At 67.0% G+C, this 114,561-nt stretch carries 100 protein-coding genes and 1 rRNA gene (1 of these 101 only partly in view); 49 read left to right on the top strand and 52 right to left on the bottom strand.

Annotation, left to right across the window (positions count from 1 at the left end; genetic code table 11):
• A protein-coding gene (locus WS49_RS12670; RefSeq protein ID WP_059528629.1) for a trimeric intracellular cation channel family protein crosses the window boundary here: on the top strand, positions 1 to 266 show its 3' end. 346 nt of this gene lie to the left of the window's left edge; 266 of the gene's 612 nt are visible here — the last part of the coding sequence; its start codon lies beyond the left edge, outside the window; its stop codon occupies positions 264 to 266.
• A 36-nt stretch (positions 267 to 302) separates the two neighbouring features.
• Here the strand turns inward: WS49_RS12670 and WS49_RS12665 are convergent, their stop codons facing one another.
• From WS49_RS12665 to WS49_RS12625, 9 genes are all read right to left on the bottom strand, one after another.
• On the bottom strand, positions 303 to 1,133 hold the full coding sequence (locus WS49_RS12665) for a heme ABC transporter ATP-binding protein (RefSeq protein WP_059529099.1): 831 nt from the start codon (positions 1,131 to 1,133) through the stop codon (positions 303 to 305).
• Positions 1,134 to 1,150: 17 nt separating this feature from the next.
• The gene (locus WS49_RS12660) at positions 1,151 to 2,239 is read right to left on the bottom strand and encodes a FecCD family ABC transporter permease (RefSeq protein WP_059528626.1); all 1,089 of its coding nucleotides are present in this window, start codon (positions 2,237 to 2,239) and stop codon (positions 1,151 to 1,153) included.
• A 15-nt stretch (positions 2,240 to 2,254) separates the two neighbouring features.
• Entirely contained in the window at positions 2,255 to 3,163 is a 909-nt protein-coding gene (locus WS49_RS12655) for a heme/hemin ABC transporter substrate-binding protein (protein ID WP_059528623.1), read from the bottom strand.
• Positions 3,160 to 4,251: a hemin-degrading factor gene (locus WS49_RS12650; protein WP_059528620.1), complete on the bottom strand. Its 1,092-nt coding sequence runs from the start codon at positions 4,249 to 4,251 to the stop codon at positions 3,160 to 3,162. The genes WS49_RS12655 and WS49_RS12650 overlap by 4 nt, the downstream gene beginning before the upstream one ends.
• Before the next feature lie 49 nt (positions 4,252 to 4,300).
• Positions 4,301 to 6,571 carry a TonB-dependent hemoglobin/transferrin/lactoferrin family receptor gene (locus WS49_RS12645; protein WP_059528617.1) on the bottom strand — a complete coding sequence of 757 codons (2,271 nt, stop codon included), beginning with the start codon at positions 6,569 to 6,571 and terminating at the stop codon, positions 4,301 to 4,303.
• Between the two features lie 240 nt (positions 6,572 to 6,811).
• A complete protein-coding gene (locus WS49_RS12640) occupies positions 6,812 to 7,039 on the bottom strand; it encodes a hypothetical protein (RefSeq protein ID WP_059528614.1) in 228 nt (75 codons plus the stop codon).
• 71 nt (positions 7,040 to 7,110) lie between these two features.
• Entirely contained in the window at positions 7,111 to 7,494 is a 384-nt protein-coding gene (locus tag WS49_RS12635; protein WP_059528611.1) for a DUF6232 family protein, read from the bottom strand.
• A 133-nt stretch (positions 7,495 to 7,627) separates the two neighbouring features.
• The gene (locus WS49_RS12630) at positions 7,628 to 7,888 is read right to left on the bottom strand and encodes a DUF2866 domain-containing protein (protein WP_059528608.1); all 261 of its coding nucleotides are present in this window, start codon (positions 7,886 to 7,888) and stop codon (positions 7,628 to 7,630) included.
• Between the two features lie 221 nt (positions 7,889 to 8,109).
• Complete coding sequence (locus WS49_RS12625; RefSeq protein WP_059528606.1) at positions 8,110 to 9,270, bottom strand: porin; 1,161 nt, start codon at positions 9,268 to 9,270, stop codon at positions 8,110 to 8,112.
• Between the two features lie 307 nt (positions 9,271 to 9,577).
• On the opposite strand from WS49_RS12625, the gene WS49_RS12620 reads away from it, so the two are divergent.
• Positions 9,578 to 10,384 (top strand): MetQ/NlpA family ABC transporter substrate-binding protein, encoded by an 807-nt coding sequence (locus WS49_RS12620; protein WP_059528603.1) that lies wholly within the window; start codon positions 9,578 to 9,580, stop codon positions 10,382 to 10,384.
• A 131-nt stretch (positions 10,385 to 10,515) separates the two neighbouring features.
• Here the strand turns inward: WS49_RS12620 and WS49_RS12615 are convergent, their stop codons facing one another.
• From WS49_RS12615 to WS49_RS12560, 12 genes are all read right to left on the bottom strand, one after another.
• The gene (locus tag WS49_RS12615) at positions 10,516 to 11,631 is read right to left on the bottom strand and encodes a succinylglutamate desuccinylase/aspartoacylase family protein (protein WP_059528600.1); all 1,116 of its coding nucleotides are present in this window, start codon (positions 11,629 to 11,631) and stop codon (positions 10,516 to 10,518) included.
• Between the two features lie 257 nt (positions 11,632 to 11,888).
• Positions 11,889 to 12,671 carry an ABC transporter substrate-binding protein gene (locus tag WS49_RS12610; protein WP_059528597.1) on the bottom strand — a complete coding sequence of 261 codons (783 nt, stop codon included), beginning with the start codon at positions 12,669 to 12,671 and terminating at the stop codon, positions 11,889 to 11,891.
• 225 nt (positions 12,672 to 12,896) lie between these two features.
• Positions 12,897 to 13,817, bottom strand: coding sequence for a LysR family transcriptional regulator (locus WS49_RS12605; RefSeq protein ID WP_059528594.1), 921 nt, complete (start codon positions 13,815 to 13,817; stop codon positions 12,897 to 12,899).
• A 230-nt stretch (positions 13,818 to 14,047) separates the two neighbouring features.
• Positions 14,048 to 14,641: a hypothetical protein gene (locus tag WS49_RS12600; RefSeq protein ID WP_059528591.1), complete on the bottom strand. Its 594-nt coding sequence runs from the start codon at positions 14,639 to 14,641 to the stop codon at positions 14,048 to 14,050.
• Positions 14,642 to 14,842: 201 nt separating this feature from the next.
• Entirely contained in the window at positions 14,843 to 16,231 is a 1,389-nt protein-coding gene (locus tag WS49_RS12595) for an NCS2 family permease (RefSeq protein ID WP_059528588.1), read from the bottom strand.
• A 625-nt stretch (positions 16,232 to 16,856) separates the two neighbouring features.
• The gene (locus WS49_RS12590; protein ID WP_059528585.1) at positions 16,857 to 17,375 is read right to left on the bottom strand and encodes a DUF3455 domain-containing protein; all 519 of its coding nucleotides are present in this window, start codon (positions 17,373 to 17,375) and stop codon (positions 16,857 to 16,859) included.
• Between the two features lie 171 nt (positions 17,376 to 17,546).
• Positions 17,547 to 18,551: an aldo/keto reductase gene (locus WS49_RS12585; protein ID WP_059528577.1), complete on the bottom strand. Its 1,005-nt coding sequence runs from the start codon at positions 18,549 to 18,551 to the stop codon at positions 17,547 to 17,549.
• Positions 18,552 to 18,571: 20 nt separating this feature from the next.
• Positions 18,572 to 19,687 (bottom strand): alkene reductase, encoded by a 1,116-nt coding sequence (locus WS49_RS12580; protein WP_059528565.1) that lies wholly within the window; start codon positions 19,685 to 19,687, stop codon positions 18,572 to 18,574.
• Positions 19,688 to 19,751: 64 nt separating this feature from the next.
• Positions 19,752 to 20,558, bottom strand: coding sequence for a 2,5-didehydrogluconate reductase DkgB (dkgB, locus tag WS49_RS12575; RefSeq protein WP_059528562.1), 807 nt, complete (start codon positions 20,556 to 20,558; stop codon positions 19,752 to 19,754).
• Between the two features lie 149 nt (positions 20,559 to 20,707).
• Entirely contained in the window at positions 20,708 to 21,664 is a 957-nt protein-coding gene (locus tag WS49_RS12570; RefSeq protein WP_059528559.1) for an LLM class oxidoreductase, read from the bottom strand.
• Between the two features lie 16 nt (positions 21,665 to 21,680).
• Positions 21,681 to 22,004, bottom strand: a complete 324-nt coding sequence (locus WS49_RS12565) for a MoaF-related domain-containing protein (protein WP_059528556.1) — start codon at positions 22,002 to 22,004, stop codon at positions 21,681 to 21,683.
• A 29-nt stretch (positions 22,005 to 22,033) separates the two neighbouring features.
• Positions 22,034 to 23,236, bottom strand: a complete 1,203-nt coding sequence (locus WS49_RS12560) for an MFS transporter (RefSeq protein WP_059528553.1) — start codon at positions 23,234 to 23,236, stop codon at positions 22,034 to 22,036.
• Between the two features lie 101 nt (positions 23,237 to 23,337).
• Here WS49_RS12560 and WS49_RS12555 point away from each other — a divergent pair, with 101 nt between their 5' ends.
• A complete protein-coding gene (locus tag WS49_RS12555; RefSeq protein WP_059528551.1) occupies positions 23,338 to 24,282 on the top strand; it encodes a LysR family transcriptional regulator in 945 nt (314 codons plus the stop codon).
• Between the two features lie 99 nt (positions 24,283 to 24,381).
• On the opposite strand, the gene zwf is transcribed toward WS49_RS12555, so the two are convergent.
• On the bottom strand, positions 24,382 to 25,857 hold the full coding sequence (gene zwf / locus WS49_RS12550; RefSeq protein WP_059528548.1) for a glucose-6-phosphate dehydrogenase: 1,476 nt from the start codon (positions 25,855 to 25,857) through the stop codon (positions 24,382 to 24,384).
• A 202-nt stretch (positions 25,858 to 26,059) separates the two neighbouring features.
• Between zwf and WS49_RS12545 the strand changes: the two genes are divergently transcribed.
• Positions 26,060 to 26,638: a TetR/AcrR family transcriptional regulator gene (locus WS49_RS12545; RefSeq protein WP_059528546.1), complete on the top strand. Its 579-nt coding sequence runs from the start codon at positions 26,060 to 26,062 to the stop codon at positions 26,636 to 26,638.
• Between the two features lie 199 nt (positions 26,639 to 26,837).
• Positions 26,838 to 27,713 carry an SDR family NAD(P)-dependent oxidoreductase gene (locus WS49_RS12540; protein ID WP_059528543.1) on the top strand — a complete coding sequence of 292 codons (876 nt, stop codon included), beginning with the start codon at positions 26,838 to 26,840 and terminating at the stop codon, positions 27,711 to 27,713.
• Between the two features lie 78 nt (positions 27,714 to 27,791).
• On the opposite strand, the gene WS49_RS12535 is transcribed toward WS49_RS12540, so the two are convergent.
• Complete coding sequence (locus WS49_RS12535; RefSeq protein WP_059528540.1) at positions 27,792 to 28,370, bottom strand: peroxidase-related enzyme; 579 nt, start codon at positions 28,368 to 28,370, stop codon at positions 27,792 to 27,794.
• A gap of 386 nt (positions 28,371 to 28,756) precedes the next feature.
• Between WS49_RS12535 and WS49_RS12530 the strand changes: the two genes are divergently transcribed.
• Both WS49_RS12530 and WS49_RS12525 read left to right on the top strand, forming a co-directional pair.
• A complete protein-coding gene (locus tag WS49_RS12530) occupies positions 28,757 to 29,947 on the top strand; it encodes a M20 aminoacylase family protein (protein ID WP_059528537.1) in 1,191 nt (396 codons plus the stop codon).
• A 56-nt stretch (positions 29,948 to 30,003) separates the two neighbouring features.
• Entirely contained in the window at positions 30,004 to 31,335 is a 1,332-nt protein-coding gene (locus tag WS49_RS12525) for an MFS transporter (RefSeq protein WP_059528534.1), read from the top strand.
• A 34-nt stretch (positions 31,336 to 31,369) separates the two neighbouring features.
• On the opposite strand, the gene WS49_RS12520 is transcribed toward WS49_RS12525, so the two are convergent.
• Positions 31,370 to 32,290 carry a LysR family transcriptional regulator gene (locus WS49_RS12520; protein ID WP_059528531.1) on the bottom strand — a complete coding sequence of 307 codons (921 nt, stop codon included), beginning with the start codon at positions 32,288 to 32,290 and terminating at the stop codon, positions 31,370 to 31,372.
• A gap of 183 nt (positions 32,291 to 32,473) precedes the next feature.
• On the opposite strand from WS49_RS12520, the gene WS49_RS12515 reads away from it, so the two are divergent.
• Both WS49_RS12515 and WS49_RS12510 read left to right on the top strand, forming a co-directional pair.
• Positions 32,474 to 33,226, top strand: a complete 753-nt coding sequence (locus WS49_RS12515) for a transporter substrate-binding domain-containing protein (protein WP_257127683.1) — start codon at positions 32,474 to 32,476, stop codon at positions 33,224 to 33,226.
• Between the two features lie 44 nt (positions 33,227 to 33,270).
• Complete coding sequence (locus WS49_RS12510) at positions 33,271 to 34,386, top strand: succinylglutamate desuccinylase/aspartoacylase family protein (RefSeq protein ID WP_059528525.1); 1,116 nt, start codon at positions 33,271 to 33,273, stop codon at positions 34,384 to 34,386.
• A 160-nt stretch (positions 34,387 to 34,546) separates the two neighbouring features.
• On the opposite strand, the gene WS49_RS12505 is transcribed toward WS49_RS12510, so the two are convergent.
• A complete protein-coding gene (locus WS49_RS12505; RefSeq protein ID WP_059528522.1) occupies positions 34,547 to 35,335 on the bottom strand; it encodes an IclR family transcriptional regulator in 789 nt (262 codons plus the stop codon).
• 227 nt (positions 35,336 to 35,562) lie between these two features.
• Between WS49_RS12505 and pcaF the strand changes: the two genes are divergently transcribed.
• The gene (pcaF, locus tag WS49_RS12500) at positions 35,563 to 36,765 is read left to right on the top strand and encodes a 3-oxoadipyl-CoA thiolase (protein ID WP_059528519.1); all 1,203 of its coding nucleotides are present in this window, start codon (positions 35,563 to 35,565) and stop codon (positions 36,763 to 36,765) included.
• Positions 36,766 to 36,862: 97 nt separating this feature from the next.
• Here pcaF and WS49_RS12495 read toward each other — a convergent pair whose 3' ends face one another.
• Positions 36,863 to 37,342 (bottom strand): DUF523 domain-containing protein, encoded by a 480-nt coding sequence (locus WS49_RS12495; RefSeq protein WP_059529096.1) that lies wholly within the window; start codon positions 37,340 to 37,342, stop codon positions 36,863 to 36,865.
• Between the two features lie 535 nt (positions 37,343 to 37,877).
• Between WS49_RS12495 and WS49_RS12490 the strand changes: the two genes are divergently transcribed.
• Both WS49_RS12490 and WS49_RS12485 read left to right on the top strand, forming a co-directional pair.
• Positions 37,878 to 39,422 (top strand): methyl-accepting chemotaxis protein, encoded by a 1,545-nt coding sequence (locus WS49_RS12490; protein WP_059528516.1) that lies wholly within the window; start codon positions 37,878 to 37,880, stop codon positions 39,420 to 39,422.
• 394 nt (positions 39,423 to 39,816) lie between these two features.
• Positions 39,817 to 41,361: a methyl-accepting chemotaxis protein gene (locus tag WS49_RS12485; protein ID WP_059528514.1), complete on the top strand. Its 1,545-nt coding sequence runs from the start codon at positions 39,817 to 39,819 to the stop codon at positions 41,359 to 41,361.
• A gap of 116 nt (positions 41,362 to 41,477) precedes the next feature.
• Here the strand turns inward: WS49_RS12485 and gabD are convergent, their stop codons facing one another.
• Both gabD and WS49_RS12475 read right to left on the bottom strand, forming a co-directional pair.
• Positions 41,478 to 42,947, bottom strand: coding sequence for an NADP-dependent succinate-semialdehyde dehydrogenase (gabD, locus tag WS49_RS12480; RefSeq protein WP_044845770.1), 1,470 nt, complete (start codon positions 42,945 to 42,947; stop codon positions 41,478 to 41,480).
• Between the two features lie 100 nt (positions 42,948 to 43,047).
• A complete protein-coding gene (locus tag WS49_RS12475; protein WP_059528511.1) occupies positions 43,048 to 44,337 on the bottom strand; it encodes a 4-aminobutyrate--2-oxoglutarate transaminase in 1,290 nt (429 codons plus the stop codon).
• A 120-nt stretch (positions 44,338 to 44,457) separates the two neighbouring features.
• Here WS49_RS12475 and pdxR point away from each other — a divergent pair, with 120 nt between their 5' ends.
• Positions 44,458 to 45,966: a MocR-like pyridoxine biosynthesis transcription factor PdxR gene (gene pdxR / locus WS49_RS12470; RefSeq protein ID WP_059528508.1), complete on the top strand. Its 1,509-nt coding sequence runs from the start codon at positions 44,458 to 44,460 to the stop codon at positions 45,964 to 45,966.
• Between the two features lie 96 nt (positions 45,967 to 46,062).
• Here the strand turns inward: pdxR and WS49_RS12465 are convergent, their stop codons facing one another.
• Positions 46,063 to 46,899 (bottom strand): DMT family transporter, encoded by an 837-nt coding sequence (locus WS49_RS12465; RefSeq protein ID WP_059528504.1) that lies wholly within the window; start codon positions 46,897 to 46,899, stop codon positions 46,063 to 46,065.
• A gap of 113 nt (positions 46,900 to 47,012) precedes the next feature.
• Between WS49_RS12465 and selD the strand changes: the two genes are divergently transcribed.
• From selD to WS49_RS12450, 3 genes are all read left to right on the top strand, one after another.
• On the top strand, positions 47,013 to 48,077 hold the full coding sequence (selD, locus tag WS49_RS12460; RefSeq protein ID WP_063888591.1) for a selenide, water dikinase SelD: 1,065 nt from the start codon (positions 47,013 to 47,015) through the stop codon (positions 48,075 to 48,077).
• A 70-nt stretch (positions 48,078 to 48,147) separates the two neighbouring features.
• The gene (locus WS49_RS12455; RefSeq protein WP_059528499.1) at positions 48,148 to 48,738 is read left to right on the top strand and encodes a LysE family translocator; all 591 of its coding nucleotides are present in this window, start codon (positions 48,148 to 48,150) and stop codon (positions 48,736 to 48,738) included.
• 235 nt (positions 48,739 to 48,973) lie between these two features.
• Positions 48,974 to 50,053, top strand: a complete 1,080-nt coding sequence (locus WS49_RS12450; RefSeq protein ID WP_059528497.1) for a purine-nucleoside phosphorylase — start codon at positions 48,974 to 48,976, stop codon at positions 50,051 to 50,053.
• A gap of 231 nt (positions 50,054 to 50,284) precedes the next feature.
• Here WS49_RS12450 and WS49_RS12445 read toward each other — a convergent pair whose 3' ends face one another.
• Together WS49_RS12445 and ceoR are read right to left on the bottom strand one after the other, a co-directional pair.
• Complete coding sequence (locus tag WS49_RS12445) at positions 50,285 to 50,578, bottom strand: DUF4148 domain-containing protein (protein ID WP_059528494.1); 294 nt, start codon at positions 50,576 to 50,578, stop codon at positions 50,285 to 50,287.
• Between the two features lie 395 nt (positions 50,579 to 50,973).
• Positions 50,974 to 51,978 carry a putative multidrug efflux transcriptional regulator CeoR gene (ceoR, locus tag WS49_RS12440; protein WP_059528491.1) on the bottom strand — a complete coding sequence of 335 codons (1,005 nt, stop codon included), beginning with the start codon at positions 51,976 to 51,978 and terminating at the stop codon, positions 50,974 to 50,976.
• Between the two features lie 173 nt (positions 51,979 to 52,151).
• Between ceoR and WS49_RS12435 the strand changes: the two genes are divergently transcribed.
• The 4 genes from WS49_RS12435 to opcM are packed head-to-tail and all read left to right on the top strand — an operon-like array spanning position 52,152 to position 59,054.
• Positions 52,152 to 53,012: an alpha/beta hydrolase gene (locus WS49_RS12435; RefSeq protein ID WP_059528487.1), complete on the top strand. Its 861-nt coding sequence runs from the start codon at positions 52,152 to 52,154 to the stop codon at positions 53,010 to 53,012.
• 31 nt (positions 53,013 to 53,043) lie between these two features.
• Entirely contained in the window at positions 53,044 to 54,261 is a 1,218-nt protein-coding gene (gene ceoA, locus WS49_RS12430; protein WP_059528484.1) for a multidrug efflux RND transporter periplasmic adaptor subunit CeoA, read from the top strand.
• Positions 54,262 to 54,307: 46 nt separating this feature from the next.
• The gene (ceoB, locus tag WS49_RS12425; protein WP_059528481.1) at positions 54,308 to 57,508 is read left to right on the top strand and encodes a multidrug efflux RND transporter permease subunit CeoB; all 3,201 of its coding nucleotides are present in this window, start codon (positions 54,308 to 54,310) and stop codon (positions 57,506 to 57,508) included.
• A gap of 10 nt (positions 57,509 to 57,518) precedes the next feature.
• Positions 57,519 to 59,054, top strand: coding sequence for a multidrug efflux transporter outer membrane subunit OpcM (opcM, locus tag WS49_RS12420; protein ID WP_059528478.1), 1,536 nt, complete (start codon positions 57,519 to 57,521; stop codon positions 59,052 to 59,054).
• Between the two features lie 233 nt (positions 59,055 to 59,287).
• Here the strand turns inward: opcM and WS49_RS12415 are convergent, their stop codons facing one another.
• On the bottom strand, positions 59,288 to 60,178 hold the full coding sequence (locus WS49_RS12415; RefSeq protein ID WP_059528474.1) for a LysR family transcriptional regulator: 891 nt from the start codon (positions 60,176 to 60,178) through the stop codon (positions 59,288 to 59,290).
• 98 nt (positions 60,179 to 60,276) lie between these two features.
• On the opposite strand from WS49_RS12415, the gene WS49_RS12410 reads away from it, so the two are divergent.
• Complete coding sequence (locus WS49_RS12410) at positions 60,277 to 60,717, top strand: PACE efflux transporter (protein WP_059528471.1); 441 nt, start codon at positions 60,277 to 60,279, stop codon at positions 60,715 to 60,717.
• A 109-nt stretch (positions 60,718 to 60,826) separates the two neighbouring features.
• Here the strand turns inward: WS49_RS12410 and WS49_RS12405 are convergent, their stop codons facing one another.
• The 11 genes from WS49_RS12405 to WS49_RS12355 form a co-directional block, all read right to left on the bottom strand.
• The gene (locus WS49_RS12405; protein ID WP_059528468.1) at positions 60,827 to 61,678 is read right to left on the bottom strand and encodes an alpha/beta fold hydrolase; all 852 of its coding nucleotides are present in this window, start codon (positions 61,676 to 61,678) and stop codon (positions 60,827 to 60,829) included.
• A gap of 384 nt (positions 61,679 to 62,062) precedes the next feature.
• Positions 62,063 to 63,286: a DUF2087 domain-containing protein gene (locus WS49_RS12400; RefSeq protein WP_082725506.1), complete on the bottom strand. Its 1,224-nt coding sequence runs from the start codon at positions 63,284 to 63,286 to the stop codon at positions 62,063 to 62,065.
• 7 nt (positions 63,287 to 63,293) lie between these two features.
• Positions 63,294 to 63,989: a hypothetical protein gene (locus WS49_RS36045; RefSeq protein WP_223962644.1), complete on the bottom strand. Its 696-nt coding sequence runs from the start codon at positions 63,987 to 63,989 to the stop codon at positions 63,294 to 63,296.
• 6 nt (positions 63,990 to 63,995) lie between these two features.
• Entirely contained in the window at positions 63,996 to 64,877 is an 882-nt protein-coding gene (locus tag WS49_RS12390) for a class I SAM-dependent methyltransferase (RefSeq protein ID WP_179949260.1), read from the bottom strand.
• Positions 64,877 to 66,076, bottom strand: coding sequence for an MFS transporter (locus WS49_RS12385; protein WP_059528457.1), 1,200 nt, complete (start codon positions 66,074 to 66,076; stop codon positions 64,877 to 64,879). Before WS49_RS12385 ends, WS49_RS12390 begins: the two co-directional genes overlap by 1 nt.
• Positions 66,076 to 67,266, bottom strand: a complete 1,191-nt coding sequence (locus WS49_RS35610; protein ID WP_059528454.1) for a hypothetical protein — start codon at positions 67,264 to 67,266, stop codon at positions 66,076 to 66,078. The genes WS49_RS12385 and WS49_RS35610 overlap by 1 nt, the downstream gene beginning before the upstream one ends.
• Positions 67,267 to 67,365: 99 nt before the next feature.
• Positions 67,366 to 67,599 (bottom strand): hypothetical protein, encoded by a 234-nt coding sequence (locus WS49_RS12375; RefSeq protein WP_059528451.1) that lies wholly within the window; start codon positions 67,597 to 67,599, stop codon positions 67,366 to 67,368.
• Positions 67,600 to 68,099: 500 nt separating this feature from the next.
• A complete protein-coding gene (locus tag WS49_RS12370; RefSeq protein ID WP_059529093.1) occupies positions 68,100 to 68,429 on the bottom strand; it encodes a DUF3579 domain-containing protein in 330 nt (109 codons plus the stop codon).
• 20 nt (positions 68,430 to 68,449) lie between these two features.
• Positions 68,450 to 69,811, bottom strand: a complete 1,362-nt coding sequence (locus WS49_RS12365) for a sigma-54-dependent transcriptional regulator (RefSeq protein ID WP_059528448.1) — start codon at positions 69,809 to 69,811, stop codon at positions 68,450 to 68,452.
• Positions 69,801 to 71,687, bottom strand: coding sequence for a sensor histidine kinase (locus WS49_RS12360; protein WP_059528446.1), 1,887 nt, complete (start codon positions 71,685 to 71,687; stop codon positions 69,801 to 69,803). The genes WS49_RS12365 and WS49_RS12360 overlap by 11 nt, the downstream gene beginning before the upstream one ends.
• A 142-nt stretch (positions 71,688 to 71,829) precedes the next feature.
• Positions 71,830 to 73,194: a 2-hydroxycarboxylate transporter family protein gene (locus WS49_RS12355; RefSeq protein ID WP_059528443.1), complete on the bottom strand. Its 1,365-nt coding sequence runs from the start codon at positions 73,192 to 73,194 to the stop codon at positions 71,830 to 71,832.
• A gap of 423 nt (positions 73,195 to 73,617) precedes the next feature.
• Here WS49_RS12355 and WS49_RS12350 point away from each other — a divergent pair, with 423 nt between their 5' ends.
• From WS49_RS12350 to WS49_RS12325, 6 genes are read left to right on the top strand one after another with little or no spacing between them, the layout of a single operon-like run.
• The gene (locus WS49_RS12350; RefSeq protein ID WP_059528440.1) at positions 73,618 to 74,448 is read left to right on the top strand and encodes a MetQ/NlpA family ABC transporter substrate-binding protein; all 831 of its coding nucleotides are present in this window, start codon (positions 73,618 to 73,620) and stop codon (positions 74,446 to 74,448) included.
• Between the two features lie 10 nt (positions 74,449 to 74,458).
• Complete coding sequence (locus WS49_RS12345; protein WP_059528436.1) at positions 74,459 to 75,877, top strand: LLM class flavin-dependent oxidoreductase; 1,419 nt, start codon at positions 74,459 to 74,461, stop codon at positions 75,875 to 75,877.
• 18 nt (positions 75,878 to 75,895) lie between these two features.
• A complete protein-coding gene (locus WS49_RS12340) occupies positions 75,896 to 77,083 on the top strand; it encodes a methionine ABC transporter ATP-binding protein (protein ID WP_059528430.1) in 1,188 nt (395 codons plus the stop codon).
• Complete coding sequence (locus tag WS49_RS12335) at positions 77,076 to 77,732, top strand: methionine ABC transporter permease (RefSeq protein WP_047902352.1); 657 nt, start codon at positions 77,076 to 77,078, stop codon at positions 77,730 to 77,732. The genes WS49_RS12340 and WS49_RS12335 overlap by 8 nt, the downstream gene beginning before the upstream one ends.
• Before the next feature lie 54 nt (positions 77,733 to 77,786).
• Positions 77,787 to 78,644, top strand: a complete 858-nt coding sequence (locus WS49_RS12330) for a hypothetical protein (protein WP_059528427.1) — start codon at positions 77,787 to 77,789, stop codon at positions 78,642 to 78,644.
• On the top strand, positions 78,641 to 79,852 hold the full coding sequence (locus WS49_RS12325; RefSeq protein ID WP_059528424.1) for an acyl-CoA dehydrogenase family protein: 1,212 nt from the start codon (positions 78,641 to 78,643) through the stop codon (positions 79,850 to 79,852). Before WS49_RS12330 ends, WS49_RS12325 begins: the two co-directional genes overlap by 4 nt.
• Positions 79,853 to 79,894: 42 nt before the next feature.
• On the opposite strand, the gene WS49_RS12320 is transcribed toward WS49_RS12325, so the two are convergent.
• Positions 79,895 to 81,622 (bottom strand): YadA family autotransporter adhesin, encoded by a 1,728-nt coding sequence (locus WS49_RS12320; RefSeq protein ID WP_059528421.1) that lies wholly within the window; start codon positions 81,620 to 81,622, stop codon positions 79,895 to 79,897.
• A gap of 388 nt (positions 81,623 to 82,010) precedes the next feature.
• Here WS49_RS12320 and WS49_RS34970 point away from each other — a divergent pair, with 388 nt between their 5' ends.
• The gene (locus WS49_RS34970) at positions 82,011 to 82,457 is read left to right on the top strand and encodes a hypothetical protein (protein ID WP_156441383.1); all 447 of its coding nucleotides are present in this window, start codon (positions 82,011 to 82,013) and stop codon (positions 82,455 to 82,457) included.
• Here the strand turns inward: WS49_RS34970 and WS49_RS12310 are convergent.
• Positions 82,429 to 82,893: an Lrp/AsnC family transcriptional regulator gene (locus tag WS49_RS12310; protein WP_082721818.1), complete on the bottom strand. Its 465-nt coding sequence runs from the start codon at positions 82,891 to 82,893 to the stop codon at positions 82,429 to 82,431. The two genes, WS49_RS34970 and WS49_RS12310, sit on opposite strands and share 29 nt — an antisense overlap.
• A gap of 173 nt (positions 82,894 to 83,066) precedes the next feature.
• Here WS49_RS12310 and WS49_RS12305 point away from each other — a divergent pair, with 173 nt between their 5' ends.
• Positions 83,067 to 83,693, top strand: a complete 627-nt coding sequence (locus tag WS49_RS12305; RefSeq protein WP_059528415.1) for a LysE family translocator — start codon at positions 83,067 to 83,069, stop codon at positions 83,691 to 83,693.
• 6 nt (positions 83,694 to 83,699) lie between these two features.
• Here WS49_RS12305 and WS49_RS12300 read toward each other — a convergent pair whose 3' ends face one another.
• A complete protein-coding gene (locus WS49_RS12300) occupies positions 83,700 to 84,548 on the bottom strand; it encodes a helix-turn-helix domain-containing protein (RefSeq protein WP_059528413.1) in 849 nt (282 codons plus the stop codon).
• A gap of 267 nt (positions 84,549 to 84,815) precedes the next feature.
• Here WS49_RS12300 and WS49_RS12295 point away from each other — a divergent pair, with 267 nt between their 5' ends.
• From WS49_RS12295 to WS49_RS12280, 4 genes are all read left to right on the top strand, one after another.
• Positions 84,816 to 85,778 carry a DUF2167 domain-containing protein gene (locus WS49_RS12295; protein ID WP_059528410.1) on the top strand — a complete coding sequence of 321 codons (963 nt, stop codon included), beginning with the start codon at positions 84,816 to 84,818 and terminating at the stop codon, positions 85,776 to 85,778.
• Positions 85,775 to 86,500 (top strand): site-2 protease family protein, encoded by a 726-nt coding sequence (locus WS49_RS12290; protein ID WP_059528408.1) that lies wholly within the window; start codon positions 85,775 to 85,777, stop codon positions 86,498 to 86,500. The genes WS49_RS12295 and WS49_RS12290 overlap by 4 nt, the downstream gene beginning before the upstream one ends.
• 444 nt (positions 86,501 to 86,944) lie before the next feature.
• Complete coding sequence (locus WS49_RS12285) at positions 86,945 to 88,522, top strand: aldehyde dehydrogenase (NADP(+)) (protein WP_059528406.1); 1,578 nt, start codon at positions 86,945 to 86,947, stop codon at positions 88,520 to 88,522.
• 192 nt (positions 88,523 to 88,714) lie between these two features.
• A complete protein-coding gene (locus tag WS49_RS12280; RefSeq protein ID WP_059528404.1) occupies positions 88,715 to 89,266 on the top strand; it encodes a hypothetical protein in 552 nt (183 codons plus the stop codon).
• 135 nt (positions 89,267 to 89,401) lie between these two features.
• Here WS49_RS12280 and kdgD read toward each other — a convergent pair whose 3' ends face one another.
• Positions 89,402 to 90,316, bottom strand: coding sequence for a 5-dehydro-4-deoxyglucarate dehydratase (gene kdgD, locus WS49_RS12275; protein WP_059528402.1), 915 nt, complete (start codon positions 90,314 to 90,316; stop codon positions 89,402 to 89,404).
• 230 nt (positions 90,317 to 90,546) lie between these two features.
• Here kdgD and garD point away from each other — a divergent pair, with 230 nt between their 5' ends.
• From garD to WS49_RS12255, 4 genes are all read left to right on the top strand, one after another.
• Positions 90,547 to 92,100, top strand: coding sequence for a galactarate dehydratase (gene garD, locus WS49_RS12270; protein WP_059528399.1), 1,554 nt, complete (start codon positions 90,547 to 90,549; stop codon positions 92,098 to 92,100).
• 181 nt (positions 92,101 to 92,281) lie between these two features.
• A complete protein-coding gene (locus WS49_RS12265) occupies positions 92,282 to 92,674 on the top strand; it encodes a nuclear transport factor 2 family protein (RefSeq protein WP_059528396.1) in 393 nt (130 codons plus the stop codon).
• A gap of 78 nt (positions 92,675 to 92,752) precedes the next feature.
• The gene (locus tag WS49_RS12260) at positions 92,753 to 93,208 is read left to right on the top strand and encodes an RbsD/FucU family protein (protein WP_059528393.1); all 456 of its coding nucleotides are present in this window, start codon (positions 92,753 to 92,755) and stop codon (positions 93,206 to 93,208) included.
• Positions 93,209 to 93,433: 225 nt separating this feature from the next.
• Positions 93,434 to 93,871: a DoxX family protein gene (locus WS49_RS12255; protein WP_059528390.1), complete on the top strand. Its 438-nt coding sequence runs from the start codon at positions 93,434 to 93,436 to the stop codon at positions 93,869 to 93,871.
• Positions 93,872 to 94,000: 129 nt separating this feature from the next.
• On the opposite strand, the gene WS49_RS12250 is transcribed toward WS49_RS12255, so the two are convergent.
• A complete protein-coding gene (locus tag WS49_RS12250; protein ID WP_059528387.1) occupies positions 94,001 to 95,311 on the bottom strand; it encodes an MFS transporter in 1,311 nt (436 codons plus the stop codon).
• A gap of 321 nt (positions 95,312 to 95,632) precedes the next feature.
• Positions 95,633 to 96,769, bottom strand: coding sequence for a branched-chain amino acid ABC transporter substrate-binding protein (locus tag WS49_RS12245; protein WP_059529087.1), 1,137 nt, complete (start codon positions 96,767 to 96,769; stop codon positions 95,633 to 95,635).
• A gap of 666 nt (positions 96,770 to 97,435) precedes the next feature.
• Here WS49_RS12245 and WS49_RS12235 point away from each other — a divergent pair.
• Positions 97,436 to 98,230, top strand: coding sequence for an AraC family transcriptional regulator (locus tag WS49_RS12235; RefSeq protein ID WP_059528381.1), 795 nt, complete (start codon positions 97,436 to 97,438; stop codon positions 98,228 to 98,230).
• A gap of 87 nt (positions 98,231 to 98,317) precedes the next feature.
• On the opposite strand, the gene WS49_RS12230 is transcribed toward WS49_RS12235, so the two are convergent.
• Complete coding sequence (locus WS49_RS12230; RefSeq protein ID WP_059528378.1) at positions 98,318 to 98,581, bottom strand: hypothetical protein; 264 nt, start codon at positions 98,579 to 98,581, stop codon at positions 98,318 to 98,320.
• Positions 98,582 to 98,866: 285 nt separating this feature from the next.
• Entirely contained in the window at positions 98,867 to 100,759 is a 1,893-nt protein-coding gene (locus WS49_RS12225) for a bifunctional sugar phosphate isomerase/epimerase/4-hydroxyphenylpyruvate dioxygenase family protein (protein ID WP_059528376.1), read from the bottom strand.
• A 257-nt stretch (positions 100,760 to 101,016) separates the two neighbouring features.
• Here WS49_RS12225 and aroQ point away from each other — a divergent pair, with 257 nt between their 5' ends.
• The 3 genes from aroQ to WS49_RS12210 are packed head-to-tail and all read left to right on the top strand — an operon-like array spanning position 101,017 to position 103,705.
• The gene (gene aroQ / locus WS49_RS12220; RefSeq protein WP_059528374.1) at positions 101,017 to 101,472 is read left to right on the top strand and encodes a type II 3-dehydroquinate dehydratase; all 456 of its coding nucleotides are present in this window, start codon (positions 101,017 to 101,019) and stop codon (positions 101,470 to 101,472) included.
• Positions 101,469 to 102,323 (top strand): shikimate dehydrogenase, encoded by an 855-nt coding sequence (locus WS49_RS12215; RefSeq protein WP_059528372.1) that lies wholly within the window; start codon positions 101,469 to 101,471, stop codon positions 102,321 to 102,323. Before aroQ ends, WS49_RS12215 begins: the two co-directional genes overlap by 4 nt.
• Before the next feature lie 41 nt (positions 102,324 to 102,364).
• Positions 102,365 to 103,705: an MFS transporter gene (locus tag WS49_RS12210; RefSeq protein ID WP_059528370.1), complete on the top strand. Its 1,341-nt coding sequence runs from the start codon at positions 102,365 to 102,367 to the stop codon at positions 103,703 to 103,705.
• Positions 103,706 to 103,810: 105 nt separating this feature from the next.
• On the opposite strand, the gene WS49_RS12205 is transcribed toward WS49_RS12210, so the two are convergent.
• A complete protein-coding gene (locus tag WS49_RS12205) occupies positions 103,811 to 104,920 on the bottom strand; it encodes a 2-aminoethylphosphonate--pyruvate transaminase (RefSeq protein WP_059528368.1) in 1,110 nt (369 codons plus the stop codon).
• 256 nt (positions 104,921 to 105,176) lie between these two features.
• Here WS49_RS12205 and phnS point away from each other — a divergent pair, with 256 nt between their 5' ends.
• The 8 genes from phnS to WS49_RS12165 all read left to right on the top strand — a co-directional run bounded on the left by phnS (position 105,177) and on the right by WS49_RS12165 (position 114,518).
• Positions 105,177 to 106,268: a 2-aminoethylphosphonate ABC transporter substrate-binding protein gene (phnS, locus tag WS49_RS12200; RefSeq protein WP_059528366.1), complete on the top strand. Its 1,092-nt coding sequence runs from the start codon at positions 105,177 to 105,179 to the stop codon at positions 106,266 to 106,268.
• A 34-nt stretch (positions 106,269 to 106,302) separates the two neighbouring features.
• Positions 106,303 to 107,406, top strand: coding sequence for a 2-aminoethylphosphonate ABC transport system ATP-binding subunit PhnT (gene phnT / locus WS49_RS12195; RefSeq protein ID WP_059528364.1), 1,104 nt, complete (start codon positions 106,303 to 106,305; stop codon positions 107,404 to 107,406).
• Positions 107,384 to 108,304 (top strand): 2-aminoethylphosphonate ABC transporter permease subunit, encoded by a 921-nt coding sequence (locus WS49_RS12190; RefSeq protein WP_059528362.1) that lies wholly within the window; start codon positions 107,384 to 107,386, stop codon positions 108,302 to 108,304. The genes phnT and WS49_RS12190 overlap by 23 nt, the downstream gene beginning before the upstream one ends.
• Positions 108,294 to 109,163, top strand: a complete 870-nt coding sequence (gene phnV / locus WS49_RS12185) for a 2-aminoethylphosphonate ABC transport system, membrane component PhnV (protein ID WP_059528361.1) — start codon at positions 108,294 to 108,296, stop codon at positions 109,161 to 109,163. The genes WS49_RS12190 and phnV overlap by 11 nt, the downstream gene beginning before the upstream one ends.
• A complete protein-coding gene (gene phnA / locus WS49_RS12180) occupies positions 109,160 to 110,470 on the top strand; it encodes a phosphonoacetate hydrolase (protein ID WP_059528359.1) in 1,311 nt (436 codons plus the stop codon). Before phnV ends, phnA begins: the two co-directional genes overlap by 4 nt.
• Entirely contained in the window at positions 110,467 to 111,921 is a 1,455-nt protein-coding gene (phnY, locus tag WS49_RS12175; protein ID WP_059528356.1) for a phosphonoacetaldehyde dehydrogenase, read from the top strand. Before phnA ends, phnY begins: the two co-directional genes overlap by 4 nt.
• A gap of 4 nt (positions 111,922 to 111,925) precedes the next feature.
• Positions 111,926 to 112,477 (top strand): phosphonate degradation HD-domain oxygenase, encoded by a 552-nt coding sequence (locus WS49_RS12170; RefSeq protein WP_059528354.1) that lies wholly within the window; start codon positions 111,926 to 111,928, stop codon positions 112,475 to 112,477.
• 508 nt (positions 112,478 to 112,985) lie between these two features.
• Positions 112,986 to 114,518: ribosomal RNA gene (locus WS49_RS12165) — 16S ribosomal RNA — on the top strand.
• Positions 114,519 to 114,561 lie beyond the last annotated feature (43 nt).

Below are 114,561 nucleotides of genomic sequence, written 5' to 3'. Positions count from 1 at the left end.
TCGTGCTGGCCGGCGCGATCACCGGCGTGTGCGGCGGGATGCTGCGCGACCTGCTGTGCAACGAGATGCCGCTGATCCTGCGCGAGGAACTGTATGCGAGCGTCGCGTTCTTCACGGGCACGCTGTACGTCGGGATCCAGCATCTCGGCATCGATGCCGGGCCGGCGTCGGCGGTCGCGCTGGCGGCGGGCTTCACGACGCGCATGCTCGCCGTGCGGCTCGGATGGAAAATGCGGACGTTCGGCGTCGCGGACGTCGAGCATTGAGCGAGGCCGCCGCACGGATGCGACGGCACGCGTGCGCTACGCCGGCACCATGACCGGTGGCGACCCGTCACCCGTTTCCACCATCTTCACCGCGAATCCGTAGCACTGCGCGATATGGGCGGGCGTCATCACGTCGCGCGGCGCGCCCTGCGCGACGATCGTGCCGTCCGCGAGCATCGCGATCGTATCCGCGTGCCGCGCGGCGAGGTTCGGATCGTGGACGATCGCGAGTACGCCGAGCCGCCATTCGCGCGCAACGGTGCGCACGGTGTCGAGCAGCCGATGCTGATGCGCGAGATCGAGCGCGGCGGTCGGTTCGTCGAGCAGCAGGTAGCGCGGGCCGTTTTCCGTTGCGTCGTCGTCCGGCCACAGCTGCGCGAGCACGCGCGCGAACTGCACGCGTGCGAGCTCGCCGCCGGACAGCGTCGTCACGTCGCGGCCGACGAGCGTCTCGGCGCCCGCGCGTTCAAGCGCCTGCCACGCAATGTCGCGATCGCGATGTGCGATCACGTGTCGCGCGCCGCCGCGTCGTGTATGCGGATAGCGGCCGAGCAGCACGATTTCGTCGACGCTGAACGGAAACGCCGGTTGCGCGGCCTGCGGCAGCACGGCGCGCAGGCACGCGAGCCGCGGCGCGTCGATGCGCGCGAGCGGTTCGCCGTTCAGCGCGATGTCGCCGGTCACGCGCACGCCGTGGGGCGCGACGCTGCCGGTCAGTTCGCCCGCCAGGGTCTTCAGCAATGTGCTCTTGCCTGCGCCGTTGCGGCCGAGCAGCGCGGTCACGCGGCCGGGTTCGATCGACAGCGACAGGTTGTGCAGAACGATGCGGTGCCGGCGGGCGACGTCGAGATGTTGGGCGGTCAGCATGATGAGCGAATGAAGGATCAGCCGCCGAGCGCGCCGCGGCTTTTCCACAGCAGCGCGAGAAAGAACGGCGCGCCGAGCAGCGCGGTGAGCACGCCGAGCGGAATCTCGGCGGGCGCGGCGGCGGTGCGCGCGGCGAGATCGGCGGCGAGCGTGAGCAGCGCGCCGAGCAATGCGGCGCCGGGCAGCACCACGCGCTGGTCGGGGCCGCACGCGAGGCGCACGCAGTGCGGCGCGACGAGGCCGATGAAACCGATGACGCCCGCGCACGACACGAGCGCGCCGACCGTGAGCGCAACCGCGATGAGCACGCGCCGTTTGAGCCGCTGCACGGTCACGCCGAGATGCAACGCCTCGGTTTCGCCGAGCTGAAGTGCATTGAGCGCGCCACGATCGCGCGCGAGCAGCCCGCAGCCGATCGCGACGCACGGCGCGACGGCCGCCAGCGCGGGCCATTGCGCGCCGCCGAGGCTGCCGAGGCTCCAGAAGGTCAGCGAGCGCAGTTGCGCGTCGTCGGCGACGAACGTAAGCAACCCGATCGCCGCGCCGACCAGCGCGTTGATCGCGATGCCGGCGAGCAGCAGCAGCGGCAGCGCGAGCCGGCCGCGCGACGCGGCGAGCCGGTAGACGAGCGCCGCGACCGCGAGCGCGCCCGCGAACGCGGCGACGGGCAGCGCGACCGCGCCTGCATGCGCGGCGAACAGCGCGGGGCCGAGCACGATCGTCGTCGTCGCGCCGAGCGCCGCGCCGCTCGACACGCCGACGAGCCCCGGATCGGCGAGCGGGTTGCGGAACAGCGCCTGCATCGCGGCGCCGGCCGCGCCGAAGCCGCCGCCGACCAGCAGCGCGAGCACGACGCGCGGCGCGCGGATGTCGACCAGCACCGCGCGTGCCTGTTGCGCGGCCGGGTCGCCGCTCAGCGCGGCCCAGGCTTCCGCGAACGGAATGCGATACGCGCCCACGCACAGCGCGACGACGGACATGGCGCACACGAGGACGGCGAGCGCGGCCAGCGCGAAGGGCGCGATGCGGCGTGACGCGCCGACGCGCGCGGCGCCGGTGCGCGATCCGTGCGACCGCGCGGGGAAAGGTGAAGCGTGAGCGGGCATCGTGTCGATCCGGAATCAGGCGAGCGCATCCGACAGGCGCCGGTGCAGGGTCGTGACGGCGAGCGGCAGGCGCGGGCCGAAGCCGAGCAGGAACAGCGCATCGAGCGACACGACGCGCCGCGCGCGGCCGGCCGGCGTCGCGCCGAAGCCGGGTGCGGCGAGCAGCGCGTCGCGGCCGCCGACCGCCGCGAGCCCTTCGTCGGAGATCAGCACGACGTCGGGTGCGGCGGCGGCCAGCGCCTCGGTCGTCAGCGGCTTGTAGTGATCGAAGCCCTGCATCGCGTTGCGCGCGCCCGCGTAGCGGAGCATCGCGTCGGCGGCCGTGTGCTGGCCGGCGACGAGCGCCTGGTTGCCCGTATGGTTCAGCACGAACAGCACGCGCGGCGGCTGCGCGCCGCCGGGCACGCGCGCGGCGACCGCGTCGCGGGCGGCCTGCCAGTCGCGATCGAAGCGCCGCAGCAGCGCGGCGCCCGCGTCGCGCACGTCGAGCGCCTGTGCAACGCCGCTGATCTTCGCGCGCACCGAGTCGACGTCATGCCGCTCGTTGAACGTCGTCACCGCGACACCCGCGCTTTTCACTTGCGCGATCGCGGCAGGCGGGCCGGCTTCCGCCGACGCGAGCACGAGATCGGGGCGCAGCGACAGCAGCCCCTCGGCCGACAATGCGCGCTGATAGCCGACCTTCGGCAGGCGTTTCGCGGCGTCCGGGTACGTGCAGGTCGTGTCGGTGCCGACGAGCCGGTAACCGCGCGCGTCGGCACCGCCGAGCGCGAACGCGGTTTCCGCGAGCGCGCCGCCGATCACGACGACGCGCTTTTGCGCGGCTTGCGGGCGTGCCCGGCCGGGCAGCGCGCCCGCGAGCGCACCGGCGACCGCGCTCGCGAGCACGACGCGGCGACGCGGCAGGAACGATCGCGCGCTCACCGTGCGTCTCCGCGCGCCGCCGACGGCAGCGTCGCGACGAGCGCGCGCCAGTCGTCGCGTTCGACCTGACCCGGCTTGCGCTCGCCGAACAGCAGCGCGACGTGGTCGCCCTGCCGGTCGAACAGCTCGAGCGACGTGACGATGCCGTCGCTCGTCGGCTTCTTCACGACCCACGCGGCGGCGATCAGGTCCTCGCGCACATGCAGGTTGAAGCCCGGGTCGAGCACGTTGATCCACGCGCCGACCTCGCGCACGTTCGCGACGGGGCCTGTGTGGATCTGGATCATGCCCGCATTGCCGACGAACACCATGATCGGCTGGCCGCTCGACGCGGCCCGTTCGAGCACGTGACGCAGCGCGTGCGCCGCTTCGACCGGATACGCATATTGCGGATCGGCGAGGCGCAGCGCCTGCATGCGGCTCACGCCGAAGCGCTGCGTGATGCCGAAGAACTGATGCGTGTCGGTCATCGCGTCCCACGCGGCGCGAAAGCCCGCGACGTCGATCCCGGTGTCCGCGCGCTCGGGCGCTTTCGGCGCGGCGGGCGCGACGTCGAGCCCCGGCACCTGCGACGCCGCGCGCCAGCGTTCGACGAACGCGTCGTACGCCGCGTGATCGCTGTGCGCGCGCAGGTAGACCTTGTGGATCGCATGACCTTGCGCGTCGAAGAACTGCAGGCTCTCGAGCGGACCGTGCGCGGTTTCGTCGCGCACCGCGAATGCCGACGCCCAGTGGCGGTAGAAGATGCGCAGGTCGATGTCGCCGAGCGCGAGGCCGACCGGGCCGTCATGGCTCATCTGCGCATATGCGCCGTCTTTCTCGTGGACGGCCGTGTCGTTGCGCGTGAGCGCCATCACGCGGCCGAGGCGCGGCATTTCCTCGAACATCGCCGGAAAGCGCGCGTCGAGCCGCACGACGTGTTCGCCAATGAACGCGGCGAGCGCCTCGCCTTCGCTGACGCCGAGCGCCTGCGCGACGTCGCGGTTGCGCAACTGGCGCTCGGTCTTGAGTTTGATGAACGCGTCGCGCAACGCGGCGGGCGCGCGGGCCGGCGTGGCCGGCTGACCGGGAAGGGCGGATTGCATCATGTCGGACTCCTTCAAGTAACGGTTGGGGTGGCAGCGCGGGCGGCGCGCATCAGAAATCGACCTTCATGCCGACCGCGACGGTGCGGCCGGACGACGTATATGCATCGAGCACCTGCGAATCGGCGGCGATCCCGCGCACGTCCGACCAGTTCCAGTACTTGCGGTCGAACAGGTTGCGGATGCCGATCGTCGCGCTCACGTGCTTGTTGAAGCGGTAGCCGCCGCGCAGGTCGACGACGAACGACGACGGCGGCGAGAAGCACGTCTTGTTCGAACAATCGGACTTGTCGATGTCCTTGTCGCGTTTCGCGGCCTGGAACAGCAGGTCGGTCTGCACGAACCAGCGTTCGCCGGGTTCGTAGCGCACGCCGAACACCGCCGAGAACGGATTGACCGTGTTCAGCGGCTGGCTCGCCGCGCCGTCGTTCTGCGTCGAGCCCTTCGTGAACGCCATCGCCGTCTTCAGCGTGATGCCGTTCGGCATCGCCCATTCGGCGCGGCCTTCGAGGCCGTGGATGCGCGCGTCGGCGAAGTTCACGTACTGGAACACGAACGGATCGGCCGGGCGGCCGCTGCCGGCGATCGTCGTGCGCGAGATGAAGTTGCGGTAGCGGCCCGTGAACGCGGCCGCGCTGTAGCGCACGATGCCGTAGCCGGTGCCGGCCTTGCCGCGCAGGCCGGCTTCGAACGTGTCGCTCGTCTCGGGCTTCAGGTTCGGATTGCCGATCGACGTGTAGCCGTACACGGGGTTCGAGAAGCTGCTGTTCACCTGGTCGGGCGTCGGCGCGCGGAAGCCGTGCGCGTACTGCACGTACGGAATGACCGCGGGCGCGATCTCGTAGAGCACCGCGACGCGCGGCGACACTTCGTTCGCGCTCGTCGACACGGCGGTGCCAGTGAACAGCGGATCGTTCCGCGTCGGGCTCAGGCGGTACGTGTCGAAGCGCAGCCCCGGCGTGACGAGCAGGCGGCCATAGCCGATCCGGTCCTGCACGAACGCGCCGAACAGCGTGTAGTCGGTGTCGGGAAACGCCTTGTTCGGGAACGCCTCGCCGACGCCCGGCACCGTGCCGTCGCGCAGGTTCGTCACGCGCGACACGCTGCCGTCGACGCCATACAGCAGCTTGTGCGCGAACGGGCCGGTCGAGAAGCCGCTTTCGGCGAACGCGGCGCCGCCGAACGTGCGCTCCTTGTACTGGTTGTCGCGGGAACGCGAAGGCTGCCGGCCGCGCGTCTCGAACGCGTACTGGTCCTGCTTCGCGTCCTGGTAGTAAAACTGCGCATGGGCGGTCTGGAACCAGCGGAATGTATCGTCGCGGAAATCGTAGTCGACGCTGAAACGGTTGCGTTCGAGCCGGTCGTGGGTCGTGAGGCCGAGCGTGGCCGGCGGGTTGATCGCGGACAGCACGTCGGTGCTCACGCGGCGCTGCACGGTTTCGGCGGTGAACCTGATCGTGTCGCGCGCGGTGGGCGTCAGCACGAGCTTGCCGAGCAGCGATTCCGAATAGACGTCCTGCGGATTCGACGTGGTGCGCAGCGTGCTCGCCGAGTTGTTGCCGCCGCGCGTGTCGACCTCGTGGCCGCGCCGGCCGTCGGCGATGATCATCCCCTGTACGCGATCGTTGCCGCCCGCGGCCGACACGGTCGCGCCGATGCTGCGGTCGGCCGAGTCGTAGCTCGGCCGGAACGAGAAGTAGGTGGGTTTGCCGTAGACCGACAGCAGGTCGCGCGGATCCTTCGTGATGAAGTTCACCGCGCCGGTCAGCCCGTCGCTGCCGTACAGCGCCGATGCCGGCCCGCGCAGGATCTCGATGCGCTTGAGCATGTCGAGATCGGCGTAGTCGCCGCGGCCGGCTTCGAGCGGGCCGAACGAGAACGCGTTCGGCAGGCGGATGCCGTCTTCCATCAGCAGCACGCGATTGCCTTCGAGGCCGCGGATGTTGATGCTCGAATCGCCGTCGCGGCCGCCGCCGAGCGCGGCGCTGCCGGGGCGGTACGCGGTGCGGCGCACCGTGACGCCCGGCTCGTAGCGCAGCGCATCCTTGATGTTGGTGGCCTGCTGTTCTTCGAGATCGTCGTCGGTGATCACCGACACGGACGCAGCCGTACGGCTCGCGGCGGTGGCGGTGCGGGTGGCCGTGACGGTGACGGGGTCGAGCAGCGCCGCATCGCCGCGCGTGGATGCGGCGGCGGTCAGGACGGCAGGTGGCGGGTTGGCGCCTTGCGGCGGTGAATCGGCATGAGCCGGGGCGGCGGACAGGCCGAACGCGCCGAACAGCGCGGCACAGATCGGCCGCCGCGCGAGTGGATGGCAATGCACAGGTGGTCTCCCATTGACGATGACTAGCCCGAAGGCTGGCTGGGTGACGCGTTCACCTGGCTGGCCCGTTCGCGCGCGACTGGCGGCGAACGGCGAATTGAAAGGGAATTGATAATTTCGCCAGTGTAAATGAGAATTATTATCAATACAAGGACGAAAGGCGGCGCGTGCGGACGCGCGCCGTCGGCGCGGATCGGGCGATCCGCGCGCGGCGAGACATGCGGTGAAAGCAGGCTGGCCCTAGGCCAGCGATTCGATACGAATCAGCAGGTTGCGCGCATGCGCGATGAACGCATCGTGCGTCGCGCGATCGCCGTGGCCTTCGAAGCCGGCCTGTTCGGCGAACGCGAGCTGTTCGGCGTAGAGGTCGACGAGCGCGCTGCGTGTGTCGGGCGGCAGCGCTCGGATCATCGAGACGAGCAGCAGTTCCTGCGCGCGCAGCATGCCGGACAGCGATTGGGCGTTCATGCCGACCTCCTCGAACGACGCGGCGGCGTGCCGCTCATTTCATAGTAGGTGGTCGGCGCGCGCAGCGGAAATCAGCCGGCGGCCGTCGCCGTCCGTGCATCGCGCACGACCTGCGCGACGCGCTCGACGAATTCGGCGTCGACGCTCGACAGCGCTTCGCGCTTGCCGTCGGGCATTTCGACCATCAGGCGGTAGGTGATGTCCTGCGTGGTCCAGGCGAGATAGCCGACGACCGCGAGCATCACGCCGACAACCAGCGCGGCGCTCGATGCGCCGATGCCGCCTGCGACGGCGGTGGCCACGCCGATCAGCGAGATCAGCCAGGGCACGAGGCGATTTTTCGGGATCTTGACGACATCGACGTTGCGGATGTCACGCAGCGGGAAGACCTGCCCGGCGGCCGACAGGCCGTTGCGGGTGACCATCACGCCGCGTTCGTTGAATGCGTTTTCCATCGTGTGTTGCGTGGACGAAAACGCGCAGCGTAGCAGACTTCGTTGCCGCGTCAAACGAGACCGAGTGCCGCACGATGCGTGCGGGCCGGCCGCGATGCGGGCAACGGCGGGTAATGGCGGGTAACGGGGGGAATCAGAACTGCAGCCGGCCGTCGCCGTACAGGCGGCCCGGCACGTGCGACGCCACGACCTCGGCGATTTCTTCGTCGGTCGATTCGGCCGGCACGATCTGGCGCCGCGCGGGTGCGTCGAGATGCATCGTCCATTCGACGAGCCGGTACGGGCGGCCCCACGGGCGCTGCATTTCGACCGACACGCGGCAGCTCTGGACCGGCAGCGAATGCCGGCGCGTCAGAATCGCGTGCAGATGGCTGAAAACGGTATCTTCGATCATCTTGGGCTCCGATCCTGTCTTGTGGGCAGTTGATGGCGGTGCCGTAGTGGGTCTCAAAAAAAAAGCCGCCGATGCTCAGGCGGCCAACAGGGGGGGTGAGAGCATCCTCTCAGCCCAGAATTAAGCGAAACTTAAAAGCCCATAAAAAAGCGCCCCGCGTGGAGCGGGGCGCTTCTTGCCGTCGTCGTCCGCGACATGCGCGGACGAGTTAAGCGGATGCTTTAGAACTTGTGACGGATACCGACGCGAGCGGCCAGCTGGTTCGACGAACCGTTGCCCGACGTGCTGAAGTAGCTCGTGCTCGAACCGATCTGCGCTTGCACGCCGTTGCCCGACGCCTTCTGGTAGACGACCAGGCCGTACACGTCCGTACGCTTGCTGAGCGCGTAGTCGAGGCCCAGGTTGCCCTGGTTCCAGTGCGCCGAGTTGCCGCTTTGCGTGGCGTTCGTGTACGTGTAGCCCGCTGCTGCCGACAGGGCCGGCGTGATCGCGTACTTCACGCCTGCTTCATACGCGTTGTAGAACGTGCCCGACGCGCCAGCCGCGATCGGGGTGAACTGCGTGCGCGTCCAGAGCAGCCATGCCGTTGCCGGGCCGAAGATGTAGCGGCCGCCGACGCCGTACGTGCGCAGGTCGCGGATGTTCGTCAGCGCGATGTTCGCGATCGACGTCGAGAATGCCGGCGTCGACTGGCTCGGGAAGCGGATGTCCGTGTATGCGGCGCCGAGTGCGAACGGGCCGTTCGCGTAGTTCAGGCCGAAGCTGTATGCGCGCGACGAACCGGCCGTCGTCGTGGTGCCCGTCGTCGTCGACGGTGCGCCGGCGAAGTCGGTCGAGTTCGAGAAGCCGTACAACGCGCCGAACGTGAAGCCGGCGTAGTTCGCGCTCTGGAACTTCACCGAGTTGTTGATGCGGCTCGACGTGAGCTGGTCGATGTCGTTCACGTGGTACGCGTAGTTACCCGCGACCGTGTTGCCGCCCGTCGAGTAGTTCGAACCGAGGATGTCGGTCGAGAACGAGTACTGGCGGCCGAACGTGACCGTGCCGTATTGCGACTGGCTCAGGCCGACGTAGGCTTGACGGCCGAAGATCGCGCCGCCCTGGCCGATCGTGCCGTTGCCGCTGTTGAAGCCGTTTTCGAGCACGAAGATCGCCTTCAGGCCGCCACCGAGGTCTTCGGTGCCGCGCAGGCCCCAACGGCTGCCCTGGGCCACGCCGTCGTCGTACTTGAACAGCTTGCCGCTGCCGCCGTTCGCGGTCTTGCTGTGGTTCACGTAGCTGATACCGGCATCGATGACGCCATACAGGGTCACGCTGCTTTGTGCGTGTGCCGCGCCGGCCGTTGCTGCGAGGACGGCGATGGTCAACAGTTTCTTGTTCAAAGGATTCTCCGAGCGAATAAATGGCGTGTCCAGTTGCGGTTCCGGCGCTCTCTATGGGCGCTTTCACGGACCGGTCGCAACTTTATCGGCGGGCCACGTAATGAATGTGACAGGCTTTGTCATATGACGAATCTGTGGTGCCGAAGCGACACTGGATTCTGCCCGGTTGTACAGCGGGGAGTTATACCGATTTCGGCTGAGATTCGATCGGGATCCGGAATATGCACATGAAATAAGCTTGGTTGGTGCCGTTCCGGCCCCGTGTCACGATGCGCGCTTCAACAACGACACGGGACAAGAGGACACCATGCGACGTTCGATCCTGACCGGCCTCGGCGCGCTTGCCGCGGCGCTGGCCTTTGCCACGCCCGGCGCGCACGCCGACTCCCAGACGCTGAAGATCGGCACGATGAGCGGCCCCGACGCGCAGATCTGGACCGAGGTGACGAAAGTCGCCGCACGCGAAGGCCTCGCGATCAAGGTGATCGAATTCAACGACTACGTGCAGCCGAACGCGGCGCTCGACGCGGGCGATCTCGACGCGAATGGATTCCAGCACCAGCCGTTTCTCGACAGCCAGATCAAGCAGCGCGGCTACCGGATCGTCAACGTCGGGCTGACCTATACGGCGCCGATGGGCTTCTATTCGAAGAAGCTCAAGTCGCTGAAGGATCTGCCGACCGGCGCGAAGGTCGGGATCCAGAACGATCCGTCGAACGGCAACCGCGCGCTGCTGCTGCTGCAGAAATACGGCGTGATCAAGCTGAAGGCGGGCGCCGGCACGAACGGCGTGAACGCGACGCCGCTCGACGTCGCCGAGAATCCGAAGAAGATCAGGATCGTCGAGCTCGACGCCGCGCAACTGCCGCGCGCGCTGCCCGACCTCGACGCCGCGTCGATCAACACCGACTACGCGGTGAAGGCCGGGCTCACGCCGGTGAAGGATGCGATCGCGATCGAGGATCTGCGCGGGCCGTACGCGAACCTGATCGCGGTGCGCGCGCAGGACAAGGACAAGCCGTGGGTGAAGAAGCTCGTCGCGGCCTATGAATCGGACGACGTGCGCAAGTTCATCGACCAGAAGTTCGGCGGCGCGATCGTGCCGGCGTTCTGAACGTCGGCCGATGCCCGGCCGCGTCGCCGGGCATCGCGCCGGACCGAAAAGCAAATCGCCCGCGCAAGCGGGCGATTTCGTTGGCGCGCCGCGATGCGGCGCACGGGCCGGCCGCTGGGCGGCCCGGGGGCTCAGGCCGACAGCAGCGACCCGGTGCGGATCGGCGTCGCGCCGGCGATCCGAGCGACTTCCATCCCGGCGGTCGCGAAGCGCACGACCTGGCGCGCGTACAGCACGCCGGACACGCTGCTCTTCAGCGTGATCACGCGATCGGTCAGCGGATCGACGATGTCGGCGACGTCCTGGCCGGCTTCGATCCACGCGCCGACCGGCGTGCGGAACACGATCACGCCCGACACCGGCGCGACGAGCGGATCGGTGCCCGCGAGCGGCGTGGCCGGATGCGCGAGCGGCGGCAGCGGCGCCGGCGTGCCGTCGATGACGCCGCGCGCGGTCAGGTATTCGACGATCGCTTGCGAATCTTTCTCCGCGAACTCGTACGACACGTCGCGCTCGCTGCGCAGTTCGACGGTGACGGAAATCGCGCCGTTCGGGATCGGGAAGCGATCGCCGAACCGGCTGCGCAGATCGGACCAGCAGAAGCTGTGGATCTCGTCGAACGGATTGCCGACCGAATTCAGCGCGAGCAGCGACGCCTGCGCGTCCAGATAGCGCGCCAGCGGCTCGACGTCTTCCCACAGATCGGGGTTCGTATACAGATGCATCACCGCGTCGTTGTCGCAATGCAGGTCGAGCACGATGTCGGCGTCGAACGACAGTTTCTGCAGCGCGAGGCGCTGCGATTCGAGCTCGGTGCGCGGCTTCTGTTCGTCGAGCGCCTCGCGCATCGCGGCGCGTACCGCGGCGACGTTGCGCTGCGCGTCGTTCGTCAGCCGGCCTTCGATGCGCGGCATCACGAGCGCCGCGAGATCGTGGAAATTGCGGTTGAAGTTCTGCATCGAGCCGAGCTCGAAGCGGCCGAGGTGATCGCCGAACACGTGCTGCGACAGGCCGATCGGGTTAGGCACGGGGACGATGACCACCTCGCCGCGCAGCTTGCCGGCCGTCTCGAGCGCGGCGATCTTGCGGCGCAGCAGCGTGGCGACCAGCATGCCGGGCAGTTCGTCCGCGTGCAGCGACGACTGGATGTAGACCTTCTTCCCGCCGCGCGGGCCGTAGTGGAAGCTCGTGATCTGGCGTTCGGTGCCGACGGCGGGGGAAATCAGCGGATGGGTCTGCGTTTGCATGATGAGGGGAGGGCGGCGCAGCCGCGAGTGATCCGGTATGCGTGGAAGATCGATTGTACGTTGCCTTCCGCGAACCTATCAAACCGCGTACATGGCAAGTCGATTTCCCTTACGAATCATCGGGTTGTTGCGTAAAAAATAACGTCGCCGCGGCCCTTCGCTCATGCGTGCCTCGCGGTCTTTCGGCGCGCGCGGGCAAAAAAACGGGCTCCTTGCGGAGCCCGTCTGCGCGGATGCGAAGTGCGCGTTGCGCGGTGTTACTTGCCGTACACGTCGAAATCGAAGTACTTCTTCGCGATCTTGTCGTACGTGCCGTCCTTGCGCATGCCGGCGATCGCGCCGTCGATCTTCGCCTTCAGGTCGGTGTCTTCCTTGCGCAGGCCGATACCGGCGCCGTTGCCGAGCGTCTTCGGATCGTCGATGTCCTTGCCGGCGAAATCGAAGCTCGCGCCGCGCGGCGTCTTCAGGAAGCCGATTTCAGCCTGCACCGCGTCCTGCAGCGCGCCGTCCAGACGGCCGGAGATCAGGTCCGCGTAGACCTGGTCCTGGTTCTGGTAAGGCACGACGTTCACGCCCTTCGGGGCCCAGTACGTCTTCGCGTAGGTTTCCTGAATCGTGCCCTGCTCGACGCCGACCGACTTGCCCTTCAGCGATTCGGCCGTCGGCATCAGGCCGGCGCCCTTCTTCGCGACGAGGCGCGTCGGCGTGTTGAACAGCTTCGACGAGAACGCGATCTGTTCCTGGCGCGCCGGCGTCATCGACATCGACGACAGGACGCCGTCGAACTTGCGTGCCTTCAGCGCCGGGATCATCCCGTCGAAGTCGTTTTCGATCCACACGCACTTCGCGTTCATGCGGCGGCAGATTTCGTTGCCGAGGTCGACGTCGAAGCCGACCACCTTGCCGTCGGCGCCTTTCGATTCGAAAGGCGGGTAGCTTGCATCGACGCCGAAGCGCACGGTCGTCCAGTCCTTCGCGTATGCAGTGCCGGCCGATACGGCGAGCAGGGCTACGGTCACAGCCGCAAGAATCTTTTTCACTCGGTGACTCCTCGTTTTGTTCGATGGGTGCGCGGTTGTGCCGCGCCGTAAGCCTTCGGTCCGGCGCGGCTTCGCGTCGGACTGTCCGTTTCGCTGCCCGATGCGGGCGCGCGACGTGCGCAAGATTACCAAGACAAAATACCGGGAGGGCGCCTAGGACATGCCCCGATACCGGACCCGACGGCCGCGCATGCCGCGCGCGACCGTTTCAGACGAAGGAACGATTCAACCGAGCGTTTCGTTGACCGCGCGCTGCAGACAGGCGACGAATTGCGACACGGCCGGCGTCGGCAGCAGGTCGCGGCGCGCGATGATCGACAGGTCGAAGCGCGGCATGCTTTCGTCGAGGTCGGCCGTGCGAACCCCGAGCGGCGCCACCATCGCGGCCAGCGGGCGCGTGAAGCAGCCGATCACGTCGGAGCGCGCGACGAGCCCGAGCGTCACCGCGAACGACATCGGCGAGCGCAGCAGGCGCTTCGGCAGCGGCAGCCCGCGCGCCTCGAACATGCCGACCATGACGCTGTGCGGGAATTGCTCGGCCCCGACCGTGACGATCCATTCGGCGTCGAGCAATTCCTCTAACCGGCGCGCGTGCGCGAGCGGGTGGCCTTCGCGCATCACGACGGTGAACTCGGTCGACAGCAGCGGCACCTGCGTGAGATCGCGGTCGAGCGCGGGCACATGGTGCATCGCAGCGATGTCGAGCGTGCCGTTGCGCAATTGCGCGAGCGCGTCCGGCACCGTCACTTCCTCCAGATGCAGGCTCACGTTCGGCATCGACCGGCGGAAGGCGGTGACCGCGTGCGGCAGCGCGGTCAGCGCGATCGACGGCATCGTGCCGACCGCGACCCGTCCGGACATTTCCCCTTTCACCTGCTCGACGGCCTCGACGGTGCGGCGCATGTCGCCGAGCAACTGCTCGGCGCGCGGCAGCAGCGCATGGCCGCACGCGGTCAGCTCGACGCCGCGCACGCTGCGCGCGAGCAGTTCCGCGTTCAGCGCCGTTTCCAGTTCGCGGATCGTATGCGTGATCGCGGGCTGCGTGACGCCGAGTTCGCGCGCGGCGGCGCGCAGGCTCTTGTGATGCGCGGCGGAGACGAACGCCTGGAGCTGCGCGATGTTCAGGTGGTTTCGGATGCGGGTCATCGATCGGTTCGGATCTGGCGGCGGGCGGGGGCGCCGGCGCGAAGATCGATAGGGTAGCGCGCCGCGACGGCGAACGCCGGGCGGAACAAAAACCGCGAGGCGCGGCGCGGCATTCTCTCGCCGCGACCGACGGCGAGGCGATCAGGATTGCAGATGACGGTGCGTGACGTTGCCGAGATGCGCCGCGCGCGACGACACACCGCGTGACGTTTTCGTGGCGGCCCGGTGTGTCAGGCAAGCGCCAGTTCGACGGCCGCGAGCGTGCGGCGGCGGATCCAGCCGCTCGCGAGCCGGATCGCGAGCCAGTACGGCAGAAACAGCAGGCGCGTGCGCGTGCTCGGACAGTGCACGAAGGTTTCGGTGCGCAGCAGGCGCGTGCCGGACGACAGTCCGACGACCTCGAACCGCAGCACCAGCTTCGCGTCGCGCGGATCGTCGTGCCGGACGAAGGCCGCGGCGTCGTCGATCGTCCGCACGTCGGGCGTCGGGCGCCAGAAGCGTCCGATGAGCCCCAGCGACAGCGACGTGTCGTCGCGATGCAGCAGCGTGAACGTATCGAAGCCGAAGCGTTCGCGTGCGGCTTCGGCGGGGCGGTTGCCCAGCGCACGCGCGATGGCCGCCGGCGATTCGCGCACGGCAAGCAGCGCGTCGATGACCGGATCGGCGCGCATGTCGAGCGCGGCCACGGCGTCGATGATGCGCGACGGCGGCGCGTCGATCGGCCGCGATTCATGAACCTCGACGAAGCCGAACGACGGGATGAACGGCGGTTTGCTCGCCGCGGTTCGCGTGTCTGATTCAGAGACGATGCCGAACGGATTCATGGTCGTTCCGGAGGACAAAATGTGATCGTAGCACCGCGTTCGGACTCGCGGTGCGCCGCGCCGCAACGCCGGCCGCATCGACAAAAAAGGCCCGGAAACATGCGTTTCCAGGCCGGAGGCCATCGACGACGATGGTGGAGGAGACGGTGTCGTCCCGATGCGCGCCGTGCTTCTGCCGGCGACGTCGCGCACGATGCGCGGTCAGATCGCCCAGCCGCCGAGATAGAACGTGACGAGCACGGCCGCGATGAGCACGGTGCCGACGTTGAGCTTGCGGAATTCGCCGCTGGCGATGCGGCCGATCACGAGCGTCGAGAAGCCGAGCATGATGCCGGTCACGATGTTCGCGGTCAGCACGATGAACACCGCGCACACGAGGCCCGACATCGCATCGACCATGTCGTCCATGTGCAGCTTGCTCACGCTGCCGAGCATCAGCAGGCCGACGTACATCAGCGCCGGGGCCGTCGCGTACGACGGCACGAGGCCCGCGAGCGGCGAGAAGAACATCACGACCAGGAACAGCACGCCGACCACCGCGGCCGCGAGGCCCGTCTTCGCACCGGCGGCCACGCCGACGCTGGACTCGATGTAGGCCGCGGCCGGTGCACCGCCGAGGAAGCCGGAGAAGATCGAGCTGATCGAATCGGCGGTCAGCGCGCGGCCGCCGTTGATGATGCGGCCGTTCTCGTCGAGCTGGCCCGCCTGGCCCGCGACCGCGCGGATCGTGCCGGTCGCGTCGAACACGGCGGTCATCACGAGCGCGAGCACGCTCGGCAGCACGGCCATCGACAGCGCGCCCTTGATGTCCATCGCGCCGATCAGCGATGCGTGGCCCGGTGCGCTCAGCGACGGCAGCGCGAAGATGCCGCGATACTTCACGGCCGGATCGAACACGAGGCCGATCAGCGAGATCGCGACCACGACGAGCAGGATGCCGCCGGGCACGCGACGCTTTTCGAGCCCGAAGATCGCGGCCAGGCCGACGACCGACATGATGACCGGGAACGCGGTGATCTGGCCGAGCGAGACCGGCAGGCCGGCGCCCGGATTCTTGATCACGAGGCCGACGTCGTTCGACGCGATCAGCAGCAGGAACAGGCCGATGCCGATCCCGGTGCCGTGCGCGACGCCCGCGGGCAGGTTGCGCAGGATCCACGAACGCACGCCGGTGACCGAGATGCCCGTGAACACGAGGCCCATCAGGAACACGGCGCCGAGCGCGACGCTCGGATGCAGGCCCTTGCCGAGCACGAGGCCGAACGCGGTGAACGCCGTCAGCGAGATCGCGCAGCCGATCGCGATCGGCAGCTTCGCCCACAGGCCCATCAGCAGCGAACCGAAGGCGGTGGTGAGGCAGACCGCGACGAATACCGCGCTCGTGTCGAAGCCGGCCTTGCCGAACATGCCGGGCACGACGAACACGGAATAGACCATCGCGAGGAAAGTGGTCACGCCCGCGACGATTTCGCGTCGCTGCGTGCTGCCGCGCGACGAAATGCCGAAGTACCGGTCGATGACTCCCTTGGTGCCGAAGTCCGTTTCTTCCGCGCCGACGCCGACCGTGGGCTGCACCGGGGTATCACTCATGAGCTTGCTCCTTTATCAGCATGCTGAAACGGCCTGTGGCAGGCCGTCGTCAGGGTGTCTCGTATCTGGTTGAAATTATCGGCAGCGTCGTGGGGACGCATCACGCGTGCTTCGTGTCGTCGTCCGCGCGTCGAAGGGCGCGCGTGTGCCGCGTCGTACGACGCGTGGCGTGGTCGACCCCGTCACGTGTGCTTTGCCGTAGCGAAGGTTAGGCGAACGGCCCATCACGTCCCATTGGGGGAAGAGCATGCAGCGCATGTCGCAGCGCTTATATCGGCGTGCAACGGGGCTTCGTCGTCGCGGAACGCGTGTATACGCCTAGTTCGAATCCGTTAAGGCGATTATTTGAACGCCGGGTCGGCGGGCAGGGCGGGAGCGGGTGACGCATCGGGGATTACGAATGTCTTTCATCGAGGCCGCGCAGGTGCGTGAATGCGGCCGCGCGTGACGCGCCCCGCCGCCGTGCGCAACGTGAGTCCGGATGATACCGGGGCCGCGCGCGTGACCGGATCGATGACGATGCATGCGTCGGGCATCCGATCGGTAAATGCAGGATAGCTGATCAAATGGACCTGGCTGTTAGCACGCCGACGGCGGCGTCCGCGCTTCGCGATGCCGCCGCGCGTTACTTCAGGAACACGTATCGCGCGAAATACGGAAAGCGGCCGATTGCATGCTCGGTCGCACACGTCGCCTCCGGCGGTGTGCCGCCCACGGTATCGAGCCGCTGGACGAAGCGCACGCCGGCGAGCGTGCCGGTTGCGGCCGGCGTCGCGGCGAGCAGGAGCTGCGGAATGCTGCCCGGGCGCGCGCCGGGCGCTTCCGCGAGCTTCCTGCCGGTGATGCGGCTGCCGTCGAGCGTTTCCCACGACGGCCCCGCGCCGTGCCGGACGACGAGCGCGCCGGTGGCGTCGAACAGCATCGCCTCCGGGCGCTGGAATGCCCACGCGAGCCGGTGTCCGGCGTCGTATTCGCATGCGTAGATCTGCACGCCGGTCGCGGTCGTCGACAGCACGGGCGACGCCGGCTGGGGCGGCACGAGACCGGTTGCATCGTCGGCGTAGGCCGGCAAGGTGCAGGCCGCGAACGAAAGGCCGGCCGCGAGGGCCCGCAGCATGTCGCGTGTCGGAAAGCGGCTTGGCATGGCGGGGCGTCCTTTCAGGTCGGGTGACGGTCGTGCGGCGTCGATCGTGTAAACGTTAGGCGGCGATTGCGCAGGCGGCAATTCGGAAATGGCAATCGCGGCGATAGTCGCCGCGATTGCAAGGGAAGGGACGTGCGCAGCCGCTCGTCGCGGCGGTCGCGCGGAAGCGGCTCAAGTCGCGCCGGCCGGCGTCGGCGCGTGTTCCGCGATCAGGCGCTCGGCCTTCAGGGCGTCCCACAGGCTTGCCGGAATCGGCGCCGCCGCGAGCCGCAGGTTCTCGTCGATGCGATCGGGCTGGCTCGCGCCGGGGATCACGGCCGCGACGGCCGGATGCGCGAGCGAGAACTGCAGCGCCACCGCGCGGACGTCGACGCCGAACTGCTCGCCGATCTGCCGGATGCGCGCGACGCGGTCGAGCATCTCCTGCGTGGCCGGCTGGTATTCGAAGTGCGTGCCGCCCGCGAGCACGCCGGAGTTGTACGGGCCGCCGACGATGATGCCGAGGCCGCGCGCCGCGCTTTCCGGCATCAGCCGTTCGAGCGCGCCCGCATGGTCGAGCAGCGTGTAGCGGCCGGCGAGCAGGAAGCCGTCCGGGTCCGAGCGGTCGAGCGCGAGCTCGCACGGCTCGATCCGGTTCACGCCGAGGCCCCAGCCCTTGATGACCTTCTCGTCGCGCAGCCGCGTGAGTGCCTTGGCCGCACCCGACATCGCGACGTCGAACACCTCGAGCCAGCGCTCGCCGTGGAAGTCGATCGCCGGATCGTGAATCCACACGGTGTCGAGGCGGTCGGTGCGCAGCCGCGCGAGGCTCGCCTCGATCGAGCGCAGCGTGCCGTCTTCCGTGTAGTCGTAGACGACCTTGTTCGGCAGCCCATGGCGGAACAGCCCGCCCTTCTCGCCGAGATCGCGCTGCGACGCATCCTCGTGCTCGTCGAGCACGAGGCGGCCGACCTTCGTGCCGAGCGAATATTCGTCGCGCGGGCGGCCGGCGAGCGCTTCACCGAGGCGCAGCTCGGCGAGGCCGGCGCCGTACAGCGGCGCCGCGTCGAAGTAGCGGATACCGCTTTCCCAAGCCGCGTCGACGGTCGCCAGCGCTTCCTCGTTCGGGATGTCCCGATACATGTTGCCCAGCGGCGCGGTGCCGAAACCCACGCGGGAAGGGGACGTGATTCTCATGTCGGACTCCTGTCGATCGCTCAGGCCGCGGCTTGCGCGAGCGTCGGATAGTCGGTCAGGCCGCGTGCGCCGCCGCCGAACAGCGTGTTGCGGTCGTGCGGCGTGAGCGCGGCGCCGGTACGCAGGCGCTCGGGCAGGTCGGGGTTCGCGACGAACGGGCGGCCGAAGGCGACGAGGTCGGCCCAACCGGCGGCGATCGCTTCGCGCGCGCGCTCGGCGGTGTACGCGCCGGCGTAGATCAGCACGCCCGGATACGCGGCACGCAGCTGCTGCTTGAATTCGACCGGCATCAGCGGCGCGTCGTCCCAGTCGGCTTCCGCGATGTGCAGGTAGCCGACGCCGAGTTCGCCGAGCAGCTTCGCGGCGGCGAGGTAGGTCGTCTCGGGATCGTCGTCGACGCAGCCGTTCAGCGTAGTCAGCGGCGCGAGGCGGATGCCGACGCGCGACGCGTCGCCGGTGCCTTCGATCAGCGCCTGCGCGACTTCGCGCAGGAAGCGCAGCCGGTTTTCGAGCGAGCCGCCGTACGCGTCGGTGCGCGTGTTCGCGTTCGAGTCGATGAACTGGTTCACGAGATAGCCGTTCGCGCCGTGCAGCTCGACGCCGTCGAAGCCGGCTTCGATCGCGTTGCGCGCGGCGGCGCGGTATTGATCGACGATCTCGCGGATTTCGTCGACGGACAACGCGCGCGGCTCGGAGGCCTGCACGAAGCCCGGCGTGGTGCCGTCTTCACCGGCGACGAACACGTTCACGCCCTTCGCCTGGAGCGGCGACGACGACACGGGTTGCCGGCCGCCGAGCAGGCTCGTGTGGCTCAGCCGGCCGACGTGCCAGAGCTGCGCGAAGATGCGGCCGTGCGCGGCGTGGACGGCGTCCGTCACCTTGCGCCAGCCGGCGACCTGCGACGGCGTGTGGATGCCGGGCGTCCATGCGTAGCCCTTGCCGAGCGGCGCGATGTAGGTGCCTTCGCTGACGATCAGGCCCGCGCTCGCGCGCTGCGCGTAATACGCGGCCATCAGTTCGTTGGCTTCGTCGCCGGGCTGGCTGGCGCGCGAACGCGTCATCGGCGGCATCACGATGCGGTTCGGCAGTGTCAGCGAACCGAATTGCAGCGGTTGGAAAAGCGGGTCCTGGGTCATGATGGATTCCTGTCGGTGCCGCGGCCGGCTGGCCGCGGACGGTTCGATTGAGGGGGCGGTGCGTTCAGTCCCACGTCGGCGCGAGGCCGACCGGGTCGACTTCGCGGCCGTTGCGCTCGAGCGCGGCGATCTGCGCCATGTCCTCGTCGGTCAGGCGCAGCGTCTGCGCGAGCAGGTTGCTTGCGAGGTTTTCGCGCTTCGTCGACGACGGGATCACCGAGTAGCCGAGCTGCAGCGCCCAGGCCAGCGCGACCTGCGCCGGCGTCGCGTCGTGACGTTGCGCGATCGCGCCGATCACCGGGTCGCCGAGCACCTTGCCGTATGCGAGCGTCATGTACGACGTCACGTGGATGCCTTCGCCGTTCAGGAACTCGACCAGCTTGCGGTTCTGCAGGTACGGGCTCAGTTCGATCTGGTTCGTTGCGATCGCATCCTTGCCGACCGCCGCGATCGCTTCCTTCGTCAGCTCGATGTTGAAGTTCGAGATGCCGATCCGGCGCGTGAGGCCCTTTGCCTTCGCGTCGGCGAGCGCGGTCATGAACGTCTCGACCGACACGCCGCTTTCCGGAGCCGGCCAGTGGATCAGCGTCAGGTCGACGTAGTCGGTGCGCAGCTTGCGCAGGCTTTCCTCGAGGCTGGCGACCAGTTTTTCCGGCGCGTAGTTGTCGACCCAGATCTTCGTCGTGAGGAACAGGTCTTCGCGGCGCACGCCCGATGCGGCGATCGCTTCGCCGACTTCGGCTTCGTTGCCGTAGATCTGCGCGGTGTCGATCGCGCGGTAGCCGACTTCGAGGCCGTTGCGGACCGAGTCGATGACAACCTGACCTTGCAGGCGGAAAGTGCCGAGGCCGAATGCGGGAATGTTGCTCATCTTGTGTTCCTGGAAGAGGTGGGCCGATTGCGGTATGGGAGTCATTCTGGCGTCCTGGACTGATGAGATAAACGCCTCTAGAGGTCAAAAATATTTGATTTGAAGTCAAATATCGTTCGTGGATCCGGCTGGCTGGCGGCGTGCCGGCCTCAGGCGGTGCCCGCCAGCGCGCTCGCAGCGGCATTCGCATGGAATGCCGGCAGCACGTCCGACGCGATTTCGGCCATCGTCTCGTCGAGCGGGCGGCGGTTGCGGCGGAAATGCAGGCCGATGTGCTGCACGCCGGCGTCGCGCATCGCCGCGAGTTCCTCCGTCAGCGCGATGCGTCCGGCGCGCGCGCCGAAGCGGTGCCGCTGCAGCGGCTCGTGCGGATCGTCCGCGAGGTCGAGGTGGATGAAGCTCACGTAAGGCTTGTCGCCGGCCACCGCGCGCCAGTTCGCGACGCGCTGCACGTGATCGGCCGGCGTGCCCGGATACGCGAGGCAGCCGTCCATGTGCTCGCCGATCCAGGCGGGCGTTTGCTGCGCGAGACCGGCGACGAGCAGCGGCACCGGCGAGCGCGCGGCGGGCAGCACGTCGAGGCCGGGCGGCAGATGCGCACGCGCGCCGTCGCGCAGCAGCGCGATCTGGTCGCGGAAGTTCGCGCCGCGCGACGCGAAGTCGCGGCCGAACAGCGGATATTCGACCGGCCGGTCGCCGCTCGCGACGCCGAGCAGCAGGCGTCCCCGGCTGAGTTCCTGGATCGTCGCGGCCGATTTCAGCGTGAGCAGCGGTTCGCGCAGCGGCAGCACGACGGCCGCCGTGCCGAGCAGGATGTCGCGCGTGATGCCGGCGAGGTAGCCGAGATACGAGAAGGTCTCGAACACCTGCGCGGCGTCGCCGAACGACGGGTCGTACACCGGCACGTCGCGCACCCAGAGCGCGCGGAAGCCGAGCGTGTCGGCCAGTTGCGCGAGCTCCGCGTGGATTTCCAGGTCGGGCACGCCGGGGCGGCGGCCGTCATGCTGGCGCTTCGCGTCGCCGGCCGGCGACCAGTCGTTGTCGAGCGGCAGTTCGATGCCGATGCTGAAGCCGCCGTCGGCGAGCTTGTCGAGTGAAGTGGACATGGTCGGGCGTCTCCGTTCAGATGGCGCGCAGGCTGCCGGCGAGCCGGTAGAAGTCGAGCGACGACGCGGTGAAGAACGCGCGCGACGTGCCGGCGGCGAAATCGTCGAGGTGCACGACCGTCGCGCGATCGGCTTCCTGCCACGAGATCGCGTAGGTCTCGCCGGCGACGTGCTGCCACGTGAAGGCGACTTCGCCCGTCGCGCCGGCGTACGCGCCTTCGGTGATCTCGTAGCGCATGTGGAGGCCGTCCTCGTCATATGCGTTGAGGGCGGCGAGGCCGTCGTAACGGACTTCGAAAGTCTTGCCGGCGAACGGCGGACGTCGGGTCGATGCGTTCATGCTGGGCAGCTCCTGCAAACAAGTGACGTTCAATGGGCGAGTTCGACGGGTTCGGCCGTGCGTTCGGGCAGGCCCTGGCCGCGGTCGAGGCGGCCGCTCAGCGCGGTCAGCGCGAACGCGCCGAGCGTGACGACGGCGGCGATCCACGGCGTATGGCCGAGGCCGACGTTCGCGACGATCAGGCCGCCGAGCGACGAGCCGCCGGCGACGCCGAGGTTGAACGCGGCGATGTTGAAGCCCGATGCGACGTCGGTGGCGTCCGGCGCGAAGTGGCGCGCCTGCTTGACGACGTACACCTGCAGGCCCGGCACGTTGCCGAATGCGACGGCGCCCCACGCGAGCATCGTCAGCACCGCGAGCCACTTCACGTGCACCGTGAAGGTCAGTGCGAGCAGCACGATCGCGAGCAGCAGGAAGATCTGCTTGAGCGCCTTGACCGGGCCGACGCGGTCGGCGAGCTTGCCGCCCCACACGTTGCCGAACGCGACCGACACGCCGTAGCCGACGAGCACGAGGCTGACCTGCGACGGCGTGAAGCCGGCGATCTGTTCGAGCAGCGGCGCCATGTAGGTGAACGCGATCAGCGAGCCGCCGTAGCCGACCGCCGTCATCGCATAGACGAGCAGCAGGCGCGGCTGGGCCAGCACGCGGAACTGGCGGGCGAGCGGCGCCGGCGGCGTCCGCGGGAGGCCACGCGGCACGAAGGCAACCGCGCCGAGGAACGCGACGAGGCCGAACAGCGCGACGATCAGGAACGTCGCGCGCCAGCCGAAGTGCTGGCCGATGAAGGTGCCGAGCGGAATGCCGGCGACGAACGCGACGGTCATGCCGCTGAACATCGTCGCGATCGCGCTGGCGGCCTTGTCCTTCGGCACGAGCGTGGTCGCGATGATCGAGCCGACCGAGAAGAACACGCCGTGCGCGAGGCCCGTGAGCACGCGCGCGACGATCAGCGATTCGTAGCCGGGCGCCTGCCAGGCGACGAGGTTGCCGATGGTGAACAGCGCCATCAGCGCGGCGAGCAGCGTCTTGCGCGGCACGCGGCCGGTGAGCGCGGTGAGGAGCGGCGCGCCGATCGCGACGCTCAGCGCGTAGAGGCTGACGAGCAGGCCGGCCGACGGCAGGCTGACGCCGAGATCGGCGCCGATCGTCGGGATCAGCCCGACGATCACGAATTCGGTCGTGCCGATGGCAAAGGCGCTGATGGTCAGCGCAAGCAGGGCGAGTGGCATGGCGGGATCCAGGTTCCAGTAAGAATGGATCGCAGTGTGCCGCCTTTACTTTTGCGGAAAAACTGGTCTATAAACCAAATTGTTTTGATTTCAGGTCAACAATGAAAATCACGCTCGACGAACTCCAGGCCTTTGCCGCCGTGGTCGACACCGGTTCGATCACCGCCGCCGCGCAGCAGCTCGACGTCACCGTGTCGGCGGCGAGCCGCACGCTTGCGCGGCTCGAGGAGAAGCTGAAGACCACGCTGCTGCGCCGGACCACGCGCCGGCTCGAACTGACCGAAGAAGGGCGCGCATTCCTGCAGGATGCGCGCGCGATCATCGAATCGGTCGAGAACGCCGAGGAGCAGATGCTCGCGCGGCGCGAGATGCCGTCGGGGCGGCTGCGCGTCGACGCCGCGACGCCGTTCATGCTGCACGTGATCGTGCCGCTCGTGCGCGGCTACCGCGAACGCTTCCCGAAGGTCGAGCTGGAGCTGAACAGCAACGAGGGGATCATCGACCTGCTCGAGCGGCGCACCGACGTCGCGATCCGGATCGGCCGCCTGAAGGATTCGACGCTGCACAGCCGGCGGATCGGCAACAGCCGGCTGCGCATCCTCGCGAGCCCCGCGTACATCGAAGCGCACGGCCAGCCGCGCAAGGTCGAGGATCTCGCCAGGCACACGCTGCTCGGCTTCACGCAGCCCGAATCGCTGAACGTATGGCCGATCCTCGGCGCAGACGGCGAGCCGAGCCGCATCGAGCCCGGCATCTGGTCGTCGAGCGGCGAGACGCTGCGGCAGCTCGCGCTGGAGGGGGCGGGCATGGTGTGCCTGTCGGATTTCATGACCGCGCAGGATCGCGAGGCCGGCCGGCTCGTGCAGGTGCTCGCGCGGCAGACGCTCGAAGTCGAACAGCCGATCAACGCGGTGTATTACCGGAACACCGCGATCTCGTCGCGGATCGCGTCGTTCGTCGATTACATGATCGAGGTGCTGGGCGGCGGGAGCAGCGGCAGCGATGCGCCGACGCGGCGCAAGGCTGCCTGGATGGGGCCGCTGTAACGGCGGCGCGCCGGAAGGGAAGCGGGGGGCGGCGGTGGGCCGGGCGTGATCCGGCGTGCCGCACGGCGCTTGCGCCGCGGGCACGCCGTCGTGCAGCGCTTACGCTTCCTCGGACCACGACATGTTGTCGCGCGCCAGCAGCGCCGACGATGCCGCCGGTCCGAACGTGCCCGCGGTATAGAGCCGCGGGCGATCGCCGAGCTGCTTCCAGCCGTCGAGGATCGGCTCGACCCACGACCACGCGGCCTCGAGTTCGTCGCGGCGCATGAAGTGCGTGAGGCGCCCGCGGATCACGTCGATCAGCAACCGCTCGTACGCTTCCGCGCGCCGTTCCGGAATCGCCTGCTGCAGGTCGAGGTTCAGGCTCACCGGCACCATCTTCATCCCGCTGCCCGGCTCCTTCGCGAGCATCTGCAACTGGATCGACTCTTCCGGCTGGAGCTGGATCACGAGGCGGTTGCTGTAGTGGCGCGGGCCGCTCGGGATGATCGAGAACGGCATGTCCGCGAACTCGATCACGATTTCCGACTGGCGGCGCTGCAGCCGCTTGCCGGTGCGCAGGAAGAACGGCACGTTCGCCCAGCGCCAGTTGTTGATGTGCGCGCGCAGCGCGACGAAGGTCTCCGCGTGGCTGTCCGCCGGCACGTTGTCTTCCTCGAGATAGCCCTTGACCGGCTGACCGTCGACCGCGCCGGCCGTGTACTGGCCGCGCACCGTGTCGCGCGCGACGTCCGACAGCGCCATCGGCCGCAGCGAGCGCAGCACCTTCAGCTTCTCGTCGCGCACCGCGTCCGGGTCGAGCGACACCGGCGGCTCCATCGCGACGATGCACAACAGTTGCAGCAGGTGGTTCTGCACCATGTCGCGCAGCGCGCCGGTATGGTCGTAGAAGCCCGCGCGGCTGCCGACGCCGACCGTCTCAGCCACCGTGATCTGCACGCTGCGGATGCTCGGCGCCTGCCACAGCGGCCCGAAGATCGGGTTGCCGAAGCGCAGCACCATCAGGTTCTGCACGGTTTCCTTGCCGAGGTAATGGTCGATCCGGTAGATCTGCGATTCCGCGAAATGCTTGCCGACCGCGTCGTTGATCGCCTGCGCCGACGCGAGATCGTGGCCCAGCGGCTTTTCGAGGACGACGCGCGAGCGCGCGTCGACGAGGTGCGCGGCCGACAGGTTGTCGCAGATCGTCGTGAACAGCTCCGGCGACGTCGACAGGTAGAACACGCGGATCGCATCGCCGCGCGCGGCGTCGGCGAGGCGCGCGTAGTCTTCCGGCGCGTTCACGTCGATCAGCACGTACTTGAACAGGTCGAGGAAACGGGCCCATGCGTCGGCGTCGAACGCCTTGTCGTCGATGAACGGGCGCGATTGCTCGTCCATGAACTTGCGATAGCCGTCGATGCCCCAGTCGCGCCGGCCGACCGCGATGATGCGCGTCTCCGGCGGCAGGTTGCAGTGCAGGTGCGCCATGTACAGCGCGGGCAACAGCTTGCGGGCGGCCAGGTCGCCGCCGCCGCCGAAGATGATCATGTCGACGGGCTGGTCGGCTTCGGTCTGGTTGGGCTTATTCGTCATGAGTGGATCGCGGTCTGAAGCGGTGTGAGCGTGGAACGAACGTCGAAGCGCCGGGCGCCGGTGCGTTGGCGCGCCAGTACGTGAAAACGCTAATAGTGCACGCTTTTGATCGATTGCGTATGTGTTCCCGTGTTGTAACGGGACTTGCATCGCATGCATGCCACGATTATGATTGAGCGCTCACTCATTAAAGGAATCGAACGTGGCCCGACCGCGCAGTCCCGACAAGCACGACGCCATCCTCGCCGCCGCCGCCCGTGCGCTCGCGGAGGACGGCGCGAGCGCGACCACCGCGCGCATCGCGCGGCTCGCCGGCGTCGCGGAAGGCACGGTGTTTACCTATTTCGAGACCAAGGATGCGCTGCTGAATGCGCTGTACCTGAGCCTGAAGGCGGAGATGCGCGAGGCGATGATGACCGGGTTTCCGGAGCATGCGCCGGCCGAACAGGCGATGCGGCATGCGTGGAACGGCTACGTGTCGTGGGGCGTCGCGAACCCGGACGGGCGCCGCGCGCTGCGGCAGCTCGGCGTGAGCGGCCGCATCGACGACGCGCATCGCGCGGCCGGGGCCGAAGGGTTCGGCGCGATCAGCTCGCTGCTGCGCGCGCAGGTTGCCGCGGCGGGCGGGCTGAAGGCCGACGATGCGCACGCGTTCTGCGCGGCGCTGTTCACGTCGATCGCGGAGACGGCGATGGAATCGATCGCGCGCGATCCGGCGCTGGCCGACGAATACCGGGAGGCCGGGTTTCGTGCGCTGTGGGCCGTGTTGCATGCGGTCTGAGCAAACGGCCCGCCGGGCGGGCTGCGCGGCGGACAGCGGGAGGCGGGTGATCGGCGGCGCGTTCGGATCGGGCGCGTCCGCCGCGACGGAAGGCGGTTTCGGGCAGGGCGACGCACGGTGAAAACCATCGTGTCAGCGCCCATATTAATGAGTGAGTAATCATTCATTTTGTGGTTTCAACCTTGTCGAGGAGTGGAAAATGTCGAAAGTCTGGTTGGTAACAGGGGCCGCGCGCGGCCTGGGGCGTGCGATCGCGGAAGCGGTGCTGGCGGCGGGCGATCGTCTGGTGGCCGGTGCGCGCGATCCCGCGCGGCTCGCGGATCTGGAGGAACGGTACGGCGACCGGCTGCTGCCGATCGAACTCGACGTGACCGACGCCGCCGCGGCCGCGCATGCGGTGGCGGCGGCGCGCGACGCGTTCGGCCGCATCGACGTGCTGGTGAACAACGCGGGCTACGGCCATACGGCGCCGTTCGAGCAGATGGACGCCGACGCTTTCCGCGACCAGATCGAAACGAACCTGTTCGGCGTGGTCAACATGACGCGCGCGGTGCTGCCGACGATGCGTACGCAGCGCGCGGGCCACATCTTCCAGGTGTCGTCGGTCGGCGGGCGCACGGCGACGGCCGGCCTGTCCGCGTATCAGGCCGCGAAGTGGGCGGTCGGCGGATTCAGCGACGTGCTGTCGAAGGAAGTCGCGCCGTTCGGCGTGCGCGTGTGCACGCTGGAGCCGGGCGGGATGCGCACCGAATGGGCGGCGCAGGCGAAGCGCGAGGTCGACGGCTTGCTGCCCGACTATCAGCCGTCGGTCGGGAAGATTCTCGAATTGCTCGGCGCGTATGGCGGCCACGAGGTCGGCGACCCCGCACGGATCGCGGCGCTGATCGTCGAGTTGTCGCGTCGCGACGACGTGCCGATGCGTCTGCTGCTCGGCGGCGATGCGCTGTTCGTGTGCGAACAGGCGGAAGCGCAGCGGGCGGAGGAGGCGGCGCGGTGGCGCGATGCAACGCTGTCGACGATGTTCCCGGACGCGAAGCTCCCGGATGGGCTGCAGGCGTTGAAGAAGGTCGGGTAAGCCGGGGAAGCCGGGGCATCGCGGGTTTGCTTGAGCGCCGCGCCGGTCGTCGACCGCGATCGACGTTGCCGGCGGCCTTCAGCGGCCCAGCGCGTAGAACTCCGCGTTGGGCCGCATGTTCGTCACGTTCGCGAGGCGGTTCGACATCCCGAAGAACGCCGAGATCGCCGCGATGTCCCAGGCGTCCTCGTCGGTGAAGCCATGCGACTTCAGCGTATCGAAGTCGGCTTCGCCCACCTGGTGCGCGGTCTGCGACACCTTCATCGCGAAGTCGAGCATCGCCTTCTGTCGAGCGGTGATGTCGGCCTTGCGATAGTTGGTCGCGATCTGGTCGGCGATCAGCGGATCCTTCGCGCGAATGCGCAGGATCGCGCCGTGCGCGATCACGCAGTACTGACACTGGTTCGCGCTGCTGGTTGCCACGACGATCATTTCGCGTTCGGCCTTGGTGAGGTTGCCCGGCTTGTCCATCAGCGCGTCGTGGTACGCCATGAACGCGCGAAACTCGTCCGGGCGATGCGCGAGCGTGAGGAATACGTTCGGGACGAAGCCCGATTTTTCCTGGACGGCCGCGATCCGTTCGCGAATGTCGTCGGGCAGGTCTTCGAGTGCCGGCACGGGGAAGCGGCTGACGGGCGTGTTGTCTGCAGCGGTCATGAGGTCTCCTGGATGAAGTGGCACGGGTGGTCTCGACGCACGGGCCGCCGGCCTGAAAGAGAAACATCGCGTGTTGCCCGTGGCGTCATGCGTTGACGTCGACGATGATGTGGCCGCGATTCGGGTTGTTCATCCGCTCCTCGCCAAGTGGGATGACGCTGCCGACGCCGAAGAGCGTGTTTCTAGCCGGATGGAGCAAGTCTGTCAGCGAACGATGCAAGCATGGGATCTCACTCGCACTGGTACAAACCCTGATTAAATAAATTTATCGCGGTGAAAAATTCCGCATCTTATTGAACGGATATCGGCTCGCTATAGTGGCTCGCTTTCCCGCACGCAACCGTTCGCGTGCGGCTGACACGCTGACGATCAGCAGGAGCCGCTTGATGACCACCGACGTCCGATTCACCGAAATCGAGGATCTGATGCCCGCCGCCGGCGGGCTGCGCGAGATTCGCCATCACATTCACCATCATCCGGAGCTCGCGTACGAGGAGCACGAGACGGCCGCGCTCGTCGCGGACAAGCTCGAGCAATGGGGCTGGCAGGTGACGCGCGGGGTCGGCGAGACGGGCGTGGTCGGCACGCTGCGCGTCGGCGACGGCACGCGCAGCATCGGCATCCGTGCGGACATGGACGCGCTGCCGATCATCGAGGCGACCGGCCTGCCGTACGCGAGCGGCACGCACGGCAAGATGCACGCATGCGGCCACGACGGCCACACGACGATGCTGCTCGGCGCCGCGCAACACCTCGCGAAGACGCGCAACTTCTCCGGCACCGTGCATCTGTATTTCCAGCCGGCGGAAGAGCACGGCGTCGACAGCGGCGCGAAGAAGATGATCGACGACGGCCTGTTCGACCGCTTTCCGTGCGATGCGGTGTTCGGCATGCACAACCATCCGGGCGCGGCGCCCGGCGTGTTCCTCACGCGGCGCGGCCCGTTCATGTCGGCCGGCGACAAGGCGATCATCTCGATCGAGGGCATCGGCGGCCATGCGGCGCGGCCGCACCTGACGGTCGATCCGGTGGTCGTCGCGGCGAGCATCGTGATGGCGCTGCAGACGATCGTCGCGCGCAACGTCGACCCGTCGCAGCCGGCGGTCGTCACGGTCGGCTCGATGCACGCGGGCACCGCGAACAACGTGATCCCGAACGGCGCGCGCCTCGAACTCAGCGTGCGGTCGTTCAGCCCCGACGTGCGCGCGCTGCTCAAGCGCCGCATCGTCGAGCTCGCCGAGTCGCAGGCCGCGAGTTACGGCGCGACCGCGCACGTCGAGTACATCGAAGGCTATCCGGTCGTCGTCAATACGGATGCCGAAACGGATTTCGCCGCGCAGGTCGCGCGCGAGCTGGTCGGCGACGCGCACGTGGTCGAGCAGGCGGACCTGCTGATGGGCAGCGAGGATTTCGCGTTCATGCTGCAGCAGCGGCCGGGCTCGTTCGTGCGGCTCGGCAACGGCGAAGGTGAGGACGGCTGCATGGTGCACAACCCGAAGTACGACTTCAACGATCGCAACCTGCCGATCGGCGCGGCGTTCTGGACGCGCCTCGTCGAGCGGTACCTCGGGCAGTAGCCCCGGCGGCGGCGCGCGGCCGGCGCTTCCGGCCGCATTGAGAGGAGAAACGAACGATGCAGAAAGACCATCTCGCGCTGCACCCCGCGTCGGCGGGGGCTGCCGAAGCCGATACGCGCGGCGCACCGGCCGTCACGAAGCGCGGCGCGATCGCGGCGGCCGTGATCGGCAACTGGCTGGAGTTCTTCGATTTCACCGTGTACGGCTTTTTCGCGGTGCTGATCGGCAAGATGTTCTTCCCGTCGAGCGATCCGACCACGTCGCTGCTGCTGTCGGTCGCGACGTTCGCCGCGGGCTTCTTCACGCGGCCGCTCGGCAGCGTCGTGCTCGGCGTCTATGCGGATCGCAAGGGCCGCAAGGCCGCGCTGAACCTGACGATCATGCTGATGGCGCTCGGCACCGGCCTGATCGCGATCGCGCCGACCTACGCGCAGGTCGGCGTGGCCGCGCCGCTGCTGGTCGTCTGCGCACGGCTGATGCAGGGCTTCTCGCAGGGCGGTGAATTCGGCGCGGCGACTTCCACGCTGATCGAGCAGGGCGGCACGTCGCACCGCGCGTTCCGCGCGAGCTGGCAGCTCGCGACGCAGGGCGGCGCGGCGCTGATGGGTTCGGGCTTCGCGGCGCTGCTGTCGAACACGCTGACGAAGGACGCGCTCGAGGGCTGGGGCTGGCGCCTGCCGTTCCTCGTGGGCGTGCTGATCGCGCCGGTCGGCATGGTTCTGCGTCGCCGGCTCGCGGACGATGCGCCCTCCGACCGCCATCACGGGATCGAACGCGGCGTGCTGCGCGAGCTGTTCTCGCAGCACACGCGCACGGTGCTGCTGCTGATGCTGACGGTGATGGGCGGCACGGTGTCGACCTACATCCTGACTTTCTACATGCCGACCTATGCGATCCATACGCTCGGGCTGCCGATGAAGCTGTCGATGTTCGTCGGCGTCGCGTCGGGTTGCGTGATGCTGGTGACGTGTCCGCTGTTCGGCTGGCTGTCGGACCGCCTCGGCAGCCGGCGCATGCCGATCTTCGTCGGACGCGGCGTGCTGGTCCTGCTGCTGTTCCCGGCGTTCTGGCTGATGAACCATCATCCGACGCTGTCGGTGATCCTGCCGTTGACCGCGCTGATGCTGCTGTTCTATTCGCTCGGTTCGGCATCCGAAATGGCGCTGATGTGCGAATCGCTGCCGCGCCACGTGCGCGCGACGGGCATCTCGATCGCGTATGCGCTCGCGGTGACGATCTTCGGCGGCACCGCGCAGCTGATCGCGACCTGGCTCGTGAAGACGACGGGCAGCAAGCTCGCGCCGGCCGGCTACGTGGCCATGTGCGTGGTGCTGTCGCTGATCGCGGTCGCGATGCTGCGCGAGACGGCGCGCGAATCGATGGACTGACGTGCGGCGCCGCGGGCGGCGATCCGCGTGTGGATCACCGCCCGCGCACGGTCCTCAGATACGACGCGAGCATCGTCGCCAGTTCCTGCGCGGCGGGCGTCAACGGCACGGCCGCGCGCTGCAGCAGGCAGACTTCCTGCGATTCAGCCTGCTCGCGCACGCGCACCTTCGCGAGCGCGCCCGCGAACGGCCCGTGCCGCGTCACGGCTTCGGATTCGAGCGCGAGGCAATCCGTCTGCGTGACGAGCTGCAGCGTTTCGAACATCCCTTCCACGGTTGCGATGATCGTCGGCGCGGGCTGGCCGTGCGTGTCGAAATACGCGAGCAGCCGGTTGACGACCGGATCGGCGCTCAGGTTCGGCGAACGCGTCGACACCCACGCGTAGTCGGCCAGCTCGGCAAGCGATTGCGCGTGCTGCCGCGGATGGCCGTTGCGGCACACGACCACCGGCGCCGACGCATGCAGCGGCGTGACCGCGAGATCGGTCGTGTCGGTCTGCTTCGCGACGAGCGCGATCGCGAAATCCACGGCGCTCTCGCGCAGCCAGCCGATCATCATCCGCGACGTGCCGGTGCGCAAGTGCACGTCGACCTTCGGGAAGCGCGCGCGGAACGCGGTCAGCACCGGCGCGAACGCATCGATCAGCGGTTCGGTCACGAGGCCCAGCGTGACGGTGCCTTCGTAGGCGCCGCTCAGCTGACGGATCTCGTGCTCGACCTGTTCGCATTCGCCGAGGATCGCGCCCGAGCGCGCGAGCAGCCGCTGGCCGACGGCCGTCGGCACGATCCCGCGATTGGTGCGCGTGAACAGCGTCGCGCCGAGCGTCGCTTCGAGGCTCTGCAGTTGCTGCGTGACGCCGCTCTGCGCGAGATCCAGCGCGCGTGCGGCGGCGCGCAGGCTGCCATGTTCGACGACGGCCTGGAAGATGCGGAGCTGGGACAGCGTGAACGCCATGGTCGAGCGCGAGCCGGTGATCGGAAATACCGATCATGATAAGACAGCCGCGCGTTCCGGCGGCGACGCGCGCGCACTACGATCGCAGGCAGTCCGGCCCATGCCGGTTGTCCCACTTCCCGCCTTCCGTCGATCATGAAACGCGTGCCACGCCTCTCTCGCTTCCGCCGCTTCCTCGTTCCGCTGGCTTCCCTGTGCATCGGTTTCGCCGCGCCGTCCGCGCACGCGCTCGATGCGCATGTGGTGCGCCTCGGCATCGATCCGACCTATCCGCCGATGGACGCAAAGGCGCCCGACGGCAGCCTGAAGGGTTTCGACGTCGATCTCGGCAACGAGATCTGCCGCCGCGCGCAGTTGCGCTGCCAGTGGGTCGAGCTCGAATTCTCCGGGACGATCCCGGCGCTGCAGGCGCGCAAGATCGACGCGATTTTGTCGTCGATGGCGATCACCGAGAAGCGCGAGAAGCAGATCCTGTTCTCGTCGAAACTGTTCCGCTTCAAGTCGCGACTCGTCGCGCGGCCCGAGCTCGGGCTCGGCAGCACGGCCGTGTCGCTGGCCGGCAAGCGCGTCGGCGTGCAGTCGGGCACGCAGTTCGAATCGTGGGCGCTCGCGCACTGGACGCCGGCCGGCGTCGGCGTGGTGCCGTACAAGAGCCAGGACGACGTGTTCGCCGATCTCGTCAACGGCCGGCTCGACGCCGCGCTGCTCGGCACGGTGGAAGCCGACTACGGATTCCTGCGCCAGCCGAAGGGCAAGGGCTTCGCGTTCGTCGGCGCGCCGCTCGACCTGGGCGATCGCGGCGTCGGCATCGGAATGCGCCAGTCGGACACGGCGCTCAAGGCGTCGATCGACGGCGCGATCGCGTCGATGCTGAAGGACGGCACGTACGAGCGGATCGCGAAGCAGTACTTCGATTTCAACCCGTACGGCGACTGAGCCGAACGCGCCGTTTCCCTCGCATTTTTCATTCGGGACCCTCGATGCAGATTCGCACCACGCCGCTCCTGTCGCCGTCGATCGGCACGCAGCGCACGCTGACGAGCTTTCACTTCGGGCCGGCCGACGCCGGCCGCAAGATCTACCTGCAGGCCGCGCTGCACGCGGACGAGACGCCCGCGATGCTCGCCGCCGTCGCGCTCAAGCAGCGACTCGCGCAGCTCGACGCGGCCGGCCGGCTCGCGGCCGAGGTCGTACTGGTGCCGGTCGCGAACCCGATCGGGCTCAACCACCATCTGCTCGGGCAATTCATCGGCCGGTTCGATCTCGCGAGCGGACGCAATTTCAATCGCGGCTTCCTGCCGCTCGCCGACATCGCCGCGCGGGCGCGCGACCGGCTCGGCACGGATCCCGAACGCAATCGCTTGATCGTGCGCGAATGCGTCGGCGCGGCGCTCGACGAGATCGCGCCGCGCACCGAGTTCGACGCGTTGCAGCTTGCGTTGCTGAAGCTGTCGCACGACGCGGACGTCGTGATCGACCTGCATTGCTCGCTCGAAGCGGTGATGCACGTGTACACGAGCGACGCGGCATGGCCGCAGGTCGAGCCGCTCGCGCGCTATCTCGGCGCGGAGGTGTCGTTGCTCGCCGAGGATTCCGGCGGCCACGCGTTCGACGATGCGCATCACCTGCTGTGGACGCAGTTACGGCAGCATCTGCCGGAACGCACGCCGATGGCGGCGGGCACGGTGGCCGTGACCGTCGAGTGCCGCGGCCAGCGCGACGTGACGCACGAATACGCGGCGCGCGACGCCGATGCGCTCGTCGACTATCTGGTGTGGTGCGGCGCGGTGCGCGGCGAGCGTACGCCGCTGCCGCCGCTCGCCGCGCCGGCCACGCCGCTCGCGGGCAGCGAGCAGTTCTACGCGCCGGTGAGCGGGATTCTCGTGCACCGCGCGGCGATCGGCGCGACGATTCGTGCGGGCGATCCGCTGTTCGACATCGTCGATCCGCTGACCGACGCGATCACGACGGTGTCGAGCGGCACCGACGGCGTGTTCTACATGCGCCGCGCGATCCGCTTCGTGACGGCCGGTGCGCCGCTCGGCCGTGTGACGGGGACGGTGCCGGTGCGCACGGGGATGCTGCTCGGGGCGTGAGTGGTGGGCACGGCGCCTGAGCGGCGCCGCGCCATGTCGTGCTTGTCGAATTGAGCGAGCGTTACAGCAGAGTCGGGGCATTGAACGGGCGGCCACGTGCCCCCCGTTTTTTTGTGTCTGCGAATGGCCGTCGCAGTGGTCCGGCCATCGCGCGGTTCACTTACCCGCGCCGTGCCACCAGTTCCGACACCGTTTGCGCGGCCTGCTGCAGCGGCCCGAGAAACTCCTTCACCATCTGCTTCGCGGTGTGCCGCTGCGCGTTGCCGCTGATGTTCATCGCGGCGATCACCTGCCCGCGCCGGTTGCGGATCGGTGCCGAGATCGACATCAAGCCCACTTCGAGTTCCTGGTCGACCACGGCCCAGCCTTGCTGGCGCACCTGCGCGATCGTCGCCTTCAGCTCGCCGATGTCGGTGATCGTGCGCGGCGTGTGCGCGCGGATGCCGCTCTGCGCGAGCGTTTCGTCGAGCGCCGCGTCGTCGAGCGCGGACAGCAGCACACGGCCCATCGACGTGCAGTACGCGGGCAGGCGGCTGCCGATCGACAGGTTGATCGTCATGATCTTGTGGGTCGGCACGCGCAGCACGTAGACGATCTCGGTGCGGTCGAGCACGGCGGCCGAGCAGCTTTCGTGGATCTGCGCGGACAGCTGCTCCATCACCGGATCGGCGAGACTCCAGAATGGCATCGACGTGAGATATGCGAAGCCGAGTTCGAGGATCTTCGGCGTGAGCCGGAACAGCCGGCCGTCGGCCTCGACATAGCCGAGCGTCTGCAGCGTCAGCAGGATCCGGCGCGCGCCGGCGCGCGTGAGCCCGGTGGCCGAGGCGACCTCGGTGAGCGTCTGCTCCGGGCGCTGGGCGTCGAATGCGCGGATCACCGCGAGGCCGCGCGCGAACGACTGCACATAGGAGTCGCCCGGTTTCGTCTGGATGTCTTCGGTTGTCATGAACGGTCGGATTGTCGTGCAGCCGAGAAGATAGCGCATGGGGCCGGACACGCCAACCGCACCGCGGACCGGGCGCTTGACAGGTCGTCCCCGCACTCCCTATGATGCGTTGAACGTTCGATACACGATCTTATGTTCGTATATAGAACATTTAAGCGCATCCCGGCGGGCAATGCAAGGGGCGCGTTTCATTCACTTCCCAGCTTTGCATGAGACCGGAGACACTGATGACCGGAGCTTTTCTGTGTGATGCGATCCGTACCCCGATCGGCCGTTACGGCGGCGCGCTGTCCGGCGTGCGCGCCGACGACCTCGGCGCGGTGCCGCTCAAGGCGCTCGTCGAGCGCAACCGCGACGTCGACTGGACGGCGATCGACGACGTGATCTACGGCTGCGCGAACCAGGCCGGCGAGGACAACCGCAACGTCGCGCGCATGTCCGCGCTGCTCGCGGGTTTGCCGGAGAGCGTGCCGGGTTCGACGATCAACCGCCTGTGCGGTTCCGGGATGGACGCGGTCGGCGTGGCCGCGCGCGCGATCAAGTCGGGCGAGGCCGCGCTGATGGTGGCCGGCGGCGTCGAAAGCATGACGCGCGCGCCGTTCGTGATGGGCAAGGCCGCCAGCGCGTTCGCGCGCCAGGCCGACATCTACGACACGACGATCGGCTGGCGCTTCGTCAATCCGCTGATGAAACAGCTGCATGGCGTCGATTCGATGCCGGAGACGGCCGAGAATGTCGCGGTCGACTACAACGTCAGCCGCGCCGACCAGGACCTGTTCGCGCTGCGCAGCCAGCAGAAGGCCGCGCGTGCGCAGCAGGACGGCACGCTCGCCGAGGAAATCGTGCCGGTCACGATTCCGCAGAAGAAGGGCGATCCGGTCGTCTTTTCGCGCGACGAGCATCCGCGCGAAACGTCGCTCGAGACGCTCGCGAAGCTGAAGGGCGTCGTGCGTCCGGACGGCTCGGTGACGGCCGGCAACGCGTCGGGCGTCAACGACGGCGCCGCCGCGCTGCTGCTCGCGAACGAAGCCACCGCGAAGCGCTTCGGCCTGACGCCGCGCGCGCGCGTGCTCGGCATCGCGACGGCCGGCGTCGCGCCGCGCGTGATGGGCATCGGCCCCGCGCCGGCCACGCAGAAGCTGCTCGCCCGGCTCGGCATGACGATCGATCAGTTCGACGTGATCGAGCTGAACGAAGCGTTCGCGTCGCAGGGCCTCGCGGTGCTGCGCATGCTGGGCGTCGCCGACGACGATCCTCGCGTGAACCCGAACGGCGGCGCGATCGCGCTCGGCCATCCGCTCGGCGCGTCGGGCGCGCGCCTCGTGACGACCGCGATGTATCAGCTGCATCGCACCAATGGCCGCTTCGCGCTGTGCACGATGTGCATCGGCGTCGGCCAGGGCATCGCGATCGCGATCGAGCGCGTCTGATCGCGTCATCCGGTCCAGCGGCGGCGTTCACGCCGCTTCACCGGGTTCCCGCTTCAAACGGTGTGGCCGGCACGCGATCGTCGCGCCGGCCACATCGTCATTCAGCTTGCGCTCGTTGCGCGAGGCGTGCGACGAGCGCGTCGATCTCGGTATCCGCGAACACCTCGACGCCATGCTGGCGCAGCAGCGCCGCCGTCACGCCGGCGCCGGCATGCCGTCGGCCCGCAAAACGCCCGTCGTAAATGAACGTGCTTCCGCACGAGGGGCTGCCGTCCGCCAGGATCGCGTAGCGGCAGTCGTGCGCGCGTGCCAGCGCGAGCGCGGTGCGCGCGCCGTCGATGAACGGCGCCGTCACGTCGGTGCCGTGCACGTCGACGATGCGCGCGGCACCCGACAGAACGCGTTGCCCTGATGCCCCATCCGCGATTTCGGCGGGCGGTCGCGGCACGCTCAATCCCCCTGCCAGTTCCGGACACACGGGCACCAGGCGCCCTTCGCGCTGCCATCGTGCGAGCGTTTCATGCGCGGCGGTCTTTGCCGAGCCGTTGTAACGGACGGGGTGACCGAGCACGCACATGCTGACGAGGATCTTCGGCAAGGCCGGCAGCTGCGACGCGTTCTGCAATGTCGTTCTCCGAGCGGTGTTGAGCGAGCGGAAATTCTACGCGCGGGTTGCGTTCGCGCGCGTACGGATGACGGAGGATCTCGCGCCGGGCGGCATGTCCGCCGCCGCATTCCGGCACGACCGATTCCGATTCCATTGATCGTTGGATTTTTTCATCGAATTCAAATGCCGGTCGAATGGAGCCGAGCAGACTGAATCGTTTCGCTGTGTGCAATGGTTATGTGAACCGATGCGTCGCCTGACGTAATCCAGCAAAGGATCGGGCCGTATCCGCAAAGCGCTGGACGCGATTATCGCGGGATTACTTGATCGAAATCATGTCGACGACGGAATTCAAATTTTCCGGCGCTTTCGGACTCAGGATTTCCCGGTGATTGCCGACAGTAAGGACGAGACCGTCGTAAAGCGATAAACCGTTTTTCGGCTACTGAGCGTGATTTTCGCGCCGCGCGGATCCCGCAGACGGACCCGCCTTTCGGAGCCTTGCATGCGCAACAACCAACCTGTCACCCAACAAGAATTCGAATTTCCCGACGACGTCACGCTGATGTCGACCACCGATGCCGACAGCATCATCACGTACGCGAACACGACGTTCGAATACGTGAGCGGCTTCTCGAACGACGAACTCGTCGGTCAGCCGCACAACGTCGTGCGGCACCCGGATATGCCGAAGGAGGCGTTCGCCGACATGTGGGCGACGCTGAAGAGCGGTGAGCCGTGGACCGCGCTCGTGAAGAACCGCCGCCGGAACGGCGATCATTACTGGGTGCGCGCGAACGCGGTGCCGGTGATGCGCGACGGCGTGCCGCACGGTTACCTGTCGGTGCGCACCAAGGCGCCGCGCGACGAGATCGCGGCCACCGACGCGCTGTATCGCGCGTTCCGCGAAGGCAAGGCCGGCCAGCGCCGTTTCCACAAGGGGTTGATCGTCCGGACCGGGCTGTTGTGGATCGCGTCGCTGCCGCAGACGATGTCGGTGCGCGCGCGCGTGCATTCGGCGCTGTGCGTGCTGGCGCCGGCCGTCGTCGGTGCCGGCTGGGCATGCGGGCTGGCCGGCGGCGGGCTGGCGGCGTTTGCCGCCGCGACGGGCGGCGTGTCGGTGGCTGCCGGCCTGTGGCTCGATGCGCAGATCGTGCGTCCGCTGAAACGGCTGCACGACCAGGCACTGAACGTCGCGACCGGCGAAAACCGCCGCGGCGTGCGGATGAACCGCGTCGACGAGATCGGCATGACGCTGCGCACGATCAATCAGCTCGGGCTGATGTTCCGCTGGCTCGTCGACGACGTCAGCGAGCAGGTGCACAACGTGCAGCGCGCGAGCAACGAGATCGCGCAAGGCAACAACGACCTGAGCGCGCGCACCGAACAGGCCGCGTCGAGCGTGCAGGAAACCGCCGCGTCGATGGCCGAAATGACGGCCACCGTCGACAGCAATGCCGAGACCGCGCTGCAGGCGAACCGGCTCGCCGTGTCCGCGAGCGAAGCGGCCGAGCGCGGCGGGCAGGCGGTGAGCGAGGTCGTCACGACGATGGACGACATCACCGCGAGTTCGCGCAAGATTTCCGACATCATCGGCGTGATCGACGGCATCGCGTTCCAGACCAACATCCTCGCGCTGAACGCGGCGGTCGAGGCGGCGCGCGCGGGCGAACAGGGGCGCGGCTTCGCGGTCGTCGCCGGCGAGGTGCGGGCGCTCGCGCAGCGCAGCGCGAACGCGGCGAAGGAGATCAAGACGCTGATCGGCGCGAGCGTCGAGCGGGTCGAGTCGGGCGCGCGCCGGGTCGACGATGCGGGCAGAACGATGGAAGACATCGTCACGCAGGTGAAGCGCGTGTCGGACCTGATCGCGGAAATCAGCTCGTCGACGGTGGAACAGAGCACGGGCGTCGCGCAGGTCGACCAGGCGGTCGTGCATCTGGACAACATCACGCAGCAGAACGCGGCGCTGGTCGAGCAGAGCGCGGCGGCGTCGGAAAGCCTGAAGCAGCAGGCGACGCGGCTCGTCGATGCGGTGAACGTGTTTCGATAATCGGCGGGGGGCGCGCGTCCGCGCGTTCCGTCGCGGCGAGCCGGTTAAATCCCGGCTTTCCGATTCGATTCGAATGTATCGAACGAGAGGGATTCTCATTTCCGAACCCGGATTTATTCGCTAATCCAGGCGGAGGAAATGTTTCCATTAGTCAGACAATTGACACCCAAGTACTTGATAAAACGGAGTTTTTGATTCACGTATAAACAAAGTTTTCGGCTGAATCAAGATGATGCGAAATTAATGCATATTTACCCGGAGCCGGCATAATGTTTTCGCCGGATTTGCCGAAAGCGCAGGAGTGTGACCGAACGCATGCGGGACAGCCGCGATGCGTACGGTCTCGATCCAATCCACAAGCGGACACAAGATTCGCAACCGGGAACTCCACACCATGCGCAATAACCAGCCTGTCACGCAACGCGAATTCGAATTCCCCGATGACGCGACGCTGATGTCGACCACCGACGCGGACAGTTACATCAAATACGCGAATGCCGCGTTCATTCAGGTCAGCGGATTTTCCCCCGAGGAAATCGAAGGCCAGCCGCACAACGTCGTGCGGCATCCGGATATGCCGAAGGAGGCGTTCGCCGACATGTGGGCGACGCTGAAGAACGGCGAACCATGGACCGCACTGGTAAAGAATCGTCGCAAGAACGGCGATCACTACTGGGTCCGTTCGAATACGGTGCCGGTGATGCGCAACGGGCAGCCGACCGGCTACATGTCGGTGCGCACGAAGGCGACGCGCGACGAGATCGCGGCGGCCGACGCGCTGTATCGCGCGTTCCGCGAAGGCAAGGCCGGCAATCGCCGCTTCCACAAGGGATTGATCGTCCGGACCGGGCTGATGCGCGTCGCGTCGCTGTTCCAGACGATGTCGGTGCGCGCGCGTTTGCATTCGACGCTGTGCGTGCTGGCGCCGGCCGTCGTCGGCGCGGGCTGGGCATGCGGGCTGGCCGGCGGCGGGCTCGCGGCGTTCGGCGCCGCGACGGCCGGCGTGTCGGTGGCCGCCGGCCTGTGGCTCGATGCGCAGATCGCGCGTCCGCTGATGCAACTGCGTGACCAGGCGTTGCGCGTCGCGACCGGCGAGAGCCGCACCGGCGTGGCGATGAACCGCGTCGACGAGATCGGCATGACGCTGCGCACGATCAACCAGCTTGGGCTGATGTTCCGCTGGCTCGTCGACGACGTCAGCGAGCAGGTGCACAACGTGCAGCGCGCGAGCAACGAGATCGCGCAAGGCAACAACGACCTGAGCGCGCGCACCGAGCAGGCGTCGACCAGCGTGCAGCAGACGGCCGCGTCGATGGCCGAGATGACGGCCACTGTGTCGAGCAACGCGGAGACGGCGCTGCAGGCGAACCAGTTGTCGGTTTCCGCGAGCGAGGCGGCCGAGCGCGGCGGGCAGGCGGTGAGCGAGGTCGTGACGACGATGAACGACATCACCGCGAGTTCGCGCAAGATTTCCGACATCATCGGCGTGATCGACGGCATCGCGTTTCAGACCAACATCCTCGCGCTGAACGCGGCGGTCGAGGCGGCGCGCGCGGGCGATCAGGGGCGCGGCTTCGCGGTCGTCGCCGGTGAAGTGCGGGCGCTCGCGCAGCGCAGCGCGAACGCGGCGAAGGAAATCAAGACGCTGATCGGCGCGAGCGTCGAGCGGGTCGAATCGGGCGCACGGATCGTCGACGGCGCGGGCAAGACAATGGAAGACATCGTCACGCAGGTGAAGCGCGTGTCGGACCTGATCGCGGAGATCAGCTCGTCGACGGCCGAGCAGAGCACGGGCGTCGCGCAAGTGGACCAGGCAGTCGTGCATCTGGACAACATCACGCAGCAGAACGCGGCGCTGGTCGAGCAGAGCGCGGCGGCGTCGGAAAGCCTGAAGCAGCAGGCGACGCGGCTCGTCGATGCGGTGAACGTGTTTCGTTGAAGGCGGCGGAGGGAGGTGACGCGGGCGCGGCGGAGAGGGGCGCCGGCCCGCGTCGGGACCGCCCGGTTCCGGCCGGGCGGTCAGGGCCTGTCACGGATGCGACAGGCCCCGAACCGTCAGACGGCGAGACAGAGGTACTTGATCACGACGTAATCGTCGATGCCGTAGTGCGAGCCTTCGCGGCCGAGGCCCGACTGCTTGACGCCGCCGAACGGCGCGACTTCGTTCGAGATCAGGCCCGTGTTGACGCCGACCATCCCGTATTCGAGCGCCTCGGCGACCTTCCACACGCGGCCGATGTCGCGGCTGTAGAAATACGCGGCGAGACCGAACTCGGTGTCGTTCGCGAGGCGGATCACCTCGTCGTCGCTGCCGAACTTGAACAGCGGCGCGAGCGGCCCGAACGTCTCTTCCTTCGCGACCTTCATCGCCGGCGTGACGCCCGTCAGCACGGTCGGCTCGAAGAAGCCGTGGCCGAGCGCGTGGCGCTTGCCGCCCGTCACGACGGTCGCGCCCTTCGCGAGCGCGTCCTCGATGTGTGCCTCGACCTTCAGCACGGCCGCTTCGTTGATCAGCGGGCCTTGCGTGACGCCCGGCTCCGTGCCGCGACCGACCTTCAGCTGGCCGACCGCCGCCGCGAGCTTCTGCGCGAACTGGTCGTACACGGCTTCGTGCACGTAGAAGCGGTTGGTGCACACGCACGTCTGGCCGCTGTTGCGGTACTTCGACGCGATCGCGCCCTGCACGGCCGCATCGAGATCGGCGTCGTCGAACACGATGAACGGCGCGTTGCCGCCGAGCTCCAGCGACACTTTCTTGACCGTCGCCGCGCATTGCGACATCAGCAGGCGGCCGACCGGCGTCGAGCCGGTAAACGACAGCTTGCGCACGATCGGGTTCGACGTCAGTTCGCCGCCGATCGCCTTCGGGTCGCCCGTGACGACGCTGAACACGCCGGCCGGCACACCCGCGCGCTCGGCCAGCACGGCCATCGCGAGGGCCGAGAACGGCGTCGCTTCAGCCGGCTTCACGACGATCGGGCAGCCTGCCGCAAGCGCCGGGCCGACCTTGCGGGTGATCATCGCCGCCGGGAAGTTCCACGGCGTGATCGCCGCGCACACGCCGATCGCTTCCTTCGTCACGACGATGCGCTTGTCGCTCGCCGGCGTCGGGATCGTGTCGCCGTACACGCGCTTGCCTTCCTCCGCGAACCACTCAAGGAACGACGCCGCGTAGCCGATCTCGCCCTTCGCCTCGGCCAGCGACTTGCCTTGCTCGGTGGTCAGGATCAGCGCGAGGTCGTCGGCGTTTTCCATCATCAGGTCGTGCCACTTGCGCAGGATCGCCGCGCGTTCCTTCGCGGTCTTCTTGCGCCACGCCGGCCATGCGGCGTTCGCGGCTTCGATCGCGTGACGCGTCTCGGCCGTGCCCATCGCCGGCACGGTGCCGAGCAGGCCGCCGGTTGCCGGGTTGCGGACCTCGAACGACTCGCCGTTCGCCGCGCCTTGCCATTCGCCGTTGACGTACGCCTGCTGGCGGAACAGCGACGGGTCTTTCAGTGCCAGGGTTTCCTGAACAGTGCTCATATGCATCGCCTGCTTTGAAAAGGACGGATAAGGACGGATGAAAACGGCCGCCGCCGTCTTCGCGACGGCGGCGGCGCATTCAGTCGAAGCGGACGGGAACTCAGGCCGGCACGCCGACCGTTTCCTTCAGCACTTCCTCGAGGATCACGAGCGCTTCGTCGAACACGGCCTGCGGGATCGTCAGCGGGAACAGGAAGCGCACGACGTTCGAGTACACGCCGCACACGAGCAGCAGCAGCCCGCGCTCGAGCGCACGCGCCTGCACGCGCTTCGTGAATTCCGCGTCCGGCTCGCCCGAACCCGGCTTCAGGAACTCGACCGCGATCATCGCGCCCGGGCCGCGCACGTCGGCGATCTGCGGCACGTCGGCCTGCAGCGAATTCAGCTTCGCCTTCAGCACGTCGCCGAGCTGCGTCGCGCGTTCGCACAGCTTCTCTTCGTCGATGATGTCGAGCACCGCGTGCGCCGACGCCACGGCCAGCGGGTTGCCCGCGTACGTGCCGCCGAGGCCGCCGGGGGCAGCCGCGTCCATCACGTCGGCACGGCCGACGACGCCCGACAGCGGCATGCCGCCCGCGAGGCTCTTCGCCATCGTGATCAGGTCGGCCAGCACGTCGTAGTGCTGCATCGCGAACAGCTTGCCGGTGCGTGCGAAGCCCGTCTGCACTTCGTCGGCGATCAGCAGGATGCCGTGCTCGTTACAGATCTTGCGCAGCGCGCGCACGAATTCGGCCGGCGCCGGATTGAAGCCGCCTTCGCCCTGGACCGGTTCGAAGATGATCGCGGCGACGCGCTTCGGATCGATGTCGGCCTTGAACAGCATCTCGATCGCCTTGATCGAGTCGGCCGTCGTCACGCCGTGCAGCGCGTTCGGGTACGGTGCGTGGAACACGTCGCCCGGGAACGGGCCGAAGTTCAGCTTGTACGGGGCGACCTTGCCGGTCAGCGCCATGCCCATCATCGTGCGGCCGTGGAAGCCGCCCGAGAACGCGATGACGCCCGGACGGCCGGTTGCCGCGCGCGCGATCTTGATCGCGTTTTCGACGGCTTCGGCGCCGGTCGTGAAGAACGCGGTCTTTTTCGGGAAGTCGCCCGGCGCGCGTTCGTTGATCTTTTCGGCCAGCTCGACGTACGACGCGTACGGGACGATCTGGTAAGCGGTGTGCGTGAAGCTGTTCAGCTGATCCGCGATCGCCTTGACGATCTTCGGGTGGCGGTGGCCCGTGTTCAGCACCGCGATGCCGGCGGCGAAATCGATGAAGCGGCGGCCTTCGACATCCCACAGCTCCGCGTTCTCGGCGCGGGCTGCGTAGAAATCACACATCACGCCGACGCCGCGCGGGGTGGCGGCGTTCTTGCGGGCCTGCAGGTCGGCATTCTTCACGGTCATCTCCTTGATGTTTTGCCCGGTGGGATAAAAATCGGCCGCGTTGGCAGCCCATGGAGGCGACTATAATCACATTTGGCTCTGGCAATCAGAGCCATTTCAATAAATATTCAGGAGCCAATCATGCGCGCAAGCGTGTTGTCGGACTGGCTGGCGCAGCGCCTCGTGCGCGGCGGCGAACAGCCGATCTACCGGCAGCTGCACCGCCTGCTGCAGCAGGCGATCCTGTCGCGCGAACTGCCGGCCGGCACGCGCGTGCCGTCGTCGCGGCTGCTGGCGGCGGAGCTCGGGATCGCCCGCAACACGGTCACGCAGGTTTACGAACAGCTTGCGCTCGAAGGCTACGTGAACTCGGCGACGGGGCGCGGCACGTTCGTCGCCGACAGCGCGCCGGACGAAATCGTCGGCGCGCCGGCCGACGCGGGCGCCGGGCCGGCGGTGGTGCCTGCTTCCGCGCGGCGGCTGTCCTCGCGCGGCACGCGGCTCGTCGAAGGCGCGGGTGTGTCGAAGCGCCAGGGCGGCGCGTTCATGCCGGGCGTGCCCGATGTGTCGCGATTTCCGGCGCGCGTGTGGACGCGGCTGCACAACAAGTATTGGCGGCGCCTGCGCCCGGACCTGCTGACGTACGCGCCGGGCGGCGGGCTCGCGCTGTTGCGCGAGGCGCTGGCCGACTATCTGCGCACGTCGCGCTCGGTGCGCTGCACGCCCGAGCAGATCGTGATCACGACCGGGATCCACCAGTCGATCGACCTCGCGGTGCGGCTGCTGACCGATCCGGGCGACGCGATCTGGACCGAGGATCCGTGCTACTGGGGCGTGCGCAGCGTGCTGAACGTGTCGGGGCTCACCACGCGGCCGATTCCGGTCGACGACGAAGGGATCGCGCCGTCGGCCGCCGATCTCGCCGAGCCGCCGAAGCTGATGCTCGTCACGCCGTCGCATCAGTATCCGCTCGGGATGGTGATGAGCCTCGCGCGGCGGCGGATGCTGCTCGAATACGCGCGCCAGCACGGCTGCTGGATCATCGAGGACGACTACGACAGCGAATTCCGTTACGGCAGCCGGCCGCTCGCGTCGCTGCAGGGGCTCGATACGGCCGGGCAGGTGATCTATGTCGGCAGCTTCGGCAAGACGCTGTTCCCGGGGCTGCGGGTCGGGTATCTCGTCGCGCCGGAGCCGCTCGCGGAGAGCTTCGCGACCGCGAGCGCCGAGCTGTATCGCGAAGGTCAGCTGCTGCAGCAGGCGGTGCTCGCGGAGTTCATCGCGGAAGGGCACTTCGTGTCGCATATCCGCAAGATGCGCACGCTGTACGGGCAGCGCCGCGAGGTGCTGCTCGACGCGGTCGCGCGCCGCTACGGCGACACGCTGCAGGCGCTCGGCAGCGATGCGGGGCTGCATCTCGTCACGCGGCTGCCGGACGGCGTCGACGATCGCGCGGTCGCGCAGGCCGCGCTCGAACGCAACATCGTCGTGCGGCCGTTGTCCGGCTATTACGCGCAGCGCGAACGTGCGGCATCGGGCTTGCTGCTCGGTTATGCGTGCGTGCCGGAGGACGAGATCGCGACGGCGTTCGCGACGCTGGCCGAGGCGATCGACGAGCGGGCGTTCGACCAGGTCGTCGCGACGGTCTGACGGGAACGGCACGGCGACACGCGCGCGCCGCGGGGCGGGCCGTCGATGGGTGAGCCAACGATCGCCTCCGCGATGCGAACCGATCGTCGGCATGCGCTACAGCCGAATCAACATCGCGCCCGCGACCACCAGCACACACGCGGCGAGCCGCTGCGCGCCGGGCCGCTCGCGCATCACGAACCAGCCGATCGCGACCGCGAAGATCGAGCTCGTCTCGCGCAGCGCCGATACGGTCGCGACCGGCAGGTGCCGGTACGCGAGGATCACGATCCCGTATGCGGCGAGCGAGATCGTGCCGGCGATCGCGCCCTGCGCGAGCGCGGTGCGCGACGCGAGCACCGCGCGCGGGCCGCCGCGCAGCACGCAGACGAGCACGAGCTGCGGCACGCTCCACAGCAGATACACCCACGCGATGTAGCCGAGCGCGCTGCCGGACACGCGCGAGCCGATGCCGTCGCAGATCGAATACGCGGCGATGAACACGCCCGTGAGCAGCGCATACGGCACGCCTTCGCCGGAGAACCGGAGGCCGCGCCGCAGCGCGAGCGACATGATGCCGAACGACACGAGCGCGATGCCCGCGAAGCCGAACGGCGTCGGCCGCTCGTGCAGCATCGCGAGCGCCAGCACCGACACGAGCAGCGGCGAGATCCCGCGCGCGATCGGATAGATCTGCCCGAATTCGCCGTTGCGATACGCGCGCGCCAGCGTGAAGCAGTACGCGACCTCGAGCACCGCCGACGCCGCGACATACGGCCAGGCGGCGGGCGCCGGCGCGGGCAGCAGCACGGCGCCGGCGATGCCGAACGCGAGATACGGCAGCGACATCGTGCCGAGCTGGACGAGCCGGTCTTCGCTGACATGGAGGAAGGCATTCCAGATCGCGTGCAGCAACGCGGAGCACAGCACGAGACCGATGAACAGGTGATCCATGAACGAAGGCGCGGACGGGAGGGGCGCGGCGAGCGCCGTCAATTATGTGGGTATCCGGCGCGCGGGCGCGGAATTGTCGATAATGGAGCGTTGTTATTCACCGGATGCCGACGATGACCGAAGCCCCCCTCACCCCGCCCGCCGTTCCGCGCCTCACGAGCCTGTCCCACGGCGGCGGCTGCGGCTGCAAGATCGCGCCGGGCGTGTTGTCCGAACTGCTGAAGCGGGCCACGCCGCCGGCGCTGTTCCCGGACCTGCTGGTCGGCACCGAGACCTCCGACGACGCGGCCGTCTACCGGCTGAACGACGAGCAGGCGATCGTCGCGACCACGGACTTCTTCATGCCGATCGTCGACGATCCGTTCGACTTCGGCCGCATCGCGGCAACCAACGCGCTGTCCGACGTCTACGCGATGGGCGGCAAGCCGATTCTCGCGCTCGCGCTGGTCGGGATGCCGATCAACGTGCTGCCGCACGAGACGATCGCGGCCGTGCTGCGCGGCGGCGAATCGGTGTGCGCCGATGCCGGCATTCCGGTCGCGGGCGGCCACTCGATCGATTCGGTCGAGCCGATCTATGGGCTCGCGGCGATCGGCGTCGTGCATCCGTCGCGCGTGAAGCGCAACGCGGCCGCGCGCGCGGGCGACGTGCTCGTGCTCGGCAAGCCGCTCGGCGTCGGCGTGCTGTCGGCCGCGCTGAAGAAGAATCAGCTCGACGACGCGGGCTACGCGCAGATGGTTGCGACGACCACCAAGCTGAACCGGCCGGGTGCCGAACTCGCCGCGCTGCCGGGCGTGCATGCACTGACCGACGTCACGGGCTTCGGGCTGCTCGGCCACACGCTCGAACTCGCGCGCGGCGCGAATCTCACCGCGCGCGTGCATTACGCGTCGCTGCCGTGGCTGGCGGGCGTCGAGGCGTTCGTCGCCGACGGCGTGTTCACCGGCGCATCGGGCCGCAACTGGGCGGCGTATGGCGCCGACGTGCGGCTCGCCGACGGGCTGCCGCCGGTCGCGCAGGCGCTGCTGACCGATCCGCAGACATCCGGCGGCCTGCTGGTCGCATGCGCGCCGGACGCGGTCGACGACGTGCTCGCATGCTTCCGCGCCGACGGTTTCGATCGCGCGGCCGTGATCGGCGAGATGGTGGACGGCCCCGCGCGCGTCGACGTCGCCTGACGCGTTTCCTTACCGCGGATCGCCATCGGTCGCTGGAATCGATGCCTTCCCTCGACGGCATCGACGACCGATGAACGATTTCCTGTTCGGGCTGACGATCGCGCTGTCGGTCGGGCCCGTCGCGCTGATGATCGCGAACCACGGGATGCGCGCGGGCACCGCGAGCGGCGTGCGCGCGGCGGTCGGCGTGGCGTCGGCCGACGGCTGCTATGCGCTCGTCGCGTTCACGCTCGGCGCGATGCTCGCGAGCACGCTCGCGTCGTACCTGCCGCTGTTCCGCTTCGTCGGCGCGCTCGTGTTGCTCGCCATGGGCGCACGCATGCTGTGGCAGGCGCTGAAGGATCGGCGCCGCACGCTGGATGGCACCGCCCCGCCGCCGGGCACGCGCCCGTTCACGTCGATGTTCGTCGTCACGCTCGCGAATCCGCTGACCATCCTGCTGTTTTATGGCTATGCCACCGCCGCTGCCGGCGTGCATCGGCACTGGCTGCTCGGCACCGCGAGCGTGTTTGCCGGCAGTCTCGCCGGGCAACTCGTGTTCGCGTTCGGCGGCAGCGCGATCGGGCGCATCGTGAAGTCGCCGCGATGGCTCGTGGCGAGCCATGTGCTGGCGGCGCTCGTCGTGCTCGGTTATGGCGTCGCGGGGATGCTGCGCGTTTAGCGAATCGGATGCCGTCGCCGGTCACGATCGATAGCGGCGATGTCGCGTCGCCCAATCGAATGGCATTCCTGATTTTTTGTCGGATATCGTTCGAATTACGCGCACACGAACCGCGTGATCGAACGCCGCGAGCCGTTTCGTAGCCGGGTTCCGCATCGCGCATGCGCGTTCTATACTCCCTCGCGCAGTCTCCGAGAGCCGTTCTCACCCAACATCACCGAAACAAGGAACGCCGATGCTGACTCGCTCCATCCTTTCCGCCGCTGCATTCTCGCTTGCCGCCTGTGCGACCGCGCCGTCGATCGCGCAGGATCACCAGGGCAACGACGCGGGCAATGCCGCATTCGCCGAGACCGGTGCACAGGGCCGCCCGGTCAAGGTCATGATCATCACGATGTTCGGTCCGGAGGGCCAGGCATGGCTCGACCGGCTCGGCCCGTGGCGCGACATCACCGTGCCCGGCCTGTCGCCCGACTATCCGGCCGTTCACTGCAACAAGCAGGACGTGTGCGTGGTGACGACCGGCATGGGCTACGCGAACGCCTCCGCGACGATCATGGCGCTCACGTTCTCGCAGCGCTTCGACCTGCGTCGCACGTACTTCCTCGTGTCGGGCATCGCGGGCGTCGACCCCGCGCAAGGCACGGTCGGTTCCGCCGCCTGGTCGAAATATCTGGTCGACTTCAGCCTGCAGTGGGAACTCGATGCGCGCGAGATTCCGGCCGGCTGGAACACCGGCTTCCTCGGCATCAATACGAAGAGCCCGAACGACAAGCCGCCGCTCGACTACCGCACCGAAGTGTTCCAGCTCAACCCGCAGCTGACGGACGCCGCGTATGCGCTCTCGCGCAACGTCGTGCTCGCCGACAGCGCGCAGGCCCAGGCCGCGCGCGCGAAGTTCACGTATGCGCCGGCGAACCGGCCGCCGACGGTGATCCAGTGCGACACGTCATCGGGCAATACGTGGTTCTCGGGCACGCTGATCGGCGAGCGCGCGCGTCAGTGGACGAAGATCCTCACCGACGGCAAGGGCACCTACTGCATGACCGCGCAGGAAGACAACGCGACGTACGAAGCGCTCAAGCGAGCGGCGAGCGTGAAGCGGGTCGACCTGTCGCGCGTCGCGGTGCTGCGCACGGGCTCCGATTTCGACCGGCCGTATGCGGGGCAGACGAGCGCGGACAACCTGCTGAACTACGCGGATCAGGGCGGCTTCGCGCCGGCGACCGAAAACCTGTATCGCGCCGGCAACCCGCTCGTGCAGGACATCGTCACGCACTGGGGCGAATGGCGCGACGGCGTGCCGCGCCGTTGACGGGCGCACGCCGTCGACGAGACGTCGGCGCGAAAGTAGTCAATGCGATTGCGGCGCGGAACGGAACGGCGTCCACACCGGCGTGGTGTCGTCCCAATGATCGAGCGGCGAAGGAAGGTGGTCGTTCATCACAGACTCCTGCAACTAACTGACTAATCGAATGTTGGACGGCGGTATCGCGACGCCGCGCGGCGGATCATCCGCTGCGCGGCGTTGCGCGTTTACCGACGTTCAGCGGGCCCCGCCTGCGAGCTGGTTGCTTTCCGGCATCGAGCGATACGGGCCTTGCGCGAGTTCGAGCCCTTGCGGATACGAATTCGCCTTGCGCAGCCAGGCCAGCGTGCCGTCGCGGCGTGCCTGCTCGACTTCGGCGCTGACTTCGGCGCGCGTGCGCGGGCCGTTGTGCTGCGTGTACCACGACGTGTTGCCGTAGTCGCCGGCGTGCGCGGTGGTCGTATCGGCGAAGGCCGGTGCGGAGACGGCGAGTGCGAGGGCGACGGCGGAGAGAAGATGGCGGCGGTTCATGACGTAACTCCTGTGTTGGTCGGAGTTGGCGCCTGAGCGCTCGCTCCGGTCCCGTCAAACGGGGCTGTTCGATGCGCAACGAGGTGCGCGACAGGGTTTACTCTAGGTATCTGTCCCGACGCGATAAATGCGGCAGACGCGAATTGATTTGTCGTGATCGAGGAACAATCGCGATTCGCAACGTCGTCGGGGGGATGTCGAAATCGCCCACAGCCGCCTGGAGCGGGCCTCGCGGCGGTATGCCGCCGCTCGCCCGATGACGTGCGCGGGCAATTGCCGCATGCGGCGAAAAGGTGTGATGCGGATTCGGAAAAGACGAGGTGCGCGGCGAGGGAGGTGGCGCGAAGGCGGGACGGCGCGCGGGCCGGACAGCCCGCGCGCCGCGGTTCAGACGATTACGCGACCCACTCGTTGATGACCGGCGTATCGAGCGCCGGCGCGCGCTCGGCTTCCTCGAACGTGCGCTTGCTGCACGTCGCGTCGAGGCTGCCCTTGCCGCTCAGCAACGGGCAGCGGTCGAACACTTCGGCGATCCAGTCGACGAACACGCGCACCTTCGGCGACAGATGCCGGCTGTGTGGATACACGACCGAGATCGGCATCGGCAGCGGCTTCAGGCCGGGCAGCACTTCCTTGAGCCGGCCGTCGCGCAGGTGCGGCAGCACCATGAACAACGGCGGCTGGATCAGGCCGAAGCCTTCGAGCCCGCAGGTCACGTACGCATCGGCGTCGTTGACCGACACGATCGCGTTCATCTTGACCTCGACTTCCTTGCCGTCCGTAAGGAAGGTCCAGTCGATCGTGCGGCCCGTGCGGCTCGAGAAGTAGTTGACGGCCCGGTGGTCGCTCAGGTCCTCGATCGCGTGCGGCTCGCCGTGCTTCTCGAGATACGCGGGCGACGCCACCGACACGCATTCGAACAGGCCGACGCGGCGCGCGACGAGCGACGAGTCCTGCAGCGCACCGACGCGGATCACGCAGTCGACGCCTTCCTGCAGCAGGTCGACCGGTCGGTCGGACAGGCCGAGCTGCAGGTCGATGTCCGGATAGCGCGTGTGGAATTCGCACAGCGACGGAATCACGAGCAGCCGCCCGATCGAGCCCGGCATGTCGATACGCAACTTTCCGTGCGGCTTCCGGTTGTTGTTCTGGAAGCTTGCTTCGGTTTCCTCGACATCGGCGAGGATCCGCACGCAGCGCTCATAGTACGCGGCGCCGTCAGGCGTCAGCGACAAGCGGCGCGTGGTCCGGTGCATCAGGCGCACGCCGAGGAATGCTTCGAGATTCTGGATGATCGTCGTGACGGATGCCCGCGGCAGGCTGAGCGTTTCTGCTGCCTTGGTGAAGCTGCTTGTATCGACGACGCGAGTAAACACCTGCATGGCCTGAAGCCGGTCCATCACAACCTCCGCAATCTAATTTGCCGCCGGAACAAGAAGGCTGCGCCGCTTTGTAGGCGGCGCAGCCTGGGATTGTTCGGGGGTGTTGAATTGTGTTGCCGGATTATAGGCATTTATCCCAATGTCTGCCGGACCCAGAATTCGTTCCATCTCGAAATGGATGCTGCATCGTCATGGACGCTTCTGAATTCAGCAAATTCCTGAAAGCCGCATTGCCCGCCGAAGCCAGAGCCGGCGCGGCATTGACGGTCGCGGAGGTGGAAATTCCCGGCTACGCGCAGGACATCGTGCTGCGCCTCTATCGGCGTGCGGACAAGACCGGACTGCCGGTAGTGCTTTACTTCCACGGCGGCGGTTTCGTGCGCGGCACGCTCGACGACGCCGACTTCGCCGCGCGCTTTTTAGCAGAACGCTTACCAGCTCTCGTAGTGTCGGTCGATTATTCGCTCGCGCCGGCCTTTCCTTTTCCGGCCGCGCCGGAGGATGCGTATCGCGCCGCCGTATGGGCCGCGACGCGCGCCCGCGCGTTCGGCGGCAATCCGAAGAAGATCGGCGTCGCGGGGCACGACGCGGGCGGCCAGCTCGCGAATTGTCTCGCGTTCATCGCGCGCGATCGCGGTGAAGTGTCGATCGCCGCGCAGGCGCTGTTCGGGCCGATGCTCGACCCGAGCATGACGCGCATTGGCGACGCCGAACGCCTTGCATCGGACATCACCGCGCGCGAATGCGCGGCCTGTTATCGCGCCTATCTGCCGCAGGCGGCGCAGCGCATGCACCCGTATGCGGCGCCGCTCGAATCGGTGCGCCTCGCGGGCCTGCCGCCGACGCTCGTCGTCACCGCGCAGAACGACGTGCTGCACGTCGAAGCGGAGAAATATGCGGGCTGCCTGATTTCATCGGGCGTGCTCACGCAGGTGATCCGCTACCCGGACGTCACGCACGCGTCGCTCGCGACGCACGAAGCCGCGCTCGAGGAAGCCGTGCGCTTCTTCCAGTGCCGCTTCCAGGCGCGCCAGCCGAACCGTTCCGAATAACCAGACCAATCCACGCTTATTGGAGATCCACATGGCCATCCTACGCACCTCCCGCTCCCGAATCGCGACCGCGGCGATCGTGACGCTCGCCGTCGTCGGCCTCGGCACGTTCGGCGCGATGCGCGTGAACGCGAACGCACCCGAGAAAGCGGCGGCACCGCTGCCGGAAGTCGACGTCGCGACCGTCGTGCCGCAGACCGTCACCGATTGGCAAAGCTATTCGGGCCGCCTCGAGGCGGTCGAGAAAGTCGACGTGCGCCCGCAGGTGTCGGGCACGATCGTCGCGGTGAACTTCAAGGACGGCGCGCTCGTGAAGAAGGGCGACGTGCTGTTCGTGATCGACCCGCGCCCGTATCAGGCCGAAACCGACCGCGCGGCCGCGCAGCTCGCCGCCGCGCAGGCCCGCAACGGTTACGCGCAGAGCGACTGGCAGCGCGCGCAGCGGCTGATCGGCGACAACGCGATCGCGAAGCGCGACTACGACGAGAAGCAGAACGCCGCGCGCGAGGCGAGCGCGAACCTGAAGGCCGCCGAAGCCGCGCTGGAAACGGCGCGCATCAACCTCGGCTACACGCGCATCACCGCCCCCGTGTCGGGCCGCGTGTCGCGCGCGGAAATCACGCTCGGCAACGTCGTGTCGGCCGGCGCGTCGGCCGCGCCGCTGACGACGCTGGTATCGGTGTCGCCGATCTACGCATCGTTCGACGCAGACGAGCAGACCTACCTGCAATACATCAACGGCGCGCGCAACGGCCGCAAGGTGCCGGTCGAGCTCGGCCTCGCGAATGAAACCGGCTACTCGCGCAGCGGCGAGATCGACTCGGTCGACAACCGGCTCGACACGTCGTCCGGCACGATCCGCGTGCGCGCGCGTTTCGACAACGCGGACGGCGCGCTCGTCCCGGGTCTCTACGCACGCGTGAAGGTGGGCGGCAGCGCGCCGCACCAGGCACTGCTCGTCGACGACGCGGCGATCAACACCGACCAGGACAAGAAGTTCGTGTTCGTCGTCGACCAGCAGGGCCGCGTGTCGTATCGCGAAGTGCAGCAGGGCCTGCAGCACGGCAACCGGCGCGTGATCGTGAGCGGCCTGTCCGCCGGCGATCGCGTGATCGTGAACGGCACGCAGCGCGTGCGCCCGGGCGAGCAGGTGAAGCCGCACATGGTCCCGATGACGGGCGGCGATGCGCCGTCCGCGCCGCTCGCGGATAACGCGAAGCCGGCCGCACCGGCGAAGGCGGAATCGTAAGCGGCCCGCCGCTACGGTTTCCGCGTTCAACCAGACAGAGCCACACATGAACATTTCAAAATTCTTTATCGACCGGCCGATCTTTGCAGGAGTCCTATCGGTGATCATCCTGCTCGGCGGGGTGATCGCGATGTTCCTGCTGCCGATTTCGGAGTATCCGGAAGTCGTGCCGCCTTCGGTGATCGTGAAGGCGCAGTATCCCGGCGCCAACCCGAAAGTGATCGCCGAGACGGTCGCGTCGCCGCTCGAGGAGCAGATCAACGGCGTCGAGGACATGCTCTACATGCAGTCGCAGGCGAACAGCGACGGCAACATGACGATCACCGTCACGTTCAAGCTGGGCACCGATCCGGACAAGGCCACGCAGCTCGTGCAGAACCGCGTGAACCAGGCGCTGCCGCGTCTGCCGGAAGACGTGCAGCGGCTCGGCATCACCACGGTGAAGAGCTCGCCGACGCTGACGATGGTGGTCCACCTGATCTCGCCGGACAACCGCTACGACATGACCTACCTGCGCAACTACGCGCTGATCAACGTGAAGGATCGCCTGTCGCGGATCCAGGGCGTCGGTCAGGTGCAGCTGTGGGGCTCGGGCGACTACGCGATGCGCGTGTGGCTCGATCCGCAGAAGGTCGCGCAGCGCGGGCTGTCCGCCGAGGACGTCGTGCAGGCGATCCGCGAGCAGAACGTGCAGGTCGCGGCCGGCGTGATCGGCGCGTCGCCGTCGCTGCCCGGCACGCCGCTGCAGCTGTCGGTGAACGCGCGCGGCCGTCTGCAGACGGAAGACGAGTTCGGCGACATCGTCGTGAAGACGACGCCGGACGGCGGCGTTACGCACCTGCGCGACATCGCGCGCATCGAACTGGATGCGTCCGAATACGGGCTGCGCTCGCTGCTCGACAACAAGCCGGCCGTCGCGATGGCGATCAACCAGTCGCCGGGCGCGAACTCGCTGCAGATCTCCGACGAAGTGCGCAAGACGATGGCCGAGCTGAAGCAGGACATGCCGGCCGGTGTCGACTACAAGATCGTCTATGACCCGACGCAGTTCGTGCGCTCGTCGATCAAGGCCGTGGTGCACACGCTGCTCGAAGCGATCGCGCTGGTCGTGATCGTCGTGATCGTGTTCCTGCAGACCTGGCGCGCATCGCTGATTCCGCTGATCGCGGTGCCGGTGTCGATCATCGGCACGTTCTCGCTGCTGCTCGGCTTCGGTTATTCGATCAACGCGCTGTCGCTGTTCGGGATGGTGCTCGCGATCGGTATCGTGGTCGACGATGCGATCGTGGTCGTCGAGAACGTCGAGCGCAACATTGAAAGCGGGATGAACGCGCGGCAGGCGACCTACAAGGCGATGCAGGAAGTGAGCGGACCGATCATCGCGATCGCGCTGACGCTCGTCGCCGTGTTCGTGCCGCTCGCGTTCATGTCGGGCCTGACCGGCCAGTTCTACAAGCAGTTCGCGATGACGATCGCGATCTCGACGGTGATCTCGGCGTTCAACTCGCTGACGCTGTCGCCGGCGCTGTCCGCGATCCTGCTGAAGGGCCATGGCGACAAGGAGGACTGGCTCACGCGCGCGATGAACCGCGTGCTCGGCGGCTTCTTCAGGCGCTTCAACAAGGTGTTCCATCGCGGCGCGGAAAACTACGGCCGCGGCGTGCGCGGCGTGCTGTCGCGCAAGACGCTGATGCTCGGCGTGTACCTCGTGCTGGTGGGTGCGACCGTGCTCGTGTCGAAGATCGTGCCGGGCGGCTTCGTGCCCGCGCAGGACAAGGAATACCTGATCGCGTTCGCGCAGCTGCCGAACGGCGCGTCGCTCGATCGCACCGAGAAGGTGATCCGCGACATGGGCTCGATCGCGCTGAAGCAGCCGGGCGTCGAAAGCGCGGTCGCGTTCCCGGGGCTGTCGGTGAACGGCTTCACCAACAGCTCGAGCGCGGGCATCGTGTTCGTCACGCTGAAGCCGTTCTCGGAGCGGCACGGCAAGGCGTTGTCCGCCGGCGCGATCGCCGGTGCGCTGAACCAGCAGTACGGCGCGATCAAGGACTCGTTCGTCGCGGTGTTTCCGCCGCCGCCGGTGCTCGGCCTCGGCACGCTCGGCGGGTTCAAGATGCAGATCGAGGATCGCGGCGCGGTCGGCTACGCGAAGCTGTCGGATGCGACCAACGACTTCATCAAGCGCGCGCAGCAGGCGCCGGAACTCGGCCCGTTGTTCACGAGCTACCAGATCAACGTGCCGCAGCTCAACGTCGACCTCGATCGCGTGAAGGCGAAGCAGCTCGGCGTGCCGGTCACCGACGTGTTCAACACGATGCAGGTATATCTCGGCTCGCTGTACGTGAACGACTTCAACCGCTTCGGACGCGTGTACCAGGTGCGCGTGCAGGCCGATGCGCCGTTCCGTCAGCGCGCGGACGACATCCTGCAGCTGAAGACGCGCAACGACCGTGGCGAGATGGTGCCGCTGTCGTCGCTCGTCACGGTGACGCCGACGTTCGGCCCGGAAATGGTCGTGCGCTACAACGGCTATACGGCGGCCGACATCAACGGCGGCCCGGCGCCGGGCTTCTCGTCGGGCCAGGCGCAGGCCGCGATCGAGCGCATCGCGCATGAAACGCTGCCGCGCGGCGTGCGGTTCGAATGGACCGACCTCACGTACCAGCAGATCCTCGCGGGCGATTCGGCGATGTGGGTGTTCCCGATCAGCGTGCTGCTCGTGTTCCTCGTGCTCGCCGCGCTGTATGAAAGCCTGACGCTGCCGCTCGCGGTGATCCTGATCGTGCCGATGAGCATTCTGTCGGCGCTGACGGGCGTGTGGCTCACGCAGGGCGACAACAACATCTTCACGCAGATCGGCTTGATGGTGCTGGTGGGGCTGTCGGCGAAGAACGCGATCCTGATCGTCGAATTCGCACGCGAACTGGAGCATGACGGCAGGACGCCGCTCGAGGCCGCGATCGAGGCGAGCCGGCTGCGGCTGCGCCCGATCCTGATGACGTCGATCGCATTCATCATGGGCGTCGTGCCGCTCGTCATGTCGACGGGCGCGGGCTCCGAGATGCGACATGCGATGGGTATCGCGGTGTTCTTCGGGATGCTCGGCGTGACGCTGTTCGGGCTGATGCTGACGCCGGTGTTCTACGTCGTGCTGCGCACGCTGGCGGGCGGCAAGATCCACGTCGCCGGCAAGGACTCCGCCGGCTATGGCGTGCCGGGCCAGGGCGTACCGGCTTCGGATGCTTGAGGATAAAAAGATGGACAACATGCACAACTCGAATGGCCTGATGCGCTTCGCGAAGGTGGCGGCCGCGAGCACCCTGCTCGCGACGCTGCTCGCCGCGTGCGCGGTGGGGCCCGACTACAAGCGCCCGGACGTGTCGACGCCCGCGGCGTTCAAGGAAGCGCCGACGCTCGCGGCCGGCGAACAGGCCGGCACGTGGAAGACAGCCGAACCGGCGGACGGCGAGCATCGCGGCGAATGGTGGAAGGTGTTCGGCGATCCGGTGCTCGACTCGCTCGAGTCGCAGGCGCTCGCCGCGAACCAGAACCTGAAGGCCGCGGCGGCGCGCGTCGAGGAAGCGCGTGCTGCGACCCGCACCGCGCGCTCGCAGTGGTTCCCGCAGGTCGGCGCCGGGTTCGGGCCGACGCGTGAAGGGCTGTCGTCGGCGTCGCAGTTCCAGCCGCAGGGCACGGGCCCGACCACCGCGACGCTGTGGCGCGCGCAGGGCACGGTGTCGTACGAGGCCGACCTGTTCGGCCGCGTGAGCCGCAACGTCGAGGCGTCGCGCGCCGACCAGGCGCAGAGCGAAGCGCTGTTCCGTTCGGTGCAGCTCGCGCTGCAGGCGGACGTCGCGCAGAACTACTTCGAACTGCGCCAGCTCGACTCGGATCAGGACCTGTACCGTCGCACGGTCGAATTGCGCGACCAGGCGCTGAAGCTCGTGCAGCGCCGCTTCAACGAAGGCGACATCAGCGAGCTCGACGTGTCGCGCGCGAAGAACGAACTGGCGACCGCGCAAGCCGATGCGGTCGGCGTCGCACGCCGGCGCGCCGCGTCCGAGCATGCGCTCGCGATCCTGCTCGGCAAGGCGCCCGCGGACTTCGCGTTCAAGGAGACGCCGATCGTGCCCGTCGCGGTGAAGGTGCCCGCCGGCCTGCCGTCCGCGCTGCTCGAACGCCGCCCGGACGTGTCGGCGGCCGAGCGCGCGATGGCGGCCGCGAACGCGCGGATCGGCCTCGCGAAATCGGCGTATTTCCCGAAGCTCGATATCACGGGTGCGTTCGGTTATGAAGCGTCGACGCTCGGCAACCTGTTCCTGTGGTCGAGCCGTACGTTCCTGCTCGGACCGTTCGCCGGCACCGCGCTGACGTTGCCGCTGTTCGACGGCGGGCGCCGTGCGGCCGGCGTGCAGCAGGCGCGCGCGCAGTATGACGAGCAGGTCGCGAACTACCGGCAGCAGGTGCTCGTCGCGTTCCGTGAGGTCGAGGACAATCTCGCCGATCTGCGTCTGCTCGACGACCAGATTCGCGCGCAGGATGCGGCCGTCAATGCGTCGCGCCGTGCGGCGACGCTGTCGCGTACGCAGTATCAGGAAGGTGAGGTGGCCTATCTCGACGTGATCGACAGCGAGCGGTCGGTGCTGCAGTCGCAGTTGCAGGCGAACCAGCTGACCGGCGCGCAGGCCGTGTCGACCGTCAACCTGATCCGCGCGCTGGGCGGCGGGTGGGGCGCGGCGCCGACGGCGGTCGGTGATGCGGGGAAGGGCAAGCAGGAAGTCGCCGTGCGTTGATATGCCGGCCCGCGACGGGCTGCCGTAACGGGCGGTCGATCAAAGAACCCGATCCGTGGTGACGCGGATCGGGTTTTTTATTGGCCTTTTGTCGCGCGACCGCCATGCGCGTCACTCCGGTTGCAGGTCCCAGGGCGGATCGGGGGATTGCCGGAAGACGCGAAGCAACTGCAACTAACGGTCAAGTCGTCGGGCGTTGACCAACGCCGCGGCGGCGTTCGCCGCCGCAGCGCTTACCTGCTGTCGCTTTCCGCCCGCAGCGCCCGCACCAGTTCGCTGGCCGCCTTGCCGAGCCCCGTGTACTTCGGCCGGCGCAGGTACACGGGCAGCGGCAGCCCGTTGCGGATGTTCGCGAACACGAGCGGCGCCAGTTCGCCGTCTTCGACATACCGGCCGATCAGCGATTCGGGCAGGTTCGCCCAGCCGTGTCCGGCCTTCACGAGCGCGATCGCGGTGGCCATGTCGGTCACCTTCCACGTGCGGTTGCCGATCACGGGACGCACGTCGGTGAGCGGCCGTTCCGGGTCCGCGATGACGATCTGCCGAAACCCCGACAGCCGTTCGATCGCCTCGGGATGCGCGGCTTCGGCGATCGACGGATGGCCGGGCGCGGCGACGGCGATCAGTGTTTCGGTCCACAGCGCGTGGATCTGTTCCTGCGGATGAAGATCGAGCCCGCCGTACGCGACGCAGAGATCGACCGCGCCGCGATGCAATGCGTCGACGATCGCGTCCTGCGGCGCGGTGACGATGCTGATCGCGAGCGCCGGATATTTCGCGGCGACGGCGGTCAGTGCGCGCGCAACGGGCGCGCCGTCGAGCTCCGCCGCGAGGCCGAGCCGCAGCGTGTCCTCGACGCCTTCCGACAAGTGCTGCGCATGCGCGCGCAACGCCTGCAACCGTTCGGCGATCGACCGCGCATCGGGCAGCAGCGCGGCCATCGCGGCAGTCGGCGTGGGCTCGCGCGTGCCGCGATCGAACAGCACGAGGTCCAGCTCGGCCTCGAGGTTCGCGATCGCCATGCTGACCGCCGACGGCGTGCGGCCGAGCGCGCGCGCGGCCGCCGAGAACGAGCCTTTGTCGATGACGGTCAGCAGCATGTCGATGTGGTCGCTGGTCAGCATCGGCGGCCTCCTGTCAGAAAAATTGAAAGGACCTGACTTTTGCGGGCGAAGTGCCCGCTGTAGTCTCGCCACCTCGTTCGATATGAAGGTGGTGGGTCATGCAAGGATGGAAGAGACGCATAGTCTACGTCGTGATGTTCGAGGTGCTCGGCATCCTCGTCGCATCGTCGGTGCTCGGCATGCTGAGCGGCGCGAGCGCGACGACGAGCGGCCTGCTCGGCGTGATGATCTCGACGACGGGCGTCATCGTCAATTTTCTGTACAACCTCGGGTTCGAGGCCTGGGAGCGGCGCCGCGCGGAAACGACGCGCACCGTCGCGCGGCGCGTCGTGCATGCGATCGGTTTTCAGGTCGCGCTCGTGACGTTCCTGATTCCGCTGATCGCGTGGTGGCTCGACGTGTCGCTGGTGCAGGCGTTCCTGTACGACGCGGTGCTGATCGTGTTCTTCCCGATCTTCACGTTCGCGTATAACTGGTCGTTCGACAGCGTGTTCGGGTTGCCGGATGCGGTGACGCGCAAGCCCGAACCGATCATGTGACGCGAACGCGCATGCGGACGAAGCGCTGCGATGCAGGCAGTCCGCATCGCAGCGCTTCGAATGAGAAAGGGGAGTAAGCAACGGGCGGCGCGAATGCCGCCCGCGAGCGTTACGCGGCGACGAACTCGTGCACGTAACGGTTGAACACCGCGGGGCTCGCCGCGTTCATTCCGTGCGACGCACCGGCGACGGTCTGCCGTTGCGCATCGCCGATCCACTGCGACAGCGTGTCGACGTTGTTGCGGAACATCTTCGGGCTGCGCTGGCCGTCGATCAGCAGCGTGCGGCATGCGATGTCCGACGCCGAGTGCTGCGAATACGCGGGCAGCGGATCCTGAAGCTGCTTCGGCAGCGTGCTCGCGTTGTCGATCGCCATCGTGCGAAAGCGCGACGTGCTCTTCTTCCATGCGCCGGGCAGGCTCACCGAATCGACGAACATCTCGAGGCCGGCTTCCACTTCGCCTTCCCCGATCAGGTTCACGGCCTTCGTGCGCAGTGCGATCGCGGCGGCCGGCAGCGCGGCTTCGCGCACGCCCGGCTGCTGCAGCGGGCCGCCCGGATCGGCGAGCGTCAGCGTGTCGACGAGGTGCGGATGCTGGCGGGCGACGTTGAACGCGACGCTGCCGCCTCGCGAGTGGCCGACGAGATGCACGGGGCCGAGATCGAGTGCGTCGATGAATTCGGCGAGCTCGTCGACGTGGTTCTGCCAGCTGAACTCGTCCTGGATGCCCGCTTCGACGGCCGGCCAGTAGTGGCTCAGGCTCGGCGCGATGCAGCGGTAATGGGCCGACAGCGACGCGAGTTGCGGATCCCAGTAACGGTAGTCGCACAACGATCCGTGCACGAACACCATCGGCGCGCCGCTCCCCCGCTCGACATACGGCAGGCTGATGCCCGACGAAAGCGTCGCAAATTGCAGGTCCGGGTTCGCGAGCACCGACGGCTCGATTCGCATGTTCATGACTGAAAACTCAATGGGTGCGTCATCACGTCGCAACTATGCCTCACGGCAAGCTGCAAGGAAAACGCATAATTTTCATCGTCACGATCAATTTTATTGATGGTTCGGCTGAAAACCCTTGTCGCAGGGGGAAGGTGCGCCAGCGCATCAAATCATCAGATGATTAAGGGTGCAGCTGGAGGCAGCATGCGGCGCCTTGTGGGGATGCGCATCGCGCCGCGGAAGGAGAGGGCGAGAGAGAGCCGCAACGATTGCCTGCGCCTTCAAGAGGCGACCATCGTGACAAGCAGGGCGGCCGCGGCTAACGCCAGTTTTGGTACGGGCCGATCGTGGCCACGCCGCATCTAGCGGCGACAGATTCGACATCCATCGGGTGAGTGCTTGCTATTGCGATAGAACCCGTTGATATACGTTATCTTGACGTCGCAGGACACCGCGATCGACCAGGTAGCGCCTCAGTCGGGCGTAATCGGCTGTGAACAATTGACAGATCTTGGATATCTCCGATTCGGTGTAACGCGTATCCGGCGCGAAAGCCGTTGCGATCTTCTCGATGGAGATATCTGTTTCCAGTTGCCGATCGCTCAGATCTTCCGCGCTGCGATGCTGGCGATCGACCATCTCTCCCCATATCGTACCGACATCCGAAAACCCATTCTGGTCGCGCTGAATGAGCCCGATGCTCAGCAATCGGGTCAGGATTTTGCCGACGACCTTCGCATCGAGGCCCACCTTTTCCTCGATATCGGCAACACGATTGTTGCCGAGGACGATCGCAGCGTAAACGGAGCGCGCTTCGCTCGACGTCATCGCGGCAAGGATGGCGTCCTTGCGAAGACGCAGTTTCAATGCATCCTCGCCAATCGGCAAATAATTGCTGCGAATCGGAATCTCTCCCAAGGCGACGAGTTCGGACTGCAGCGGTTGCGAACGGAGCACACGTTCACTTTGTTGGCGCTTTCGGAGGATACCCAGGCCGCTCTGGCGGTATTTGTGCAATTCCGGCAGCGTGACGAGTTCGAATGAATTGTCCTGCCTGCGAAACAGCTCCTCCCAGATCGGCGTTCTGACTCTGCGAACACGTTGTGTTCCCTCCATGTTGACGGTGGTCAACATGGTCGGCTCGTGAAGGCACAAGTATCCGCCGGGCGCGATGTGGTCCCACAGTGTCGCGACGAAACGGACGTCGTCGGCGGGTGTGCCCGCATCGATCCACGCGATATCGACTGGTCCCCATGACGCGATGGTGGCTTCATCGAGTGCGTAGAAGTTGCTTTTGACGAATGTGACGAGGTGCTCGTCGATATCGTGATTCTTCAATACAGCCCACGCTTCTTCGGCCGAGGAGCCTTCCGCGGTAAAGTCGTCGATGGTGATCAGCCTGGGTTGATAGACATCGGGGATTCCTGTCGGATCAAGAAGCGCGCTGCGCTCCTGCCATGCTGAGCTATCCAGTAGATTCTTGTCGTGCAGCCAATCCTGCCGAGCCTGCTGGAGCGCCTTCGCGATGAAAACCGTGCTGTCGCCGGCGCCGATCTCGACGACTGTAACGGGGCGGGCCATGCGGATGAGCGCGGAGATCAATGCAGCGCTATTCTCCGTACCCATTCCGGGTCTAATCAGTTGCACGGGCGTTTCCTCCGGAGATCAATCTCAACATGCCGGCTTTCGCAAAATGCACGACGGTGGGGGGCAGCGTTTCCGTTATCTCTTCCGAGAGCGTGTCCAGTGAGAAGATACGTCGAGACGCTTCGCTCAATCGGATGGTTCGGCCGTTGAGCTGGTTGATGGCGACGCGTCCAATTCCCGGAGCGTCGGAGACGATACAGGTGGGCTCGATCAGATAGCGGAGCGGAGGCGATGCCGGAAATGTCTGGTCGGTCTCGATGAACCCGTGTCGATATAGCGCAATCAGCAGCGTGCCGGTTTTGTGCGGCACGCCATTGATCTCCAGACGCGGCAACGCCTTCACCGTCGTTCCTTCGACGAGCGCCTGAACGTCTTCATCGCGAAATCCTCCAAACGCCTGCGCGCTTTCGACCACGACAAGCGACGATCGAATTCCTCGCGCGCCGACAAGTCGAGGCGCACTGCGAGTAATGCGCACCGACCTGGCCCACCTGACCGACGAGTCCGGGGGCAGGGACTCCGGATAGGTTGCAAGCGGGTTCCGTAACTCCGGCGGCATTGATTTGCCGAGGGTGTAGTTGCTGTCGGCGTGGACGTGGCCGCCCTGGAGATATTCGGCGAGCTGCCACGCATATCCCCCCGTCCCTCGATAGAAGTTCGGTCGAATCGGATCTGTTCTCATGGTGGTTCAGGCCGATTTCAATATGACAATTGCCGTCGCCATGCCCACGGCGGCGCCGTCCTGCACTTCGGATGCGACGACTTTCTCGATCGTGAGGCCGCTTGCCTTCACAATGGGAGCGAGTGTCGAGGGGGTCCACATCCGGTCTCGAAGATCGCATACCACGCCTTCGATATCTCCGCTTTCGTTCCGTCCTGATTGCGCGAAGACCGATCGATGCATGATCAGCTTGTCACTGTCGTATTTGTAGGCCCACCAGATGAGCGCGGCTTCGCCGTTGCTGCGCCGAAATGGCACAACCGTGCAGCGCTTGTCCATGAACGCAAGACGCTCGGGTGTACCGTCGCCGAAGACGGCGACCATGATCCGCGACCCGGAGTCGCGCAGCTGAGCCTTCGCGCTACAGAGCAACGCTTCGAGCTTGTTGTCGTCCAGAATGAAATTGACGGTTGCATCGCCGAAGGTGACGACGTCGAATCGGCGTCGCGTGATCGATGTCGGAAGGTCGAATATGTCCCCCCGAAGCGCGTGAATGTGGCCGTGATTGATGGACGCTTCGAATCGATCGATGGCGATGGGGGAGATGTCGATGCCAAAACTCTCCTGCAGTGAGAATTTTTCGGCGAGGTGCAGGAGCAGTCTGCCGTCGCCACAGCCCAGATCGAGAATGCTGTACCCATCCCGGACGATGGATTCTGCGGCGGCGAAATCCCATGTCGCGCGGACTGTTGTCGATTCATACTCGTCGAACAGTGGTTCGTCGAAGTAGTAATGGCTGACTCGGAGATTCGCCACGCCCGATGACACGATGCGATCCAACGGGGCTTGCAGGTTGATCGATTTCGTATCGCCTGGCTTTGATCCGAAGCGTCCTATTGCATCCATCATCAAGCTCCTTTTGTCATCATGCCGGGTCGGTTTCTGACATTCAACGCGAAGCCGCATGCACCGGTGATTGCCGTTGCGACTCCAACTGCTACGAGGGCCATGCTCACATGCGCGGTACTGATCATGCCGGCGCTCATGAAACCGAGAAATACCGAAGTCTGGATGCAAAATATATAGGCCGGCATCAGGTTGACCCGCTGCTTTGGAGGGATCGCCTTCATCATGAAACTCGACGTGAGCGCGTTTTGGATGCCATTAGCCAAGCCGATCACAAACGTCGCGCACATGATGACCCACGCGGTGTCACTCAACGCGAGCCACAAGATGCCGAAGCCGATGACGCCGGCGGCAATGGACGCGCCAGCTGCATCGCCGAACCTCGCCAATACTCCGGAACAAGCAACGGGACCGACGATGAGCCCCACACTCAACGCGCTGACAACCAATCCGTATATTTCGGCACTGAACTGCAGATCGGTTCGAATGCGAAATATCAACAGAACGTTGAGCGTGGAGGTCAGCACGACAGTCACCCACAACGGGGCGACCGCGCGGGTCACGCCGGCGGTGCGAAAGAGGCCCGGCAGGTCCAGCCGGCCCTTTTGCTTGTCTTGCTTGGGCAACTGGCCGGATTTTTGAACGAAGGAATCCAGCGCATTGAAACAGAGCGCGGTGACGGGCGCAGCGACCAATACCAACAACGCCAGCAGCAGCAAGCCCCGCGAACGCTCGGCCATGCCGTATAGCAATCCGCCGAGAGCCGGGCCACCGACGTAACCCATGTTTCGCATGGATTGCGTAATCCGGTTGATGCGATCGATGTATCGTTCGTCTCTTGCGTAGGTCGGAATGGCGACCATGATTGCCGCCCACAGCAGGGACCCGGTGGATCCGAGCGCCATTGACACGGCGACGTAGCCCCAGAACTGATTGGCCAGGGACGCGATCGCGATCAGAAGCGACTGAAGGACGAATATCGCAGGAATCGTTTGGCGAGGCCCGCTTCGCTCGAGGATCACCGGAGCGATCGGACCGGAAAGAATGCCTCCGATGAGACCCGCGGCGAGCAACATCGATACGGAGGAAGTGTGATCGGCCAGTCTCAGGGCAAAGGTCACTTGAGCCGCTTCATCAGCGAAGCTGCCAAACGACAGGCAGATACAGATAAAAACGAGTGCCCATCGACCTCTGAGCCCCATCAAAGCGCACCCCATTGCGCCAGCGAAGCGGTGACTCTCAGGAGGTCATCATTCAGCGATGGGTCTTGCTTGCGTGACATATCCGCAATGTTCACGTGTTGACCGGTGGACAAGCGATTCAGAAAGTCGTGCATTACGCGACTGTATCGGAAGCTGCTGCAGTGGCCATTGGCCGCGACCAGGATCTCGCCATCCTGCAATACCGGCATCCACTGCAGCGTGCTGATGGCGTTGAGGGAGATGACGTCGTCCAGTTCATCGACTTCGACGATCGGACGACCGACATTCAAGCGGCTACTGGTATCCGAGATGAGTTGGGAAATCATCATTCGTCTTTTCAGAGATGCACCGGCGAGCAAGGCCTGCAAGGACGAAAGCAGCAGCTCATCATCGGGATTGAGGCTTACGATGCCGGAGGAGCGCACGTCATGGCGTGTACGAGTGGGCACCGGAAGCTGGCCCTTCACGTAGTTTGCATTTTGCTGCGTATCGCTGCCGGTTTCCCAAAAAGCGATATTCACGTTTGCCGATACGTCGGATCGTGTTTCGGCAACGTGCAACCAGTTCTCGGGGAAATAGGTTACTCGATTCGTTTTGTTCTCGAGCGGAGTGCTCTCGGGCTTGAATGGTTCGTAATCGGGAAATCGTATTCCAGCGAGATCCGACCTGCTTCCAGGCCAGGTGAACATCGTTTTCCCGTCGCGCAGGGTGAATCCGAAATTATGCGCGTGATCGGCATGAATTCCGATATAAGTGGATGAATATCGTCCAATAAAGCAATCAATGTCGACGCGGCCACCTGGACGATAGCCTATCGATGAGGCAAGCTGGTCTGAGAAGGACTTTGCGACGTCCCAAATGACAGGGCTTGCCGCGTGAAGTCCATAGTACATGACCGTCCATTCGTCGTCGCCGGCAAGACGCGCGATTCTCGATACATAACCGTCAAACGTAGTGTCGGTCGGAAGCACGAGAAAGTCAGGGCGCGGCTCTGGAGTGCGCTTTCCATTGAAGGCGGTTATGGCTTCAGAATGAGCGTTGCGAGATCGAATGTCGTTCGTGCAAGTGGAATATTCCTTGAGTGCATCCAGCACATCTTTATCGTTGAATGGGATCTGCGATATGGTGAGCTCCGCCGCTTGCTTCCCCCATAATTCATTCACAAATTTCGGCGACAACAACGCGACCATATTCGACTCTCCATTCAGCGAAACATGGGCAGGTGAGCAAGAGGCCAAAGCCCTTGCCCACGGAGCGGATTCAGCGGTGTATGCGTATTACTGCGGGTTTCATGCAGCTTCTGCGACAGCCGAGACTTCCTCGTCGTTACGCTGAGCGTATTTGACGTTGGCCACGACCGGCTCGATTTCGATGTCGTTACGCTGAGCGTATTTGACGTTGGCCACGACTGGCTCGATTTCGACGTCATTACGCTGCGCGTATTTGACGTTAGCTACGACCGGCTCGATTTCAGCAGCGGTCAACTCTTTACTTCTCGTTATGTTTTTCAAGGAAATCGTCATATTGATGCTCCTTTTTAACGAAACGAAATTTAGGGAACGTGGTGCGCACATCCTCGTTTTTCATTGAGAGGTTGCCCGCCATGTGAGAGTGCACCAAATGAAATGTGAGTGTCAAGCATTTGTAAGAAAATTAAAGTCAAAAGACATTCCATGCACGAAGTGTGCTGGATGAGTTTATCTGCCGATGGTTATTGATTTTGGTGCTTGATAGCCTGTCAGAATTATTGGGATTTATTGAGATATTTATCTGATCAGACATCCGACTCTAAACTTCTAAAAAGTCAAAACATGATCCGACCCTTCGGAGTTTTTTTGCAGATAACGCGAGCGGGGTTTTTCATGAGCGCTTCAGAGGGGCGCCATACATCCGAGCCGGGTGCGGTCGTCCGATGTGGTGCAGCCAAATGAAGGCGTGCTCGACGATCTACCGGGCTGTGCCGAAACCATCGCCATTCAACTAATACCGGCGGGCAAGCTGGATGGAGACGCCGGCGGAATTTCTAGCGCACCACCAACGCCGGCGCGGTCTGAAGCTCGACGAGAAGATCGTTGTCGGCGGCGAACTGCATCGCGAACTCGAACGCATCGGCGCACACGCCACGCAATTCGTCCGACACGAACAGGCATTTGACGCCGCCGTCGACGACCGGCATCGCGAGCCGCGACAGCGCGCACGGATAGCCGGGCCGCCGCTCGCCGACGAACAGCGTGATGACGCCCGCGAGCCGTTCGGGCCAGTCGCTCGGGCGGAACGTCTTGTGTGCGCGGGTGATGCCGCGGATCAGGTGGCCGTCGATGCGGCCGCGTGCGGTGATGTCGATGCGATCCATGCCGTGCGTATCCTTTGGCTTCATTCGCCGCCGTCGGCTGCCGCGTCGCCGCGCGCTGGAATCCGCAGGTTGCGCAGCTTGTGATAAAGCGTCTTCTTCGGCATGCCGAGCGCAACGCTCGCATCCGCCACGTTGCCGTTGTGACGCCGCAGCATGTCCTCGATCAGCATCCGCTCGAAATACGCCATCTGCTCGGCAAGCGTGCCGCCCGCCGCCGGTTCGCCACCGGACGACAGCAGGCTGTCGCCGGTCAGCCCGAGCACGAAGCGATCGGCCACGTTCTGCAGTTCGCGCACGTTGCCGGGCCATGCATGCGTCATCAGTTCGGACACCTGCGCAGCGGTGACGACCGGCGCCGGCTGCCCGAAGCGCCGCGCGGCCGCGAGCACGAAATGCTCGAACAGCAGCGGCACGTCCTCGCGCCGCTCGCGCAGCGGCGGCAGCTCGATCTGCGCGACGTTGAGCCGATACAGCAAGTCCGCGCGGAAGCGCCCGTCGGCCGCGAGTTCGGAGAGATCGGCCTTCGACGCGGCGACGACGCGGCAATCGACCGGAATCAGCTCGTTCGCGCCGAGCCGCTCCACCACGCGTTCCTGCAGCACGCGCAGCATCTTGATCTGCAGCGGAATCGGCATCGTCTCGATCTCGTCGAGAAACAGCGTGCCGCCGTGCGCCCATTCGATCTTGCCGATGCGCTTCTTGATCGCGCCGGTGAACGCGCCGGCCTCGTGGCCGAACAGCTCGCTCTCGAACACCTGCTCGGGCAGGCCGCCGCAATTCAGCGCGACGAAATGCGCATCGCGCCGGCCGCCGAAGTCGTGCAGGCTGCGCGCGATCAGTTCCTTGCCGGTGCCCGTCTCGCCGGTGATGAGCACCGACACCGACGTATCGGCGAGGCGCAGGATCTTCTTGCGCACGTCGGCCATCGCGGGCGACTTGCCGAGCACGAACGCCTCGATGCCCTGCCAGTTGTTGAGCGCCGCGCGCAGCCCCTGCACCTCGAGCGTGAGCCTGCGCTTCTCGACCGCGCGCGCGACGCGGCCGGCGATCACGTCCGACGAGAACGGCTTCTCGATGAAGTCGTATGCGCCGTCCTGCATCGCGCCGACGGCCGTCGAAATGTCGGCGTGGCCGCTGATCAGCACGACCGGAATCTGCGTATCGACGGCCATCACGCGTTCGAGCAGCTGCAGCCCGTCGATGCCCGGCATCCGCACGTCCGACACGATCACGACGGGTGCGCCGGGCGCGACGTGCGCGAGCGCGTCGGCGGCCGACGCGAACGCGTCGACCGGGAACCCCGCGAGCGCGACGGCCTGCTCGACGCCGATCCGGACGTTTTCATCGTCCTCGACGACCAGCACGCGAATCTCATCTTCCATGCTCTGTCCTTTGTTGCGGCGTGACCGCCGCGAATTCGATGGTGAACTGCGCGCCGCCGGCGTCGCGGTTCGTCGCGGCGATCTTCGCGCCGAACGCCTCGACGATGCGCGACGTGATCGCGAGGCCGAGCCCGAGGCCCTGGCCGCGCGGCTTGGTGGTGACGAACGGCTCGAACAGGTGCGGCAGCACCTCCGGCGCGATGCCGGCGCCGCTGTCGGCGACGGTGAGGCGCACGCGGCCGGCTGCGTCCGCATCGTCGGCTTCGATGACGATGCGCCGCACGGGCGCGTCATGCACCGCGTCGAGCGCGTTGCCGAGCAGGTTCACGATCACCTGCTGCAACTGGCTCGATTCCGCGGATACCGTCGTGCCGGGCGCGATGTTCACGTCGAGCTGCACGCCTTCGTCGCGGATCCGCGCATCGTAGATGAGCCGCGCGTGCGCGACGGCCTCGTTCAGCGACACGGCGACGCGCTCGACGTCGGGCTTGCGCGCGAAGGTCTTCAGCTCGCCGGTGAGCACGGCCATGCCGTCGACCAGCTTGCCGATCCGTTCGAGATTGGCGTATGCCGGCGCCGGCTGGCCGCGCTCGAAGAACGTGCGTGCGTTGTCGCACAGCGTGCGGATCGCGACGAGCGGCTGGTTCAGCTCGTGCGTGAGGCCCGCGGCCATCTGCCCGAGCACCGCGAGCTTGCCCGCGTGCACGACTTCCTGCTGCGAATCGCGCAGCCGCTGCTCGGTGCGTTCGCGTTCGACGATCTCGCGCTGCATCCGCTCGTTCGCGGCCGTCAGCGCGGCCGTGCGCTGCGCGACGGTCAGCTCGAGCCGGTCGTTCGCGCGGCGCAGCGCGTCCTGCGCGTTCAGCCGCGCGACGATCGCCCGGCGGCGCTGGATCGCGTAGCCGACCAGCAGCGCGGCGATCAGGAACGCGCCGGTGACGAACACGAACGCGGTTTGCTGCTGGCGCCGCGCGCCGGCGATGTCGAGCAGCACCATCAGCGAATCGCCGGCCTGCGGCGCGGGCCGCGACATCACGAGATAGCGTGTGCTGCGGCCGGCGTGACGCGGATCCGGGAACGTGCCGAACCATGCGGCGGCGCTGCGGTCGCCGATGTGGCGGTACGGCAGCACGTCGACCGTGCGGCCCGCGTATTGCCGCGACGCCTGGATGTCGCGCTGCTGCTGCGCGGTGATCGGGCGCAGCGCGGTGAATTTCCACGCCGGCTCGGTCGAGATCACGACCACGCCGTTGCCGTCGACCACCATCGCGGCGACCCCCGGCGCGCGCCATGCGGATTCGAGCGGGTCGACGCTGATCTTCACGGCAGTCGCGCCGATCGGCACGCCGTCGTCGCGCACCGCGCTCGCGAAGTAGACGCCCGGCACGCCGGTGTTGGTGCCGATCCCGAAGAAGCGGCCGCTGCCGTGTGCCAGGGCATCCTTGAAGTACGGCCGGTACGACACGTTGGTGCCGACGAAGCTGATCGTCTCGTTCCAGTTGCTGGCGGCGATCACTTCGCCTTGCAGGTCGATCACGTCGACGGCACCGCTGCCCGCGTCGCGGTTCACGGCTTCGAGATACGTGTTCACGGTGTGCGTGAGCGCGGGCCGGTCTTGCGGCGTGGCGCGCAGCAGCGTGCGCACGCCATCCTGGCGGGCGACCAGGCCGGGCAGGATCTCGAAGCGGCCGAGTTCGCTCTTCAGGCTCGACGCGTACAGGTCGAGCCGATGCGCGCCGGTTTCCTCGAGCGCGTCGATCGCGCGTTCCCACGCGAAATCGACGGCCGCGCCCGCCACGCCGACATACAGCACGGCGGCCGACGCCCACCCCCACCACGGGATTCCCTTGAAGCTCTTCTGCACGTTCGCCCTCATCGAAGCCCGCAACCGGTCGTCCGCAACCGGTCATTCGCAACCGGCTCCCGGAGCGACGCGCCGAATGACGCGCGCCGCGCGCCGGCAGGGCCGGCGGCGGCGCGTGCGAAGCAGCCTGCGCGACGGTGCGCGCAGCGGCGCGTCATCCGAAGTGCGCGACCAGGATCAGCGTCACCGTGACGACGATTGCGCCGCCGATGCGCGTCGCGATCTGCGCGAACGGCATCAGCTGCATCCGGTTCGCGGCGGTCAGGATCGCGACGTCGCCGGTGCCGCCTTGCCCGCTGTGGCAGGCGTTCACGATTGCGGTGTCGATAGGGTACATCTTCAGCAGGCGGCCGACCACGAAACCCGTGCCCATCAGCGTCGCGACGGTCGACACGATCGTGACGACGTTGACGATCGTGAAGGCGGCGGTCAGCTTGTCCCACGGCGTCATCGCGACGCCGATCGCGAACAGCAGCGGATACGTGACGGCGGTCGAGAAGAACTTGTAGACGACGAACGCGCCTTCCTGCAGCGGCGGCGACACCGCGCGCGCGAGCTTCACCAGCACCGCGAGGAACAGCATCGCGACCGGCGCGGGCAGGCCGAACAGCTTGTGCGCCATCAGGCCGACGAGGTACAGCGTGATCGCCGTGATGCCGGCGCCCGCGATGTGCGTGACGTCGACGTGGCCGCGGATTTCCTCGCTTTCCGGCGTCATGTCGCCGCTTTCGCCGACCTGCAGGCGGCCGTTGCCGGTCAGGTGCGGCAGGCGCTTGCCGAGCATGTCGAGCGCGCCCGACAGGATGATCGCGGTCAGGCTGCCGAGCATTACCGGCGGCAGCACCATTGCGAACATCTCGCCCTGCGGCAGGTGCATCAGTTCCGAATAGCCGATCGACAGCGGAATCGCACCTTCGCCGACGCCGCCCGCCATGATCGGCACGACGATGTACAGCAGCGTGTGGCGCGCGCCGAGGCCGAGCGCGGTGCCGACCGCCGTGCCGACGATCGCGGCCGCGACCGAGCCGGCGGCGAGCGGAATGAAGATCTTCACGAAGCCCTGGATCAGCACGCGCCGGTCCATGCTCAGGATGCTGCCGACGATGATCGACGCGATGAACAGATACAGGAAGTTCGTCGACTTCGTGAACTCGACGGTCAGGTTCAGCACCGGCTTCGGCAGCACGTGGTAATAGGTGAGCGCCGACGGCACGAAGGTCGCGAAGATCGCGGCCGCGCCGATGTTGCGCAAGAGCGGCAGGCGCTTGCCGAGTTCCGCGCAGGTGAAGCCGAAGAACGCGAGCACGGCGATCGCCATCGAGATCTCGCCGGGCACCTTGCCCGTCACCGCGAAGCCGACGATCAGTCCGAACAGGATCACGTAGACCGGTAGCGGGATGATGCCGATGCGGATTTCCATCAGCTTCCACCAGCCTTCAGGCCAGAAGCGCTCGCGCGCGGCGGGACCGGCTTCGGCAATCGGCTCGGCACGGGTGGGGGTAGGGATTGAGGTCTGCAAGACGTGTCTCCTGATGTTGGAATGCCTGCATGGCTTCGCGGCATCGTGTGCCGTCTATTACGCAACCCCCGTGCCAGAAATCCGGCCTGCCGGAATATTCGCAATGCATTGATTCATAACGGATTTGTTTCGTCTGCGGAAAGGGTTGCAGCCGCAGGTGGCCGAGATTTCGGAATTCGCCCGCCGGCCAGGCCGAGATTTCGGCCAACTGGCCATCCGGGCGGCCGCCCGCGCGGCGGATCGCGTGCCATATCGCCGCACGCGATTTTCTTCGCACAATCGCTTCGTAGACCGCCTTCCCGCCGCTCTCTATCATCGGCTGATCCTTTTCCGATGCGACGACGACTGTCCGGAGAACGCCCGCGCGTTCGCCGCGGCGTCGCTCATCCGTCGATACCGTCTTTGGACAGGAGAGTGGTTCCCATGCTGCATGCCGTCTTTTCCACCCGCTTTTCCCCCGGCCGCGTGGCCAGCCTGCTGGTCGCCGCGCTGCTCGGCGTCGCGATGCTGAACGGCGCGCGTGCCGATACCGCGCCGTTGAAGGTCGGCATCTCGACGAGCCCGCAGATCGATGCGCTGAAGATCGCCGCGAAGGAGGCGAAGGAGCAGGGCCTCGACGTGCGGATCGTCGAGTTCACCGACTGGAATACGCCGAACGCGGCGCTCGCGAACAAGGACATCGACGTCAATTACTTCCAGCACATCCCGTTTCTCGAGAACGCGAAGAAGCAGGGCGGCTACAACTTCGTATCGATCGCGCCCGGCACGATCATGAAGATCGGCCTCTATTCGAAGAAGGTGAAGCGCTTCGACGAGCTGAAGGACGGCGCGCGCGTCGCGATCGCGAACGATCCGGTGAACGGCGGGCGCGGGCTGTTGCTGCTGCAGCGCGCGGGCCTCATCACGCTGAAGCCGGGCGCCGACTACCGCGCGACGACGCACGACATCGTGTCGAATCCGAAACACCTGAAGATCATCCCGCTCGAAGCGTCGCAGCTCGCGCGCTCGCTCGACGACGTCGACCTTGCGCAGGGCTACCCGAGCTTCATCAAGCTCGCCGGCACGACCGACCCGAACAGCGCGCTGCTGTTCGACGGCACCGAGAACAAGAACTTCGCGATCCAGTGGGTCGTGCGGCCGGAGAGCGTGAACGATGCGCGCATCCGCAAGTTCATCGCGATCTACCAGCACTCGCCGGCGGTGCGCCGGGCGCTCGACAATGCGTTCGGCTCGCTGTACGCGATCGCGTGGTGACGGAGGCGACATGACGACGGCGAACCGCAAGAAGATCCTGCTCAACGCGTTCAACATGAACTGCGTCGGGCACATCAACCACGGGCTGTGGACGCATCCGCGCGACCGCTCCGCGCACTACACCGATCTCGACTACTGGGCCGATCTCGCGCGGACGCTCGAACGCGGCAAGTTCGACGGGATCTTTCTCGCGGACATCGTCGGCGTGTACGACGTGTTCGGCGGCGGCCCGGACGCCGCGCTGCGCGAATCGGTGCAGGTGCCCGTCAACGATCCGCTGCTGCTCGTGCCCGCGATGGCGCAGGTCACGCAACATCTCGGCTTCGGCGTGACCGCGAACCTGACCTACGAGCCGCCTTACCTGTTCGCGCGCCGCATGTCGACGCTCGACCATCTGACGAAGGGGCGCGTCGGCTGGAACATCGTGACCGGCTATCTCGACAGCGCCGCGCGCGGGATGGGCCTCGCGCAGCAGATCGGCCACGACGACCGCTACGAACGCGCGGACGATTACATGGACGTCGTCTACAAGCTGTGGGAACAGAGCTGGGACGACGACGCGGTGATCCGCGATGCGCACGCGCGCGTGTTCGCGCAGCCGGGCAAGGTGCGGCGCGTGAAGCATGAAGGGCCGTTCTATTCGGTCGACGCGATTCACTTGAGCGAGCCGTCGCCGCAGCGCACGCCGGTGCTGTACCAGGCCGGTTCGTCGGCGCGCGGCGTCGAATTCGCGGGGCGGCATGCGGAATGCGTGTTCGTGAACGGACAGAGCAAGGCCGCCGCGCGCGCGGCGGCGCTCGACATTCGCGCGGCCGCCGCACGGCAGGGGCGCGACCCGGCATCGATCCGGATTTTCGCCGGCGTGAGCGTCGTGACCGCCGAGACCGAACGTCTCGCGCGCGAGAAGTTCGACGAATACCGGCGCTACGCGAGCCCGGAAGCCGGCCTCGCGCATTTCGCGAGCTCGACCGGCATCGACTTCGCGAAGTACGGCCTCGACGAGCCGATCTCGTACGTGAAGACCGACTCGATCCAGTCGGCCGTCGACGCGATCTCGCGCAAGAGCACGACCGGCACGTGGACCGTGCGCCGGATGCTCGAACAGATGTCGCTGGGCGGCCGCTATGCGCCAATCGTTGGTTCGCCGTCGCAGGTCGCGGACGAACTGCAGTCGTGGATCGACGAGACGGGCATCGACGGTTTCAACCTGACGCGCACCGTGATGCCCGAGTCGTTCGAGGATTTCGTCGACTGGGTCGTGCCGGAATTGCAGAACCGCGGCGTCTACAAGGAAGACTACGATCCCGCCCCGACGCTGCGCGAGAAACTGTTCGGCGCCGGCGCACGGCTGCCGGCCTGGCACACGGGCGCGCGGCACCGGCCCACCGCCGCGCCGGCGACGGAACCCGCGCATCCCGCGCATGCATGAACGTGACGGAGCGAAGCGATGACGCAATTGTTCGATACGCTGGGTTTCATCGAGGCTTCGGCCGCGCGGGCCGGCGCAGGCGCGCACGCACAAGGGGCGCTTGACGAAGCGGCCGCGCGCGCCGACGGCGCCGCCGTGTCGCTCGCGCACGTCGGCAAGGTGTTCTCGACGCCGCGCGGCCAGGCCGCCGCGCTGCGCGACGTGACGCTCGACGTGCGGCGCGGCGAGGTGTTCGGGATCATCGGCCGCAGCGGTGCCGGCAAGTCGACGCTGCTGCGGCTCGTGAACGGCCTTGAGCGGCCGAGTTCTGGCAGCGTGCGCGTGCAGGGCGTCGACGTCGGCGCGCTCGACGAGGACGGGCTCGTCGCGCTGCGGCGTCGCACCGGCATGGTGTTCCAGCATTTCAACCTGCTGTCGGCGAAGACGGTGTTCGAGAACGTCGCGCTGCCGCTCAAGATCGCCGGCGTGCCGAAGGCCGAGCGCACGCGCAAGGCCGAGGCGCTGCTCGACCTCGTCGGGCTCGCCGCGAAGCGCGACGCGTATCCGGCGAGCCTGTCGGGCGGCCAGAAGCAGCGCGTCGGCATCGCGCGGGCGCTGGTGCACGACCCGGAGGTGCTGCTGTGCGACGAGGCGACCTCGGCGCTCGATCCCGAGACGACGCAATCGATCCTCGCGTTGCTCGCCGACATCAACCGCCGCCTCGGGCTGACGATCGTGCTGATCACGCACGAGATGGAAGTGATCCGCGCGGTCTGCGACACGGTCGCGGTGATCGAGCAGGGCGAGGTCGTCGAAACGGGCCCGGTGTGGCGCGTGTTCGGCGATCCGCGCCACGGCGCGACGCGGGCGCTGCTCAGCACGCTCGTGCACGACTTGCCGGCCGAACTGGCCGCGCGCGTGCGGCCGTTGCCCGAGCAGGCCGCGCTGCCCGACGGCGCGCAGGTGGTGCTCGACGTTCGCTATACGGGCGAGAGCGGCGGCGAGCCGGACGTCGGCGCGCTCGCGGCGGCGCTCGGCGGTTCGGTGCGCTTTCTGCACGGCGGGATCGAGCGGATCCAGGGCCATGCGCAGGGGCGTCTCGTGATCGCGGCATCGCCGCGCGCGGATGACGCGGGGCAGCAGCCGGCACGCGGCGGCGCGGTCGCGGCACTGCTCGAACGCGCACGCCGCCATGCGAACCACGCGGAGGTGCTCGGCTATGTTTGAACTCTGGTGGCCCGAACTGCTCGACGCGATCCGCGACACGCTGTCGATGGTCGCCGCGTCGGCCGCGATCGCCGCGCTGATCGGCATCCCGCTCGCGGTGATCCTCGTGACGACCGCGCCGGGCGGCATCTACGCGCGGCGCGGCGTGAACGCGGTGCTCGGCGCGCTCGTCAACGTGTTCCGCTCGACGCCGTTCATCATCCTGCTCGTCGCGCTGCTGCCGTTCACGCGCGTGCTGATCGGCACGACCATCGGCGTGTGGGCGGCCGTCGTGCCGCTGTCGATCGCCGCGATTCCGTTCTTCGCGCGGATTGCCGAGGTGAGCCTGCGCGAAGTCGATCGCGGGCTGATCGAGGCCGCGCTCGCGATGGGCGCGAAACGTCGCCACATCGTGTGGCACGTGCTGCTGCCTGAGGCGCTGCCCGGCATGCTCGGCGGCTTCACGATCACCGTCGTCGCGCTGATCGGCTCGACCGCGATGGCGGGCGCCGTCGGCGCGGGCGGGCTCGGCGATCTCGCGATCCGCTACGGCTACCAGCGCTTCGACACCACCGTCATGGTGACCGTGATCGTGATCCTGATCGCACTCGTTTCGGCCGTGCAAATCACGGGCGACCGCCTGGTCCGACGCGTGACCCGGCGTACCTGAGCGGCGCCACGAGCGCCGGCTCTTTTCATTGAAGACCCTGAGAGAACGATACCCATGACCTTACCTACCGGCGCGCCGCGCGAATGGAACGGACAATTCGAGGAAGCGCTGTTTCTGGACGTCGCGCGACGCCATCGCCCCGACTTCCCGGACAAGCTGGCGACACCGCCGCGCGAGCCTCGCGATGAAGACGAACGGGCCGCCGTCGCCGACTACTACACGAAGATGGCGTCGCACGACCTGTTCATCGTGCAGGTCGTCGCGAAGGCGATCGACACGCTGTTCCGCGACGACCCGCATTTCCAGCTGATCCTGTCGCGTCAGCTCGGCGACGACGGCGCGCACGCCGTGATCGGTCGCGAACGCGTGACCGAACTGACCGGCCGCGATCCGCTGCCGGAAGTCGATCGGCTCGTCGCCGCGCACTGGGAACGCATTGGAGACATCGCGGTGCGCGACGTCGCGGGCTTTCTCGCGTTCGAATGGCATTACGAACTGCACATCCTCGCGAAGCTGTGGATTCAGCGCAAGACCGGCCGCATCGCCGACGGCGCGATGCGCGAGCACGGCGAGAACCGGATTCGACCGGACGAGGAGTGGCATCGCGTGCAGATCGTCCAGTGGTGGTTCGACACGTTGAAGGCGCTGCCGGCCGCCGAGCGCGACGCGCTGATCGATCGCGTGATCGCGGCCGACGAGGAAACGCAGGCACGGCTCGACGGTTATCTGCACGACGAATATGCGCACACCGCGCACGTGTTCGGTGCCGATATCGCCGAATACCGCGCGATCTACGACGACTGGCGGCGCGAGATCCTGTCGCGGCTGACCGGCCGTCGACTCGGCGCGCTGGTGCCGCTGTCGAGCGATGTCGTTGCGCACGCAACCGTTGCACAGGAAGCCGTCGCATGAACGATCCTCGCGGCCCGGCGACGCTGGCGCCGGACTCCGACGCCAGCGCGATCGACGCCGATGCGCTGGCGCGTGCGATCGACGCGCTGCGTGCGACGGCCGCCGCGCGCGACCGCGCGGGCGGTCATGCGGCCGACGAGAAGCAGCGGCTCGCCGACGCGGGCCTGCTGACGCTCGCGGTGCCGCGCGAATTCGGCGGACAGGAAGCCGAGTGGCCCGCGATCTACGACACGATCCGGCGGATCGCGCGCGTCGACAGCGCGCTCGCGCATCTGGTCGGGTTCCAGGTCCTGCAGGTGGTGAGCGTCGACGTGTGGGGCAGTGCGGCGCAGCGCGAACGCTATCTGCGCGGCACGGTCGAGCATCGCTGGTGGTGGGGCAATGCCGTAAACCCGCTCGACACGCGGCTGGTGGCGACCGCGACGCCGGACGGCGGCTACCGGCTCGACGGCGTGAAGGGATTCTGCTCGGGCACGCGCGGCTCGCAGCGGATGACCGTGTCGGCGCACGATCCGGAAACGGGCCGCGCCGTGTTTGGCGTCGTGCCGACCGATCGCGACGGGATCACGGTCAACGAAGACTGGGATCCCGTCGGTCAGCGCCAGACCGACAGCGGCAGCGTGCGCTTCGACGGCGTGACGCTCGCGCCGGACGACGTGCTGCACCGGTCCGAGACGCCGCCGACGCCGCGCGCGACGCTGCGCACGCTGGTGTCGCAGCTCGTGTTGACGAACCTGTTCGTCGGGCTTGCGGAAGGCGCGCTGGCCGAGGCGCGCGAATACGTGCTGGCGCACGGCCGGCCGTGGATTGACTCGGGCGTCGCGCAGGCGAGCGACGATCCCTATACGCTGCAGCGCTTCGGCGACATGCGCGTGCAGGCGGTTGCGGCGGCGTCGCTGGCCGATCGCGCGGCTGTCGCGTTGCAGCGGGCATGGACGCGGCGCGACGCGCTGACGGCCGGCGAACGTGCCCAAGTGGCGCTCGCGGTGTCGGACGCGAAGATCGTCGCGCAGCGCGCGGCGCTCGACAACGGCGAGGCGCTGTTCGATGCGTGCGGCGCGCGCGCGACGGCCGCATCGCTCGGCCTCGACCGCTTCTGGCGCAACGCGCGCACGCATACGCTGCACGATCCGCTCGACTACCGGCTGCGCGACGTCGGCCGGTTCGCGTTGACGGGGGAATTGCCGCAGGCGTCGCTGTATAGGTAGCGTCGGCAAGCCGTCCGCCGGCGCTACGCAGCCCGGTGTCGCCTACCAGCGATAGCCGACGCCCGCGCCGGCGCCGAACGAGCCGTGGCCCGACACCGCCGTCGTGATCGAGCCTTTGACGAGCCATTTCGTCGTCGCGACCGACAGGCCGACCGCCATCGCGCTTTGACCGCCGTACGTGCCGCCGCCGAGCGCAACGACCTTCTCGCCGGGCAGCACGGCCTGCGGCAGGTTGGCCATCGCGATCGCGCTCGCCGTGCCGGCGTTCGCGTCCTTGCGGTACTTCGACATTTCTTCGCGCACCGAATTGATCGCGCCGTTCAACTGGCGCACGTTGACGCCGTCCGTCGGCGCAGTGCCGTCGGCCACGTTGGTCAACTGGCGTTCTGCACCCGGCGCGCCGATCGAAACCGTGTTGTCGCGATCCGCGACCGAGTTCGCGCCCAACGCCACGGCATTGTTGGCGCTCGCGCGGCTGTTCGTGCCGATCGCGGTGGAGTCCGTGCCGGACACGTTCGAGCCGGTGCCGATCGCCGTGCCGTTCGTGGCGGTGACCTTCGAATTCGTGCCGATGGCCGTGCCGTTCGTCGCGGTGACGGTCGAATTCACGCCGACCGCCGTACCGTTGTCGCCCGAGACGTTCGAGCCGTTGCCGACCGCCGTTCCATTCGTGGCGGTGACCGACGTATTCGTGCCGATCGCGGTGTCCGTCGTGTCCGTCACCGTGCCGCTCGGGACGCTCGACGAGATCTTGCCGACGGTGGTGGTCAGCGCCGCGAGATCCGTCGTCAACGTCGAAACCTGGCTTGCGATCGAGAACAGCTGCGAACCGTTGACGGCGTCCGTGCTGGTTGAGCTGATTGCACCGGCCGCGACGTTCACGATCTGCCGCTCGGCACCGGCGCTGCCGACGCTGACCACACCGATCGGCGAGCCCGCGAAGCCGCTGTAGCTGACGCCGTTGAGCGTTACGCTGCTCACGGTCGTGAACGCGCGCGTCGCTGCATTCGAGCCCAATGCGACGGAGTTCGCGTCGGCGGCGTTCGCGCCTTCGCCGATGGCGACCGCGTTCACGGCGGATGCCGTCGCGCGGGCGATGGCCACGCTGCCGGTTGCGGACGCCGAGCTGTCGATGCCGAGCGCGACCGCATCGTTGGCGCCGGCGTTCGCCTGGAAGCCGAGGGCCGTCCCGCCGGCTGCCACGCTGCCCTTGCCGACCGCCGTCGAGAACGTCGCGGTCGCGCTCGCGCCTTGTCCGACCGCCGTTGCCTGGTCGACGGCCGAGGCACCCTGACCGAATGCCGACGCGGTGGCTCCATTGGCGATCGCGCCGTCGCCGACTGCCGTCGCCTGGATACCGGTTGCTCGGGTAAGCGCGCCGAGTGCCGTTGCGTGGTCTCCGTTGGCGGTGGAATTGCCGCCGACCGCGGTTGCCTGCGTGCCGGTCGCGCCAGCCATGCGGCCGATCGCGACGGTTTCGCTATAGGCGCCGGTCGACGAACCGGAGTTCGCCACCGCCGCGGTGCCGATTGCCACGTTGTCACAACCCGTTGCGGCCGCCGGATACGTGCTGCTTCCCGAGATCGCGATGTTGCCGACGCAGCCGCCCGACGTTTCGGTCGATGTGCCGTTCTGCACGTAGTCGGCCCGCGCCGGCGCGGAGGCGGCGAATGCGACCATGGCGGCGCTGACCGCGACGGCAAGCGTGGCCTTCGACTTCTTCGGTGCGCGTCGTGCGGAAAGTTCCAACCCTCGTTGATGCTTGTTCATTTCGTGTTCCCAGGCTCAATGTAAAAGTCGTGTTGTGTTTTGCACGGTCCGCGCACGATTTCACGCTCGCATCGAATCGTTCGTGTCTCTTTCGTGACAGGTGCCGCCTGTCCATCCGGCAAACAAAAGGTCTACTAATCAAATTCGACATTCGCCGGTATTGAAGAGACAAGAACCGCGCACGGATCGCAGCTACGTGCTTCGGTCGCGGCCACATCCGGACTTCGGGGATCCGAAGCTCGAGCCGCGACGACGCATTTTGATTGGCCTCGGCCGAGCCTATGTTTGCCGCGGCGTCTGAACGCTATGTTTCGGGAGAAACTCGGTCGGTGAGGGGGGCGGTGGTGGGCAGGTGGTGTGGCGCGCTCGTGCGGGTAGGCGTCTCGTCGTGCGGCACTTCATCGTCGAATTCCGTCCCGACCGTCATTGCGACGGCGGGAATGCCGTAGACATCGACCGCGTGCGGGAACTCGGCTTTCTCGATCAATTTCATGTCGCCGGCGCGCGAGAGCGACAGCCGCGTACCGGGCGGCATCCCGATGCACGGCAGACGCGCGCTTTTCTCGAGCGCCGGATGCTTCGCGGTTTCTTCCTTTCTGATATTCGCCTCGGCCCGCCGCCCGATCGCCGCCAGGAACGAAATGCCGAGAACGATGAAGAAGGTGCCGGAGAAAATCGGGTGCCGCCGCCGGTGTGGCCCGGACGGCGAACGGCATTTCAGGATCTTGTACGAACGGACGTCACTGTAGTGTTCCGGCGCATCGATCCGATGACGGCAGCGCGCACGCCCTCGCCGTTCCGCATGCCTAGATCGGCAGACGTACCGTCTGCTTGATGCGCTTCAGCGGAATCTCGGTTTCGACGTTGCGTACGCCTTCGATCCGGGTGAGCGTCTCCATCTGAAAGCGCTGGTAATCGTCCAGATCCTTCGCGATGACGCGCAGCAGATAGTCGTAGCTGCCGGCCATCAGGTGGCATTCGAGCACCTCGGGCGCCTGCTCCATCTCGCGCGCGAAGCGTTCGACGGTGGTCTTGTCCTGGCGTTCCAGCGTGACGCGCACGAATGCCGTGAATCGCAGCTCGACGGCCGCCGGGTTCAGCAGGGCGACGTATGCGTCGATGACGCCCTGTTCCTCGAGCAGGTGAACGCGGCGCAGGCAGGGCGTGGGCGAGAGGCCGGCCTGCTGCGCGAGCTCGGCATTCGTCTGGTTCGAGTTTCGTTGCAGCGCACGCAAAATGCGCCGGTCGATGGCGTCCAGCTTGATTGGCATTTTTGGCTACCAAGAATGTCGATGATGGAGAATAACTCCAAATCAAGCATCGAAAGTAGCTAATTTCGCAGCCATTCTTCACGGCAACTTGCCGATAATCCGATGACTGCCCGGCCCCGGAGGCGTGTGCGATTCCCGTCCGTCGGCCCGGTGCCGCTTTCAGGAGAATTCCGATGCCGCATGTAGCCTGGTTGCCGTTCATGGCCACCTCCCTTCTGATCATTCTGACGCCGGGCCAGGACATGGTGCTCGTGATGTCGCGCACGCTATCCGGCGGCACGCGGGCGGGCCTCGTGACCGCGGCGGGCGTCAGCGTCGGGTTGCTCGTGCATACGATGCTCGCGACGCTCGGGCTGGGCGCGCTTCTTCAGGCATCCGAATGGCTGTTCACTGCATTGAAGATGATCGGCGCGCTGTACCTGCTGTACCTCGGCATCACGCTGCTGCGTTCGTCCGGCGAGCTGACGCTCGCGAGCGGTCGCGACGCGCCGGCGTCCGGGTTGCGCACGTTCGCGCAGGGCGCGCTGTCCAACGTGTCGAATCCGAAGGTCGCGCTGTTCTATCTCGCGTTTCTGCCGCAGTTCGTGCCCGCGGGCGCCGCGCATCCGATGCTGTCTCTGTTCGTGCTCGGCACGACGTTTGCCGGCCTGACGTTTCTCGTCAAGGGGCCGGTCGCGCTGTTCGCCGGCCTGCTGTCGACGTCGATCCGGCGTAATCCGCGCATCCTGACCCGCATGCACCGGGTGAGCGGCGCGGTGCTCCTCGGGCTGGGCGTGAAGCTGGCGTTCGAGCGTCGTTGACGATGCTCACCGAGCCGGCAGCGCGTCCGCCAGCGCGCGCATCGCGTCCGCCGTTTCCGGATTCGCCGGGAAAAACGCCTCGATCGCGAGTTCCGACAACGTGACGTCGACCGGCGTGCCGAACACCGTCGTCGTGCTGAAGAACGTCAGTTCGCCGGCGGCCGTGCGCAGCCGCAGCGGCACCGCGATGTCCGCGTAGTCGGCGCGTGCACGCGTGTCGTCGGGCTGGCCGGCCGGTGCCGGATACGCGGCGAGTTCGTCGCGCAGCGTGTGCAGCGTGCGGTCGCCGCTCGCGTCGATCTGCTGTTGCAGCCGGTGCAGGATATGCGCGCGCCATTCGTGCCAGTTGGCGATCTGCGGCGCGAGGCCGTCAGGATGCAAACTCAGGCGCAGCACGTTGACGGGCGGCTGCAGGAGCGCCGGATCGGCCTGCGCGACCAGCGCGCCGAGCATCCGGTTCGCGGCGAGCAGCGTCCAGTGGCGATCCACCGCGAGTGCCGGGTAGGGCTCGTGGCCGCGCAGCACGGCTTCGACCGCGTGGCGCGCCGCATCGAGCTGCGGATCGGAGAAGGGCCGCTCGCGAAACAGCGGCGCATAGCCGGCCGCGACGAGCAGTGCGTTGCGCTCGCGCAGCGGCACGTCGAGGCGCTCCGCGAGATGCAGCACCATCTCCCGGCTCGGCTGCGCGCGCCCCGATTCGACGAAGCTCAGGTGCCGCGCGGACACCTCGGCCTCCAGCGCGAGGGCCATCTGGCTCAGGCGCCGGCGTTGACGCCACGTGCGCAGCAGCGAGCCGATGCCGGACGCGCGGCCGGCGGACGGGGGGAGCGATTGAAGGGTGGCGGTCGAGTTCATGACGAGGATGATAGGCAATCCCGCGCGCATCGGGCATTACCTGCGAGGTAAGCATTCCGGATCGATGTGCATCGGGTGTGCATCGCCGCCTCCGCCCGCTGTCGCCTGAAGCTCTCTTCCGCCCCCGCATTTCGATCCCGGATGCACGCCGACGCTGCGTTACCATAGCCCTCGTGCCACCTGAGAGGCGGCACCGGACCCGCGACCACCACGCCCGGGCCGGATGCCGCGCACATTCACGACAAGGCATTCCAGGGGAATCCAACAATGAAAAAACTCGCCGTCCGCGTCGCCTGCGTGGCGATGCTCGCGCTCGCCGCAACCGGCGGCCATGCGCAGACCGAAGCCGCGCAGGTCGAAATGAGGGCCGCCGCCGCGGCCGCCAACAAGGTCGTCGTGAAGGGGCCGGCCGATATCGACGTCAAGCACGAAGCCGTGCTGAAGCTGAAGGAAGGCGAATCGTTCGTGCCGGCCGCCGAAGCCGGACGCTACCTGCGCTCGATGGGCAACTCGATCGACGAATCGAAGCTGGTCGGCCTCGTGCTGCCCGAGGACCCGGACGCCGACTGGATCTCGGTCGTGTCGTTCGAGCCGAGCGGCTACATTCGCGACGACGACGCGAAGGACTGGAAACCCGACGAATTGCTGAAGAGCCTGCAGGCCGGCACCGAGGAAAACAACCCGGCGCGCAAGGAGCGCGGGCTGCCCGAGACCGAGGTGGTCGGCTGGGCGCAGGCGCCCGCGTACGACGCCGCCACGCACCGGCTCGTGTGGTCGGCGATCATCCGCGACAAGGGCGCGGCCGCGAACGCGGAGAGCGACGGCGTGAACTACCGGACGCTCGTGCTCGGCCGTGACGGCTACCTGTCGCTGACGATGGCGTCGACGCTCGCCGATCTGCCGAAGTACAAGGGCTCGGCCGACGACCTCCTCGCGAACATCCACTTCAACGACGGCAAGCGCTATGCCGATTTCAACAAGTCGACCGACCACGCCGCCGAGTACGGGCTCGCGGCGCTGATCGTCGGCGTCGGCGCGAAGAAGCTCGGGCTGCTCGCGCTGATCGGCGCGTTCGCCGTGAAGTTCTTCAAGATTGGCGCGGTCGCGTTGCTGGCAGGCGGCGCGGCGTTGAAGCGCTTCTTCGGGCGCAAGCCGAAGCCGGCGGCCGTGCCGGTCGTCGCCGATGCAACCGACGCAGCCGCCGTGTCCGGCACGGAGCGCAAGGAATGACGAAGCTGCTGCTGCTGATCTTCGGTGGCCTGAAGCTCGGCAAGGTGCTCATGTCGGCGGGCACCATGCTGGCGTCGATCGCGGTCTACGCGCTGTTCTACGGATGGCGCTTCGCGGCCGGTTTCGTCGCGCTGCTGCTGGTTCACGAAGCCGGCCATTACGTGGCCGCGCAGCGACGCGGGCTCGACGTCGGGCTGCCGACATTCATTCCGTTCGTCGGCGCGTGGATCCAGTTGAAGGAGATGCCGCACGACGCCGAAACCGAAGCGTACGTCGGGCTGGGCGGGCCGTTCGTCGGCACGCTCGGCGCGCTGGCCTGCTACGCGGCCGCGCGACACTACGACAGCAACCTGCTGCTCGCGCTCGCCTATACGGGCTTCTTCCTGAACCTGTTCAACATGATTCCGCTGTCGCCATTCGACGGCGGGCGCATCACGGCGGTGCTGTCGCCGCGCATCTGGTTCGCGGGCGTGCCCGTGCTGATCGCGCTGTTCGCGTACCGGCCGAGCCCGCTCCTGATCGTGATGGCGATCCTCGCGTTGCCGCAGTTGAAGCGCGCCTGGCGCTACGATCCCGACGCGCCGGAGAACCGCGCGTACTACACGACGTCGGTCGAGACGAAAACGACTTACGCGCTTTTCTACGTCGGCCTGCTCGCGTTTCTCGCGCTGATGACGTCCGGCGTGCACGACATGCTGCGCGTCGCGCATTCGGCGGCCTGAGCGATGTAAGAACGGCGGCCGGTCGTGCGTGGCCGCCGTCGTCTTTGCCAGCCGCTCGGCAATTGCGCGAGCACGTATGCCTAGTTGAACGCCGCGACGGCGAACAGCATCGCCACGATCCAGTAGCGCACGACGGTGCGGCGGGCGGTGCGCGCGAGATCGATCGGAAGATCGCGAGGGGGATGTTTGATTGGACACTTCAACGTACGTCGTCGTATGACACGACCAGAAGTTCATGAGGCCAAGCCGAACCCGAAACCTCGGGTTTTCCCTTGGCGAAGCGGCGTCAAATGGCCAACATTTGGGCAAAGCCCGAAGGGATAAGGGTTTCGCGCAGAGTATGGCAGGATCGACGATCGGCGCGAATCCTGAAATCGTGTCGGCAGACATCGTATCTGTTGAGCTACAATGAACCAATCATTCCCGAAACACGGAGCACACCCCATGCAACTGACTGGAGAGATGCTGATCGGCGCCGATGCGGTGGCCGGCTCGGCCGGTACCCTGCACGCGTTCGACCCGACGAAGGGCGCGCCGATCGATGCGCCGGCCTTCGGCGTCGCGACGCAGGCGGACGTCGACCGCGCGTGCGAGCTCGCGCGCGACGCGTTCGACGCGTACCGCGCGCAGCCGCTGGCGGCCCGCGCGGTGTTTCTCGAAACGATCGCCGACGAAATCGTCGCGCTCGGCGACGCGCTGATCGAGCGCGCACACGCCGAAACGGGCCTGCCCGTCGCGCGGCTGCAGGGCGAGCGCGGCCGCACCGTCGGCCAGCTCCGGCTGTTCGCGCGCGTCGTGCGCGACGGACGCTTCCTCGCCGCGTCGATCGATCCCGCGCAGCCCGCGCGCACGCCGCTGCCGCGCTCGGACCTGCGGCTGCAGAAGGTCGGGCTCGGGCCCGTCGCGGTGTTCGGCGCGAGCAACTTCCCGCTCGCGTTCTCGGTGGCCGGCGGCGATACCGCGTCGGCACTCGCGGCCGGCTGCCCGGTGATCGTGAAGGCCCATGAGGCGCACCTCGGCACGTCCGAGCTGGTCGGCCGCGCGATCCGCGCCGCGGTCGCGAAATGCGGGATGCCGGCCGGCGTGTTCTCGCTGCTGATCGGCCCCGGCCGCGTGACCGGCGCGGCGCTCGTCAGCCATCCGGGGGTGCAGGCCGTCGGCTTCACCGGCTCGCGGCAGGGCGGCATGGCGCTCGTGCAGCTCGCGAACGCGCGCCCGCAGCCGATTCCCGTCTATGCGGAAATGAGCAGCATCAACCCGGTCGTGCTGTTCCCGGCCGCGCTGGCCGCGCGCGGCGACGCGATCGCGACCGGCTTCGTCGATTCGCTGACGCTCGGCACTGGCCAGTTCTGCACGAATCCGGGCCTCGTGCTGGCGGTCGATGGCCCCGATCTCGACCGCTTCGAGTCCGTCGCGGCGCAGGCGCTCGCGAAGAAACCGGCCGGCGTGATGCTGACGAGCGGCATCGCCGATGCGTATCGCAATGGCCGCGGCAAGCTGGCCGAACTGCCGGGCGTGCGCGAAGTCGGCGCGGGCGAGGCGGCGCAGACCGAATGCCAGGCAGGCGGCGCGCTGTACGAAGTCGCGGCGCCGGCGTTCCTGGCCGAGCCGGCGTTCGGCCACGAAGTGTTCGGGCCGGCATCGCTGATCGTGCGTTGCCGTGATCTCGACGAAGTCGCACGCGTGCTCGACGCACTCGAGGGCCAGCTGACGGCCACGCTCCAGATGGACGCCGACGACAAGCCGCTCGCGCGCCGCCTGCTGCCGATCCTCGAACGCAAGGCCGGGCGCCTGCTCGTCAACGGCTACCCGACCGGCGTCGAAGTGTGCGACGCGATGGTGCACGGCGGGCCGTTCCCGGCGACGTCGAACCCGGCGGTCACGTCGGTCGGCGCGACCGCGATCGACCGTTTCCTGCGGCCCGTGTGCTATCAGGACTTCCCGGACGACCTGCTGCCCGAAGGGCTGCAGGAAAGCAATCCGCTCGGCGTTCCGCGGCTGCGGGACGGAAAGGCGGAGTGACGGTGCGGCGGCGCGGCGCGAAGCCTGGCCGCTTGCTGAACGACTGAAAGCGGGGGCGGCCGGCGGGCTGCCTCCGCTTTTTTCATGATGGCTTCCGCGTCACCGGAATTTCTCCTACAGTAGCGGGGCCTCGGGCCGCCCGGCCCGCAGGCGAGCCTGAGAGACCACAAAATTCCAAGAGGGAACCATCCGATGAACATCAGCAAGCGCGGCGACCACCTGTTCGCCGCCGGATTGTGGAAGGCGATCGGCGACGTCGCGCATTCGGTGCGCAGCCGGATCGGCCAGTACAGCGAAGGGCGCGTGCTCGCGAATGCGCTGCTGGAATTCCAGCGCGACCTGGGCGGCAGCGAATTCGACGTGACCATCAACCAGGGGCGGCCCGTCACGGGCTCCGATGCGCATTCGCTCATGTTCGGCCTCGCCGTGCGACGTTTCCGGCAGGACATGGAAGCGCTGGTGTTCGCGCTCGAGCATCGCCGCAACATCGACGAACGCGACCAGAGCCTGCGCACCGAAGCGCTGATGCAGGCCAACAGCGCGCTTCTGACCGCGAAGCAGTCGGCGACGATCACGGTCGGCCGGTTCTTCGACGCGGTCGTCGATCGCGACGTGCTGGGGCAGATTCTCGGCGACGGGTCGAATGCACGCGTGCGTGCGGGTGCGCAAGGGCAGATCGAAGCGACCCGGATCAAGCTCGGCAACGTGCGTCACCGGATCATCGGCGTCATCGCGCAGATGTGACCGCGCGCATCGCGGCGGGATGCGTGGCATGGCCGCCGCTGCAAACGACCGCGGCCGGCAGGCGCCGGCCGCGATGCAACACAGGCAACGAGCCGGCCGCGGTGCCGTCGAAGGCGCCGCGCCGGCCGTATCCGCTTACTGCGGGCCCATCTTCCTGATCAGCACGTCGAGTTCGGCCATTTCGGCGTCGGTCAGGTCGACGAGCGGCGCGCGCACCGGGCCCGCGTCGTGGCCGACGAGCTTCGCGCCCGCCTTCACGATGCTGACCGCGTAGCCCGCGCGACGGTTGCGGATCTTCAGGTACGGCAGGAAGAATTCGTCGATCAGGCGGCCGACCGTTGCGTGGTCGTCCTTCGCGATCGCTTCGTAGAACGCCATCGCCGTCTTCGGGATGAAGTTGAATACGGCCGACGAGTACACCGGCACGCCGAGCGCCTTGTACGCGGCGGCATAGACTTCGGCCGTCGGCAGGCCGCCGAGGTACGCGAAGCGGTCGCCGAGGCGGCGGCGGATCGTGACCATGCTCTCGATTTCGCCGACGCCGTCCTTGAAGCCGATCAGGTTCGGGCAGCGGTCGGCGAGGCGCTCGAGCATGTCGGCATTCAGCTTCGAATTCGCGCGGTTGTACACCACGACGCCGATCTTCAGCGCGCGGCACACCTGCTCGACGTGTTCGGCGATGCCTTCCTGGCTGGCTTCGGTCAGGTAGTGCGGCATCAGCAGCACGCCGCTCGCGCCGAGGCGCTCGGCTTCCTGCGCATATTCGATCGCGACGCGCGTGCCGCCGCCGGCGCCCGCCAGGATCGGCACCTTGCCCTTGCAGGTTTCCGTCGCGACGCGGATCACGTCCGAATACTCGCGCTGCGTGAGCGAGAAGAATTCACCGGTGCCGCCGGCCGCGAACAGCGCGGTCGCGCCATACGGCGCGAGCCATTCCAGACGCTCGGCATAGGTGGTCGGGCGGAAGCTGCCGTCCGCGTCGAAGTCCGTCAGCGGAAACGACAGCAGGCCGTGAGAGATGATCTGTTTGAGTTCTTGCGGTGAGGTCATGGTTGGGTCGTCCGTCTAGCGCGAGGGCTGGGTTCGTCGGGTACGCCATCCGAGCCATATTGGCGATGTCGTTGTATGTCATCGTACAACGCAGGAAAGCGCAGCGCAAGCGGTTTGCCGGCGGGTAAAGGGTAGGGTCTTTCCGGATAAGGGTTTACGCAGCATCGCGGGTTGACGTCGAATGTCATATGATGACTAACGATTTGGCTGATAGCCTCCCAGGAATTCCAATGACTGCTTCCCCCCTTTATATCCGCGTGCACCCGGACGACAACGTTGCGATCGTCGTCAACGACGGCGGCTTGCCCGAGGGCGCGACGTTCGCCGACGGCCTGACGCTGCGCGAAGGCGTGCCGCAAGGGCACAAGGTCGCGCTGGTCGACCTCGCGGCCGGCGACCCGATCGTCCGCTACAACGTCGTGATCGGCTACGCGCTCACGGAGCTGCGTCGCGGCAGCTGGGTCAACGAGCGCACGATGCGCATGCCCGAGCCGCCTGGGCTCGATGACCTGCCGCTCGCCACGCGTGCGGCGCCGCCGCTGGCGCCGCTCGAAGGCTATACGTTCGAGGGCTTTCGCAATCCCGACGGTTCGGTCGGCACGCGCAACATCCTCGCGATCACGACGACCGTGCAGTGCGTGTCGGGCGTAGTCGAGCATGCGGTGAAGCGCATCAAGGACGAACTGCTGCCGCGTTACCCGAATGTCGACGACGTGGTCGGGCTCGAGCACACGTATGGCTGCGGCGTCGCGATCGATGCGCCCGATGCCGACATCCCGATCCGCACGCTGCGCAACATCAGCCTGAACCCGAACTTCGGCGGCGAGGTGATGACGGTGAGCCTCGGCTGCGAGAAGCTGCAGCCCGAGCGCCTGCTGCCGCCCGGCGCGATTCCGCTGGCGGCCGACGGCGCGACGGACAACGGCGGCGTCGTGTGCCTGCAGGACGCCGCGCACGTCGGCTTCAACTCGATGATCGACTCGATCATGACGATGGCCGAATCGCATCTGGAGCGACTGAACCGCCGCCGTCGCGAAACCTGTCCGGCGTCGGATCTCGTCGTCGGCGTGCAGTGCGGCGGCAGCGATGCGTTCTCGGGGCTGACCGCGAACCCGGCGGTCGGCTTCGCGGCCGACCTGCTCGTGCGCGCGGGCGCGACGATCATGTTCTCGGAAGTGACCGAAGTGCGCGACGGCGTCGCGCAGCTCACGTCGCGCGCGGCGAACGAGGACGTCGCCCGCGAGATCATCCGCGAGATGGACTGGTACGACCGCTACCTGCAGCGCGGCCGCGTCGATCGCAGCGCGAACACGACGCCCGGCAACAAGAGGGGCGGCCTGTCGAACATCGTCGAGAAGGCGATGGGTTCGATCGTGAAGTCGGGCAGCGCGCCGATCGCCGGCGTCGTGCGTCCCGGCGATCGGGCGCGGCAGAAGGGGCTGCTGTACGCGGCGACGCCCGCGAGCGATTTCATCTGCGGCACGCTTCAGCTCGCGGCGGGGATGAACCTGCACGTTTTCACGACCGGCCGCGGCACGCCGTACGGCCTTGCGCAGGTGCCGGTGATCAAGGTCGCGACGCGCAGCGATCTCGCGCGGCGCTGGCACGACCTGATGGATCTCGACGCGGGGCGGATCGCGACCGGCGCGGCGTCGATCGAGGACGTGGGCTGGGAGCTGTTCCGGCTGATGCTCGACGTCGCGAGCGGCAAGCGCCGCACGTGGGCCGAGCAATGGAAGCTCGCGAATGCGCTGACGCTGTTCAATCCGGCGCCGGTGACCTGACGCGCGCGATTGCAACGGCAGACGATGCGGGCGCCTTCGGGCGCCCGTTTTTGATTGCGGCGACGCGATTTCCTTACCTCGAACGTAATCGACCGCCCATGCGAGGCCGGCGACGATGGCGGCACGCGAACACGAAATGTCCGCGGCGCTGTCCTCCCTTCATCCAGACCAGGAGCCTCGCATGAACACCGCTCAAACCGTCCAGTCCGCACACGCCGACCTGATCGACCGCTATTTCGACGCGTGGAACGAGCCCGACGTCGCGCGCCGGCGCGCGCTGATCGATGCGACCTACGCGAGCGACGCGACCTATCGCGATCCGCTGATGGCCGGCGACGGCCACGCGGGCATCGACACGATGATCGCCGCGGTGCAGGCGCGCTTCCCCGCGTTCCGATTCCGCCGCACGACCGACGTCGACGGATTCGGCCAGCATCTGCGCTTCTCATGGGCGCTCGTGTCGCCCGACGGCGCGGCGATCGTGAAGGGTTCGGATTTCGGCACCGTCGATGCGTCGGGCCGCCTGAAGTCGGTCACGGGTTTCATCGACGAAATGCCGGGCGCGGCGTCGTGACGTGAGCGATGCATGCCCCGCGGCCGCCGGGATCGGGTAACTTATGCCATTCGTTCCCGATCCCGGAGACTTGCCCACATGCTGAAGAATCTCGATCCGCTGCTGCACGCCGACATCCTGCACACGCTGCGCGCGATGGGCCACGGAGATGAAGTGGCGATTTGCGATGCGAATTTTCCGGCGGAATCCGTCGCCGAACACACGGTGGTGGGTCGCGCGCTGCGCATCGACGGCGCCGACTCGGCGCGCGTCGCGCGCGCGGTGCTGTCCGTGTTGCCGCTCGACACGTTCGTCGAGACGCCGGCGTGGCGGATGGAAGTGGTCGGCGACCCGGCCGCGGTGCCGCCCGTGCAGCGCGAAGTGCAGGCGGAAATCGATCGCGCGGAAGGGCGCGCCGTGCCGCTCGTGGGCGTCGATCGATTCGCGTTCTACGAACGCGCGCAACAGGCGTATGCGGTGATCGTCACCGGCGAGCTGCGCGGCTACGGCTGCTTCCTGTTCAAGAAAGGCGTGCTGCTGAGCGACGCCGGTTAAGGCTCGTTCCCTTTATTCGCGGCGGCGGCCGGGCGTCGTTCTTCGTGGTGCCGTCATGCCTGCGTCGCCGCTGCGGTGTAAAGATTTGCTACAACCTTTTTCTTGGACACCGCGAAAAGACCCTCTATGCTGGCCCATTTGCCGCGGGCCCGACAGGGCCGCGCGGCTCCGAACCGCGCGGGCACGCCTCGCGCGGACGGCCGAATTGCATACGAGGAGAGAGGCATGACGCGTTCCGTCGATTCCGGCGTCATTTTTTTCGCACGCCTGGCGCTGGCGGCGTTGTTCTTGTGGGGCGGCGTGATGAAGCTGCTCGGCTACAGCGATTTCATCGGCTATCTGCATGGGCTGAACGTGCCCTATCCGCAGGTCACGGGCCCGGTCGTCGTCACGATCGAAGCGCTCGGCGGCCTGCTGCTGATCGTCGGCTACAAGGTGAAGCCGCTTGCATTGCTGATGGCGTTCTATACGGTCGCGACCGCGATGGTCGGACACAATTTCTGGGACGCGACCGACGCCGCGGTCCAGCACGACATGGTGATCCACTTCTGGAAGAACATCGCGATCGCCGGCGGCTTCCTGCTGCTGTTCGTGACCGGCGCGGGCGGCGCGAGCATCGACGCGCTGCGCCGGCCGAGTTCGTCGTACGGCGCGCTGCGCTGAGTCGAACCGGGCAGAACGGCGCGACGCTCGCACGTCGCGCGTCGCGCTGAACCAAATCAAAAGGGCCGAACCCCGCACATCGCGGGATTCGGCCCTTTGTTCATCCAGCCGGCGCATGCGCGCCGGGGTTCAGCGCGCGTCCTTCAGGTCCTTCGCATCCTTCGAGAACTGCACGGCGATCGCGCCGAGCACGCAAATCGTCGCGACGTACACGACCGGCGCGAGCGGGTTCGACTTCATCATCAGCGACACGATCACCGGCGTCAGGCCGCCGAAGATCGCATACGCGACGTTGTACGAGAACGAGATGCCCGAGAAGCGCACGACGGCCGGGAAGCTTTTCACCATCACGAACGGCACCGCGCCGATCGTGCCGACCGCGAAGCCGGCGATCCCGTAGTACAGCGGCAGCGTCGACGCGTCGGCCGCGACCTGCGCGAACAGCAGGTAGTAGCACGCGGCCAGCACGAGGCCGCCGATGCCGAGCACGCGCTTCGCGCCGATCCAGCCCGCGAGCGAGCCGGCGGTGATGCAGCCGGCCGTCAGGCACAGCGTCGCGATGCTGTTCGCGAACAGCGTGGTCGCGGGCGTCAGGTGAAACTGCTTCTGCAGCAGCGCGGGCGTCATCAGGATCACGACGACGATCGCCGCCGACAACATCCACGTGAGCAGCATCGACACGATTACCGCGCGGCCGTGGTCGCGCAGCACGGCCTTCAGCGGAATCTCGGCCGCGAGCGCCTTCTTCGCCTTCATCTCGGCGAACACCGGCGTCTCGTGCAGCCAGCGGCGCAGGTACACGGAGAACAGGCCGAACACGCCGCCGAGCAGGAACGGAATGCGCCACGCGAACGCGGTGACTTCGGCGCCCGAGTAACGGCTGTTGATGCCGGCAGCGACCAGCGAGCCGAGCAGGATGCCGGCCGTGAGGCCCGCGGTCAGCGTGCCGCACGCATAGCCGATGTGGCGCGACGGCACGTGCTCCGACACGAACACCCATGCGCCCGGCACTTCGCCGCCGACTGCCGCGCCCTGCAGCACGCGGAACAGCAGCAGCAACACCGGCGCGAGGATGCCGATCGAGTCGTAGGTCGGCAGCAGGCCCATCAGCAGCGTCGGCACCGACATCATCAGCACGCTCAGCGTGAACATCCGCTTGCGGCCGAACAGGTCGCCGAAGTGCGCCATGATCACGCCACCGAGCGGGCGCGCGAGATAGCCGGCCGCGAAGATGCCGAACGTCTGCAGCTGGCGCAGCCAGTCGGGAATGTCGTGCGGGAAGAACAGCTGTCCGATCGCGGGTGCGAAGAACACGAAGATGATGAAGTCGTAGAACTCGAGAGCGCCGCCGAGTGCGGCAAGGCCAAGAGTTTTATAGTCGCTGCGCGTGAGCGCGCGTTCGGCGGCGCGAGGCACGCCGCTCAATTCGGAAGCTTGCATGGTCAGGACGATCGGTTTTCGAATGTTGTTGTCGGTGCTGCGTCTCCAGAACCCGCTATCGGCATGGACTGGCAAGGCGCGGCTTGCGTCGTCGAGCGTGTGCCGAGCGCCGGATGGGCACGCGACACGCACCGTCGCACCGGGATGGGGCACGACGCAGACGAAGCGTCAAAGCGGGTGGGGGGATTCTACAGGAGCGCGAAATGCGTGCGCGCGGGGGCGCGCCGAGGAATGCTTCGGACTTCGTCGGGACGAAACGCGCGCGGCGCGGCAGGCGGGTGAACCGCTTGCCGCGCCGCGCGCGTGACAGGGGCTGCTCGATCAGTTGCCGGCGATCGTGTCGACCGGCTTGAACGCGCCGTGCTCGACCTTGTAGATCGTCACCGGCGCATCTTTCAGGTCGCCCTTCGCGTCGTACGCGATGCTCGGCGCCGACACGCCCTTGATCGACACCTTGCCGAGATACGGCGTGTAAACCTTCGGGTCGGTCGAGTTTGCATCCTTCATCGCGGTGAGCAGCGCGATCGTGCCGTCGTACGAGTAGGGCGAATAGGTGATCACGTCTTCATTGAAGCGTGCCTTGTAGCGCGATGCGTAGCCGGCGAAGCCCGGCATCTTTTCCTTCGGCAGGCCGCCCATATAGACGATCGCGCCTTCGGCCGCTTCGCCGCCGACCTTCAGGAACGTCGGCGAGCGCGACATCTCGCCGGTCACGAAGGCGGCCTTCATCCCGAGCTGGCGCATCTTGCGGATCATCGGCGAAGACTGCGCGTCGCCGCCGCCGTAGAAGATCGCGTCGGGGTTGATGCCCTTCAGGTTGGTCAGGATTGCAGAGAAGTCGAGCGCCTTGTCGTTCGTGAAATCACGCTTGACGATGGTGCCGCCGGCGGCCTGCACGGCCTTCGCGAATTCGTCGGCGATGCCCTGGCCGTAGGCCGTGCGGTCGTCGATGATCGCGATGCGCTTGAAGCGCAGCGTCTTCACCGCGTATGTGCCGACGATGCGGCCCGCTTGCGCGTCGCTCGTCAGCAGCCGGTAGGTCGTCTTGTAGCCGCGCGCCGTGTATTGCGGCGACGTCGCCATCGAGATTTGCGGCAGCCCCGCGCGATCGTACAGGTCGGACGCCGGAATGCTCGTGCCCGAGTTGAAGTGGCCGATGACGCCGCGGACGTTGTCGTCGATCAGCCGTTGCGCGACCGTCGTGCCGGTGCGCGGGTCGGCCTGGTCGTCCTGCGAGTCGAGCTGGAACGTGACCGGCTGACCGCCGATCGTCGGATGCGTCGCGTTGAAATCGGCGATCGCGAGCTGCACGCCCTTCTGCATGTCCGTGCCGTAGTTCGACTGCGGCCCCGTCAGCGGTGCGGCGAAACCGATCTTGACGACGTCGGCGGCGATGGCGTGTGCGCCCGACAGTGCGCAGGCAGCGGCCAGCGCGACGTGCGATACCTTCAGCTTCACTTTCACTTCCCCTTGATGGCGTGGTTGGGCCGCCGCCGGCCAGCGGGCCGGTGCGGTAAACCGGGCGAGACGTATCGGTCCGCAGGCCGTTGCGACAGCCTTGCGGTGTGTGCCATGCGCCGCGCGGGTTGTGCCGGAATCGGCGTGCGCGGCGTCGGCGGGATGTCGTCTCGTAACCGTTGATCGAAGTCTAGGTAGCGAAAATGCGCGCGTCTTGCGCGTTCGATGCGCGGCCGGCGACGATTTCGGCATATCGTCGATAACCCTGATATGTGCCGAAATCGTCATGTGGAATGCGCAATCGCGCCAAGACGCGACACGCCGGCATTTCTAGGATGGCGGGTCCGGGCGCGGGTTGTCGCGGCGCCAGCGGGGTGCATCGATATCGCCGACGTTGCCGACGGATGCCCGGCGCCATGCAGCGGGCCGATGCGAAATCGGCGCCCCCGACAAGCGCGCCGCAGTGGTTGCGCGCACAACCGCACGGCGTACGATGCGCCGACGTATGCGGCCCCCCGATCGTCGCTGATCGTCGCCGATCGGCGGCGCGTTGCGCGGACCGCCGTTCATCGGGCCGCCCGATCGCTTGTCCGAGATCGCCACGACGTGTTCTCGAGCGCGCTCCTATAATCGACGCCATCAGCCACTCCCTTCGCCAATGCCGGGATGACGACCTTTCTTGCCGCACCGCCCATGAGCCTGTCCGATACGCTGCGCTACCAGCCCGACAACGCCGATCTCGGCGCGATGCTCGCGCACTTCCGCCTGCTCGAGCCGGTGTTCGACGCACTGCCCGACGTCGCGTTCTTCGTGAAGGACGCGAACGGCCGCTACGCGCTCGTCAACCGCACGCTGGCGATGCGCTGCGGCTACAAGGACAAGCGCGACCTGCTCGGCAAGACGACCGACGAGGTGTTTCCGCGCCGCTTCGGCCGGACCTACTTCGAACAGGACATGGCGACGATCACCGCCGGCCAGCAGCTGATGGACCAGCTCGAGCTGCATCTGTATCCGGGCCGCCAGCCGGGCTGGTGCCTGACCTGCAAGGAGCCGCTGCGCGACGCGGCCGGCAAGGTGGTCGGTCTCGCGGGCATCTCGCGCGACCTGAAGGCGCACGAGGGATCGCATCCGGCCTACAGCAAGCTCGCCGACGTGGTGCAGCACATCCAGGATCACTACGTGCAACCGCTGAACCTGAAGCAGCTTGCGCAGATGGCCGGGATGTCGGTCGCGCAGCTCGAACGCTACTTCCACAAGGTGTTTCACCTGACGCCGCGCCAGGTGCTGCTGAAAACGCGGCTCGACGCGGCCACGGCGCTGCTCGTCACGCACGACAAGGTGACCGACGTCGCGGCGCTATGCGGTTATACGGATCACAGCGCGTTCACGCGCCAGTTCAAGGCGACGGTCGGCATGACGCCGACGGAATACCGGCTGATGCTGCAGGACCGGGCAGGGTGAAGTGACGCGCCGGGCGCGCCGGCGGGTCTGAAGGATCGGGGCGGTGCGAGAGTACGAAGCGGGGAAAGGAAGCGGGAAAGCGGCGGCTCAGCGGTAGCCGAGGCCTTTCAGGACGGCCGTGCCGTCCTCGGTCAGCCGGAAGCTCGGTGCCGTGTCGGCGTCGAGCTTGATCATCTCGACGAGGCCGGCTTCCTGCAGTGCGGGCAATTCGGGTTTGGCGTTCGCGCCGATCGGTGCGTGCAGCAGCACGAGCAGCGTCGCGATTTCATGATGGCTGAGCAAACGGCGCAGCATCGTCTTTTTCACAGGGGGGGCGGCCGGGCGGCCCGCGGGTGCATCTACGGCGCTCATCGCTGTCCTCCTTTTCGAGATATCCGTCGGGTACTGGTTGCGGATGGTGCCGTCGAAGACTTAAGCGATTCTTAAAACCGCGGTGGCCGGGCCGATGCTGCAGTGCGGCGTGCGTTACCGGATGTAACCTCCGCCCGGCGGCGGTTTTCGGCGCCGAGCCGCCGGCCTTGCCGGGCGGGGCGCCGCCGCGGTATTCACCACGACGGTGCGTCCGCGCGTCGCACGTCGCAGGGTCGACGTAGTTTTCTCGTTCGATTCGCCCCTGCGCGACATTCGCTTGCTCCCTTATTTCCTGCGCTGGGCTTGCGCGGCGAGCCGCACGGCCGCGTTGGCCGCGCCGTAGCCATCGTAGCCGCCGCGCCGCTCGACGATTTCGAGCGAGAAGCGGTTGTCGACCAGTTCCGTATACGCATGCAGGAATTCGCCGCCGTCGTCGTCGCGGTCGTACAGCAGATGGTGGGCGCTCAGCGTGTCGATCAGCTCGTCCGGCAGCGCGTAGCGCGCGGCGAGATCGTCGTAATAGTTCGGCGGAATCCGCAGGAACGGCACGCCGTCGGCCGCGAACGCGGCGACCGTCTTCACGATGTCGTCGGTCCGGAACGCGACGTGGTTCAGCCCCGTGCCGTGATAGCGGTCGAGCGATTCGGCGACGGCCGTATGGCGGTCGACCGACGCATTCAGCGCGATCCGCACCGAGCCGTCGGCGCTGCGCACCGCGCGGCTGCGCATCAGGCCGTACGGATCGGGCACGAGCCAGCTGCGCTCGGCCTCGAAGCCGAAGGCGGTCTTGAAGAACAGGATCCACGTATCGAGCGCGTCGGCCGGGAGCGCGAGGCAGACGTGATCGATGCCCGTCAGCGGGCCGACCTCGCTGGGGCCGTCGATGTCGGTCAGCACGAAGTCCGATTCATACAGCGTTGGCGCGTTCGGCGTCTCGTCGACGAAATATTCGAGGCTGCCGTCCGGCGCCTGCACGCCCGGCAGCACGCGCTCGTTCGGGCCGACGCGCCCGGAAAACGGCGCGTAGCCGAAGCCAGCCGCGCGTTCGAATGCCACTTTCGCATCGTCGACGCGGAACGCCGACGCGCACAGCGACAACCCGTGCTGCTGGAAGAACGCGTCGGCGAACGAGTCGCGCTCGGCGTTCAGCACGATCGACGCGGCGCCGTGCTGAAACAGCGTCACGTCCTTCGATCGATGACGGCCCGCGAGCCGGAATCGCATCCGGCCGAGCCATTCGCCGACGGTGGCTGCCGCCTGCGCGTCGACCGCGAATTCGATGAACTGGAACCCGACGTGCGCGGGCGGCGCCGGCGGCGCGAACAGCGGCTGGCCGGCGGCGGGCGCGCGGCCGTCCTGCGCGAGCCTCGCGCGCGTCAGTTCTTCCAGATAGAGCAGCGAGCGGTGGCCGTCGGCGGCCGTGATCGCGGTCGGTGCGGCGCGGAAGCCGTCGTTGAAGATTTCGAGCGACAGCGGCCCCGTATAACCGGACTCGATCACGCGGGCCGTGAAGCGCGCGAGGTCGAAGTCGCCCTGGCCGGGAAACGAGCGGAAGTGGCGGCTCCATTCGATCACGTCCATCGCGAGCTTCGGAGCGTCGGCGATCTGCACGAACGCGATCCGATCGCCCGGGATGTCGGCGATCGCGTCCGGCGAATCGTCGAGCGACAGCGTATGGAAGCTGTCGAGCGCGAGGCCGAGATGCGGGCTGTTCACCGCGTTCACGAGCTGCCATGCGTGGCTGTACCGGTTCACGACGCGCCCCCACGCGAGCGCCTCGTACGCGGCGACCACGCCGGCCTGGCGCGCGGCTTCGGCGAGCGTGCCGAGCTGGTCGACCAGCAGCGCGTCGTCCGCGATCGTGTCGGGCGCCACGCTGCTGCACACCAGGATGCGGTCGGTGCCGAGCGCGTGCATCACGTCGAACTTGCGGCGGATGCGGTCGAGATTGCGGGCGAGCTGGGCCGGGCTCACGCCCTCGAAGTCGCGAAACGGCTGGAACAGCACGATGTCGAGGCCGAGATCGGCGGCCATGCGCCGCACGTCGGCGGGCGATCCATCGAAGTAGACGAGGTCGTTCTCGAAGATTTCGACGCCGTCGAAGCCGGCGGCCTGGATGGCGGTGAGCTTCTCGGCGAGCGTGCCGGACAGTGACACGGTGGCGATCGAGCGCTGCATGGGCGAATCCTGCGGGTGAGCGGGGCGTGGCGTCGGCCGGATCGGGCCGGAATGAACCAGTCGTTGAACGACCTGCGGGCGCCACATCCCGAATTTACTAGGGGAGTATGGCGAATTATACAAACTAACTAGATGGTACAAATTAGCGAAAACCCGAAAAGACATTGCGCTTGCGCAAGCGCACACTAGCGCCAAATCTTGACGTCAAGGGGCGAAGTCGGCTAGCGATGCGCCCCCGTTTTAGGAGCAGAAACACCATGAGCAAGCACAAGGTGCTGGTGCTGAACGGCCCGAACCTGAATCTGTTGGGGACCCGCGAGCCCCACATCTACGGCGCGGAAACCCTTGCCGACGTCGAGCAGCGCTGCCGCACGGCGGCCGAGGGGCTCGGACTGGAGATCGACTTCCGCCAATCGAACGCCGAGCACCAGCTGATCGACTGGCTGCACGCCGCGCGTCACGATACGCACGGCATCGTGATCAACCCGGCCGCGTATACGCACACGTCGGTCGCGCTGGCCGACGCGCTGTCCGCGATCGCGAAACCCGTGATCGAGGTGCATATCTCGAACGTGCATCGTCGCGAGGCATTCCGTCACCACTCGTATGTGTCGGCGGTGGCCGAAGCCGTGATCTGCGGCTGCGGCACCGAAGGCTACGTATTCGCGCTGCAGCGCCTGTCGACCCTTTTTGCGCAGGGAGCCGCACGATGAGCCGCCCGTCTTTTCTGATCGGCCTGATCGGCCAGGGCATCGGCGGTTCGCTGTCGCCCGCGATGCATGAGGAAGAAGGTTTCCGCCAGGGATTCGGCTACGTGTACCGGCGCATCGATCTCGACGTGCTCGGCGTGACCGCCGACGCGCTGCCGGAGCTGCTCGATGCCGCGCAGCGGATGGGCTACAACGGGCTCAACATCACGCATCCGTGCAAGCAGCGCGTGATCGAGCACCTCGACGCGCTGTCGGACGACGCGCGCGCGCTCGGCGCGGTGAACACGGTGCTGTTCAAGGACGGCAAGCGGATCGGCCACAACACCGACTGGTCGGGTTTCGCGAAGTCGTTCCGCCGCGGGTTGCCCGACGCGTCGCTCGAGCGTGTCGTGCAGCTGGGCGCGGGCGGCGCGGGTGCGGCCGTCGCGCATGCCGCGCTGCAGATGGGCGCCGCCGAATTGACGATCTTCGACGTCGACGGCACGCGTGCCGTCGCGCTCGCGGGCGAGCTGCAGCAGCGCTTCCCGGCCGCCCGGGTCACGCCGGGCAGCGATCTCGCGGCCGCGATGCAGGCCGCGACCGGCCTGATTCATTGCACGCCGACCGGCATGGCCAAGCATCCGGGCCTGCCGCTGCCGGCCGAGCTGCTCCGCGCGGGAATGTGGGTCGCCGACATCGTGTATTTCCCGCTCGAAACCGAACTGATCCGCGCGGCGCGCGCGGCCGGCTGCGCGACGCTGCCGGGCGGCGGGATGGCCGTGTACCAGGCCGTCGATGCGTTCGAGATCTTCACCGGACGAACGCCGGACGACGAGCGGATGTTCGAACACTTTCAGTCGCTCGTCGCACGCTGACCCTTCTACCGACTAGCTGAAAAATAGACCAGGAGACAACCATGCAGCACACCACCCACACGAACGCCGCGTCCGCGGCGGCCGGTACGGTCCGGCGGACCTCGGCGCGCTACAAGATCCTCGCGCTGCTCGCGATCGGCACGATGATCAACTATCTCGACCGTACCGTGCTGGGGGTGGCTGCGCCGCAGCTCACCAAGGAGCTCGGCATCAACGCGGCGGTGATGGGCATCATGTTCTCCGCGTTCTCGTGGACGTACGTCGCGATGCAGGTGCCCGGCGGTCTGTTCCTCGACCGCTTCGGCAGCAAGATCACTTATTACTGGTCGATGACGCTGTGGTCGCTGTGCACGCTGCTGCAGGGCTTCGTGCCCGGTGTCGGGACGCTGCTCGCATGCCGGCTCGGCCTCGGCGTGACGGAAGCGCCGTGTTTCCCGACCAACAGCCGGGTCGTCGCGACGTGGTTCCCGCAGAACGAGCGCGCGATGGCGACCGGCACCTACACCGTCGGCGAGTACATCGGCCTCGCGTTCTTCAGCCCCGTGCTGTTCGCGCTGATGGGTGCGTTCGGCTGGCGCTCGCTGTTCTGGGTCGTCGGCGCGGTCGGCATCGTGTTCGGTCTGGTCTGGTGGAAGTTCTATCACGAGCCGCGCAACCATCCGGCCGCTAATTCGGAAGAGCTCGCGTACATCGAAGCGGGCGGCGGTCTCGTGCACGGCGCGCGCAAGGACGGAGACAAGGGCGGCAAGCCCGCGCAGGCCAAGTTCAGCTGGTCGATGGCCGGCCGGCTGCTGAAGAAGCGCCAGCTCGCGGGTATCTGCCTCGGCCAGTTCGCCGGCAACTCGACGCTCGTGTTCTTCCTGACCTGGTTCCCGACCTATCTCGCGACCGAGCGCCATATGGGCTGGCTGAAGATCGGCTTCTTCGCGATCATGCCGTTCATCGCCGCGTCGGTCGGCGTGATGTTCGGCGGGATATTCTCCGACTGGCTGCTGCGCCGCGGCAAGTCCGCGAACCTCGCGCGCAAGCTGCCGATCATCGCCGGCCTGCTGCTCGCGTCGACGATCATTCTCGCGAACTACGTGCAAAGCAACGAAGCCGTGATCGCGATCATGTCGGTCGCATTCTTCGCGCAGGGGATGGCCGCGCTCGGCTGGACGCTCGTGTCCGACATCGCGCCGGACGGTCTGCTCGGCGTGACCGGCGGCATCTTCAACTTCGCGGCGAACCTCGCGGGCATCATCACGCCGCTCGTCGTCGGCTTCATCGTCGCATCGACCGGATCGTTCGTCGGCGCGCTCGTGTTCATCGGCGTGATCGCGCTGATCGGTGCGCTGTCGTACATCTTCGTCGTCGGCGACATCAAGCGGATCGAACTGTAAGTACCGGCTCCACGCACTCTCGGTGCGTTCGCCCGGCGACCTGTGGGTCGCCGGGCTTTTTTGTTTCTGCGTTCCCCGCTTGCGGGCCGTGGCATGCGTCAGCGCTCACGCGCGCTGCACGGCAATCCCGAGCGATTCGACCGCGAGCGCGATCGCCGCGACCGCACGCCGGATGTCGCCGGCATCGATCGCGCCGATGCAGCCGACGCGGAACGTCTCGCGTTGCGTCAGTTTGCCCGGATACAGGATGAAGCCCGCGTCGCGCACCGCGTCGTAGAAGCGGCGGAAATCGTAGGCCGGATGGTCGGGCGCATGGAACGTGACGATTACCGGCGCCTGCACGCTGGCGTCGAGGAACGGCGTGAAGCCGAGCGCGCGCATCGATTCGATCAAGGTCCGGCAGTTCTCCGCATAGCGCGCGCCGCGCGCGGGCTGGCCGCCTTCGGCCAGGTACTGGTCGAGCGCGGCGCGCAGCGCGGCGATCACGTGGGTCGGCGGCGTGAAGCGCCACTGGCCCGTCTTGCGCAGGTAGGCGTACTGATCATGGAGATCGAGCGCGAGCGAGGGCGAGTTGCCTTCGCACGCGTCGAGCGCGTCGCGCCGCACGATGGCGAACCCCATCCCCGGTACGCCTTCCAGGCACTTGCCGCTCGCCGAGATCAGCGCGTCGATCCCGCTGTCCGCCAGCGCGATCGGCAACGCGCAGAATGAACTCATCGCGTCGACGATCAGCCGCTTGCCGTGCCGGCGGCACGCGGCCGCGATCGCGTCGAGCGGATTCAGGATGCCGGCGCTCGTTTCCAGATGCACCAGCGCGACGTGCGTGATGCGCGGCTCGCGCGCGAACGCGGCTTCGATCGCCGCCGGGGCGACCGCGGCGTCCTCGCCGAACGGCAGCGCGATCGCCTCGATGCCGAGCCGGCCGAGGATTTTCAGGATGCGCGCGCAATACGCGCCGTTGTCCGGCACCAGCACGACGCCGTCGCGCGGCACCAGCGTGCCCAGCGCGGCCTCGACCGAAAACGTGCCGCTGCCTTGCATCGGCACGCACACGTATTCGTCGCCGCCGCGCGCGATCGTGACGAGATCCGCGCAGACGCTGGCCGTCAATTGATTGAAAGCGGCGTCCCACGAGCCCCAGTCATGTTGCATTGCGTGGCGTGTTGTGGCGGACGTGGTGAGCGGGCCGGGCGTGAGCAGAATCGGGGCGGGCATGGCTTTTTCTCCAGCAGAGATCGGACGAAACGCCGGGTTGGCATTTCTGGGCGACTTGCATGATATTGGCGAAATGTGTCATTTTGTGGAAATTGTGGCGCGCGTCACGGCGTTGTCATCGAACGCTGTGATCCTTCGGTTGCCGCGCGAGACCACCTGCAGCGCGGCAGCGAGGCAGGCCGGTCGTCGGTCTGTCCGACTGAAAGGAGCCGGATCGTGCCCCGGCCGTTTGGTGTTCCGCCTACGGAGAAGTGAGATGACACTGCAGAATTCCTCGCGCGCCGCTGCCGGCGCGTTCCGCAAGCTCGCGCTGGCCGCCTGCGCCGCCGGTCTGCTGCAAGGCGCCGCGATGCCCGCGCATGCGGCGAACGCGGTCGTGCTGTATACGGCGGACGGTCTCGAGAATCTCTATCGCGATGTGCTGCCGGCGTTCGAGAAGAAGGAAGGCGTCAAGGTGAACATCGTGACGGCGGGCAGCGGCGAGGTCGTCAACCGCGCGAACATCGAAAAGAACTCGCCGAAGGCGGACGTGATCGTCACGCTGCCGCCGTTCATCCAGCAAGCCGGCCAGATGGGCCTGCTGCAGCCGTACCAGAGCGTCAACTACAAGAACGTGCCGGCGATCGCGAAGGCGGAAGACGGCACGTGGGCGACGTTCGTGAACAACTACTTCTCGTTCGCGATCAACCCGGACGTCGTGAAGAACCAGCCGAAGACGTTCGCGGACCTGCTGTCGCCGGCCTACGCGGGCAAGGTCGCGTACTCGAACCCGGCCACGGCCGGCGACGGGATGGCCGTGCTGATCCTGACGACGTCGCTGATGGGCGAGGACAAGGCGTTCGACTACCTCGCGAAGCTGTCGCAGAGCGTGAAATTCCACACGAAGGGCACGGGCTACCTGAACGTGCTGCTGTCGCGTAACGAGATCAGCGTCGCGAACGGCGACCTGCAGATGGATCTCGACGACGCCGAGCACGGCGCGCTGGCCGTCAAGCCGATCTTCCTGGCCGCGAAGGACGGCGACCAGCCGACCACCTTCCAGCTGCCGTACGGCATCGGCCTGATCAAGAGCGGCCCGAACCAGGACGCCGGCAAGAAGCTGATCGACTACCTGATGTCGACGGACGTGCAGTCGAAAGTGCCGGACATGTACGGCATCCCGGGCCGCACGGACGTGCCGCTGGCCGGCAAGAACGGCGAAGCGGTCAAGAAGGCGATCGCGGGCGTGAAGCTGATCCCGGTCGACTGGGCGCAGGTGATGGCGAAGAAGCCGGTGTGGATCGAGCGCTGGAAGAAGGACGTGATCGGCAGCTCGGGCAAGCAGCTCGACGTCGTCAAGCCGAAGTGATCGGCACACGCCGCCTGTATTAGCGAGCAAGAGGATGAACCCGGTGGAAACCACCCTGACCCATCCCGGCGCATTCGGCGCCGCCGAACCGCGCGCCACGCTGCGGTCCGGCGCGCCGGGCGGCGTGCAGATCGAACACCTGAGCGTGCGCTACGGCGCACGCACGGTGCTGGAAGATCTGTCGCTGTCGATCGGCGCCGGTGAATTTCTGACCGTGCTTGGCAAGAGCGGCTGCGGCAAGACTACGCTGCTGCGCTTCATCGCCGGGTTCGTGAAGGCCGATGGCCTGACCGGCACACTGACCGTGGCCGGACGCGACCTGACCCATGCGCCGCCGCACAAGCGCAATCTCGGTCTGTTGTTCCAGAATTACGCGCTGTTCCCGCACTTGTCGGTGTTCGAGAACGTCGCATTCGGGCTGCGCGCGCGCGGGATGGCCTCGTCGGAAGTGACGCGCCGCGTCGCCGACGCGCTGAAGCTCGTGCAGCTCGGCGAGGCCGGCCACCACCTGCCCGCGCAACTGTCGGGCGGGATGCAGCAGCGCGTCGCGCTGGCCCGCGCGCTCGTGATCGAGCCGGACGTGCTGCTGCTCGACGAACCGCTGTCGGCGCTCGACGCCAACCTGCGCGCGTCGGTGCGCAGCGAGCTGAAGGCGCTGCACGAGCGCCTGCCGAACCTGACCGTCGTCTGCGTGACGCACGACCGCGACGACGCGCTCGTGCTGTCCGACCGCGCGCTGCTGATGCGCGACGGCCGCATCGCGCAGCTCGGCACGCCGCAGCAACTGTACGACGCGCCGCGGGACGGCTACGTCGCGCGCTATCTCGGCCCGGCCAACCTGCTGCCGCCGCACGTGATCTTCCCGCTCGGCGACCCGCGTCACGACGTGCGCGGCAAGGTCGCATGCGTGCGTCCCGAGCGCCTGACCGTGATGCCGCTCGCGGCGGGCGGCCTGCACGGCACGGTGTCGTCGGTCGAATGGCAGGGCGCCGACCTGTCGATCGCGGTCGTGATCGACGCGGCACCCGACGAGCCCGTGCGCGTCACGATGCAACGCGGCCGCGGCGCGGCTCCCGAGCGCGGGGCGCGCGTTTCCCTGCATTGCGAGGCAGACGATGTCGTCCTTATCGCGCCCTGAAGCCGGCCTGCCGCCGCACGTGCTCGCGTCGGCCGCCGCGCATGCCGCCGCCGCGCGGCGCCGCAAGCGCGTGGGCGATCTGCACCTCGCCGCGCTCGCGATCGTCGTGCTCGGCCCGCTCGTCGTCTATCCGCTGGTGCGGCTCGTGCTGCTGAGCGTGTCCGGCGATCACGGGCTGAGCTTTGCCGCGTACCGGACGTTCTTCGGCAACCCCGATACGCGCAACGTGCTGCTGACGACCGTCGGCGTGCTGTTCGCGAGCGCCGGCACGGCGTCGGTGCTTGGCGTGCTGCTGGCCGCGCTGCTGTTCTTCAAGCCGTTTCCGGGCGCATCGCTCGTCACGCGCTTCCTGGAACTGTACGTCGCGTTCCCGTCGTTCCTCGTCGCGTTCACGCTGATCTTCCTGTACGGCTCGCAAGGCTCGATCAGCATCGCGCTGCAGCACCTGTTCCATCTCGAGACCCCGCCGCTCGATTTCCTGTTCGGCATCGGCGGCGTGATTCTCGCGCAGACCGTGTTCTATACGCCGTTCGTCGTGCGGCCGACGCTCGCGTCGTTCGCGACGCTCGACCTGCGCCTGATCGAGGCGGCACGCAGCCTCGGCGCGTCCGGCTGGATGCTCGCGCACCGCGTCGTGCTGCCGATCGCGTGGCCGGGCATCGCCGCCGGCACCGTGCTGTGCTTCCTGCTGACGCTGAACGAGTTCGGCATCCTGCTCGTGCTCGGCAGCGCGCGGCTCGTGACGCTGCCGGTCGCGATCTACAGCAGCGCGACCGTCGACCTCGACCTGCCGACCGCGTCGGCCGGCGCGGTCGTGATGCTCGCGCTGTCGCTGGCGCTTTATGCGGTTTATCGCCGGGTAAACCGGCGTGCGACGGGAGGGAACGATGTCCGCTGAATTTCGTATCGGGCAAGCCGTGCCGCGCCATCGGATCGGCTGGGGCGACACGCTGCTCAAGCATGCGTCGCGCGCGGCGCTTGCGCTGGCCGCGTTCGCCTGCTTCTGGCTGTTCGTGCTGCCGGTCATCGTCGTTGCACTGTCGAGCGTGTCGACGCAGTGGTCGGGCACGATCCTGCCGGCCGGCTACAGCATGCGCTGGTTCGAGCGGCTCGGTTCGCCAGAATATGACGCGCTGCTGACGAGCCTCGAGATCGGCTTCGGCGTGTCGGCGATCGGCACGATCCTCGGGCTGTGGCTCGCACTCGCGCTCGAAGGGCGCGACCGGCGCGACCGGCGCGGCTTCGGCGCGCTGGTCGATGCGCTCGTGATGGTGCCGAACGGCGTGCCGAGCGTCGTGCTCGGGCTTGCGGTGCTGATCGCGTATCACCAGAAGCCGCTCGACCTGTCGAGTTCCGCCGCGATCGTCGTGCTCGTGCAACTCGCGCTGATTCTGCCGTTCTGCTATCGCTGCGCGGCCGCCGCGCTGCGCCCGGAGCTGACCGTGCTGCGCGAAGCCGCGGCGAGCCTCGGTGCGCCGCCCGCGATGGTGCTGCGCCGCGTACTGCTGCCGCAACTCGTGCCGGCGCTGCGCGCGAGCCTCGCGCTCGGCTTCGCGCTGTCGCTCGGCGAACTCGGCGCGACGCTGACCGTCTACCCGCCGGGTTTCGCGACCGTGCCGATCGTCGTGATCGGTCAGGTCGAGCGCGGCTATTACCTTCCGGCATCGGCGCTGTCGCTGCTGATGCTCGGCGCGTCGCTCGCGGCGCTGCTGCTGATCGCCGCGCGGGTGCCGCGCGGCAAGCGGGCGGCATCATGAACGCCGCGTTCGCATTGCGGCAGCCCGGCGAGCAACCGGCCGCCGGCAAGGTATCGGCGGATCTCGCGGGGCGTTCCGTCGACGTCAACGGCCGGCGCTACCGGCTGCCGGTCGAACCGACCGTCGTCGTCTGCGTCGACGGCTGCGAGTACGATTATCTCGAGCGCGCGGTGGATGCGGGCGTCGCGCCGTTCATCGGCAGGATGATCGCGGAAGGCACGGCCTGGCGCGCCGACTGCGTCGTGCCGACCTTCACCAACCCAAACAATCTGTCGATCGTTTGCGGCGTGCCGCCGGCGGTCCACGGGATCTGCGGCAACTACTTCTGGGATCCGGCCGCCGACGGCGGACGCGGTGCCGAAGTGATGATGAACGACCCGGCCTACCTGCGCGCCGGCACGCTGCTCGCGGCGGCGTCCGACGCCGGCGCGCGGGTGGCCGTCGTCACGGCGAAGGACAAGCTGCGCCGGCTGCTCGGCTGGCAGATGAAGGGCATCTGTTTTTCCGCCGAGAAGGCCGCGCAGGCGAATCTCGCGGAAAACGGGATCGTCGACGTGCTCGACTGGGTTGGCCTGCCGTCGCCCGATGTGTACAGCGCGGCGCTTTCCGAATTCGTGTTCGCGGCCGGCGTGCGGCTTGCGCAAACGCGCCAGGTCGACCTGATGTACCTGTCGACCACCGATTACGTGCAGCACAAGTGCGAGCCCGGCAGTGCCGGCGCGAACGCGTTCTACGCAATGATGGACGGCTATCTCGCGCAGCTCGACGCGCTCGGCTGGGCGATCGGGCTCACGGCCGACCACGGGATGAACGCGAAGCACGATCCGGCAACGGGCCGCCCGAACGTGATCTATCTGCAGGACGCGTTCGACGGCTGGTTCGGCGCGCGGGCCGCTCGCGTGATCCTGCCGATCACCGATCCGTACGTCGTGCACCACGGCGCGCTTGGCTCGTTCGCGACCGTCTACCTGGCACCCGGCGTCGACCGGACCGAAGCGATGTGGCGCGTTGGCGGGATCGACGGCGTCGAGCTCGTGCTCGACAACGCGGAAGCCTCCGCGCGCTTCGAGCTGCCGGCCGACCGGATCGGCGACCTCGTCGTGATCGCACGGCGCGACATGACGCTCGGCACGCGCGAGCGCGAACACGACCTGTCCGGCCTGACCGTGCCGCTGCGTTCGCACGGCGGCGTGTCCGAGCAGGAAGTGCCGTTGCTGTTCAACCGTCGGATCGAGCGGGACGATCCTGTACGTCGTCCGCGCAATTTCGACGTCTTCGATTTCGTGCTGAACCGGGTCGCGTCATGATGGCTCATCCCCGACAGGATCACCCCGCCTTTCGCGCCGAGGCGCTGCGCTGGTGCGGCACGCGTGCGACGCGCGACCGTGTTCTCGACGTCACCGATCCGTATACCGGCACGCGTGTCGGCACGGTGCCGCTGGCGAGCGTCGATGACGTGCGCGCCGCGTTCGACTACGCGATGGCGTACCGGCCGGCGCTCACGCGCTACGAGCGTTCGCAGATTCTCGAACGCGCGGCGGCGTTGCTGCGCGAGCGTACCGAGGAGGCATCCGACCTGATCACGCTCGAATCGGGATTGTCGAAACGGGATTCTCGCTACGAGATCGGTCGCGTTGCCGACGTGCTGAAGTTCGCGGCGGTGGAGGCGCTGCGCGACGACACGCAGAGCTTTTCGTGCGACCTGACGCCCCACGGCAAGGCGCGCCGCGTGTTTTCGCAGCGGCAGCCGCTCGACGGCGTGATCGTCGCGATCACGCCGTTCAATCATCCGATGAATCAGGTCGCACACAAGATCGCGCCGGCGATCGCGACCAACAACCGCGTGATCGTGAAGCCGTCGGAGAAGGTGCCGTTGTCGGCGTTCTATCTGGCGGACCTGCTCTACGAGGCCGGCTTGCCCGAGCCGATGCTGCAGGTACTGACCGGCGACCCGCGCGAAATCTCGGACGAACTCGTCACGCATCCGCACGCATCGCTGATCACCTTTACGGGCGGTGTGTCGATCGGCAAGGCGATCGCCGCGCGGGCCGGCTATCGGCGCATCGTGCTGGAACTCGGCGGCAACGATCCGCTGATCGTGCTCGACGACGCCGATCTGGAACGTGCCGCATCGCTGGCCGTGCTCGGCTCGTACCGGAATTCGGGGCAACGCTGCACGGCCGTCAAGCGGATCCTGGTACAGCGCTCGATCGCGCCGGCGTTCACCGAGTTGCTCGTCGAGAAGACACGCGCATGGAAATATGGCGATCCGTTCGATCCCGCGAATGAAATGGGCACGGTGATCGACGACGCGGCGGCGCGACTGTTCGAGGCGCGGGTCGGCGAGGCGGTCGCGCGGGGAGCGCGCCTGCTGATCGGCAACGTGCGTCGCGGGGCGCTCTATTCGCCGACCGTGCTCGACAACGTCGATCCGTCGATGACGATCGTGCGCGAGGAGACCTTCGGCCCCGTCTCGCCCGTCATCGCGTTCGACACGATCGACGACGCGATCCGGATCAGCAACGGCACGGCGTTCGGGCTGTCGTCGGGTGTCTGTACGGACAGTACGGCCGCGGTCGTGCGGCTCGTGAACGAGCTGAACGTCGGGACGGTGAATGTCTGGGAAGTGCCCGGATACCGGATCGAGCTGTCGCCGTTCGGCGGGATCAAGGATTCGGGGCTCGGCTATAAGGAAGGCGTTCAGGAAGCGATGAAGAGCTTCACGAACCTGAAGACGTTTTCGCTGCCTTGGGAGTGAGCGGATGGCACTGACGGTGGAAGAGATTCACGGGCTGTATCGCGAGCACGGTCACGTCGCGTATAGCGGCGAACCGGTCACGCAGCTGGAGCATGCGTTGCAGAGCGGGTTGCTGGCGGAGGAGGCGGGCGCCGACGACGCATTGGTTGCGGCCGCGTTCCTGCACGACCTGGGGCATCTGCTGAATCGGCAGGGCGAGACGCCGAGCGCGCGGGGGATCGACGACCTGCATCAGTATTACGTGCTGCCGTTTCTGCGGCCGCTGTTCAACGAGGCGGTGCTGGAGCCGATCCGGTTGCACGTCGACGCCAAGCGTTGCCTGTGCCGCACGGACGCCGGCTACTTCGGGAGCCTGTCGCCGGATTCGGTGCGCAGCCTCGCGCTGCAGGGAGGCATCTTCAGTGAAGAGGAAACGGCGGCGTTCCTGCGGCGCCCGTTCGCGGAGGACGCTCTGCGCCTGCGCCGCTGGGACGATACCGCGAAGGAAGAGGGCAAGGTGACGCCTGGTCTCGATCACTATATGGAGATAGTGGCGCGTCAGGCGCGTGTGGCCTGACGCTTCGGCTGCCTCTATATAAGGCCCCGCACGCGGTAGCGTGCGGGGCCTTATATTTTTTCGAGAAGCCCCTTGCGCGATCGCCGGGAGCTGCTTAGAATCACGCCTCTTTCGCGCTAACGGAAACGCGGCGCGGAGGAAGAAGGGAAGCGGTGCGGACGCGGGTGGTGGTAGAACCCCGGCGCACACGAAGTTGAACCCCGGTCGTCGCAACGAAGCAGTTCAGAAAGTTGTTGACGGGCTGAAAAAGACGGTTCATAATCTCGCTTCTCTGCTGCTGAAAACGCAGCGCTGCTGAGAAACTCCAGGTTTCTCGCAGAAACGCTCTTTAAAAATTAACAGCCGATAAGTGTGGGCGCTTGATGGCCGCGAGCTGATCCTCGGATCAGAAAGCGAAAGTATCAAGAGTCTCACACTAAAGTAAGTCAGGTTTATGAAGTGATTCATATTCCTGTCAGCTTTGAGTGAGCGACCGGTTCTTAACCGAACCGAAAACAGTAACAGGTTTAAACTGAAGAGTTTGATCCTGGCTCAGATTGAACGCTGGCGGCATGCCTTACACATGCAAGTCGAACGGCAGCACGGGTGCTTGCACCTGGTGGCGAGTGGCGAACGGGTGAGTAATACATCGGAACATGTCCTGTAGTGGGGGATAGCCCGGCGAAAGCCGGATTAATACCGCATACGATCTACGGATGAAAGCGGGGGACCTTCGGGCCTCGCGCTATAGGGTTGGCCGATGGCTGATTAGCTAGTTGGTGGGGTAAAGGCCTACCAAGGCGACGATCAGTAGCTGGTCTGAGAGGACGACCAGCCACACTGGGACTGAGACACGGCCCAGACTCCTACGGGAGGCAGCAGTGGGGAATTTTGGACAATGGGCGAAAGCCTGATCCAGCAATGCCGCGTGTGTGAAGAAGGCCTTCGGGTTGTAAAGCACTTTTGTCCGGAAAGAAATCCTTGGTCCTAATATGGCCGGGGGATGACGGTACCGGAAGAATAAGCACCGGCTAACTACGTGCCAGCAGCCGCGGTAATACGTAGGGTGCAAGCGTTAATCGGAATTACTGGGCGTAAAGCGTGCGCAGGCGGTTTGCTAAGACCGATGTGAAATCCCCGGGCTCAACCTGGGAACTGCATTGGTGACTGGCAGGCTAGAGTATGGCAGAGGGGGGTAGAATTCCACGTGTAGCAGTGAAATGCGTAGAGATGTGGAGGAATACCGATGGCGAAGGCAGCCCCCTGGGCCAATACTGACGCTCATGCACGAAAGCGTGGGGAGCAAACAGGATTAGATACCCTGGTAGTCCACGCCCTAAACGATGTCAACTAGTTGTTGGGGATTCATTTCCTTAGTAACGTAGCTAACGCGTGAAGTTGACCGCCTGGGGAGTACGGTCGCAAGATTAAAACTCAAAGGAATTGACGGGGACCCGCACAAGCGGTGGATGATGTGGATTAATTCGATGCAACGCGAAAAACCTTACCTACCCTTGACATGGTCGGAATCCTGCTGAGAGGCGGGAGTGCTCGAAAGAGAACCGGCGCACAGGTGCTGCATGGCTGTCGTCAGCTCGTGTCGTGAGATGTTGGGTTAAGTCCCGCAACGAGCGCAACCCTTGTCCTTAGTTGCTACGCAAGAGCACTCTAAGGAGACTGCCGGTGACAAACCGGAGGAAGGTGGGGATGACGTCAAGTCCTCATGGCCCTTATGGGTAGGGCTTCACACGTCATACAATGGTCGGAACAGAGGGTTGCCAACCCGCGAGGGGGAGCTAATCCCAGAAAACCGATCGTAGTCCGGATTGCACTCTGCAACTCGAGTGCATGAAGCTGGAATCGCTAGTAATCGCGGATCAGCATGCCGCGGTGAATACGTTCCCGGGTCTTGTACACACCGCCCGTCACACCATGGGAGTGGGTTTTACCAGAAGTGGCTAGTCTAACCGCAAGGAGGACGGTCACCACGGTAGGATTCATGACTGGGGTGAAGTCGTAACAAGGTAGCCGTATCGGAAGGTGCGGCTGGATCACCTCCTTTCCAGAGCTTCTCGCAAAATTGAGCGCTCACGCTTATCGGCTGT

This window comes from Burkholderia sp. RF7-non_BP4 (assembly GCF_001521935.1).
Lineage (GTDB): Bacteria > Pseudomonadota > Gammaproteobacteria > Burkholderiales > Burkholderiaceae > Burkholderia > Burkholderia diffusa.
Note: the sequence above shows the minus strand (reverse complement) of the source record. Positions and strands in the feature narration are given on the sequence as shown.

Bases quoted from the DNA above. Each gene is read 5' to 3' on its own strand.
- WS49_RS12660 (WP_059528626.1), bottom strand. From the start codon at position 2,239: ATGCCCGCTCACGCTTCACCTTTCCCCGCGCGGTCGCACGGATCGCGC.
- phnV (WP_059528361.1), top strand. From the start codon at position 108,294: ATGTCCGCTGAATTTCGTATCGGGCAAGCCGTGCCGCGCCATCGGATC.
- WS49_RS12490 (WP_059528516.1), top strand. From the start codon at position 37,878: ATGCGCAACAACCAACCTGTCACCCAACAAGAATTCGAATTTCCCGAC.
- WS49_RS12505 (WP_059528522.1), bottom strand. From the start codon at position 35,335: ATGACAACCGAAGACATCCAGACGAAACCGGGCGACTCCTATGTGCAG.
- WS49_RS12320 (WP_059528421.1), bottom strand. From the start codon at position 81,622: ATGAACAAGCATCAACGAGGGTTGGAACTTTCCGCACGACGCGCACCG.
- WS49_RS12560 (WP_059528553.1), bottom strand. From the start codon at position 23,236: ATGCCACTCGCCCTGCTTGCGCTGACCATCAGCGCCTTTGCCATCGGC.
- WS49_RS12375 (WP_059528451.1), bottom strand. From the start codon at position 67,599: ATGACGATTTCCTTGAAAAACATAACGAGAAGTAAAGAGTTGACCGCT.
- WS49_RS12540 (WP_059528543.1), top strand. From the start codon at position 26,838: ATGTCGAAAGTCTGGTTGGTAACAGGGGCCGCGCGCGGCCTGGGGCGT.
- WS49_RS12640 (WP_059528614.1), bottom strand. From the start codon at position 7,039: ATGAACGCCCAATCGCTGTCCGGCATGCTGCGCGCGCAGGAACTGCTG.
- WS49_RS12390 (WP_179949260.1), bottom strand. From the start codon at position 64,877: ATGATGGATGCAATAGGACGCTTCGGATCAAAGCCAGGCGATACGAAA.
- WS49_RS12285 (WP_059528406.1), top strand. From the start codon at position 86,945: ATGCAACTGACTGGAGAGATGCTGATCGGCGCCGATGCGGTGGCCGGC.
- WS49_RS12340 (WP_059528430.1), top strand. From the start codon at position 75,896: ATGACGCAATTGTTCGATACGCTGGGTTTCATCGAGGCTTCGGCCGCG.
- WS49_RS12300 (WP_059528413.1), bottom strand. From the start codon at position 84,548: ATGAACTCGACCGCCACCCTTCAATCGCTCCCCCCGTCCGCCGGCCGC.
- WS49_RS12595 (WP_059528588.1), bottom strand. From the start codon at position 16,231: ATGAGTGATACCCCGGTGCAGCCCACGGTCGGCGTCGGCGCGGAAGAA.
- WS49_RS12215 (WP_059528372.1), top strand. From the start codon at position 101,469: ATGAGCCGCCCGTCTTTTCTGATCGGCCTGATCGGCCAGGGCATCGGC.
- WS49_RS12305 (WP_059528415.1), top strand. From the start codon at position 83,067: ATGCCGCATGTAGCCTGGTTGCCGTTCATGGCCACCTCCCTTCTGATC.
- phnS (WP_059528366.1), top strand. From the start codon at position 105,177: ATGACACTGCAGAATTCCTCGCGCGCCGCTGCCGGCGCGTTCCGCAAG.
- garD (WP_059528399.1), top strand. From the start codon at position 90,547: ATGACTGCTTCCCCCCTTTATATCCGCGTGCACCCGGACGACAACGTT.
- WS49_RS12600 (WP_059528591.1), bottom strand. From the start codon at position 14,641: ATGAATCCGTTCGGCATCGTCTCTGAATCAGACACGCGAACCGCGGCG.
- WS49_RS12415 (WP_059528474.1), bottom strand. From the start codon at position 60,178: ATGCTGACCAGCGACCACATCGACATGCTGCTGACCGTCATCGACAAA.
- WS49_RS12335 (WP_047902352.1), top strand. From the start codon at position 77,076: ATGTTTGAACTCTGGTGGCCCGAACTGCTCGACGCGATCCGCGACACG.
- aroQ (WP_059528374.1), top strand. From the start codon at position 101,017: ATGAGCAAGCACAAGGTGCTGGTGCTGAACGGCCCGAACCTGAATCTG.
- WS49_RS12385 (WP_059528457.1), bottom strand. From the start codon at position 66,076: ATGGGGCTCAGAGGTCGATGGGCACTCGTTTTTATCTGTATCTGCCTG.
- ceoB (WP_059528481.1), top strand. From the start codon at position 54,308: ATGAACATTTCAAAATTCTTTATCGACCGGCCGATCTTTGCAGGAGTC.
- WS49_RS12525 (WP_059528534.1), top strand. From the start codon at position 30,004: ATGCAGAAAGACCATCTCGCGCTGCACCCCGCGTCGGCGGGGGCTGCC.
- WS49_RS12650 (WP_059528620.1), bottom strand. From the start codon at position 4,251: ATGATGCAATCCGCCCTTCCCGGTCAGCCGGCCACGCCGGCCCGCGCG.
- WS49_RS12370 (WP_059529093.1), bottom strand. From the start codon at position 68,429: ATGGATCGCATCGACATCACCGCACGCGGCCGCATCGACGGCCACCTG.
- WS49_RS12205 (WP_059528368.1), bottom strand. From the start codon at position 104,920: ATGCCCGCCCCGATTCTGCTCACGCCCGGCCCGCTCACCACGTCCGCC.
- phnA (WP_059528359.1), top strand. From the start codon at position 109,160: ATGAACGCCGCGTTCGCATTGCGGCAGCCCGGCGAGCAACCGGCCGCC.
- WS49_RS12265 (WP_059528396.1), top strand. From the start codon at position 92,282: ATGAACACCGCTCAAACCGTCCAGTCCGCACACGCCGACCTGATCGAC.
- WS49_RS12350 (WP_059528440.1), top strand. From the start codon at position 73,618: ATGCTGCATGCCGTCTTTTCCACCCGCTTTTCCCCCGGCCGCGTGGCC.
- phnY (WP_059528356.1), top strand. From the start codon at position 110,467: ATGATGGCTCATCCCCGACAGGATCACCCCGCCTTTCGCGCCGAGGCG.
- WS49_RS12225 (WP_059528376.1), bottom strand. From the start codon at position 100,759: ATGCAGCGCTCGATCGCCACCGTGTCACTGTCCGGCACGCTCGCCGAG.
- WS49_RS12535 (WP_059528540.1), bottom strand. From the start codon at position 28,370: ATGACCGCTGCAGACAACACGCCCGTCAGCCGCTTCCCCGTGCCGGCA.
- WS49_RS12510 (WP_059528525.1), top strand. From the start codon at position 33,271: ATGCAGATTCGCACCACGCCGCTCCTGTCGCCGTCGATCGGCACGCAG.
- selD (WP_063888591.1), top strand. From the start codon at position 47,013: ATGACCGAAGCCCCCCTCACCCCGCCCGCCGTTCCGCGCCTCACGAGC.
- kdgD (WP_059528402.1), bottom strand. From the start codon at position 90,316: ATGACCTCACCGCAAGAACTCAAACAGATCATCTCTCACGGCCTGCTG.
- WS49_RS12250 (WP_059528387.1), bottom strand. From the start codon at position 95,311: ATGCAAGCTTCCGAATTGAGCGGCGTGCCTCGCGCCGCCGAACGCGCG.
- WS49_RS12590 (WP_059528585.1), bottom strand. From the start codon at position 17,375: ATGCCAAGCCGCTTTCCGACACGCGACATGCTGCGGGCCCTCGCGGCC.
- pdxR (WP_059528508.1), top strand. From the start codon at position 44,458: ATGCGCGCAAGCGTGTTGTCGGACTGGCTGGCGCAGCGCCTCGTGCGC.
- WS49_RS12570 (WP_059528559.1), bottom strand. From the start codon at position 21,664: ATGTCCACTTCACTCGACAAGCTCGCCGACGGCGGCTTCAGCATCGGC.
- WS49_RS12495 (WP_059529096.1), bottom strand. From the start codon at position 37,342: ATGTGCGTGCTCGGTCACCCCGTCCGTTACAACGGCTCGGCAAAGACC.
- WS49_RS12435 (WP_059528487.1), top strand. From the start codon at position 52,152: ATGGACGCTTCTGAATTCAGCAAATTCCTGAAAGCCGCATTGCCCGCC.
- WS49_RS12190 (WP_059528362.1), top strand. From the start codon at position 107,384: ATGTCGTCCTTATCGCGCCCTGAAGCCGGCCTGCCGCCGCACGTGCTC.
- WS49_RS12630 (WP_059528608.1), bottom strand. From the start codon at position 7,888: ATGATCGAAGATACCGTTTTCAGCCATCTGCACGCGATTCTGACGCGC.
- opcM (WP_059528478.1), top strand. From the start codon at position 57,519: ATGGACAACATGCACAACTCGAATGGCCTGATGCGCTTCGCGAAGGTG.
- WS49_RS12325 (WP_059528424.1), top strand. From the start codon at position 78,641: ATGAACGATCCTCGCGGCCCGGCGACGCTGGCGCCGGACTCCGACGCC.
- pcaF (WP_059528519.1), top strand. From the start codon at position 35,563: ATGACCGGAGCTTTTCTGTGTGATGCGATCCGTACCCCGATCGGCCGT.
- WS49_RS12170 (WP_059528354.1), top strand. From the start codon at position 111,926: ATGGCACTGACGGTGGAAGAGATTCACGGGCTGTATCGCGAGCACGGT.
- phnT (WP_059528364.1), top strand. From the start codon at position 106,303: ATGAACCCGGTGGAAACCACCCTGACCCATCCCGGCGCATTCGGCGCC.
- WS49_RS12280 (WP_059528404.1), top strand. From the start codon at position 88,715: ATGAACATCAGCAAGCGCGGCGACCACCTGTTCGCCGCCGGATTGTGG.
- WS49_RS12580 (WP_059528565.1), bottom strand. From the start codon at position 19,687: ATGACCCAGGACCCGCTTTTCCAACCGCTGCAATTCGGTTCGCTGACA.
- WS49_RS12530 (WP_059528537.1), top strand. From the start codon at position 28,757: ATGACCACCGACGTCCGATTCACCGAAATCGAGGATCTGATGCCCGCC.
- WS49_RS12450 (WP_059528497.1), top strand. From the start codon at position 48,974: ATGCTGACTCGCTCCATCCTTTCCGCCGCTGCATTCTCGCTTGCCGCC.
- WS49_RS12465 (WP_059528504.1), bottom strand. From the start codon at position 46,899: ATGGATCACCTGTTCATCGGTCTCGTGCTGTGCTCCGCGTTGCTGCAC.
- WS49_RS12665 (WP_059529099.1), bottom strand. From the start codon at position 1,133: ATGCTGACCGCCCAACATCTCGACGTCGCCCGCCGGCACCGCATCGTT.
- WS49_RS36045 (WP_223962644.1), bottom strand. From the start codon at position 63,989: ATGAGAACAGATCCGATTCGACCGAACTTCTATCGAGGGACGGGGGGA.
- WS49_RS12445 (WP_059528494.1), bottom strand. From the start codon at position 50,578: ATGAACCGCCGCCATCTTCTCTCCGCCGTCGCCCTCGCACTCGCCGTC.
- WS49_RS12230 (WP_059528378.1), bottom strand. From the start codon at position 98,581: ATGAGCGCCGTAGATGCACCCGCGGGCCGCCCGGCCGCCCCCCCTGTG.
- WS49_RS12565 (WP_059528556.1), bottom strand. From the start codon at position 22,004: ATGAACGCATCGACCCGACGTCCGCCGTTCGCCGGCAAGACTTTCGAA.
- WS49_RS12360 (WP_059528446.1), bottom strand. From the start codon at position 71,687: ATGAGGGCGAACGTGCAGAAGAGCTTCAAGGGAATCCCGTGGTGGGGG.
- WS49_RS12405 (WP_059528468.1), bottom strand. From the start codon at position 61,678: ATGAACATGCGAATCGAGCCGTCGGTGCTCGCGAACCCGGACCTGCAA.
- WS49_RS12365 (WP_059528448.1), bottom strand. From the start codon at position 69,811: ATGGAAGATGAGATTCGCGTGCTGGTCGTCGAGGACGATGAAAACGTC.
- ceoR (WP_059528491.1), bottom strand. From the start codon at position 51,978: ATGGACCGGCTTCAGGCCATGCAGGTGTTTACTCGCGTCGTCGATACA.
- WS49_RS12295 (WP_059528410.1), top strand. From the start codon at position 84,816: ATGAAAAAACTCGCCGTCCGCGTCGCCTGCGTGGCGATGCTCGCGCTC.
- WS49_RS35610 (WP_059528454.1), bottom strand. From the start codon at position 67,266: ATGGTCGCGTTGTTGTCGCCGAAATTTGTGAATGAATTATGGGGGAAG.
- WS49_RS12400 (WP_082725506.1), bottom strand. From the start codon at position 63,286: ATGGGTACGGAGAATAGCGCTGCATTGATCTCCGCGCTCATCCGCATG.
- dkgB (WP_059528562.1), bottom strand. From the start codon at position 20,558: ATGAGCAACATTCCCGCATTCGGCCTCGGCACTTTCCGCCTGCAAGGT.
- WS49_RS12635 (WP_059528611.1), bottom strand. From the start codon at position 7,494: ATGGAAAACGCATTCAACGAACGCGGCGTGATGGTCACCCGCAACGGC.
- WS49_RS12455 (WP_059528499.1), top strand. From the start codon at position 48,148: ATGAACGATTTCCTGTTCGGGCTGACGATCGCGCTGTCGGTCGGGCCC.
- ceoA (WP_059528484.1), top strand. From the start codon at position 53,044: ATGGCCATCCTACGCACCTCCCGCTCCCGAATCGCGACCGCGGCGATC.
- WS49_RS12330 (WP_059528427.1), top strand. From the start codon at position 77,787: ATGACCTTACCTACCGGCGCGCCGCGCGAATGGAACGGACAATTCGAG.
- WS49_RS12410 (WP_059528471.1), top strand. From the start codon at position 60,277: ATGCAAGGATGGAAGAGACGCATAGTCTACGTCGTGATGTTCGAGGTG.
- WS49_RS12235 (WP_059528381.1), top strand. From the start codon at position 97,436: ATGACGACCTTTCTTGCCGCACCGCCCATGAGCCTGTCCGATACGCTG.
- WS49_RS12605 (WP_059528594.1), bottom strand. From the start codon at position 13,817: ATGACCCGCATCCGAAACCACCTGAACATCGCGCAGCTCCAGGCGTTC.
- WS49_RS12310 (WP_082721818.1), bottom strand. From the start codon at position 82,893: ATGCCAATCAAGCTGGACGCCATCGACCGGCGCATTTTGCGTGCGCTG.
- WS49_RS12345 (WP_059528436.1), top strand. From the start codon at position 74,459: ATGACGACGGCGAACCGCAAGAAGATCCTGCTCAACGCGTTCAACATG.
- WS49_RS12555 (WP_059528551.1), top strand. From the start codon at position 23,338: ATGAAAATCACGCTCGACGAACTCCAGGCCTTTGCCGCCGTGGTCGAC.
- WS49_RS12485 (WP_059528514.1), top strand. From the start codon at position 39,817: ATGCGCAATAACCAGCCTGTCACGCAACGCGAATTCGAATTCCCCGAT.
- WS49_RS12520 (WP_059528531.1), bottom strand. From the start codon at position 32,290: ATGGCGTTCACGCTGTCCCAGCTCCGCATCTTCCAGGCCGTCGTCGAA.
- zwf (WP_059528548.1), bottom strand. From the start codon at position 25,857: ATGACGAATAAGCCCAACCAGACCGAAGCCGACCAGCCCGTCGACATG.
- WS49_RS12290 (WP_059528408.1), top strand. From the start codon at position 85,775: ATGACGAAGCTGCTGCTGCTGATCTTCGGTGGCCTGAAGCTCGGCAAG.
- WS49_RS12210 (WP_059528370.1), top strand. From the start codon at position 102,365: ATGCAGCACACCACCCACACGAACGCCGCGTCCGCGGCGGCCGGTACG.
- WS49_RS12475 (WP_059528511.1), bottom strand. From the start codon at position 44,337: ATGACCGTGAAGAATGCCGACCTGCAGGCCCGCAAGAACGCCGCCACC.
- WS49_RS12260 (WP_059528393.1), top strand. From the start codon at position 92,753: ATGCTGAAGAATCTCGATCCGCTGCTGCACGCCGACATCCTGCACACG.
- WS49_RS12615 (WP_059528600.1), bottom strand. From the start codon at position 11,631: ATGCAAACGCAGACCCATCCGCTGATTTCCCCCGCCGTCGGCACCGAA.
- WS49_RS12620 (WP_059528603.1), top strand. From the start codon at position 9,578: ATGCGACGTTCGATCCTGACCGGCCTCGGCGCGCTTGCCGCGGCGCTG.
- gabD (WP_044845770.1), bottom strand. From the start codon at position 42,947: ATGAGCACTGTTCAGGAAACCCTGGCACTGAAAGACCCGTCGCTGTTC.
- WS49_RS12255 (WP_059528390.1), top strand. From the start codon at position 93,434: ATGACGCGTTCCGTCGATTCCGGCGTCATTTTTTTCGCACGCCTGGCG.
- WS49_RS12585 (WP_059528577.1), bottom strand. From the start codon at position 18,551: ATGAGAATCACGTCCCCTTCCCGCGTGGGTTTCGGCACCGCGCCGCTG.